Annotated in this window: 127 protein-coding genes, 3 tRNA genes, 1 other RNA gene, 1 pseudogene and 1 other annotated feature (2 of these 133 cut by a window edge); of the genes and pseudogenes, 19 read left to right on the top strand and 113 right to left on the bottom strand. The window is 40.3% G+C overall.

Annotated features, from left to right (window positions below):
* Positions 1-827, bottom strand: partial view of a glycosyltransferase family 4 protein gene (locus FD17_RS01440; RefSeq protein ID WP_057823001.1) — the 5' portion only. 265 nt of this gene lie to the left of the window's left edge; 827 of the gene's 1,092 nt are visible here — the first part of the coding sequence; the start codon lies at positions 825-827; its stop codon lies off the left edge, out of view.
* A 259-nt stretch (positions 828-1,086) separates the two neighbouring features.
* On the opposite strand from FD17_RS01440, the gene FD17_RS01445 reads away from it, so the two are divergent.
* Together FD17_RS01445 and lrgB are read left to right on the top strand one after the other, a co-directional pair.
* Positions 1,087-1,524 (top strand): CidA/LrgA family protein, encoded by a 438-nt coding sequence (locus FD17_RS01445; protein ID WP_057823003.1) that lies wholly within the window; start codon positions 1,087-1,089, stop codon positions 1,522-1,524.
* Positions 1,525-1,550: 26 nt separating this feature from the next.
* On the top strand, positions 1,551-2,303 hold the full coding sequence (gene lrgB, locus FD17_RS01450) for an antiholin-like protein LrgB (protein WP_057823005.1): 753 nt from the start codon (positions 1,551-1,553) through the stop codon (positions 2,301-2,303).
* 222 nt (positions 2,304-2,525) lie between these two features.
* On the opposite strand, the gene FD17_RS01455 is transcribed toward lrgB, so the two are convergent.
* From FD17_RS01455 to FD17_RS01470, 4 genes are all read right to left on the bottom strand, one after another.
* Entirely contained in the window at positions 2,526-4,367 is a 1,842-nt protein-coding gene (locus FD17_RS01455) for an APC family permease (protein WP_057823007.1), read from the bottom strand.
* Positions 4,368-4,627: 260 nt separating this feature from the next.
* Entirely contained in the window at positions 4,628-6,250 is a 1,623-nt protein-coding gene (gene groL, locus FD17_RS01460) for a chaperonin GroEL (protein ID WP_057823010.1), read from the bottom strand.
* A 96-nt stretch (positions 6,251-6,346) separates the two neighbouring features.
* Complete coding sequence (gene groES, locus FD17_RS01465) at positions 6,347-6,631, bottom strand: co-chaperone GroES (protein WP_176744928.1); 285 nt, start codon at positions 6,629-6,631, stop codon at positions 6,347-6,349.
* 225 nt (positions 6,632-6,856) lie between these two features.
* Positions 6,857-7,489: a redox-sensing transcriptional repressor Rex gene (locus FD17_RS01470; protein WP_057823013.1), complete on the bottom strand. Its 633-nt coding sequence runs from the start codon at positions 7,487-7,489 to the stop codon at positions 6,857-6,859.
* Between the two features lie 189 nt (positions 7,490-7,678).
* On the opposite strand from FD17_RS01470, the gene FD17_RS01475 reads away from it, so the two are divergent.
* Positions 7,679-9,628 carry an ABC-F family ATP-binding cassette domain-containing protein gene (locus FD17_RS01475; protein ID WP_235803152.1) on the top strand — a complete coding sequence of 650 codons (1,950 nt, stop codon included), beginning with the start codon at positions 7,679-7,681 and terminating at the stop codon, positions 9,626-9,628.
* A 53-nt stretch (positions 9,629-9,681) separates the two neighbouring features.
* On the opposite strand, the gene tsaD is transcribed toward FD17_RS01475, so the two are convergent.
* The 16 genes from tsaD to FD17_RS01550 form a co-directional block, all read right to left on the bottom strand.
* Positions 9,682-10,713, bottom strand: a complete 1,032-nt coding sequence (gene tsaD / locus FD17_RS01480) for a tRNA (adenosine(37)-N6)-threonylcarbamoyltransferase complex transferase subunit TsaD (protein WP_057823017.1) — start codon at positions 10,711-10,713, stop codon at positions 9,682-9,684.
* A 28-nt stretch (positions 10,714-10,741) separates the two neighbouring features.
* A complete protein-coding gene (gene rimI, locus FD17_RS01485; protein ID WP_057823168.1) occupies positions 10,742-11,317 on the bottom strand; it encodes a ribosomal protein S18-alanine N-acetyltransferase in 576 nt (191 codons plus the stop codon).
* A complete protein-coding gene (gene tsaB / locus FD17_RS01490; RefSeq protein WP_057823019.1) occupies positions 11,301-12,023 on the bottom strand; it encodes a tRNA (adenosine(37)-N6)-threonylcarbamoyltransferase complex dimerization subunit type 1 TsaB in 723 nt (240 codons plus the stop codon). The genes rimI and tsaB overlap by 17 nt, the downstream gene beginning before the upstream one ends.
* A 2-nt stretch (positions 12,024-12,025) precedes the next feature.
* Positions 12,026-12,799 (bottom strand): acyl-[acyl-carrier-protein] thioesterase, encoded by a 774-nt coding sequence (locus FD17_RS01495; RefSeq protein WP_057823021.1) that lies wholly within the window; start codon positions 12,797-12,799, stop codon positions 12,026-12,028.
* A 15-nt stretch (positions 12,800-12,814) separates the two neighbouring features.
* Entirely contained in the window at positions 12,815-13,690 is an 876-nt protein-coding gene (gene rsmI / locus FD17_RS01500; protein ID WP_057823023.1) for a 16S rRNA (cytidine(1402)-2'-O)-methyltransferase, read from the bottom strand.
* 10 nt (positions 13,691-13,700) lie between these two features.
* Positions 13,701-14,033: a DNA replication initiation control protein YabA gene (locus FD17_RS01505; protein ID WP_057823025.1), complete on the bottom strand. Its 333-nt coding sequence runs from the start codon at positions 14,031-14,033 to the stop codon at positions 13,701-13,703.
* A 22-nt stretch (positions 14,034-14,055) separates the two neighbouring features.
* On the bottom strand, positions 14,056-15,066 hold the full coding sequence (holB, locus tag FD17_RS01510; RefSeq protein ID WP_057823028.1) for a DNA polymerase III subunit delta': 1,011 nt from the start codon (positions 15,064-15,066) through the stop codon (positions 14,056-14,058).
* Positions 15,067-15,077: 11 nt separating this feature from the next.
* The gene (locus FD17_RS01515) at positions 15,078-15,404 is read right to left on the bottom strand and encodes a cyclic-di-AMP receptor (RefSeq protein WP_014940153.1); all 327 of its coding nucleotides are present in this window, start codon (positions 15,402-15,404) and stop codon (positions 15,078-15,080) included.
* Positions 15,401-16,057 (bottom strand): dTMP kinase, encoded by a 657-nt coding sequence (gene tmk / locus FD17_RS01520; RefSeq protein WP_057823030.1) that lies wholly within the window; start codon positions 16,055-16,057, stop codon positions 15,401-15,403. Before tmk ends, FD17_RS01515 begins: the two co-directional genes overlap by 4 nt.
* A gap of 89 nt (positions 16,058-16,146) precedes the next feature.
* Entirely contained in the window at positions 16,147-16,413 is a 267-nt protein-coding gene (locus FD17_RS01525) for a YaaL family protein (protein WP_057823032.1), read from the bottom strand.
* 23 nt (positions 16,414-16,436) lie between these two features.
* The gene (gene recR, locus FD17_RS01530) at positions 16,437-17,036 is read right to left on the bottom strand and encodes a recombination mediator RecR (protein WP_057823034.1); all 600 of its coding nucleotides are present in this window, start codon (positions 17,034-17,036) and stop codon (positions 16,437-16,439) included.
* 22 nt (positions 17,037-17,058) lie between these two features.
* Positions 17,059-17,370 carry a YbaB/EbfC family nucleoid-associated protein gene (locus FD17_RS01535; RefSeq protein ID WP_057823036.1) on the bottom strand — a complete coding sequence of 104 codons (312 nt, stop codon included), beginning with the start codon at positions 17,368-17,370 and terminating at the stop codon, positions 17,059-17,061.
* A 16-nt stretch (positions 17,371-17,386) separates the two neighbouring features.
* Entirely contained in the window at positions 17,387-19,186 is a 1,800-nt protein-coding gene (gene dnaX, locus FD17_RS01540; protein WP_057823037.1) for a DNA polymerase III subunit gamma/tau, read from the bottom strand.
* 163 nt (positions 19,187-19,349) lie between these two features.
* Positions 19,350-19,436, bottom strand: an RNA gene (gene ffs / locus FD17_RS12990) — signal recognition particle sRNA small type.
* 31 nt (positions 19,437-19,467) lie between these two features.
* Entirely contained in the window at positions 19,468-19,950 is a 483-nt protein-coding gene (tadA, locus tag FD17_RS01545; protein WP_057823039.1) for a tRNA adenosine(34) deaminase TadA, read from the bottom strand.
* An 11-nt stretch (positions 19,951-19,961) separates the two neighbouring features.
* A complete protein-coding gene (locus FD17_RS01550) occupies positions 19,962-20,570 on the bottom strand; it encodes a class I SAM-dependent methyltransferase (protein ID WP_057823041.1) in 609 nt (202 codons plus the stop codon).
* A gap of 158 nt (positions 20,571-20,728) precedes the next feature.
* Between FD17_RS01550 and nrdH the strand changes: the two genes are divergently transcribed.
* The 3 genes from nrdH to nrdF all read left to right on the top strand — a co-directional run bounded on the left by nrdH (position 20,729) and on the right by nrdF (position 24,196).
* On the top strand, positions 20,729-20,959 hold the full coding sequence (gene nrdH / locus FD17_RS01555; protein WP_013728176.1) for a glutaredoxin-like protein NrdH: 231 nt from the start codon (positions 20,729-20,731) through the stop codon (positions 20,957-20,959).
* A gap of 103 nt (positions 20,960-21,062) precedes the next feature.
* Complete coding sequence (gene nrdE, locus FD17_RS01560; protein ID WP_057823043.1) at positions 21,063-23,228, top strand: class 1b ribonucleoside-diphosphate reductase subunit alpha; 2,166 nt, start codon at positions 21,063-21,065, stop codon at positions 23,226-23,228.
* Between the two features lie 11 nt (positions 23,229-23,239).
* Positions 23,240-24,196, top strand: coding sequence for a class 1b ribonucleoside-diphosphate reductase subunit beta (nrdF, locus tag FD17_RS01565; RefSeq protein ID WP_057823045.1), 957 nt, complete (start codon positions 23,240-23,242; stop codon positions 24,194-24,196).
* An 82-nt stretch (positions 24,197-24,278) separates the two neighbouring features.
* Here nrdF and FD17_RS01570 read toward each other — a convergent pair whose 3' ends face one another.
* The 22 genes from FD17_RS01570 to FD17_RS01680 form a co-directional block, all read right to left on the bottom strand.
* Positions 24,279-25,274, bottom strand: coding sequence for a D-2-hydroxyacid dehydrogenase (locus FD17_RS01570; protein WP_057823047.1), 996 nt, complete (start codon positions 25,272-25,274; stop codon positions 24,279-24,281).
* 101 nt (positions 25,275-25,375) lie between these two features.
* Positions 25,376-26,842 (bottom strand): UDP-glucose--hexose-1-phosphate uridylyltransferase, encoded by a 1,467-nt coding sequence (locus tag FD17_RS01575; RefSeq protein WP_057823049.1) that lies wholly within the window; start codon positions 26,840-26,842, stop codon positions 25,376-25,378.
* A gap of 2 nt (positions 26,843-26,844) precedes the next feature.
* Positions 26,845-27,849, bottom strand: a complete 1,005-nt coding sequence (gene galE / locus FD17_RS01580) for a UDP-glucose 4-epimerase GalE (protein WP_057823051.1) — start codon at positions 27,847-27,849, stop codon at positions 26,845-26,847.
* 26 nt (positions 27,850-27,875) lie between these two features.
* Positions 27,876-29,042: a galactokinase gene (locus FD17_RS01585; RefSeq protein WP_191983116.1), complete on the bottom strand. Its 1,167-nt coding sequence runs from the start codon at positions 29,040-29,042 to the stop codon at positions 27,876-27,878.
* 333 nt (positions 29,043-29,375) lie between these two features.
* Entirely contained in the window at positions 29,376-31,967 is a 2,592-nt protein-coding gene (gene mprF / locus FD17_RS01595) for a bifunctional lysylphosphatidylglycerol flippase/synthetase MprF (protein ID WP_235803153.1), read from the bottom strand.
* A gap of 148 nt (positions 31,968-32,115) precedes the next feature.
* A complete protein-coding gene (rplL, locus tag FD17_RS01600) occupies positions 32,116-32,481 on the bottom strand; it encodes a 50S ribosomal protein L7/L12 (RefSeq protein ID WP_057823056.1) in 366 nt (121 codons plus the stop codon).
* Positions 32,482-32,520: 39 nt separating this feature from the next.
* Positions 32,521-33,033: a 50S ribosomal protein L10 gene (rplJ, locus tag FD17_RS01605; RefSeq protein ID WP_057823058.1), complete on the bottom strand. Its 513-nt coding sequence runs from the start codon at positions 33,031-33,033 to the stop codon at positions 32,521-32,523.
* A gap of 28 nt (positions 33,034-33,061) precedes the next feature.
* Positions 33,062-33,180: a sequence feature (ribosomal protein L10 leader region), on the bottom strand.
* 62 nt (positions 33,181-33,242) lie between these two features.
* On the bottom strand, positions 33,243-33,950 hold the full coding sequence (rplA, locus tag FD17_RS01610; protein ID WP_057823059.1) for a 50S ribosomal protein L1: 708 nt from the start codon (positions 33,948-33,950) through the stop codon (positions 33,243-33,245).
* Between the two features lie 99 nt (positions 33,951-34,049).
* Positions 34,050-34,475, bottom strand: a complete 426-nt coding sequence (gene rplK / locus FD17_RS01615) for a 50S ribosomal protein L11 (RefSeq protein WP_013728260.1) — start codon at positions 34,473-34,475, stop codon at positions 34,050-34,052.
* Between the two features lie 120 nt (positions 34,476-34,595).
* Positions 34,596-35,444, bottom strand: coding sequence for an alpha/beta hydrolase (locus FD17_RS01620; protein WP_057823061.1), 849 nt, complete (start codon positions 35,442-35,444; stop codon positions 34,596-34,598).
* 19 nt (positions 35,445-35,463) lie between these two features.
* Positions 35,464-36,012: a transcription termination/antitermination protein NusG gene (nusG, locus tag FD17_RS01625; RefSeq protein ID WP_057823063.1), complete on the bottom strand. Its 549-nt coding sequence runs from the start codon at positions 36,010-36,012 to the stop codon at positions 35,464-35,466.
* A 106-nt stretch (positions 36,013-36,118) separates the two neighbouring features.
* Positions 36,119-36,295, bottom strand: coding sequence for a preprotein translocase subunit SecE (secE, locus tag FD17_RS01630; protein ID WP_057823066.1), 177 nt, complete (start codon positions 36,293-36,295; stop codon positions 36,119-36,121).
* 24 nt (positions 36,296-36,319) lie between these two features.
* Positions 36,320-36,469 (bottom strand): 50S ribosomal protein L33, encoded by a 150-nt coding sequence (gene rpmG / locus FD17_RS01635; protein WP_057823068.1) that lies wholly within the window; start codon positions 36,467-36,469, stop codon positions 36,320-36,322.
* A 51-nt stretch (positions 36,470-36,520) separates the two neighbouring features.
* Entirely contained in the window at positions 36,521-37,078 is a 558-nt protein-coding gene (locus tag FD17_RS01640; RefSeq protein WP_057823070.1) for a sigma-70 family RNA polymerase sigma factor, read from the bottom strand.
* Between the two features lie 143 nt (positions 37,079-37,221).
* Entirely contained in the window at positions 37,222-37,755 is a 534-nt protein-coding gene (locus FD17_RS01645) for an NYN domain-containing protein (RefSeq protein ID WP_057823072.1), read from the bottom strand.
* 22 nt (positions 37,756-37,777) lie between these two features.
* Positions 37,778-38,569, bottom strand: a complete 792-nt coding sequence (gene rlmB / locus FD17_RS01650; protein WP_057823074.1) for a 23S rRNA (guanosine(2251)-2'-O)-methyltransferase RlmB — start codon at positions 38,567-38,569, stop codon at positions 37,778-37,780.
* Positions 38,559-38,969, bottom strand: coding sequence for a Mini-ribonuclease 3 (locus FD17_RS01655; RefSeq protein ID WP_057823076.1), 411 nt, complete (start codon positions 38,967-38,969; stop codon positions 38,559-38,561). The genes rlmB and FD17_RS01655 overlap by 11 nt, the downstream gene beginning before the upstream one ends.
* Positions 38,970-38,977: 8 nt before the next feature.
* The gene (cysS, locus tag FD17_RS01660) at positions 38,978-40,384 is read right to left on the bottom strand and encodes a cysteine--tRNA ligase (RefSeq protein WP_057823078.1); all 1,407 of its coding nucleotides are present in this window, start codon (positions 40,382-40,384) and stop codon (positions 38,978-38,980) included.
* 138 nt (positions 40,385-40,522) lie between these two features.
* Positions 40,523-42,016 (bottom strand): glutamate--tRNA ligase, encoded by a 1,494-nt coding sequence (gene gltX / locus FD17_RS01665; RefSeq protein WP_057823079.1) that lies wholly within the window; start codon positions 42,014-42,016, stop codon positions 40,523-40,525.
* Positions 42,017-42,104: 88 nt separating this feature from the next.
* Complete coding sequence (locus FD17_RS01670; protein ID WP_176744930.1) at positions 42,105-43,280, bottom strand: PIN/TRAM domain-containing protein; 1,176 nt, start codon at positions 43,278-43,280, stop codon at positions 42,105-42,107.
* A gap of 26 nt (positions 43,281-43,306) precedes the next feature.
* The gene (radA, locus tag FD17_RS01675) at positions 43,307-44,680 is read right to left on the bottom strand and encodes a DNA repair protein RadA (protein WP_057823083.1); all 1,374 of its coding nucleotides are present in this window, start codon (positions 44,678-44,680) and stop codon (positions 43,307-43,309) included.
* Between the two features lie 91 nt (positions 44,681-44,771).
* Complete coding sequence (locus FD17_RS01680) at positions 44,772-45,311, bottom strand: dCTP deaminase/dUTPase family protein (RefSeq protein ID WP_057823085.1); 540 nt, start codon at positions 45,309-45,311, stop codon at positions 44,772-44,774.
* A gap of 145 nt (positions 45,312-45,456) precedes the next feature.
* Here FD17_RS01680 and rpiA point away from each other — a divergent pair, with 145 nt between their 5' ends.
* Positions 45,457-46,140 (top strand): ribose-5-phosphate isomerase RpiA, encoded by a 684-nt coding sequence (gene rpiA, locus FD17_RS01685; protein ID WP_057823087.1) that lies wholly within the window; start codon positions 45,457-45,459, stop codon positions 46,138-46,140.
* Positions 46,141-46,270: 130 nt separating this feature from the next.
* Positions 46,271-47,605 carry a C1 family peptidase gene (locus FD17_RS01690; RefSeq protein WP_057823090.1) on the top strand — a complete coding sequence of 445 codons (1,335 nt, stop codon included), beginning with the start codon at positions 46,271-46,273 and terminating at the stop codon, positions 47,603-47,605.
* A 58-nt stretch (positions 47,606-47,663) separates the two neighbouring features.
* On the opposite strand, the gene FD17_RS01695 is transcribed toward FD17_RS01690, so the two are convergent.
* Complete coding sequence (locus FD17_RS01695; RefSeq protein ID WP_057823172.1) at positions 47,664-48,335, bottom strand: 2,3-bisphosphoglycerate-dependent phosphoglycerate mutase; 672 nt, start codon at positions 48,333-48,335, stop codon at positions 47,664-47,666.
* A gap of 129 nt (positions 48,336-48,464) precedes the next feature.
* Positions 48,465-49,409, bottom strand: a complete 945-nt coding sequence (locus FD17_RS01700; protein WP_057823091.1) for an AEC family transporter — start codon at positions 49,407-49,409, stop codon at positions 48,465-48,467.
* 211 nt (positions 49,410-49,620) lie between these two features.
* On the opposite strand from FD17_RS01700, the gene FD17_RS01705 reads away from it, so the two are divergent.
* Positions 49,621-50,712: an LCP family glycopolymer transferase gene (locus FD17_RS01705; protein ID WP_057823093.1), complete on the top strand. Its 1,092-nt coding sequence runs from the start codon at positions 49,621-49,623 to the stop codon at positions 50,710-50,712.
* 105 nt (positions 50,713-50,817) lie between these two features.
* Here FD17_RS01705 and FD17_RS01710 read toward each other — a convergent pair whose 3' ends face one another.
* The 14 genes from FD17_RS01710 to FD17_RS01775 form a co-directional block, all read right to left on the bottom strand.
* Positions 50,818-51,669, bottom strand: a complete 852-nt coding sequence (locus tag FD17_RS01710) for a PTS system mannose/fructose/sorbose family transporter subunit IID (protein WP_057823095.1) — start codon at positions 51,667-51,669, stop codon at positions 50,818-50,820.
* Between the two features lie 16 nt (positions 51,670-51,685).
* Positions 51,686-52,489 (bottom strand): PTS sugar transporter subunit IIC, encoded by an 804-nt coding sequence (locus tag FD17_RS01715; RefSeq protein WP_057823098.1) that lies wholly within the window; start codon positions 52,487-52,489, stop codon positions 51,686-51,688.
* Between the two features lie 19 nt (positions 52,490-52,508).
* Complete coding sequence (locus FD17_RS01720) at positions 52,509-53,012, bottom strand: PTS sugar transporter subunit IIB (RefSeq protein WP_057823100.1); 504 nt, start codon at positions 53,010-53,012, stop codon at positions 52,509-52,511.
* Positions 53,009-53,434, bottom strand: a complete 426-nt coding sequence (locus FD17_RS01725) for a PTS sugar transporter subunit IIA (RefSeq protein ID WP_057823102.1) — start codon at positions 53,432-53,434, stop codon at positions 53,009-53,011. Before FD17_RS01725 ends, FD17_RS01720 begins: the two co-directional genes overlap by 4 nt.
* Before the next feature lie 83 nt (positions 53,435-53,517).
* On the bottom strand, positions 53,518-54,144 hold the full coding sequence (locus FD17_RS01730; RefSeq protein ID WP_057823104.1) for an HAD family hydrolase: 627 nt from the start codon (positions 54,142-54,144) through the stop codon (positions 53,518-53,520).
* Between the two features lie 101 nt (positions 54,145-54,245).
* Positions 54,246-54,331, bottom strand: a tRNA-Leu gene (locus FD17_RS01735).
* Positions 54,332-54,387: 56 nt separating this feature from the next.
* Positions 54,388-55,266, bottom strand: coding sequence for a homoserine kinase (gene thrB, locus FD17_RS01740; protein WP_057823105.1), 879 nt, complete (start codon positions 55,264-55,266; stop codon positions 54,388-54,390).
* A 14-nt stretch (positions 55,267-55,280) separates the two neighbouring features.
* Positions 55,281-55,748: a SprT family protein gene (locus FD17_RS01745; RefSeq protein WP_057823107.1), complete on the bottom strand. Its 468-nt coding sequence runs from the start codon at positions 55,746-55,748 to the stop codon at positions 55,281-55,283.
* 15 nt (positions 55,749-55,763) lie between these two features.
* Positions 55,764-57,932 (bottom strand): Tex family protein, encoded by a 2,169-nt coding sequence (locus tag FD17_RS01750; RefSeq protein WP_057823109.1) that lies wholly within the window; start codon positions 57,930-57,932, stop codon positions 55,764-55,766.
* 170 nt (positions 57,933-58,102) lie between these two features.
* Positions 58,103-58,717: a YdeI/OmpD-associated family protein gene (locus FD17_RS01755; protein WP_057823111.1), complete on the bottom strand. Its 615-nt coding sequence runs from the start codon at positions 58,715-58,717 to the stop codon at positions 58,103-58,105.
* A gap of 271 nt (positions 58,718-58,988) precedes the next feature.
* Complete coding sequence (locus FD17_RS01760; protein ID WP_057823112.1) at positions 58,989-59,420, bottom strand: hypothetical protein; 432 nt, start codon at positions 59,418-59,420, stop codon at positions 58,989-58,991.
* Between the two features lie 21 nt (positions 59,421-59,441).
* Entirely contained in the window at positions 59,442-62,105 is a 2,664-nt protein-coding gene (locus FD17_RS01765) for a calcium-translocating P-type ATPase, PMCA-type (protein WP_057823114.1), read from the bottom strand.
* Between the two features lie 192 nt (positions 62,106-62,297).
* Positions 62,298-63,125, bottom strand: a complete 828-nt coding sequence (gene nadE, locus FD17_RS01770) for an ammonia-dependent NAD(+) synthetase (protein ID WP_057823116.1) — start codon at positions 63,123-63,125, stop codon at positions 62,298-62,300.
* Between the two features lie 20 nt (positions 63,126-63,145).
* On the bottom strand, positions 63,146-64,603 hold the full coding sequence (locus FD17_RS01775; protein WP_057823118.1) for a nicotinate phosphoribosyltransferase: 1,458 nt from the start codon (positions 64,601-64,603) through the stop codon (positions 63,146-63,148).
* Between the two features lie 121 nt (positions 64,604-64,724).
* Here FD17_RS01775 and FD17_RS01780 point away from each other — a divergent pair, with 121 nt between their 5' ends.
* The gene (locus FD17_RS01780) at positions 64,725-65,477 is read left to right on the top strand and encodes a WecB/TagA/CpsF family glycosyltransferase (protein ID WP_057823120.1); all 753 of its coding nucleotides are present in this window, start codon (positions 64,725-64,727) and stop codon (positions 65,475-65,477) included.
* A 1-nt stretch (position 65,478) separates the two neighbouring features.
* Entirely contained in the window at positions 65,479-65,847 is a 369-nt protein-coding gene (locus FD17_RS01785; RefSeq protein ID WP_057823122.1) for a hypothetical protein, read from the top strand.
* Positions 65,848-65,862: 15 nt separating this feature from the next.
* Here FD17_RS01785 and FD17_RS01790 read toward each other — a convergent pair whose 3' ends face one another.
* From FD17_RS01790 to FD17_RS13305, 48 genes and pseudogenes are all read right to left on the bottom strand, one after another.
* Entirely contained in the window at positions 65,863-66,345 is a 483-nt protein-coding gene (locus FD17_RS01790) for a GNAT family N-acetyltransferase (RefSeq protein WP_156653598.1), read from the bottom strand.
* Positions 66,346-66,627: 282 nt separating this feature from the next.
* Positions 66,628-67,332, bottom strand: coding sequence for a GntR family transcriptional regulator (locus FD17_RS01795; protein WP_057823124.1), 705 nt, complete (start codon positions 67,330-67,332; stop codon positions 66,628-66,630).
* Positions 67,333-67,346: 14 nt separating this feature from the next.
* A pseudogene (gene nagA / locus FD17_RS01800) lies at positions 67,347-68,484 on the bottom strand (N-acetylglucosamine-6-phosphate deacetylase).
* Between the two features lie 27 nt (positions 68,485-68,511).
* A complete protein-coding gene (gene proC / locus FD17_RS01805) occupies positions 68,512-69,309 on the bottom strand; it encodes a pyrroline-5-carboxylate reductase (RefSeq protein WP_057823126.1) in 798 nt (265 codons plus the stop codon).
* A 153-nt stretch (positions 69,310-69,462) separates the two neighbouring features.
* Positions 69,463-69,534: transfer RNA gene (locus tag FD17_RS01810), tRNA-Gln, on the bottom strand.
* Between the two features lie 10 nt (positions 69,535-69,544).
* A tRNA-Tyr gene (locus tag FD17_RS01815) sits at positions 69,545-69,627 on the bottom strand.
* 71 nt (positions 69,628-69,698) lie between these two features.
* Positions 69,699-70,520, bottom strand: coding sequence for a metallophosphoesterase (locus FD17_RS01820; protein WP_057823128.1), 822 nt, complete (start codon positions 70,518-70,520; stop codon positions 69,699-69,701).
* A 67-nt stretch (positions 70,521-70,587) separates the two neighbouring features.
* Complete coding sequence (locus FD17_RS01825) at positions 70,588-72,081, bottom strand: peptide MFS transporter (protein WP_057823130.1); 1,494 nt, start codon at positions 72,079-72,081, stop codon at positions 70,588-70,590.
* Positions 72,082-72,321: 240 nt separating this feature from the next.
* Complete coding sequence (locus FD17_RS01830; RefSeq protein WP_057823132.1) at positions 72,322-72,633, bottom strand: PTS lactose/cellobiose transporter subunit IIA; 312 nt, start codon at positions 72,631-72,633, stop codon at positions 72,322-72,324.
* Positions 72,633-72,950, bottom strand: a complete 318-nt coding sequence (locus FD17_RS01835; protein WP_057823134.1) for a PTS sugar transporter subunit IIB — start codon at positions 72,948-72,950, stop codon at positions 72,633-72,635. The genes FD17_RS01830 and FD17_RS01835 overlap by 1 nt, the downstream gene beginning before the upstream one ends.
* Before the next feature lie 535 nt (positions 72,951-73,485).
* On the bottom strand, positions 73,486-73,737 hold the full coding sequence (locus FD17_RS01840) for a hemolysin XhlA family protein (RefSeq protein ID WP_056939026.1): 252 nt from the start codon (positions 73,735-73,737) through the stop codon (positions 73,486-73,488).
* On the bottom strand, positions 73,737-74,561 hold the full coding sequence (locus FD17_RS01845; RefSeq protein WP_057823136.1) for a GH25 family lysozyme: 825 nt from the start codon (positions 74,559-74,561) through the stop codon (positions 73,737-73,739). The genes FD17_RS01840 and FD17_RS01845 overlap by 1 nt, the downstream gene beginning before the upstream one ends.
* A 12-nt stretch (positions 74,562-74,573) precedes the next feature.
* On the bottom strand, positions 74,574-75,041 hold the full coding sequence (locus FD17_RS01850) for a hypothetical protein (protein WP_057823138.1): 468 nt from the start codon (positions 75,039-75,041) through the stop codon (positions 74,574-74,576).
* Between the two features lie 394 nt (positions 75,042-75,435).
* Positions 75,436-75,597: an XkdX family protein gene (locus FD17_RS13170; RefSeq protein WP_225355078.1), complete on the bottom strand. Its 162-nt coding sequence runs from the start codon at positions 75,595-75,597 to the stop codon at positions 75,436-75,438.
* A gap of 67 nt (positions 75,598-75,664) precedes the next feature.
* Positions 75,665-77,458 carry a hypothetical protein gene (locus FD17_RS01855; protein WP_057823140.1) on the bottom strand — a complete coding sequence of 598 codons (1,794 nt, stop codon included), beginning with the start codon at positions 77,456-77,458 and terminating at the stop codon, positions 75,665-75,667.
* Complete coding sequence (locus FD17_RS13295; RefSeq protein ID WP_008214398.1) at positions 77,451-77,591, bottom strand: hypothetical protein; 141 nt, start codon at positions 77,589-77,591, stop codon at positions 77,451-77,453. Before FD17_RS13295 ends, FD17_RS01855 begins: the two co-directional genes overlap by 8 nt.
* A gap of 9 nt (positions 77,592-77,600) precedes the next feature.
* Entirely contained in the window at positions 77,601-78,431 is an 831-nt protein-coding gene (locus FD17_RS01860) for a hypothetical protein (RefSeq protein WP_057823142.1), read from the bottom strand.
* The gene (locus tag FD17_RS01865) at positions 78,428-81,010 is read right to left on the bottom strand and encodes a phage tail spike protein (protein ID WP_057823144.1); all 2,583 of its coding nucleotides are present in this window, start codon (positions 81,008-81,010) and stop codon (positions 78,428-78,430) included. The genes FD17_RS01860 and FD17_RS01865 overlap by 4 nt, the downstream gene beginning before the upstream one ends.
* 48 nt (positions 81,011-81,058) lie before the next feature.
* Positions 81,059-81,808 carry a phage distal tail protein gene (locus tag FD17_RS01870; RefSeq protein ID WP_057823146.1) on the bottom strand — a complete coding sequence of 250 codons (750 nt, stop codon included), beginning with the start codon at positions 81,806-81,808 and terminating at the stop codon, positions 81,059-81,061.
* Between the two features lie 5 nt (positions 81,809-81,813).
* The gene (locus FD17_RS01875) at positions 81,814-83,046 is read right to left on the bottom strand and encodes a distal tail protein Dit (protein WP_057823148.1); all 1,233 of its coding nucleotides are present in this window, start codon (positions 83,044-83,046) and stop codon (positions 81,814-81,816) included.
* A complete protein-coding gene (locus FD17_RS01880; protein WP_057823150.1) occupies positions 83,039-88,615 on the bottom strand; it encodes a phage tail tape measure protein in 5,577 nt (1,858 codons plus the stop codon). Before FD17_RS01880 ends, FD17_RS01875 begins: the two co-directional genes overlap by 8 nt.
* Positions 88,616-88,823: 208 nt before the next feature.
* Positions 88,824-89,201 carry a phage tail assembly chaperone gene (locus FD17_RS01885; RefSeq protein ID WP_020282074.1) on the bottom strand — a complete coding sequence of 126 codons (378 nt, stop codon included), beginning with the start codon at positions 89,199-89,201 and terminating at the stop codon, positions 88,824-88,826.
* A gap of 58 nt (positions 89,202-89,259) precedes the next feature.
* A complete protein-coding gene (locus FD17_RS01890; RefSeq protein ID WP_020282075.1) occupies positions 89,260-89,883 on the bottom strand; it encodes a phage tail protein in 624 nt (207 codons plus the stop codon).
* Positions 89,884-90,273 carry a DUF806 family protein gene (locus FD17_RS01895; protein ID WP_020282076.1) on the bottom strand — a complete coding sequence of 130 codons (390 nt, stop codon included), beginning with the start codon at positions 90,271-90,273 and terminating at the stop codon, positions 89,884-89,886.
* On the bottom strand, positions 90,273-90,671 hold the full coding sequence (locus FD17_RS01900; RefSeq protein WP_039933379.1) for an HK97-gp10 family putative phage morphogenesis protein: 399 nt from the start codon (positions 90,669-90,671) through the stop codon (positions 90,273-90,275). The genes FD17_RS01895 and FD17_RS01900 overlap by 1 nt, the downstream gene beginning before the upstream one ends.
* Positions 90,664-91,026, bottom strand: coding sequence for a phage head closure protein (locus FD17_RS01905; protein WP_003636420.1), 363 nt, complete (start codon positions 91,024-91,026; stop codon positions 90,664-90,666). The genes FD17_RS01900 and FD17_RS01905 overlap by 8 nt, the downstream gene beginning before the upstream one ends.
* The gene (locus FD17_RS01910; RefSeq protein WP_020282079.1) at positions 91,016-91,306 is read right to left on the bottom strand and encodes a head-tail connector protein; all 291 of its coding nucleotides are present in this window, start codon (positions 91,304-91,306) and stop codon (positions 91,016-91,018) included. The genes FD17_RS01905 and FD17_RS01910 overlap by 11 nt, the downstream gene beginning before the upstream one ends.
* Before the next feature lie 63 nt (positions 91,307-91,369).
* Positions 91,370-92,599, bottom strand: coding sequence for a phage major capsid protein (locus FD17_RS01915; RefSeq protein ID WP_020282080.1), 1,230 nt, complete (start codon positions 92,597-92,599; stop codon positions 91,370-91,372).
* A 3-nt stretch (positions 92,600-92,602) separates the two neighbouring features.
* Positions 92,603-93,304: a head maturation protease, ClpP-related gene (locus FD17_RS01920; RefSeq protein WP_020282081.1), complete on the bottom strand. Its 702-nt coding sequence runs from the start codon at positions 93,302-93,304 to the stop codon at positions 92,603-92,605.
* The gene (locus FD17_RS01925; RefSeq protein WP_039933380.1) at positions 93,285-94,433 is read right to left on the bottom strand and encodes a phage portal protein; all 1,149 of its coding nucleotides are present in this window, start codon (positions 94,431-94,433) and stop codon (positions 93,285-93,287) included. The genes FD17_RS01920 and FD17_RS01925 overlap by 20 nt, the downstream gene beginning before the upstream one ends.
* Before the next feature lie 13 nt (positions 94,434-94,446).
* Entirely contained in the window at positions 94,447-94,611 is a 165-nt protein-coding gene (locus FD17_RS13300) for a hypothetical protein (protein ID WP_008214368.1), read from the bottom strand.
* 60 nt (positions 94,612-94,671) lie between these two features.
* Positions 94,672-96,378, bottom strand: a complete 1,707-nt coding sequence (locus tag FD17_RS01930; protein ID WP_235803155.1) for a terminase TerL endonuclease subunit — start codon at positions 96,376-96,378, stop codon at positions 94,672-94,674.
* A 188-nt stretch (positions 96,379-96,566) separates the two neighbouring features.
* Positions 96,567-97,085 carry a phage terminase small subunit P27 family gene (locus FD17_RS01935; RefSeq protein ID WP_003636406.1) on the bottom strand — a complete coding sequence of 173 codons (519 nt, stop codon included), beginning with the start codon at positions 97,083-97,085 and terminating at the stop codon, positions 96,567-96,569.
* A 624-nt stretch (positions 97,086-97,709) separates the two neighbouring features.
* Entirely contained in the window at positions 97,710-98,165 is a 456-nt protein-coding gene (locus FD17_RS01940; protein WP_039933384.1) for an HNH endonuclease, read from the bottom strand.
* The gene (locus FD17_RS01945; protein ID WP_020282085.1) at positions 98,143-99,039 is read right to left on the bottom strand and encodes a hypothetical protein; all 897 of its coding nucleotides are present in this window, start codon (positions 99,037-99,039) and stop codon (positions 98,143-98,145) included. The genes FD17_RS01940 and FD17_RS01945 overlap by 23 nt, the downstream gene beginning before the upstream one ends.
* Before the next feature lie 58 nt (positions 99,040-99,097).
* Positions 99,098-99,289 carry a hypothetical protein gene (locus FD17_RS01950; RefSeq protein WP_013728318.1) on the bottom strand — a complete coding sequence of 64 codons (192 nt, stop codon included), beginning with the start codon at positions 99,287-99,289 and terminating at the stop codon, positions 99,098-99,100.
* Positions 99,290-99,543: 254 nt separating this feature from the next.
* Positions 99,544-99,741, bottom strand: coding sequence for a hypothetical protein (locus FD17_RS01955; RefSeq protein ID WP_020282086.1), 198 nt, complete (start codon positions 99,739-99,741; stop codon positions 99,544-99,546).
* Positions 99,734-99,949, bottom strand: a complete 216-nt coding sequence (locus FD17_RS01960; protein ID WP_020282087.1) for a hypothetical protein — start codon at positions 99,947-99,949, stop codon at positions 99,734-99,736. Before FD17_RS01960 ends, FD17_RS01955 begins: the two co-directional genes overlap by 8 nt.
* Positions 99,946-100,344 (bottom strand): YopX family protein, encoded by a 399-nt coding sequence (locus FD17_RS01965; protein WP_039933386.1) that lies wholly within the window; start codon positions 100,342-100,344, stop codon positions 99,946-99,948. The genes FD17_RS01960 and FD17_RS01965 overlap by 4 nt, the downstream gene beginning before the upstream one ends.
* Positions 100,345-100,349: 5 nt before the next feature.
* Complete coding sequence (locus tag FD17_RS01970) at positions 100,350-100,763, bottom strand: hypothetical protein (protein WP_039933388.1); 414 nt, start codon at positions 100,761-100,763, stop codon at positions 100,350-100,352.
* A gap of 1 nt (position 100,764) precedes the next feature.
* Positions 100,765-101,079, bottom strand: a complete 315-nt coding sequence (locus FD17_RS01975; protein ID WP_039933389.1) for a VRR-NUC domain-containing protein — start codon at positions 101,077-101,079, stop codon at positions 100,765-100,767.
* 286 nt (positions 101,080-101,365) lie between these two features.
* On the bottom strand, positions 101,366-103,666 hold the full coding sequence (locus tag FD17_RS01980) for a phage/plasmid primase, P4 family (RefSeq protein WP_020282091.1): 2,301 nt from the start codon (positions 103,664-103,666) through the stop codon (positions 101,366-101,368).
* Positions 103,667-103,677: 11 nt separating this feature from the next.
* Positions 103,678-104,271: a DUF669 domain-containing protein gene (locus FD17_RS01985; RefSeq protein ID WP_020282092.1), complete on the bottom strand. Its 594-nt coding sequence runs from the start codon at positions 104,269-104,271 to the stop codon at positions 103,678-103,680.
* Between the two features lie 16 nt (positions 104,272-104,287).
* On the bottom strand, positions 104,288-105,643 hold the full coding sequence (locus FD17_RS01990; protein ID WP_020282093.1) for a DEAD/DEAH box helicase: 1,356 nt from the start codon (positions 105,641-105,643) through the stop codon (positions 104,288-104,290).
* Between the two features lie 2 nt (positions 105,644-105,645).
* Positions 105,646-106,323, bottom strand: a complete 678-nt coding sequence (locus tag FD17_RS01995; RefSeq protein ID WP_020282094.1) for an AAA family ATPase — start codon at positions 106,321-106,323, stop codon at positions 105,646-105,648.
* 2 nt (positions 106,324-106,325) lie between these two features.
* Positions 106,326-107,183, bottom strand: a complete 858-nt coding sequence (locus FD17_RS02000; RefSeq protein WP_020282095.1) for a DUF1351 domain-containing protein — start codon at positions 107,181-107,183, stop codon at positions 106,326-106,328.
* A gap of 19 nt (positions 107,184-107,202) precedes the next feature.
* Complete coding sequence (locus tag FD17_RS02005) at positions 107,203-107,472, bottom strand: hypothetical protein (protein ID WP_039933391.1); 270 nt, start codon at positions 107,470-107,472, stop codon at positions 107,203-107,205.
* Positions 107,472-107,630 (bottom strand): hypothetical protein, encoded by a 159-nt coding sequence (locus FD17_RS13305; RefSeq protein ID WP_008213905.1) that lies wholly within the window; start codon positions 107,628-107,630, stop codon positions 107,472-107,474. Before FD17_RS13305 ends, FD17_RS02005 begins: the two co-directional genes overlap by 1 nt.
* A gap of 129 nt (positions 107,631-107,759) precedes the next feature.
* On the opposite strand from FD17_RS13305, the gene FD17_RS02010 reads away from it, so the two are divergent.
* Positions 107,760-107,951, top strand: coding sequence for a YozE family protein (locus FD17_RS02010; protein WP_225352724.1), 192 nt, complete (start codon positions 107,760-107,762; stop codon positions 107,949-107,951).
* On the opposite strand, the gene FD17_RS12995 is transcribed toward FD17_RS02010, so the two are convergent.
* Positions 107,920-108,114, bottom strand: a complete 195-nt coding sequence (locus FD17_RS12995) for a hypothetical protein (RefSeq protein ID WP_013728331.1) — start codon at positions 108,112-108,114, stop codon at positions 107,920-107,922. The two genes, FD17_RS02010 and FD17_RS12995, sit on opposite strands and share 32 nt — an antisense overlap.
* A gap of 170 nt (positions 108,115-108,284) precedes the next feature.
* Here FD17_RS12995 and FD17_RS02015 point away from each other — a divergent pair, with 170 nt between their 5' ends.
* Positions 108,285-108,560: a hypothetical protein gene (locus tag FD17_RS02015; RefSeq protein ID WP_014940218.1), complete on the top strand. Its 276-nt coding sequence runs from the start codon at positions 108,285-108,287 to the stop codon at positions 108,558-108,560.
* Positions 108,561-108,565: 5 nt separating this feature from the next.
* On the opposite strand, the gene FD17_RS02020 is transcribed toward FD17_RS02015, so the two are convergent.
* Entirely contained in the window at positions 108,566-108,892 is a 327-nt protein-coding gene (locus tag FD17_RS02020) for a DUF771 domain-containing protein (protein ID WP_008213898.1), read from the bottom strand.
* 105 nt (positions 108,893-108,997) lie between these two features.
* On the opposite strand from FD17_RS02020, the gene FD17_RS02025 reads away from it, so the two are divergent.
* On the top strand, positions 108,998-109,327 hold the full coding sequence (locus tag FD17_RS02025) for a hypothetical protein (RefSeq protein WP_136846364.1): 330 nt from the start codon (positions 108,998-109,000) through the stop codon (positions 109,325-109,327).
* 138 nt (positions 109,328-109,465) lie between these two features.
* Here FD17_RS02025 and FD17_RS13310 read toward each other — a convergent pair whose 3' ends face one another.
* The gene (locus FD17_RS13310; RefSeq protein WP_020282097.1) at positions 109,466-109,630 is read right to left on the bottom strand and encodes a hypothetical protein; all 165 of its coding nucleotides are present in this window, start codon (positions 109,628-109,630) and stop codon (positions 109,466-109,468) included.
* Between the two features lie 39 nt (positions 109,631-109,669).
* Positions 109,670-109,870, bottom strand: coding sequence for a hypothetical protein (locus tag FD17_RS02030; protein WP_020282098.1), 201 nt, complete (start codon positions 109,868-109,870; stop codon positions 109,670-109,672).
* Here FD17_RS02030 and FD17_RS02035 point away from each other — a divergent pair.
* Together FD17_RS02035 and FD17_RS02040 are read left to right on the top strand one after the other, a co-directional pair.
* Positions 109,864-110,151 (top strand): hypothetical protein, encoded by a 288-nt coding sequence (locus FD17_RS02035; protein ID WP_235714319.1) that lies wholly within the window; start codon positions 109,864-109,866, stop codon positions 110,149-110,151. The genes FD17_RS02030 and FD17_RS02035 overlap by 7 nt on opposite strands.
* A 944-nt stretch (positions 110,152-111,095) precedes the next feature.
* Positions 111,096-111,290, top strand: a complete 195-nt coding sequence (locus FD17_RS02040; protein WP_008857071.1) for a hypothetical protein — start codon at positions 111,096-111,098, stop codon at positions 111,288-111,290.
* 145 nt (positions 111,291-111,435) lie between these two features.
* Here FD17_RS02040 and FD17_RS02045 read toward each other — a convergent pair whose 3' ends face one another.
* Positions 111,436-111,669, bottom strand: coding sequence for a helix-turn-helix domain-containing protein (locus FD17_RS02045; RefSeq protein ID WP_039933399.1), 234 nt, complete (start codon positions 111,667-111,669; stop codon positions 111,436-111,438).
* Between the two features lie 169 nt (positions 111,670-111,838).
* On the opposite strand from FD17_RS02045, the gene FD17_RS02050 reads away from it, so the two are divergent.
* Together FD17_RS02050 and FD17_RS02055 are read left to right on the top strand one after the other, a co-directional pair.
* Complete coding sequence (locus tag FD17_RS02050) at positions 111,839-112,576, top strand: LexA family transcriptional regulator (protein ID WP_039933401.1); 738 nt, start codon at positions 111,839-111,841, stop codon at positions 112,574-112,576.
* 121 nt (positions 112,577-112,697) lie between these two features.
* Complete coding sequence (locus FD17_RS02055) at positions 112,698-113,009, top strand: hypothetical protein (protein ID WP_020282103.1); 312 nt, start codon at positions 112,698-112,700, stop codon at positions 113,007-113,009.
* A 235-nt stretch (positions 113,010-113,244) separates the two neighbouring features.
* Here FD17_RS02055 and FD17_RS02060 read toward each other — a convergent pair whose 3' ends face one another.
* Complete coding sequence (locus FD17_RS02060; protein WP_020282104.1) at positions 113,245-114,984, bottom strand: hypothetical protein; 1,740 nt, start codon at positions 114,982-114,984, stop codon at positions 113,245-113,247.
* 237 nt (positions 114,985-115,221) lie between these two features.
* Between FD17_RS02060 and FD17_RS02065 the strand changes: the two genes are divergently transcribed.
* Positions 115,222-115,343, top strand: partial view of a site-specific integrase gene (locus FD17_RS02065; protein WP_020282105.1) — the start only. Its footprint extends 1,012 nt past the window's final position; 122 of the gene's 1,134 nt are visible here — the first part of the coding sequence; its start codon is at positions 115,222-115,224; the stop codon falls past the right edge of the window.

A 115,343-nucleotide genomic window follows, 5' to 3' on the forward strand; every position in this document is an offset into this window, starting at 1 on the left:
CGCTTATCCGCATGGGTAATCGGTTCCTTGTTCAACAATCGTCTGAAAATTGCAAAAACCGTATCTGTAATTGGGACTCCCAAAATCATAACAGGAATCAACAATGTGATAAACGTTGCATTTTTCAGACCGAATAAAGAGAACACGGACATCATAAAACCAATGAACAACGCGCCGGTATCCCCCAAATAAATCCGGGCTGGAAAAAAGTTGTACGGCAAAAAACCGATACAAGCAGCAACCAATGTAAAGATCATGATTGCAACAAAGATATTTCCTACATTAAGGAAGAACATCGCCGTAATCCCCATTGTTGTTAAAGCAATGATGGCAACTCCTGTAGCCAATCCATCCAAACCATCAATCAAATTAACCGCATTGGTAATCGCCAAAATCCAAATCCACGTTACCGGCAAACTCATCCAACCCAAATGAATGGTAATAAATGGCAAGGTAATCGTGGTCATTTTGACGCCGGCAGTGAAATAAACCCACAGTGCCGCAATTGAAATGCCCAAAACCTTTTGTCGTGGCTTCAACACAAAGATATCGTCAATAATCCCAGTTAGAATAATGATAACTTCCCCGCCATAGACACCCCAAAGAATTTTAGTCGGAAATTGATCCCGCAGCAAAATCATGGTTGTAAAGGTGTAGGCAATAAAAATTGCCAACCCACCAATCGTTGGCATTGGAATTTTATTAACTCGCCGTTTATTCGGGCGATCTTCTGCCCCTACGGCAAATGCGAGTTTCCGGATAAATGGGGTTAAGACTGCAGAAATAATCATGGTAGCAAATAATGACACAATGATTTCAAATTTCAAAATTGTAACCTCACTTAATTCCTTCATTTTATTAATAAATCAATTATACAAACGCCCTTTGATAAAAACAAGGTATCTCTTTTTCACAAGTATAAAGAGACTACTTTCAAAATTAGTACGGACCAATTGTGTTGATTTTCACATTTCAGAAAATTGGTAACGTTTTCAATTGTCATATTTCACAAAAACATTTATACTAGAGTTTGTAAGATAACAGTTTTAATTATTCTATATTTCACAAACGGAAGGAGTTTTTATTATGGCTGACAAGTCTAATGATACACAAGCTGAGAAAAAAGACGCCCCTATTTTAATTCAAATGGGTATTTTCGCAGCAATCTTGTTTGTTTCAAGCTTAATTTCACCATGGTTGGCTGCGGTACTGCCAAAGTTCCCTGTTCCAACCCCGGTTATTGGTCTTATTATTTTGTACCTTTTGCTCACACTTCATATAGTTAAACTCGAGTGGGTTGATAAATTCGCAACATTTATGATTGGTTTCATTGCCTTTCTATTTGTTCCGTCAGGTGTTCAATTAACCGCCTCACTTGATATTATGAAGGCACAAGGTCTTCAATTAGTTACTGTTATTATTATTTCGACTGTCATCTTACTTGTTGTTATTGCTTACACTACTTCATTGTTCATCTGGATCAAGAAGAACGTATTCCACGGCGATGTTACAGTGCACGAATAATTATTTGAGAAAGGGTGAATTTTATAATGAGTGCTACACAAACTACCATAATTACGTACTTAGGTACGCCAATCTTCGGTATCTGTTTATCAATAGCCGTGTTCTTACTCGGCCAATGGCTGTTTAAGATTAGTCACGGTTTCTTCTTATTCCAACCTTTATTCGTTGGTATGGTTTTAGGTATTTTTATTCTTTGGTTAATGGCTAAAGCATTTGGTGTTGACGTTACTTGGTTCTACACCAACGCATACAAGCCAGGTGGAGATTTGCTATTCTGGTTCTTGAACCCAGCAACTATCGCCTTCGCTGTTCCTCTGTACAAGCGTAACGATATTGTTAAACGATTCTGGTTGGAAATTATCCTATCATTAGTCGTTGGATTGTTTATTTCACTTTACCTCATCTACCTTATCGCCAAATTATTCGGAATTGACAACACAGGAATTGCTTCCTTGCTTCCACAAGCAGCAACTACTGCTATCGCAATGCCTATTTCCGGAGCTATTGGCGGTAACCCTGCTGTCACTGCTATGGCATGTATCCTTAACGCCGTTATCATTTACGCATTGGCAACATTCCTTATCAAGATCTTCCGTCTCAAGGAACCTATTGGTCAAGGACTTGGATTAGGTACTGCCGGACATGCCGTTGGTTCAGCAAAAGCTATTCAGTTAGGTTCTGTTCCAGGTGCCATGGCATCAATCGCATTTGTTCTGATTTCAATCGTTGTTGATTTAGTTGTTCCAACATTTGCAAACTTACTTGGAATTATGCACTAATTCATAGCAACATCACAAAGAGCCGTCCAATCTGGACGGCTCTTTTGTTTACATATGATTTCATAAATGAAATGAATGGCCTTGCAAACCCCACAAAACAGTCTGCTGACGTTCCCGAAAGAATTTGCAGGTATTTACCTTCCACTTCTTCCGATCGTCTCACAAGACATAAAAACCGGCTATCCGTCGTTAATTGGCGGATAGCCGGTTTAGTATCATGAACTACTCACGAAGATGGTAGTTATAGTTAGAAATAATAATATTTTGACGTGAATTTAAGATCGTTCTTAATCTTAAGCTGGTCTGGTTATGCAGGACATTTTCCCATCTGTGACGGGGAACAAATTGCGGAACCAGGACAGTTGTCGAATAATTCCGATCAGCTGCCCGCTTGGCAATGACATCACAGAACCGTAATGTTGGTTGAGCAATCGATCGATACGACGAATGAATGTCAACGAATCGAACATCAGGAAAGTCCTTCTTAAACTGCTCGGAAGTCTTGTGTTCCTTCTCCGGGTTGGAGTCAAATGAGACATGCATCGCAATCACATAGTCACCAATCGATTGGGCATAGCTGATTGCGTTGGCAGTCACTCTGGTCACCCCACTCACAAGAACAATGACCGTTGATCCGTCAAAATGATGCGTCGTCGCAATTTCAGTATTATCTTCAATAACTCGAAGCTGCTCAGCCACCCGCTTATAATGATGGTTAATCTTATAGAAGATTCTCAGCAGGATCGGCATCACAATTAAATAAGGCCAAACGTTCGGGAACCTCAATAAGAACAAGCAGGTAACAAGTGAAAGTGAAATAAAAGCACCAATAAAGTTAATGATCGACTTTAACTGCCAGTTTTTTCCTCGGTGACGACGCCAATGAATAATCATCCCAGATTGAGACAATGTAAACGGAATGAAAACACCAACTGCATAAAGAGGAATCAGTGAGTTGGTTCGGCCGCCAAAGATTTGAATAAGAACAATGGCACCGATCGCCAGAGAAATAATCCCGTTTGAATAACCCAAACGATCCCCTTTATCAAGGTAGGCATGGGGTAAGAATTTATCTTTTGCAAGATTGTAAGCTAAAATTGGGAACGCAGAAAAACCGGTATTAGCGGCAACTGCCAGAATCATTGCAGTCGATAATTGAAGGGCATAATAAACAATTCCGTGACCAAAAACAGATTCCCCAATTTGTGAAAGAACCGTTTCATGACTATTTGGCATAATTCCCATATAGTAACTCAGAAATGTAATCCCACCGAAGAAGCAGGCAAGAATTGTCGCCATAATAGCCAGTGTTGCTGAAGCATTCTTGCTTTTTGGCTTATTAAAGTTTGGAACGGCGTTACTAATGGCTTCAACACCAGTCAGTGATGAAGAACCAGATGAGAAGGCCCTGAAGAATAGGATCAGTGTCATCCCTTCAACTGGTGCGCCAATATGAGCAGCCGCATGGTACTGAATGTTTCCACTCACAATGTTGTAGCCGCCATATATAATCATGACAATAATCATGACAATGAACAAATAAACCGGCAATGTCAAAAATGATGCCGATTCCCTGATCCCACGTAGATTCAACAACATAATGGCTATGACGATCAAACAGGAAATCAGAACGCCGTGGGAATATAATGATGGAATGGCAGACGTAATCGCTTCAGTTGCTGATGTTGTTGATACGGCAACGGTCAACATGTAATCAACCAGCAATGAACCACCGGCAATTAGTCCGGCCTGCTCCCCCCAATTGGTGCTGGCAACAACGTACGCACCACCACCGGATGGATAAGCATGAATGATCTGTTGATACGATAAAGTAATAGCAGCCAACAGAATCAAAACAAGTGCAGCAACCCAAATTTGATACATTAATGCTGCAGCGGACAACGTAATCAAGATGGTGGTAATCTGTTCAGTACCATATGCAACTGACGAGAGCGCATCGGATGACAGTAACGCCAGTGCTTTGAATTTGGTTAACGATTGGCCACCCTCATCAGTGGTTTTTAATGGCTTTCCAATAAGGAGCCGTTTGAGATATCGCCACATAAATAGTTACTCCTTTTTTAGTAATGAACCGTTCTTGTGAACCATAAAATGATAGTCCTTCTGAATGGTAAAAACAAGTCTTAATATGTACCTCAAAAAGGATTATAAAAGATTCCCATTTGAGTTGTCGAATAATGACACTTTAACTACTTTAATATTGAACAGAAGAATAAGCAAGTACGAAAATGAGCATTAATTCCAAAACTGGAATCAATGCTCATTTTAAAATACATTAGGCAAAATTGTTTTAAAACACTAAATTACATGCCCATTCCTGGTTGTGGCATTGGTGCTGCAGGAGTATCATCCTTAGGCTCTTCAGCAACAACTGCTTCAGTCGTTAACAACAATGCTGATACAGAAGCGGCATTTTGAAGAGCTGAACGGGTAACTTTGGTAGGATCAACGATACCATCTTTGATCATATCTTCGAACTTACCATTAGCGGCATTATATCCAATTCCAGGCTTTTCATCTTTAAGCTTTTCAACGATGACAGAACCTTCAACACCGGCATTTTCAGCGATTTGACGAACTGGCTCTTCAAGTGCACGAAGGACAATGCGGATACCGGTTTCTTCGTCGCCATCAGCTTTGTCGTCCAATTTAGCAATGGCTGGAATGACGTTAATCAAAGCAGTTCCACCACCGGGAACAAAGCCTTCTTCAACAGCGGCACGGGTTGCATTCAAAGCATCTTCAATTCGATACTTCTTTTCCTTTAATTCAGTTTCGGTTGCGGCACCGACACGAACAACGGCAACCCCACCTGACAACTTGGCAAGACGTTCCTTTAACTTGTCACGGTCAAAGTCTGAAGTGGTCTTTTCAATTTGGGCCTTAATTTCAGCAACCCGCTTTGAAATTTCATCGCTCTTGCCTGATCCATCAACAATAGTGGTTGAATCTTTTGTAACGTTAATCTTGTTAGCTTGACCTAATTGTTCAAGGGTTGCATCTTTCAAGTTCAATCCAAGATCATCGGTAATAACAGTTGCACCGGTCAAAATGGCGATATCTTGAAGTTGATCCTTACGACGGTCACCGAAGCCTGGAGCCTTAACGGCAACAACGTTGAATGTTCCTCTCATCTTGTTCAATACAAGAGTTGGAAGAGCTTCACCACCGATATCATCAGCAATGATCAAAAGTGAACGACCTTGTTCAACAATCTTTTGAAGTAATGGCAAGATATCTTGGATGTTGGTAATCTTCTTATCAGTTACCAAGATGTATGGGTTATCCAAGTTAGCTTCCATCTTGTCGTTATCAGTAACCATGTACTGTGACATATAGCCACGATCAAATTGCATTCCTTCAACGACGTCCAAACTGGTATCAACACCACGTGATTCTTCAATAGTGATAACACCATCGTGGCCGACCTTTTCCATTGCATCGGCAATTAATTTACCAACTTCAGTGTTAGCTGAAGAAATCGAAGCAATCTGAGCAATATCATCTTTGGTCTTCACATCATGCGACATCTTGTGAAGTTCATCAACGGCAGCTTTGGTAGCTGTTTCGATACCACGACGAATACCAACTGGGTTGGCACCGGCAGTGACGTTCTTCATACCTTCATTAACAATTGCCTGAGTTAAAACAGTGGCTGTTGTCGTACCATCACCGGCAACATCGTTGGTTTTTGAAGCAACTTCGGAAACCAACTTGGCACCCATATTTTCAAAATGATCAGGTAATTCAATTGACTTTGCGATGGTGACACCATCATTAGTAATTGTTGGCGTCCCTGCACTTTGTTCCAAAACAACGTTTCGGCCTTTTGGTCCAATGGTTGCTTTAACTGTATCTGCTAATTTATCCACACCCTTAAGCATTGCGCTGCGGGCATCTTCAGAAAACTTTACTTGTTTAGCCATTTCAAATTTCACCTCAAAAAAATATTTTTGATTAATTTATAATGATTGAATGATTCAAATGATTCCCTAAAACACAATTATCTTGTTAAACTAATATTATTCGACAATTGCGACAATGTCTTTTTCATGAAGAACAAGATAGGATTTATCGTCATCCTCGATCTCAGTTCCGGCGTACTTATCAAACATAACTCTGTCGCCCTTTTTAACAACTGGTGATACCTTAGTGCCGTTATCCAACACACGGCCGTCACCAACGGCAACAACAGTACCAGCTTGCGGCTTCTTCTTTGCGTTGTCAGCAAGAACAATACCGCCCACCGATTTTTCTTCTTCTTTTTCAGTTTCGATAATTACGCGATCTCCTAATGGTTTTAACACGTTAGTCCCTCCAATTACAACAATTTTTAGCATCATTAGCACTCCTATGTTAAAAGTGCTAATCACTGTTTATAATATATTATTTTTTTGGTTGAATTGCAAGGATTTCTATACATTTCCTTGAGTTATTGTGATTTAAGGCCGACCTGTCAGTAAATGAATTCAAAAGAAAAGACCGGGATTTTCAAAATCACCGGCCTTGATAACGCATGTTTGTTAGATAATTTACTTGCCAAAATTTTCAATAAAGTAAATCAATGTTTGAAGTTCGTTGGTTAAGTCAACATTTTGAACCAGAACGTCTTCTGGTACCTGCAGGCGGATTGGTGTGAAGTTCAAAATCCCTTTCACTCCACCGGCAACAGCCTCGTCGGCAATTGACTGGGCCACTTTTGATGGTACCGTTAAAATAATCACTTTAATCTGTTGATCATGGAGTTGATGAGATAATTCTTCAATTGGGTATACAGGAACCCCATCTTCAATCTTATTCACAATCTTGTCGTCAGTATCAAAGGCTGCAGAAATTCTAACGTTCCCGTCCTTGTGAAAGTTAAAGTTCAACAAGGCGTGGCCTAAATTACCGACTCCGATCAATGCGACGTTGGTGAGATGCTCCTGATTGAGAATTTGCTTGAAAAACGAAAGCAGGTTATCAACGTCGTAACCATATCCTCGCTTACCAAGAGCCCCAAAATAGGAAAAGTCACGACGAATGGTTGCTGAATCTACCTGAACCGCCTCGGCCAATTCCGTTGATGAAATTCGTTGCTTTCCTGTGTCATGTAATATATTTAAGTATCGATAATATATGGGCAATCGTTTAGCGGTTGCGCGTGGAATATTTTCAGCTGTCAAGAAAATTTCCTCCTAATTTGTTATTTTGGTTAAAAGAAACTTTGTGAATTCCTATTTACACTTTATTCTACCATAACATGACTTCTTGTGAAATATATTTCAAATAATACTTACAATAAATTACTGAATACTTGAAAATTATGCTAAAATTAATTGTTGATAGTTACAAAATGAAAGGTGGCCAAACACTTGATAATCTTACAAGCACAAGATCTAACGAAACGGTTCAACGGCGAAAATATCTTTTCAAAAGTAAATTTGGCCATTCAAGAAAAAAGTCGTGTTGCCCTAGTCGGCCGGAATGGTGCCGGCAAATCGACCCTGGTCAAAATGATAATCGGTGAGCAGTCTATCGATGGCGGCCAAATCAGCACCAAGAAAAATTTGACAATCGGTTATCTCGCCCAGGACACCGGCCTTGATTCCGAAAAATCAATTTATGCAGAAATGGCATCGGTTTTTGCAGGGCTCAAGCAGCAGGAAGCCAAGCTTCATGAACTTGAAGAACAAATGGGCTCACAAGATCTGGATCCAAATTCTGAGCAATATGAAACAATTTCATCACAATACGATAATATTCGCGCCGACTTCGAGCAGCACAACGGTTATGGGTATGACGCTGAAATTCGTGGTGTCCTCCATGGGTTTGGCTTTGAAGAAACCGACTATAATCGGCCCATCAATGAGTTGTCAGGTGGACAAAAGACTCAATTGGCTCTCGCAAAACTTCTGCTTGAAAAACCTGAGTTGTTGATTTTGGACGAACCGACCAATCACTTGGATGTTGAGACCATTACCTGGCTTGAAGGCTATATTCAAAACTATAGCGGTGCCCTGTTAATCATTTCTCATGATCGATATTTCCTTGACCGGATTGTCAATGAAGTTTACGAAATGTCTCAGGGAACACTTCACCATTTCACCGGAAATTATACTGATTACACCAAGAAAAAAGATCAGATGGTTGAACAGGAATGGAAAGAATACGAAAAACAACAGGCAAAAATCGAAAAGCTGCAGACCTTTGTTGATAAAAACATTGTCCGGGCGTCGACAACTAAGCAGGCCCAAGCCAGACGAAAGCAACTGGAGAAAATGGACAAGCTTGGAAAGCCAACCGGAGATGCGAAATCGGCCAGATTCTCCTTTTCACCCAAATCCAAAAGCGGCAATAACGTTTTGAACGTCACAGACGCTGCCGTAGGCTACACATCAGTTCTTTCAGAACCCGTCAATTTGGATGTCAAACGACATCAGGCAATTGCAATCGTTGGCCCAAACGGTGTGGGGAAATCAACTCTTCTTAAAAGCATTCTGGGAATTATTCCCTTCTTAAAAGGAAAAGCCCAGTTCGGCACAGGTGTAGATACCGGATACTATGACCAGGAACAAGCGTCACTTCATGAATCAAAAACCGTCTTAGGTGAACTGTGGGATGACCACCCTACAACACCCGAGGGCGACATTAGAAGCATCCTGGGCAGTTTCTTATTTTCCGGAGACGACGTCGCAAAGATGGTTCATGATTTATCCGGTGGCGAAAAAGCCCGACTGCTGTTAACAAAACTAGCGATGCAACACAATAATTTCTTAATTTTGGATGAGCCGACCAATCATTTGGATATCGACAGCAGAGAAGTGCTGGAAAAAGCATTAAACCAGTTCGACGGTACAATCCTCTTCGTTTCTCATGACCGGTATTTCATCAATAAAATTGCGACTGCGGTAGTTGAATTGTCTCGCCAAGGGACAACCCTTTATCTCGGCAATTATGATTACTATGTCGATAAAAAAGACGAACAGATCGCTATCAAGGAACATGAGGCTGAAAAAAAGGCTGCCGGCCAGCCTAAACCTGAAGCGACTGTGACAACAGACAAAAAGAACTACGAACTAAATAAACAAACCCAAAAAGAGCATCGGAAGTTAGCCCGCGAAGTCTCAGCGTTGGAGACTCAGTTAGATAAGTTGACCAAGTCAAAAGATAGCATTGAAACTGAAATGACGAATCCGGATGTGTTTAATGATCTGGGCAAGCTCCAAGACTTACAGAAACAGCTTGATGAAACAAACACACAAATCAAAGCGACGGAATCCGACTGGGAAGAAAAAAGTCTGAAGCTCGAGGATATGGACTAAAAAACAAAGGATGAAAGCAAATGCTTTCATCCTTTGTTTTTGTTATATACAAGCTATTTTATTTCGTCAGCCAACCAATCGAATTCCAGGCCGGGATCTGCATTTAATGTGGCATCTGCACGAGCTCCATGTCGATAAAGCATTTCACCGGCAGCACCGATCATTGCGGCATTATCGCCACATAGTGAAAGTGGCACCAATTCCAACTTGGTATCCTTAAACGCTGCCAAGTTCTTTGTCAGTCGCTCACGGAGCCCTTTGTTGGCGGCCACTCCACCAGCTAAAATTAATTGCTTCACTGGAAATTCTTTGAGCGCTCGGTCCGTCTTATCCGCTAGAACATCGACAACTGCCTGCTGAAAACTCGCAGCCAGATCTTCACGGCTTAGCGTTTCATTGATCTGATCAGCGTGATGAACGGTATTGATAAAAGCGCTCTTCAAGCCACTAAAGCTAAAGTCAAAATTGTCATCGGAATCCATGGCACGCGGAAATTTGAATGTATCCTGTCCTTTATGCGCCAACTCATCGACGGGTTTGCCGGCAGGATAGTTGATTCCCAGTACCCTGCCAATTTTGTCGTAAGCTTCCCCGGCTGCATCATCCCGCGTTTCACCAATAATCTCAAATTTATTTTCTTCCGGCATGTACACCAATTCAGTATGGCCACCAGAAACGACCAATGCCATCGCTGGAAATTCGATCGGCTCCACCAACCTGGCAGCATAAATATGCCCCGCCAGATGATTGACTGGTACCAATGGCAGATGATGGGCCCAGGCAACCGCCTTTGCAGCAGTAACGCCAATTAACAGTGCCCCAACCAATCCCGGACCATACGTTACCGCAACAGAAGTCAGGTCATCATATGTAACGTCAGCCTCTTTGAGAGCATCATTAATACATCCTGTGATCTGCTCGATATGGTGACGACTTGCAACCTCGGGTACAACGCCACCAAATCGTTGATGGCTCTTGATTTGGGTTGCGACAATATTTGAAAGAATCTGATTTCCATTTTCAATCACAGCGACAGAAGTTTCATCACAACTGGTTTCAAATGAAAGAACTAAATCTCTGGCCACTAACTTCACCCTATCTTTCTTATTAAATCTAACCGATTTTTGTAATGTCCAAAACCATGTTCAACGCATCTTCGCGATCATTAAAATAATAATCTTTTTTTATGCCGTTATCGACAAAGCCAATGTCACGATAGAGTTTTTGGGCCCGCGTGTTGCTCAAGCGAACCTCCAACGTTACTTTATCATATTCCAACTGGCGGGCTTTCTTGATGATTGTTGTAACCAGAAAGTAGCCCAACCCGTGGTTTTGAAAGTTGGGAGCAACGGCAACGTTTGTAATATGACAGTCTTTTGTATGATTATTGAGAGAACAGCCAATAAAAGCGACCAGCCAATCATTTCGGCGCAATACTAAATAAAGCCGGTCGGATTTGCGCATCAGCTCGGTTCGAAACGCCCGGTCGTCCCATGGTGTCTGACCACCATAAACCGCTCTTTCAATCCCTAATATTTCCGGAATATCAGGAATCATCGCTTTAGCTAAAAAATACTCGGTATCATTAATTTGAACGTCGTGGTTTTTGATATCCAGATATCTTTCCCGAAGCTGAACTTCTTTGTTATAAAATTGCTGGTTAAACCATTTTTTAAACTTTTTCAACATAATCATGCGTATCCTCATTAGGATGTAATTTTTTCCAATCCGCCTCTGCTTTTGTTAAGCGCAGATAGCGTGGCACGACAGCATCAACGTCTTTGATTGGTGCCTGAGTTAAGCCATACTGGCCCAACTTGGCAGCACTTGGAATGCCATCGAGTGAATCCCCAACAACCAATTGACTGTGCAAAGCTGTTCTCATATCTTTTTCAAAAGAATCCGTATCCCCAATTATCACAATCTGCTCGCCATAATTGTGAATCAGTTCCAACCAATTTGAAAGATTGATATGCTGATCTGCAATCACCGTTTCGATTGAGCCGTGGTTCCAACGATATAAACCTGTGAACATATTTTGATTTCGACCGTCAAAAATTGGGTTGATTAAAGCATCCTCTTTTTGAATATTCAATGCCAGATTTAATAAGCTGGAAACGGTCACAAGTTCAATTCCAAGAGTGCTCGCAATAGTTTTGGCTGCCGTGACCGCCATTCGGATTCCGGTATAGGAACCGGGGCCATCCGCAACCACAACTCTGTCCAGATCAGTTGGCAGCAAATCGGATTTCTGCACCAAATCTTCAATGACCGGCATCAAAAATTCGGCATGCTTACGATGCGTTGTGAGTGTTGTTTGAGCTAGTAAGTTGTCATTATCCATCACCGCAACAGAAAGTGGCTTGTTCGACGTATCAATTGCTAGTATTTTCATTATTAATCTTGACCCTCTGCTTTATTTTCTTTCCAAACAATGGTTGCGCTCGCTGAAAGAACGTCACTTGACTTAATTTCATGCACAGTTTTAATTTTATCATTATCTGAAGAATCGACAACTACTGAACTTGTAACTCTGTTACCATACTTAACTTCGTTTTCAAAACGAATATCGATATTCGTTGGTTCATGGGTGTCAAGAAAGTCCATTGGCAGCGAATCCAGCATCCATTCAGGATATCTGGAATTGTTGACATGACCGTTGAAATCAATATCACTCCATCGTACCTGATACTCTTTAGAAGTCATTTGATCTTCGGGTTCAATCCGACCAGGCCTTGGGAGTCTTGGTACCCGACGAACTTTTTCCGATTGATAAGGCGTAATCACATCATCATCAATGGCGGTGATTTTACGAGTCTTTTCATTCATCAAAACCCAGATACTCTCAACTTTTACCAGTTCATTTCCATCCTGATCATGAAGCCAAAATTCGCGGAATGCGAAGTAACGATTATAGGAAGTCCCCCTCGTCGTCATTTTTACCACAGAGTCTTTTCGTGGCAACTCCGTAATATGAATTGAATAAGACGTCACAACCCAGCCAATCCCATATTTATCAATTAAATACAGTTGATCAACTCCGAGTTTCTCGTTTTGATGCTCAGAGGCAAGAATCAATATATTGATCAACATGGGAATTGAAATCCGATTATTAACATTACATTCATAAAACGGGATTGTATGAAGTTCACTATAACGATGAGCTGGCATGGACATTACTTCCTTCTATTTGATGTCGTGGTACTGATTATAAATGACCTGTTTCTTTAACTTGTGGTCTTTGGCCACCTTCTTAATAGCTTCGTTAACACTGAGTCCATTTTCAATATAAAAGTCAACCTGCTGGTCAATTGTTAAACCCTCCAGCGGATCCTCTGCATCAACATCTGGCTTATCATTGCCTGACACTATAATAACAAACTCTCCCCGGATTTCAGTCGAATTGGCCCATTCATCCAATTGAGCAAGTGATCCGCGGATGAACTCCTCATGCTTTTTAGTCAGTTCACGGCACAATGCCCCCTGGCGTTCATCACCAAGTTGGGTCTTCAAATTCTTTAAAGTCTTTTTGAGCCGATGCGGTGCTTCATAAAAAATCATTGTTTCAGGCTTATTTCTCAATTCATCAATTTCTTCCCGTTGTTCTTTTGGCTTGCGGGACAAAAATCCATAAAAGTAAAACGGCTGTGGGGAAAGCCCAGATGCAATTAAAGCAGTTATCCCAGCATTGGCTCCCGGCAATGGAATGACGTTTATGTGTTGTTTGATGCAGGCCACAACCAGTTCATGCCCCGGATCACTAATAGACGGCATCCCCGCATCACTGACCTGCGCAATGGTGAGTCCCTGCTTTAATTTACTGATTAGTTCTGGAATCCTCTCTGCAGTATTGTGCTCGTGAAAACTAATCTGCTTGGTTTCAATCTCAAAATGATTTAGCAGCTTTTGTGTGTTACGGGTATCTTCAGCCGCAATCAAATCCGACGACTGAAGAATCTTGACTGCCCGATATGTCATGTCATCCAAATTACCAATTGGTGTCGGCACTAGATACAGACTGCCATATTGAGTTAATGTATCAAAACTTTTTTGAGTTTCCAATGTTTACCCCTTAGTCCCGTTTACCATAGATGATGTCTGTACAGAAAATACAATCTTCTCCATTTTCCCGTCGTTTGCCATAATATGAACTGCAAACATGGAAGCCTTCGTTATACAGCTTTTCCAAATTCTTTCTTGATTTGGAAAGCCGTGGGGAATTATTATCCATCTTTTCAGTAATCTCGTTAATGCGATCACGTAAATGTTGATTTTCAATTTCCAACTCAGCATTCTTTTCCATCAAACCAATTAAGGATTCGTGAAGGTGAGAAAAGTTGGCGGCATTGGCACTTAGCTGAGTATCCATTTCTTTAAGTTCATCGTACAAGTTTTGACTGTCCACGATTTTATCACCCTTTAATAAACTACGATTTTCCGATTTCAAGTATCTTTAATGTTAGGGATTCAATGATGTTTTGAAAGTTAACATTAACTGCCATTCGGCTGTTCATATTCAGCAGTTCATCCAGCATTTTAAGTATCTGAGCATTGCTCCATTCTGAAGCAGCCTGGTTGGTCTGTTCAAGAACTGCAGGATATTTAACCTGATCCTCAGCCAGGGTGCCATACTTGGTTTGCAAAACATCATCAAATAAACTGAGCATCATCGAAATCACAATCCGCTGACGCTCTTTGGTGTTAATAAGTGGCATTAGCGACATCTGAATAAATGGCATCGCCATGGGATTCCCCTTCACTAAGTAAGAAAACCACTTTTCGAGCATTTGTTGAGTTGAAGCAAACCAATCGTCTTTCAGCCAATCTCTGATTTGATCCAAACTATTGGTAATCGAAATCATCAAATTGACTTCACTGGGCTTCACACCACTGGACTGCAATTCTTTAACCATTAACTTTTTGCTGATGCTTGGAAATTCCACAACTTGAGTCCTTGAAATAATCGTTGGTAATACCAAATTGCGATTCTTACTGATTAAAAAACTGACCACATTGCCAGTTGGTTCCTCAATAAACTTTAATAAGCCGTTGGCAGCCCCAGTCGTCATCTTTTCAGCTTCGGAAATGATGAAGACCTTTTTTGATCCTTCAACCGCACTCTTTGTGAATTCACTCTTAACGTGTCGGATCTGGTCAACTTTGATACTTTGCCCATCCGGTTTGGTAATCACAACATCTGGATGGTCGTAATTCATGATTCTAACGCATTCGTGACATTTGCCGCACGGCACGCCATTTTGCACATTAGTACAAAAAAGCCGCATGGCAACTCCCATTGCGACTGAAAATTGACCAGCCCCATCTTCCCCAGTAAACAAGTATGCATGTGATAACTCGTTATTTTTAACCAAATTCATAAACTGGGCAAAAATCGTTGGTTGTTTAGTTTGAGCAACGTTAACAATATCGTGTTCCATAACGTTCCCTTCTAGAACTGCTTAAAATCTTCAATTGGCAAAATCATGACCGTTGCACCGCCGACCTGAACTTCAATTGGAAAGGTATGCTCAGCAGTGTCCCCATTTAGGCTGACTGGGGGCGTCATAAATTGCTGACGGGCTGAACAGGTTTCCTTGATCAGCTTTAGTGTCAAATCAACTTTGGAATCATCGACCGCGACCAAATAGGTTGTATTCCCTGCCCGCAAGAAACTACCGGTCGTTGAAAACCGAGTGGCAATAATATCATGGGCAACGAAAACCGATCGCAGCTTATTAGCATCTTTATCTTGGACAATTGCAATGACTAATTTCATAATGAACGCTCCTTAAAATACTCAGGTGCAATCTCGTGGATAATCTTAATTGTATCATTAACAACGCCATCAATTGGCTGAGTCGCATCAATACTTATAAATCGGTCAGGATTATCGTCCCGAATTTTCATATATCCTTGATGCACGCGTTTGTGAAACGCCGTGGTTTCAACATCTAAACGATCAATCTTACTTTTATCACGATGCTCGGCAATCCGGTCCAAGCCAACTTCGACCGGAATATCAAAGTAGATTGTTTTAAATGGTAACAGCTTTTCAGTCGCAAACTCATTCATTCTTGCAACCTGATCCATCCCGATTTCTCGGCCGGATCCTTGATATGCCACGGAACTGTCAACATATCGATCACAAAGAACCAACTTATTTTGTTGAAGGGCGGGCAAAATTGTTTCAACCAAGTGCTGTCGTCGAGCTGCGGCATACAGTAATGCCTCCGTCCGATAATCCATTTCGGTATTCTTACGATCAAGAATGACTTTCCGAATCTCTTCAGAAATCTTATTACCGCCGGGTTCTCTGGTTATCAATAGTCTGTCACCAATTTCTTCATTAAACACGGTGATTACCCGATTCATAACAGATGTTTTACCAGCGCCGTCAGGACCTTCAAAGCTTATAAACTTACCGTTCAAAACAATTCCCTCGCTTTTGAATTTAAATTAATTGTACTTTATGTTCATTGGACTGTCTAACCATTAGAGCCAGTCTCGTTACTTGGAGATCATTCAAAATTATCGTGATCATAGCTGATAACTGAAGGCTGAATTTGATAATTCTTAATTTTCCGAATTCTGGCTTCTTTATATATGAAGAAATATTTTCGACGGGCTAACGCAGTCTCCTGCTCCATTTCCATATCACTGTCAGCAACAGCTTCCTGAGTTTGAGCGGCATGATCCCATTCTTCTTTTAAATGATTGATTAATTCCAACAAACGATCATCATATTCCTGTTTAACATCTGGGTGTCTCAATCGGTTAAAAAACATGTGAGCTCTCCCCCTTTTAAAAATTAAATTTCGGTTCTTCCTTGAACAGCCTTGAATAAAGTAACTTCATCGGCATATTCGATATCGGAACCAACCGATAAGCCATGTGCCAGCCGAGTCACTTTGATGCCGGCAGGTTTGATCAATTTGCTTAAATACATAGCTGTTGCCTCGCCTTCAGGAGTGGCGTTTGTGGCAACAATGACTTCTTTAACTGTTTTATTTTTCTGAAGTCGTTTGATTAAGGAACTAATATTAAGATCTTCAGGGCCTTTTCCTTCAATTGGCGAAAGTACACCATGAAGAACATGGTATAAGCCATGATATTCCTGGACTTTTTCCATCACCATAACATCTTTAGGTTCTTCAACAACCAAAATTGTGGATTGGTCACGACTCTTATCACGACAGATCTCACATGGGTCTTCATCCGTTAAATTCCCGCAGATTGAACAATAATGAAGATCATTTTTCGTCGCAATCAGTGCCTTCGAGAATTCCTTCACATCATCTTCGTTCATATCAACGGTATAAAAAGCCAGCCGGGTTGCGGTTTTACTACCAACGCCCGGTAATTTCATGTAACTGTCAATTAATTTTGCGATTGCTTCAGGATATTGCATATTTTCCCCTTTTTAACGCTGATTACATGTCCGGGATGCCTTTAGTGTATTTACCCATAGTGCTTTCAGTTGCCTTATCAACTTTGGAAATACCGTCGTTTACGGCCGTCAAAATCAAGTCACCCAACATTTCAGGATCGTCAGGATCGATTGCTTCCGGTTTGATTTGAATATCAGTCATTTTTTTGTCGCCGCTAAAAGTCACTTCAACCATATCGTCAGGCGCAGTTCCTTTGAATTCCTGCTGTTTCAAATTTTCTTGTTCTTCACCAAGCTGTTTTTGCATCTTTTTCATTTGCTTCATCATTTTGTTCATATTCATACCATTCATCATTGTAAAATTCCTCCAATTAATCGTCTTTTATATCTAAAATATCGGTACCAAAAAGTTCAGCTGCTTTTTTGACGACCGGTTGACTCTCCGAATCCTGTTCGACAGGATCATTGGATGAGTCATCAGCCGGATCAGCTTTTGGGTCATCGGCCTTGGCTTCCTTGGGAGTGGCATTTTTCAACTTGTCCCGATGGTTCGTCAAATATTCATGACGAATATCAGGCCACTGATTTTCCGGAACAAATACAATCTGCGGCGCTTTACCGACGATCCGGTCAAGGTTATTTTCAAGGGCATCCTTCAAGTCGGTATCCCCTTGTGCTTTTTGATACAGGAACGGGTATTCAAAGGCAACAATCACCCCTCCGCTGCTTGCGGCCACCGGTGAAGAAACGTGCATGACAGCGCGCTGGGTCACTGATAGGGCCTTCATCAGGTCCGGCCAGACCTCTTTAAACTGGTTCAGTTGTTTTCTAGTTGCTTTGCCGAGAATTGGGTAAATCTTTGCCAATTCAATATGGTTATCCATTGTATGTGCCTGACTCGGTTTTGCGGGTTCAGGAGTACTAACAGCACTGGATTGGGCATCCGGTGCCTGCTTAATGGCATCCAATTCAGATTTTAACTTGGCAACTTCTTGGGTCAGCTGTTGAATTTCCGCGTTAACTTCCGGATTTACAGCAGTCGTTGCGGCCGGCTGGGAGTTGGTTGAAGTATTTGATTGGGAATTTGAATCCAAATGAGTAATCTTGACTGTCAGAACTTCCAGATAAACATCGGGATGAGCAGTAAATCTAAGTGAATTAGAAATATCATTCAACTCATTAATAATCTGGTAAATTTCCTGATCAGTGATTTGGCCGCTGAGCTTTTTGAACTGATCATCGATAATTCCCAGTTCCATTTCTTCGACAATTCCCGGATCCTGCTGATACAACAAAATATCCTGACAATAACTGGTCAAGTCTTCAATGAATCGACTGGCATCTTTTCCCTCATCAAGAATCTTTTGAATCGTAATCAAGGCACTCTTGGTATCGTTTGCAACAACCTGCTTCATATAGGTGGTCAGCAGCTCATTTGTAACACTGCCGGTGACCAGCAGTGCATTATCATAGGTAATCTTATTATCGCCATATGACATTGCCTGATCAAGGATACTCAAGGCATCACGCATTCCACCCTCGGCTGCCTTGGCAATTAGTTTGAGTGCCTTATCGTCATATTCCACCTTTTTTTGATCAAGAATATATTCCATTCTTTCCAAAATATCTTTTGGCTTGATCCGCTTAAAATCAAATTTCTGGGTTCTGGATATAATCGTGGCTGGAATCTTATGCGGTTCAGTCGTTGCCAAAATAAAGATGACATTGGCTGGTGGTTCCTCCAAAGTTTTCAACAGTGCGTTGAACGCCCCGGTTGAGAGCATATGAACTTCATCAATAATGTAAACTTTGTAATCAGCCTGAGTTGGTGCGTACTTCGCTTTGTCTCGAATATCCCGGATTTCTTCAACCCCGTTGTTGGAAGCAGCATCGATTTCGATGACATCATTTAAGCTGCCCTCATTGATTGCCTTACAGGTTTCGCACTTGTTGCAGGGTTCACCATCTTTTAAATAATGACAGTTGACCGCCTTGGCAAAGATCTTCGCCGCAGACGTTTTACCCGTCCCCCGTGGACCGGTAAACAAATAGGCATGGCTTGTTTGTTTAGTAATTAAAGCATTCTTTAATGTCCGTGTGATAACTGATTGGCCGACGATTTCATCAAATCTCTGTGGTCGCCAGACCCGATATAATGCTTGATAACTCATGACCAAACCCTCCAAAAATAATTGCCAAACCGCTAATTTCTCGAATGGAACATCTAAATAATTATATGATGAATCAAGCCAGAGTGCAATCAACGACAGTCGCTTATCCAGTAATTTTCTCCAAAAAAATGCTCCCAGCAAAATTGCTGAGAGCTAAATTTCTATGTACAAGAGGCACAAGGTTGATGATACTTAGTGCTGCTTCCTTCCGGACCTGACACAGTTCGTAACCCGACCCTTGCCTCAGGGCCTTGCGGCAATATCTATCATAACTTAAATGGTTAAGAATTGCCAGTCCTATTCTTTCTTTTCTTGCGGGCAGCTTTGAAAAAGTCCTTCATGATTTGTGAAGCTTCATCAGCCAAAACACCCTCGACGACATTCACTTGGTGATTCAATCGCGAATCTTCCAGAACCGAATACAAGCTTCGGGTTGCCCCCGCCTTTGGATCACGGGAACCAAAACAGACATTCTCAATTCGGGTATTGATAATTGCCCCCGAGCACATCAAACATGGTTCAATCGTCACGTAAAGATCACAATCAATCAGCCGCCAGCTGTTCAAATACCGACAGGCCTCTTCAATCGCTAAAATTTCTGCATGGGCAACACCATCATTTAAATGCTCTCTCAGGTTGTGTCCCCGACCGATAATGATACCATCATGAACAACGACGGCACCAATTGGGACTTCACCTATCATGAATGCTTTTTGTGCTTCGACCATCGCTGCCCGCATAAAACGGCTATCAGCTTGAAACATGATTTACCTCACTATTTCTTTACGCTTTGAAGAATATAATATCCTTTATCACGTTTTAAAATCTTACAGTTACCAAATAATTCGGTCATCAATTTTTTTGCGGACGGAGCACCCTGCTTCTTTTGTAGTACAACCGTCAACGTTCCATCGTCAATCAGATGATCAACTGCTCCGGAAATCATCTCGTCCACGACTTTCTTTCCTGCCCGTACCGGTGGATTTGTAAATATGGCCGCATACTTTTCACTAATCGCTTCATATATGTTGCTCTCAAAAATATGAACATTTTTAACCTGGTTGTCGGCCGCATTCTTTTTAGCCAACTCTAAAGCGAGTTCATTGACATCAACCATATCAATCTGTCGTTCTGGAAAGGCTTTTGCAATTGAAATTCCAATCGGACCATAGCCAGTGCCCATATCCAACAATTTGCCATCTGGAATGATGCCGTAATTAATATTTTTAACCAGAACCCGGCTGCCGTAATCGACAGTATGTTTGGAAAACACTCCGTTATCGGAAGTGAACGTTAAGTTGTTTCCCAGCAGCGAAAAGTCCCACGTTATTGGTTTGGATTCAACATCCGGATTCTTTGAATAGTAAAATGAATTGTCTGTCATAAAAATCTCCTAGTTTGTCTTTCACATTTATTGCCTATATTTGGTGCTTACAATTAGTTTTATCACAATATATTGTGTTTTAATCGTTGCATTTCACACTATTTAGTGTAGAATTGAACCATAAATTAAATTTTAACGAAACAGGGGAAGTGTTTACAATGGCTAAAATTACATTATATTCAAAGAACAACTGTATGCAGTGCAAAATGACAAAACGTTACCTTTCAGAACACAATGTGCAGTTCGAAGAACACAATATCAACGAACAACCACAATATATTGATTACTTGAAGCAACGAGGCTTTATGGCGGTACCCGTTGTCGATGTAGATGGTAAGCAAGCATTCAGCGGTTTCCGACCTGATCAACTTCAGTCGATTGCCGGCTAATTGCCTTCATCCATTCTACCATATTGATTTTAGATTAGCGGGCGAAACCACAAACGGTCTCGCCCCCTTTTATTCGCAATTATAAGAAAGCGTGGTACAAGATATGTCACTTCACAACTTAAAGGATGTTACTTATTTTGATCTGAATAATGAAATCAACATCCCGGTCAATGGTCAAATCCCGTTGCAAAAAGACCAGGAAGCCCTCCAAGCCTTCCTGAAGGAAAATGTTCAGCCGAACTTGATGAAGTTTGAGAGCTTGAAAGATCGTTTTGACTACCTCATCAAAAATAACTATTACGAAGAAGATTTTGTCCGCAAATATGATGAATCCTTCATCGAGAAGTTATACCAATACTTAAATGAGCAAAACTTCCATTTTAAGTCATTCATGGCTGCATACAAATTCTATGCACAGTATGCCTTGAAGACTAATGATAACGACCTGTATTTGGAAAGCTTTCTGGATAGAGTTGCTGCCAATGCCCTGTTTTTTGCTGATGGTGACGAACAATTAGCAATGGATCTGGCTGATGAAATTATCCACCAGCGTTACCAACCAGCTACGCCAAGTTTCTTGAATGCCGGCCGTGAAAACCGTGGCGAATTTGTGTCCTGTTTTCTGATCCAAACGACTGATAATATGAATACGATCGGTCGGACAATCAATTCAGCACTGCAATTATCAAGAATCGGCGGCGGTGTAGGAATTAACCTTTCCAACCTCCGGGAAGCCGGTGCCCCAATTAAACATATTGAAGGCGCTGCTTCAGGTGTTGTGCCGGTTATGAAATTATTGGAGGACAGCTTCTCATACTCAAACCAGTTGGGCCAACGTCAAGGCGCCGGGGTTGTGTATCTGTCAGTCTTCCACCCGGATATTATTGAATTTTTGGGTGCAAAAAAGGAAAACGCCGACGAAAAGATTCGTCTAAAGACACTTTCGTTGGGTGTGACCGTGCCCGACAAGTTCTATCAATTGATTAAAGCCGACGCTGATATGTATCTTTTCAGCCCTTATGATGTAGAACGTGAGTACGGTGTTCCATTTTCATACGTGGACATTACCAAGGAATACGACAATTTGGTTGCCAATGACAAGATCTCAAAAACCAAGATCAAGGCTCGTGATTTGGAAACTGAAATCAGTAAACTCCAGCAGGAATCCGGTTATCCATACATTATCAACATTGACACCGCCAATCGTGACAACCCGATTGCCGGCCGAATCGTTATGAGTAACTTGTGTTCCGAAATTCTCCAGGTTCAAACGCCATCAACGGTTGATAACCAACAGCATTACATCAAAATGGGAAAAGACATTTCATGTAACTTGGGTTCGACCAACATCAACAATATGATGGACGGGAAAGATTTTGGCCATTCTGTTGAAAGTATGGTCCGTGCCTTAACCTTTGTCACTGACCATTCCAACATCGACGTGGTACCTTCTATTCAAAAAGGTAACAAGGAATCCCACTCAATCGGCCTTGGTGCTATGGGATTACACAGTTTTCTCGCCAAGCATCATATGTATTATGGTTCCCCAGAGTCAGTTGAATTTACCAGCGTTTATTTCATGCTGCTTAACTACTGGAGCTTAGTTGCATCTAACAAGATCGCTAAAGAACGCAACGAAACCTTCGTCAACTTTGAAAACAGCAAATATGCCGACGGTAGTTATTTTGATAAGTATCTCGACGAATCCTTCGCACCAAAATCTGACGAAGTAAAATCCCTCTTCAAAGACGACTGGATTCCATCAAAGGAAGACTGGGAGAATCTTAAAGAAGCAGTTATGAAAGATGGCCTTTACCATCAAAATCGAATGGCCGTTGCTCCTAATGGTTCGATTTCATACATTAACGATACAACTGCCAGCCTTCATCCAATTATCAACCGGATTGAAGAACGTCAGGAATCAAAGATTGGAAAGATTTATTATCCCGCTCCATACCTTTCAAACGACACAATGCCATATTATACGTCTGCGTATGATATGGATATGCGTAAGGTAATTGACATCTACGCGGCTGCCCAGCAGCATATTGATCAGGGAATGGCGCTTACCCTCTTCATGCGTTCAACCATCCCAGAAGGCTTATATGAGTGGAAAAATGGTCGGACTGATAAGATGACGACACGTGATCTCAATATCTTAAGAAATTACGCATACAAAAAAGGTGTAAAATCAATTTATTACATTCGAACTTTCACAGATGATCAACAAGAAGTTGGCTCAAATGAATGTGAAAGCTGCGTCATTTAAAGGAGAAATTCATGACTGAGAATTATAAAGCAATCAATTGGAATGCAATTGATGATCAAATTGATAAAGCAACATGGGAAAAGCTGACTGAACAGTTTTGGCTGGATACGCGAATTCCGCTATCAAACGACTTATCCGATTGGCGAACACTGGACCAGGATCACCAGTGGGTAGTCGGCCACGTATTTGGTGGTTTAACCTTACTGGATACTCTCCAATCACAAGAAGGAATGGCATCTTTGCGTAAAGATGTTCAAACCCAACACGAAACTGCCGTGTTAAATAACATTCAATTTATGGAGTCCGTTCATGCAAAAAGTTATTCCTCAATCTTCTCAACTTTGAACACACCAGATCAAATCGATGAAATCTTTGACTGGAGTGACAGTGAAGAATTCCTCCAGAACAAAGCAATTAAAATCCGTGATATCTATGCCAACGAACCTGATCCATTGAAAAAGAAGGTCGCCAGTGTATTTCTCGAAACCTTCCTGTTCTATTCTGGATTTTATACACCACTTTGGTATCTTGGTCACAACAAGATTCCAAACGTTGCTGAAATCATTAAGCTCATCCTTCGTGATGAATCCGTCCATGGTACTTATATCGGGTATAAATTCCAAATTGGCTACAACCAGTTGCCTAAGGAAAAGCAAGATGATATGAAAAATTGGATCTACGATTTCTTGTACAAGTTGTATGGAAATGAAGAAAAATACACGCATATTTTATACGACCAAACAGGTTGGACAGAAGATGTGCTGACATTTATCCGCTACAACGCCAATAAAGCGCTCATGAATCTTGGTCAAGATCCGCTCTTCCCAGATACAGCGGAAGATGTTAACCCCGTTGTTATGAACGGAATTTCCACTTCTACCGCAAACCATGATTTCTTCTCACAGGTGGGAAATGGTTATTTGTTAGGGAACGTTGAGTCAATGAAAGACTCAGATTACGATATTTAACTACTAACATTTAAATAATTAAAAAATGACTGATGCACCCTTCCGGGAAACTGCATCAGTCATTTTTGTATATAACAAAATCTTAATCCACCAGGTCCTCGGGTGTTTGACCCTCAACCATTTGTTTCAGATTTCCAAGGGAAATATCAATCATATTTTTCACTGCTTCACTGGTATGGAATGCAGAATGAGGTGTAATTAAAACGTTTGGCATCATTGAGAATTTCAAGATATCAGGGTCAGTCACTTGCTTTGTCGACCTTGAATCCTGTAAATCTGCCGATTCGTTTTCAATGGTATCGATCCCGGCTCCCGCAATTTCGCCGCTTTGAAGGGCATACATTAAATCGTTTGTGTCCACAATCGATCCTCTTGCCGTATTAATCAATAACGCCGTATCCTTCATTTGTTCAAAAACTTCATGATTAAACTGATGATAATTATCGTCAGTCGCCGGCATGTGAATGCTGATAATATCACTCTGAGCATATATTTCGTCAAGACTCTTGACATATACATATTGTCCATTGGTTGATTTCTGTGGATACTTGTCATAGGCAATAACGTTGGCTCCCAAACCTTTAAATAACTTAATGGCTGCCCTGCCGATTCGGCCGGTTCCAATAACGCCGACCGTTTGCTCACTGATCAACCGCCCCATAAAGCTCGGTGAAAAGTGGTACTGATGGTTTTGATTCAATTGCTGACGCATATAACCAACTTTTCTGGATAGATACAATGCCATCATCACAGCAAATTCAGCAATACTGTCTGGACTGTATGCCGGAACGTTGGTAATTTTAACATCATTTGATTTAGCCGCTGGTAGGTCAATGTTATCAGTTCCAACATTTCGCAGTGAAAGATATTTAATGCCAAGGTTATTGAGTGAGTCAAACAACTCCTTGGAATATGGAATCGTCTGGAGGCAGGAAATCCCATCAAATCCGGCAGCCTCTTCAACTGTCTCTTGGTTTAAGGTCGTCGTGGTATATTTAACTTCAACTCCATGATCTTTACCCCACTTCTCAACAAATGGGATTTCATCATCCCTGACGTTATACACGATAAATTTCATAATTGCCTCCTAAAAGTATGATCCAAATTTGTTTCCGCTTCCATTTTACCAAAAATAAAGGATTCCACACAAACATTCTTGTTTGCTGGAACCCTTTATTTTTATTTGAGTTGATTAATGAAGCGATCAAAGGCTGCTTGGCCCTCGTCATTCCACTTATAAACACCGGCATCTTCCAAAACTCTGCCGAAGACCTTGCCGACTTCCTCGTCAACTAACTCTTCCACATTATCTTTCGTAAAATTGTCGCGTTTCATCAATTCGTCTGCCCATGGTTTATGATAGTCAGCAATCTGATTATCTTCGCCAAGAACATACTTTTGAACTTCTTTCATTTCAGTCTTTAAACGGGCTGGCAAAATTGCCCTTCCCATTACTTCAATCAGTCCAATATTTTCCTTCTTAATATGCTGAACGTCCTTGTGAGGATGGAAAATTCCGTCAGGATACTTGTCTGAAGTCTGGTTATCACGTAAAACGATATCCATTTCAAACTTGTCTCCGTTCATTCGAGCGATTGGTGTAACCGTGTGATGACGGGTGCCATCTGTGTATGCACGAATATCAACGGATTCATCAGAATAGTTTTTCCAGCTTTCGGCAATCTTAGTAGCTGCATTTACCACCTTATTAGCATCTTTACTGAGAAGACGAATCGTTGCCATTGGCCATTTAACAATCCCTGCTTCCAAGCCATCGACACCAAGATCAACTGATCGGTCGATCACAGCCTTCATCATTGGGAATGTATGACGACCGCCTTGATAATGGTCTTGTGCAAGCAGCGAACCACCAACAATCGGTAAATCAGCATTACTGCCGACAAAGTAGTGTGGGAACTGCTTAATAATATCAGTCAGGTTTACAAATGTTCGCTGATCGATGGACATTGGCACATGGGCCTGATTCAGGAAAATTGCGTGTTCACCAAAATATGCATATGGTGAGTACTGGAATCCCCATGGCTCGCCATTGATCATCATTCTGATAACCCGATGATTGCTTCTGGCAGGGTAACCCAAACGACCAAGGTAGCCTTCATTTTCAATGGCCAAAGGTCCAACAGGATAACTGGTCGATTTAGCGCGACCGGCAGCTGCAATTGCCTTAGGGTCCTTCTCAGGCTTCGAGAGGTTGATAGTGATTTCCAAATTGCCGTAATCAGTCTTCGTTTCATACGAAATATTTTTGGCAATTGCACGAGTCTTAATGTAATCATTATCCTGACTCATGTGATAGAAATAGTTGGTTGCTTCATCAGGTGACTGCTGATACTTATTCCAGAAAATGTGATTCAGAGTTGATGGAATTGGTGTCAGAAGATCCATGAGTTGATCCTCAAGAATCTCGCGGTTGGTAATTGAATCCTCAATTTTACCATGTTCGATTGCTAACTCAACGAGGTCATTGGCCAGATCGACTGCAGAGGCATCTTGGGTTGGATCGCCAAAACCATCCCCAATCAGCCTGAAAATAAGGTTTGTCACATAAATTCGGTCAACATCTGAATATGGCGAATCGGATTTAATCGCTAAGTCAACGAATTTTTCAACTGCTGATTGATTCATGATTACTTATTTCCTTTCTGATCGTCATAACCCTTTGGATGGGTTTGTTTCCAGTTCCAGGCTGTCTTGATGATTTCGTGAACATCATCGAATTGTGGCTTCCAGCCGAGGACTTTACGAGCTTTATCACTTGCAGCGATCAACGTACTTGGGTCACCGGCACGACGTGGACCCATTTTTGCTGGAATCGGTTTGCCGGTAACATCTCTGGCAGCATCCAACATCTGTTTGTTGGAGAATCCAGTTGATGAGCCCAAGTTAAACGCATCACTGTCATGGCCTGCCTGCAGGTACTTTAATGCAAGAATATGAGCATCTGCCAAATCAAGGACATGAACATAGTCACGGACGTTGGTACCATCTGGTGTATCATAATCGTCACCGAAAATAGTCAATTCGTCACGCTCACCTGAGGCAACTTGTAAAATAATCGGAACTAAATGGGTTTCAGGATGATGATCTTCACCAATTGAGCCATCAGGCTTAGCGCCGGCAACGTTGAAGTAACGTAATGCCACAAATTTGATGCCATATGCGACATCGCTCCAATGCATAATTTTCTCCATAGCCAGCTTACTCTCACCATAAGGGTTGGTTGGTACTTGAGGATCTGTTTCTTTAATTGGAATTTGTTTTGGTTCGCCGTAAGTTGCGGCTGTTGATGAGAAGACAATCTTCTTAACGTTATGAGCATTCATAACTTCAAGCAGGCTGATCATGCCGCCAGTATTATTGTCAAAATACTTTAATGGTTTTGCCATGGATTCTGGCACAACTGAGAATGCTGCAAAATGGATAACACCTTCAATGTCTTCTTTGTCGAAAACGTCGTTCATGAATTTCTTATCACGGACATCGCCTTCATAGAAACGGGCTTTGGGATTGATTGCTGCTTTGTGTCCGGTAACCAAATTGTCGACAACCGCAACGTCATAACCATTTTCAACTAACCGATCAACTGTATGTGAGCCAATGTAACCTGCTCCACCAAGTACTAAAATTGACATTTAAATATCCTCCTTCTAATCAATAACTACTTAATCTCTTTAGGACCGTCTGAAATTTCGGCGATATAGAATTCTGCTGGATGGCCGATCTCTTTCTCATAAACCTTGCCGACGTTTTCCTTGAAGGCATCCACCTTGTCACGGTCAACAATCGCAATTGCACATCCACCAAATCCGGCACCGGTCATTCGGGCACCAATAACACCAGGCTGTTTCCAAGCAGTTTCTGCCAAAGTATCCAGTTCTTTACCGGTTACTTCAAAATCATAATGTAAGGAAACGTGAGAAGCATTGATTAATTTACCAAAGGTTTCAAGGTCGTTATTAACAAGCGCATCTTTTGCCTGAAGTGTCCGTTGGTTTTCAAATACCGCGTGACGGGCACGACGAATGAGGATGTCATCATTAATCAAGTAACTGTTCTCGTCAAATTCGCTTTCGGTCAAATCGCCTAATGACTTAATTGGTAACCCAACTTGAAGTCGTTTCAACGCTTCTTCACATTGGGCGCGACGTTCATTATATTTAGAATCAGCCAATTCACGATGTTTCTTGGTGTTCATGATAACGATTACCCGATCGCCCATTTCAACTGGAACGTAATCATAATCAAGGGTGTTGGTATCAAGCAATACTGCCTTATCCTTTTTACCCATTCCAATTGCGAACTGATCCATGATTCCAGAGTTAACACCAATGTATTTGTTTTCAACTAACTGGCCGTATTTTACAAGGTCGAGTTCACTAATTCCAAGTGAGAAGACGTCGTTGATAATTTCACCGGTTAATAATTCAATCGCAGCTGATGATGATAAACCAGCAGCGTCAGGAAGATTACCATAAACCGCCAAATCAAAACCATGACCAATCTTATAGCCGTGTTCAATGATTTGAACCATCATACCCTTGGGATAGTTGGTCCAGCTGTCAGCTTTGTTATAAGCTAAATTGTCCAGCGAAATCTCAACAATTCCAGCATCCGGAACATTTCCTGAAAACATTCGGATGGTATTGTCTTTTCGTTCGCCGTAAGCAGCATAAATTCCCATACTGATTGCACATGGGAAAACATGGCCACCGTTAAAGTCGGTATATTCACCGATCAGGTTAATACGACCGGGTGAAAAGAACATCCTACTTGAATCATAACCAAACTTGTCATTAAATTCTTTTTTTACGTCATCAGAAATCATAAGTTTCATCCCTCTACATATATTTTTAGTAAACTTTACTAACCAAAATTTAACTCATTTTGGCAGCGTTGTCAACCTTAAGTTCAGAATTTTCTCACTAATCAAATATAAATTGGAATCGTTGGTATGCTTGAATAGTAAGATTAAAATTACTGTTTTTGTGAATGGAAATGGATTTTTATGAAAACGCTTAATACTTTTCCAAATAAATCCTTTTATCTCGGGGTAAACTTCAGTAAACATTTTGAGTAATGAAAGTTCCAACGGTCGGCTTGAATTTTGATGGCCAAAAAGCCCAGCGATAATCCATATCACTGGGCTTCATCGATAAAACTATTTTGTTTGATTCGCATTCATAACAAACCAGAGAGCTTTTGAAAACCCGGCCGGCTTCTTGTTTCGCGGCTGGTTAACAACCAAGATGATTTGAAGAACCGCATACAACAACCCGCTGCGTCGGTAGTATGCAATATACTTTGATTCCCACTTATCGACATATTTATCTTTATAGGAACGCAAGCCTTCAAAACTGTACAACTTGTAGCCATATTGATAAATCAAATGAACAATCCGTTCCTGAGTAAAACTGAACCGGGAAGTCCCAACATTGGAGAACGGTGACATGCCGAGATCAAAGTATTGATAGCCTTTGTCATGAGCCACCCGATACAAATTAATCAAAATACCATCCATGATCCCTGATGGTGCGTCAGATGAGGAACGCATCAAATCAATCGAAGTCGTTATCTTATTCCCATCAGGCATCAAGTTGGCGAATGCCACAATCTTCCCACTGTCGTCTTTCATAATGGCAATTGGGGCCTGCTGGAGATAATACTCGTCAAAAAATCCTAGCGAGAACCCCTTCTCGGCCTTGTTGTTCAGCCATTCATCCGATATCCTTTTTAACTTAGCTATTAAGTCACCGGAGAATGGCGGCTGAAGGATTTCAAACTGATACCCTTCACGATCAAATTTATGCATCAAGGCTCGTTCACCGCGATGCCGCTTCCCGCTTAGTGTAAACTCGTTCAAATCAACCAAGCCATCCTCACCGGTTTTAATAAAATCAAATCCGGTTTCATGCAGGCTCATCGTTAATGCTTCATTGATTTCATAGAAAACCAATTTCAGATCTGACTTATCGGCTTCCTTTACAAAATCTTCGATAGCATCAGAGAATTTATCTTTGTTGCCAATGGGTTCTCCCATAATCACGAGTTTATCGGCAATCTGTTGATACATAAAAAAGACTTGATCAACATGATCCTCAATGTAAAAGTAAATTTGTTTATCACGAAGAAACGCCAAATGGCTGTCTTCATTACCGCCAAAACGATCGATGACTGACCGCACCCTATCGGCGTCAAATCGCTGTGTAAGCCATTCTGGTCTACCAGCGGTGAGATAGGCATTAATGCCAACAAGGACTATTAAGGCGATAATCAGGCCCACAAATCCGACCAACCAGGCACCAGCCGACGGAAATAGGTACGCTTTATCAAAATGAAGTGGCGTTTTTTTGTTGGCAGCAATCCCAATTAATGTGTAAATTGTAAAAGTCACGATAAAAATCGAACTGTTGAATAACAAAACTCCCCAAGAATTGGCCATTCGTTCTCGATAAAGCACAGTTCTTGAAAGCCATAACGTGATCAGAATGATCACGAAGAGCAACACCATTCGCCAAGTAAATGCTTCATTAAACCAAGTGTTGAAAATTGAAACAATCAGCACAAAAACTGTCGGTCCGTAAGCTCGTTTGTTTCGTGTCCAAATCCCGCTGGCCAAGCCAATCAGTAAGAATGCCACGACAATATTCATAATATGGCTAACAAAGAATATCGAATATGGGATCAATTTGACGTAGAGCTTGTTCACAACCACAACGTTAGGAACCGTTGCAAAGAGTAACATCATGATTCCAGAGAAATACATAAATGCGGTGAGAAAAGTTTGAGCAATTCGTTGAATTAATAATCTCGGTAAATCATCCAGAAAAGCATTCAGTTTGCTCCCGGTGTCATGTACGAATAATCCGGTCCCAACAATAAATGGCAATAAATAATAAAACAGCCGGTATAACAGAATCCAAACTAAAGCGTCACTCCGAGCCACACCGATAAATCCCAAACCGATAATGACGAAAATATCAAAGGATCCTAGCCCGCCGGGAATCATCGAAACGACCCCGGCTACGTTGGCAACAACAAAAATTGGGACAACCATTCTTAAATCAATCGGAAGATTCATCAAATGACCGATTAGGATAAAGAACCCCAGTGCGCTCCCCCACTCAAGAAATGACCCTGCAGTCATCACCAACTCCTGCTTAGTCGTCAAATCACTAAAAAATTGGGAGTTGGTTACCTTGGTAAAAATCATCACGCCAGGAAAATAGAGGGCGCCACCCAAAAGCCAAATCCAGTAATGGGCAAAGGGTGTCCCAATTCCGAACCCGAAAATCATAATCAATGCCACTAAACACAATAAGGAAAGTCCGGAAATTAAAAATAAAGCAACTTTTGAAATTGCATAAAGAATTTGTTTCCTTGTGGCATCTTTGCCATAAAAATGAGCCCTAAGACTGGCACCAAGCAGGCCACCAAAACCCAATAAATTGGTGAAGGTATTGACTACCCAGCCACTACGTACTATGTACATTGGCGAAAATTTAGTCGGCAAAAACTGAACAATGGAATAATCGTAAACAAGCATCGGTAGGATTGAAATGAATCCTACTACCAGCATAATTAACAAAGCACTTTTACTTTGACTGGCTAATACAGATTTGAATTGATCTCCATTCACTTCACGAATGATCTTGGCCAGCTGTCGAACAACAAAGATTAAGACTGAAAAAACAAAGATGAGCTTAATCATGGTCATGCGTTTATCTATAAAATCTCGGATTCTTTTAATCATCGTTCCACCATCGTTTCGTATCAAATATGTCACTCTCGTACTATTATGCCAATTAATTGAGAAGTGTACAACCAACCTGCACAAAAAAAGCCGTGCATCGACATATGCCGATACACAGCTTTTTGGAATGTTATCTGTAATTTTAAAATTACTTCAAAGTAACAGTTCCACCAACTGCTTCAAGTTGTTCCTTGATCTTGTTGGCTTCGTCTTCTGAAGCGCCTTCCTTGATGATTGATGGAACCTTATCAACAAGTCCTTTAGCGTCCTTCAAACCAAGACCGGTGATGTCACGGATAGCCTTGATGGCTTTAACCTTTTGGTCACCAGATTCAGTTAATTCAACATCGTATGAATCCTTGGCAGCACCGTCGCCACCAGCAGCACCTGCAGCAGCAACTGGTGCAGCTGCTGAAACGCCGAATTCGTCTTCAATTGACTTAACCAGGTCGTTAAGGTCAGAAATTGAAGCATCTTTTAATTGGTCAATAATATTATCTTTATCAAAAGCCATTATATTTTCCTCCATTAATTGGAATTTATTTAGTTCTGATTAGGCAGCGTCGCCATCATCAGATTGTTTCTTATCAGCAATAGCTTTAACACCATATGCAAAGTTACGTACAGGTGCTTGAAGAATGTTAGCAAGAGTAGATAACAATTCTTCACGGCTAGGCAATGCAGCATAGGCAGTAATTTCATCAAGACTGGCAACTTCACCATCGATAACGCCACCCTTAAGCTTAAGTTTGTCGTTGGTCTTTGCAAAGTTGTGGACAATCTTAGGTCCTGCAACAGGATCTTCTGAAGAGAAGATAACAGCAGTTGGGCCGCTGAAAGTTGGTTTCAAATCTTCAAAGCCAGCATCAGTAGCAGCACGATCCATTACCTTGTTCTTGATAACTTCCATCTTAACGCCTTCATCACGTAATTGCTTACGTAAGTCAGTAACTTCGGCAACAGTTAAGCCACGATAGTTAATAATCACGATAGATGAAGCATTTTTCAATTCTTCAGTAACAGATGCAACCTTTTTTGCTTTTACAGCAACAGCTTGTTCACTCACGAATTTCACCTCCCAAAAATATTTGTTGGGACTTAATAAAAAATCCCTATGCCCACCCAGACATAGGAAAAAAGTAAGATTACTTTCCTCGGCAGGATATTAAGGCATGGAAGCCACCTGAGTCTTAGGCGAATATATCAGCAACTAACAGTCTATCACACGAAGTGATTAACCGTCAATCAGGGATTTTTTATTTAAATCAAAACGATTTATGCATCAAGGCTTGCAAATGAATCAAGATCAACTTTGACGCCAGGGCCAAATGTAGTTGAAATTGAAACATTGTTAACGTAAACGCCACGAACAGATGCTGGACGAGCCTTTACAATAACATCCTCAATTGTCTTTAAGTTACCGACAAGTTTGTCGGTATCGAATGAAACTTTACCAACGGGAACAGCAACGTTACCATCACGGTCAGTCCGGTAAGTAACCTTACCAGCTTTTGATTCTTGGACTGCTTTGGCAACATCCATCGTAACAGTTCCAGTCTTAGGGTTTGGCATCAAACCTTTAGGTCCAAGAACACGACCTAAACGTCCAACTTGAGCCATCATATCAGGTGTTGCAATGGCAACATCGAAGTCAAGCCAGCCACCCTGAATCTTTTGAACCAAGTCAGCTTCACCGACAAAGTCTGCACCAGCGTCTTGCGCTGCTTTAGCATTGTCACCTTTTGCAAATACGACAACGGTTTGTTCCTTACCAGTTCCATTAGGTAAGACAACGGCACCACGTAATTGCTGATCAGCCTGCTTAGTATCAACATTTAATTTAAACACAATTTCAACAGTTGAGTCGAATTTTGCAAAATCAATATCTTTAATCAATTCAACAGCGTCTTTGATTGGGTATGCTTTTTCAGCGTCTACCTTTTCAACAGCTGCCTTGTAGTTTTTACCTCTTTTACGAGCCATGTGTGTTTTCCTCCTTGCTTTGTGGTTATAACGGATTAACCTCCCACGCGATGTGAAACAGTGCATCATCGTTGAAAGTACTGGTATAGCTGGATTGAACTATCCTTCGACAGTAAAGCCCATGCTGCGTGCAGTACCTTCAACCATGCGCATTGCTGCTTCAACATCAGCTGCGTTTAGGTCTTTCATTTTAGTTTCGGCAATTTCTTTAACTTGGTCTTTGGTAACAGTTGCAACCTTGTTAGTATTTGGTTCGCCGGAACCCTTTTGAACACCAGCAGCTTTCTTGAGTAACACAGCAGCAGGTGGAGTCTTGGTGATGAAGTCGAATGAACGATCTTCATACACAGTGATAACTACAGGAATAATCATCCCTGCCTGATCGGCAGTACGTGCATTAAATTCCTTAGTGAATCCCATGATGTTGATACCTGCTTGACCTAATGCAGGACCAACTGGAGGGGCAGGTGTTGCTTTGCCCGCTGGAATTTGCAATTTAACAATATTCGCTACTTTTTTAGCCACGAGACATAACCTCCTTAAGTCCGTGTGTGGTAAATGGAGATCAAAATTTCTCCTCCCACGTTGGTATGCTTAAACATACCATACTAATATAACATAAACCCTTTCGTTCAACAACCTAAATTATATATTCCAAATAAACTTTGCAATATTTTCATCCACAATCGCGTTTTCATGCAAAAGCCGATGGGTCGCCCGCTTACCGCGAATGAGAATTTCGTGATATTGGGTTGCTGGGTCGTGAAGCAGATATCTAAGGGAAAACGCGCTGTTTACCGATACTTCTCCATCATCCTGTTGACTATTACTGATTCTACCGGCGATATTCAGGACTTTGATGTCTTTTGGAATTTCGAATATCTGTTTGGAAAGCTCTCGATAAATCGGCATTCGTTTCGTGGGACCTTTGGGACTCAATGGGTAAGCATCAACCTTATCAGTACTCTTGGCAATTTCAGAATCATTAAACGGACCCGCAATCGTCACAACACGTTTGACTGCAACTGCGCTCTGCCTGATCTGATGAGTTAGGAACCAAAAGATCGTGATACAGCCCATCGAATGGCCGACCAAATTAACCTGTTCAACTCCATAACGGGTATGAAGCAGGGCACAGATTGCCATTACCCACTCTGCCTGTTCCTGAGGCCTGGATGACTTTTTTGCAAACAACACCTGAATCAGCGGTTTGGATTTACTCAGCGTTCCCAAGACTTGAATTCTACCATGGCGATCGACTTTGACCACCATCGACTTGTGAGCACCGTATCGATGAGCAAGCCGGTTCAACAACCGACCGAATGATAATCGATTACCAAAGTATCCTGGAATGAATAGCGTTGGTATCCCTTCCAGCTGATTAAGTGGATCTTCTCTGGTACCTCTTGTTTTGGGTTTTCCAAATCTGATAATCTTGATGACTGCAAATATCAAAGCAGCCAACACCATTAAAGAACCAGCCATCCGTACCATCGCAGCCACCTACTTTAAATTAAAGGGCAGTATCAATCTGGTTAAAGTCAAGGTCGGTACTGGTTTCACGGCCAAACATCTCAATATTAACTTTCAGTCGTTGCTTCTCGTTATCGACCTCAGTCACTTTGCCATCAAGACCGGTAAAGGCGCCATCAACAATTTTGACAGTGTCGCCGATGCTGACATCCAAGTCTTCATGACGTGAGCTCATGCCGATCCGTTTCAATACCAAGTCAACTTCATCTGGCAAAAGCGGCGTTGGCTTGCTGCCTTGGCCATGGGAACCAACGAATCCGGTTACCCCGGGAGTATTTCGAACGATGTACCAAGCTTGGTCGGTCATAATCATTTCAACTAGAACATAGCCGGGAAATGTCTTGTCCATTTTGACTTTGTCCTTACCGTTCTTAACTTCATGTTCCTCTTGTTCCGGAACAACCGTTCTGAAGATGTAATCCTGCATCCCCATTGATTCCTTCCGGCTGTCAAGGTTCATCTTAACCTTATTCTCATATCCGGAATAAGTATGCAATACGTACCATTGTTTTTCTGCTGACTCGACCATGTTTTCTGCTCCTTCGTAAAATCATCTAAAATGAGTTCAAATAAAAAAACCTGACACTTTTCGCAGGTTTCAACAACTTAACTATATCAAAGTTTTGCCAAAATGGCTATGCAAGAAATTGCAATGCCCATTGAACGATCCAATCTACCAAGCCTAAAAAGATGGCCATGATAATTGAAGTACCAATAACGGTACTGGTATCAGTACGAGTCTGATTAACATCAGGCCACGTAACCATTTTCATTTCTTGAACAACCTTTTTGAAAAAATTAATTAATCGCAAAATTTTATCCCCTTACATTTATGATTAGCGAGTCTCTTTGTGCAAAGTATATTTACCGCAATACTTGCAAAACTTATTAAGCTCCAGGCGTTTTGTTCGGTTGGGGTTGGCAGGAATCGTATAATTCCTTGAACCACAAACGGTACATGCCAGAGCAACTTTTCTTTGTGCCATCGTGGCACCTCCTTACAAGCATAGTAATAATAGCATTCAAAAACAATTCAGTCAATTTATCCCGCCGTTAAACTTTCGACGACAGCGTTCAAACGCATTGATGATTCCCCGTTGTTCGCTGGGATCCAAATGTGTATACCCACTTTTCTTCAACATTAACCGAAATGCTTCTTTTTCAAGTGGCGAACAGCTGCTCATCAGTTCATGAAAAGCCTCAGCGACGATTGCCGAATCAATTGGACTACTCGCAGAATTGTCGGCAATCGTTGTCGAATAAAGATTTTCATTGGCTTCAATTGACGTCAAAGGTTCGCAGGGAACTCTTTTCTTGGCGTTATTTACCCGGATCAAGTCAAATACTTGGTTTCTAAGATTAAAGCGGTAAAACGTCCCAAAATTCACTTTCCTGGCGCGCTCAAATCGACAGGCAGATCGGTATAAAACTATCCTGGCCTCTTGATCCAAGTCCTCTTTGTCATAACCGTTGATATAATACTGTCTTTTGAACTTTCGAACAATTGGATAGTACTTTTTGAACAGTTCGGTAAAAGCATCCTCGTCCCTGTCAGCAGTCCGCTGAACCAAATTGAATGTTTCGTCTGATATCATTGTGTTTCCCCCTCATGTTTTTTAATCAAAATAATTGATAAAAAAACATTAACGAAGAAACCCGGCTCCGACAAGACGAACCATTGTTCACCAGGTCATTATCACACCTATACCAATTTTAAAATATCAAAATAATGATATTTTTATTGATCGTCGTGCATCATTTTGTCCCGCAGCTTTTCCAACTCAAGCAATTGTTTGGCATCAAATGGTGTGTGCCTAAACACTTGCCCTTTATCGGTCATCTTACGAGCTTCTGTATCAACTTCCTGCTTGGCCCGCTGAACATCACGCAAAAGTTCTCTGGCTGGAATTCTGAGCGCGCCAGCCGCAAAGATCGTCCATTGCTCGGCCTGATCACTTGTCGCAACGATCACCTGGGTGAAACGATTCTGTTTCTTGTGGGCCAAGGCTTCAATATAACTGTCAGCCGTCTGATCTTTACTTGTCCAAACAATTTCCATATCAAACTTGCGAAAACTCTTGGAATTGCCAGGTACATACATTGCATCAAAAACAACAATCATATTGATGTCACGATACTTTTTATATTCAGATAATTCTGCCAAAAGCTGATCTCTAGCGTCTTCCAGTCGATTGGCCTGTTTGAGTTTATTCAGATGTGGCCAATTTCCAATCATGTTGTAAGCGTCGACTATTAGCAAGTCTTCTTTCATTCTTTATCACCGACTTTTATTTTTATAGTGGATGTCGGGAATTGAAGCCTTGATAAATGAGGATGCTTGCAGCAACACTGGCATTCAAGCTCTGAATGTCCCCAACCATTGGAATAGTCAGCATTTCATCGACTTGTTTCTTGAGTAATGGCGAAATTCCCTTTCCCTCATTACCAATAATAACTGCAACTGAACCCTTGGCATCCCAGCGACGATAGTCCGTTCCGGAAATATCCGTTCCAAATACCCACATGCCGCGGTCTTTCAATTCCTTAATGGTTGCCGACAAATTGGTTACTCTGGCAACCGGCACTCTTTCAATTGCCCCGGCCGATGTTTTGGAAACTGTTGCTGTCAGTCCCACTGCTCGATGCTTGGGAATAATAATTCCAGTAACGCCGGCAGCATCCGCAGTCCGAATAATCGAGCCCAGATTATGGGGATCTTCAATATTATCGAGAATCACGAAAAATGGTTCAGCTTCCTGCTTCTTGGCATTAGCAAATAACTCATCAATCGTTGCATACTTAAATGCAGCGATAGACAAAACCACCCCTTGATGATTTTGATTATCAGAAAGTTTATCCAACTTTTGCTTGGGAACTTTTGAAATGACCAGCCGCTTTTTATGCGCCAGCTTCATAATTTCGGAGATGATATTATCATCGTCCTTAATTCCTGACTGAATGAACAGCTTGTTAACCGGGTTTTCGCTCTTTAATGCTGCAACCACCGGATGGCGGCCGATCACAAATTCTTCGCTGTGATCATTATCATCATTCTGATGTGTTTGATTATGATTCTCATTCTTCATGTTTAAGCTTCCCACTTTCTACCTGCTCAATGCACCAATTGGCAATTTCTTTCATTCGATCATTTTGGTCGCTCAAGGATAAGTATCCAAAAACGGCTTCAAATCCGGTTGAAATCCGATAAGTAATCACATCGGTATTTTTTGCATGAGTGTGACTGTTGGCATTTCGGCCGCGTTTAAAATAATCCCATTCATCTGAATTGAGCAGTCCTTCTGTTTTCATTAAATCAATCAAAGCTGCCTGGGCCTTGGCGGACACATAGTTGGTTGCGACGTGCTGCAGACGCTTGGGCTTTGTCAATCCTTGGGCAATCAGGTGACGGCGAATAAATACTTCATACGCCGCATCACCCATATACGCTAAAGCGATTCCGTTTAACTGGGAAAAATTATCAATCATTAAACTTATTATTCCTTTCTAAACCGGGTTCCTTGTGGCGTATCTTCCAATACGATTCCACGAGCTTTCAATTCTTCCCGGATCTCATCGCTTCGAATGAAGTCTTTGTCATGACGAGCCTGCTCACGTTCATGAATCAATGCCCAAATCTCGTCATCCTTGAGCTCAGTCTGCTCCAACTTGATTCCAAACACCCCTGAGAGCTCGCGTAAGGTGTTGATAATAAACTGTAGGCTAAGTTTGAAGACCGTTTCTCTCTCGGAGTACGTGTTGGCAAATTTAGCCAATTCATAAACCGCTGCAATCCCGTTTTGGACGTTAAAGTCATCATCCATGGCATCGGTAAAGTCGGCAACAATCTGTCTGACTTCCTGATCTGTCTTGGGATCGTCCCCCTCTTCGGCGTTGTGTAAACGATATGTGAGGTTGTTAAACGCGGTCTGAATCTTTTTAAGGTTGCTGCTGGCTTCTTGGACACTGGCATCACTATATTGGATTGGCCGACGATAATGGGTCGTTGACATCAGCAGACGAATGACTTGACCATCCAATTTCTTCAACAGATCATGAACGGTAATAAAGTTACCAAGTGACTTACTCATCTTTTCGTTATCGTCACCGATTGTAACGAAGCCATTGTGCATCCAGTAGTTAACAAAGGTTTGACCAGTGTTGGCTTCACTTTGGGCCCGCTCATTTTCATGATGTGGGAAGATTAAATCTTCACCGCCACCATGAATATCAATAGTGTTGCCCAAATACTTTGTCGACATCACTGAGCACTCAATGTGCCAACCGGGACGACCTTTACCCCATGGAGAATCCCAAGAGATTTCGTCACCCTTGGATTTCTTCCAGAGCGCAAAATCAATTGGGTCTTCTTTTTTTGCCATCTCTTCAGAACTGACATGCTGACTGGCACCAATTTCAAGCTGATCAACATTAATGTGCGGTAATGCGCCATAACTCGGGAATTTGCGGGCCCGATAATAGACATCCCCGTCAACGTTATAGGCATAACCCTTATCAACCAGGGTTTTAACAAAATCAATAATTTCTGGAATATTCTGGGTTGCGCGGGGGTGAATCACATCACTGGAAATGTTGAGGGCGGCGGTATCCTGCATAAATGCATTGATATACTTATCAGCAATTGCCTCAACAGTTGTGTGATTTTCACGGGCAGCATTAATCATCTTGTCGTCCACATCTGTGAAATTCGAAACGTACTTGACCTTATACCCTCGATACTCTAAATATCTCCGGACAGTATCAAAGGCAATCGCACTTCTTGCATTCCCAATATGAATGTAATTGTACACGGTTGGGCCACAGACATACATTTTTACAACACCTGGGGTAATTGGTTCAAATTTTTCCTTTTTTCGTGTGAGGGTATTAAATATCTGTAACATTTCGAATTCCTCTCTTTATCTTTTATACTCAAATAATATCATAATTCATACTTTTTTATTGTGATTACTATAATCCATAATAAAAGGTCTCGCTGTAAATGCAACGAGACCAATCGAATCAATAATATTTTTTATAAATTAATCTTTATCGATTTGAGCCAAAGTTTCTTTAATATGCTCAACCGCTTTTTCCTTACCAACGAGTTCAACCGACTCCGGCAATTCCGGACCGTGCATTTCGTGGGTAACCGCAATTCTAATTGGCATCCATAATTGACGGCCTTTGATCTTGGTATCCTTTTGAATCGCCTTAATTGTCTTAAAGATTTCAACAGAATCAAAAATATCAAGTTTTTGAATTCGGTCCAGGAATTCTTTTAGAACAACCGGTGCAGTGTCATTGGAAATTTCTGCCAATGCATCCCCATCGATTTGATCAGGTTCTTCAAAGAAGACAGATGCCATATCGTTGATTTGAGCCATATAACTCATTTCGCGTTTGTACAGCATGATCAATTGACGCGCCCATTCAATGGTCTTGTTATCAGGGTTGGCAGGAATGTTGCCACCCGCAATCAACTGACGTAAGGCAAGATCCATGATGGTGCTGTTATCAGCTTCTTTAACGTACTGGTTGTTGATCCATTCCAATTTCTTGGAATCAAATTTGGCAGGTGACTTGCTCAAACGAGTTTCATCATACATCTTAATGAATTCTCGTTTGTTAAAGATCTCATCTTCACCAACTGGTGACCAGCCCAACAAAAGAATAAAGTTGAACATCGCATCAGGAAGATAACCCAATTTACGATACTGTTCAATAAATTGAAGAACTGATTCGTCACGTTTGCTGAGTTTCTTGCCGGTATCGGCACTAATAATTAAGCTCATATGGCCAAACTTAGGTGCCTGCCAACCGAATGCTTCATAAATCATTAACTGTTTTGGCGTATTGGCAACGTGATCATCCCCACGGAAAACGTGGCTGATCTTCATCAAATGATCATCACAGACAACCGCAAAATTGTAAGTCGGCATGCCGTCACGTTTCCGAATGACAAAGTCACCGCCGATGGTATCAGAGTTAAAGGAAACATTGCCCTTAACGATATCATCCCATGCGTATTCATGATTCTTAGGAACGCGGAAACGAATAACCGGCTTTAAGCCTTTCGCTTTTGCATCAGCAATTGCTTGTGCCTTTTCATCGTCATTCATTCCGGCATATTCATATTCGTAATGAGGCATTTCGCCACGAGCTTTTTGGGCGTCACGATCAGCTGTTAACTGCTCTTCAGTCCGATATGATTCATAGGCTTTACCTTCATCGATCAGCTGTTGAATAAGGGGAGTATAAATATCCTTTCGTTCAGACTGACGATAAGGACCATAGTCACCGCCAACATCGGGACCTTCGTCCCAATCAAGACCGAGCCACTTTAAATTGTCGAGTTGACTCTTTTCACCGTCGGCAACATTCCGCTTGGTGTCGGTGTCCTCGATTCGGATAATAAACTTTCCTTTGTTATGACGGGCAAATAAATAGTTGAAAATGGCTGTCCGTGCATTCCCGATATGCAAATGACCTGTTGGACTTGGAGCATAACGAACTCGAATTGCATTGTTTGCCAATGTATAACGCCTCTTTCTTAAAATTAATCAAAATTTTGTCAGTGTTTTAAGTTTACAATGAACGCCGTTAAAAATAAAGGGAGCCCGACTACTTCTTGTTATTCGACGAATTTTTCCCATTATTATTATCGGATTTTCCCGAATCCTGTTTATCAGTAATATTCTTAGTTGAATGTTCAGGACGGGCAAATACCATCTTACCGGCATCTGTTTGAATCGCGCTGGTCACAACTACATCGATATGGTCATTCAAGAAGTAACGGCCATCTTCAACTACGACCATGGTTCCGTCATCCAGATAAGCGACTCCCTGTTGACGTTCAGTTCCGTTTTTAACAACCATGACATTCAGATTCTGACCAGGTAAAATCTTCTGGCGAAGTGAATTTGCCAAAGCGTTGATATTAAATACTTTAACGTTTTGAAATTGAATGACTTTGTTCAAATTAAAATCATTGGTGATGATCACGCCATCAACATCTTTGGCAAGCTGAATCAACTTACTGTCAACTTCAGGAATGTCTTCATAATCCTTTTCGTAAATTTCAATTGGAATTAAGTCTTCATTCTGAAGCTTATTCAAGATGTCCAATCCACGGCGCCCACGAACTCGCTTGACACTATCACTGGAATCCGCAATGTATTGGAGTTCATACAGCACAAACTTTGGTACCAACAGTGTCCCTTCAATAAATCCGGTTTTAACAACGTCATAAATTCGACCATCGATCAAAATATTGGTATCAAGAATTTTGTAATGATGGTAATTCTTGTCAACCGGCTTATCGATAATCTTTTCGTCAGCTTCTTTGGCATTTTCCAGCTTTCGTCGGGATTGAAACATTTTTCGCCAACGATCACTTTGAGTGTTCCCAATTCTGAAGCCAAAATATCCCAACACCAGCATCAAAATGGTTGGAATCATAGTGTTCAGGAAGAATGTATGCGTTCTAAAGAACACAATTGAAATCAAAATAGCAACAACTAATCCAACAATTAATCCCACCGTTCCGAAAAACAAAGATAGCGGACTTTGCTTGGTTAATCGAACTTCCATTCGATCAACGGCTTTCAGAATATAGTTTCCTGCCAACAACGAAATAAAATAAAAAATAATTGCACCCACAACTGCATTAGTAGCAGTGTTGTTGAACAGAGTTCCGTAACGGACCTGGAATAACAGCCAAATCATTGGAAAATAGCTGGCACCGATTGCAGCGCCGGCTAATGTAAATACAATTCTAACAATTCTCTTTCTCTTCAATAATATCGCCTTCTCTCAATTTTTAATCAACCCAGTGCAAGCTTCAAAGCCTGTGACAGTGTGGAGACACCGACTACATCAATTCCCTTGGGGGGATTCCAACCCTGGAGATTGTTAGTCGGTACCAGCACCCGCTTGAATCCCAGCTTCTGAGCCTCGGCAACCCGCTGCTCGATTCGGGTGACCCGCCGGACTTCACCGGTTAGGCCAAGTTCCCCAACATAACATTCGGTTGGGCTGGTTCCCCGATTTTTATATGACGAAGCGATGCTGACCGCCATGGCCAGGTCAATGGCCGGTTCATCAAGCTTGACACCACCGGCTGCCTTCAAATAAGCATCCTGATTTTGAAGCATCAAGCCGGCTCTTTTCTCCAAAACTGCCATGATCAATGACACCCGATTACGATCCAAGCCGGTTGCGGTCCGTTGAGCGTTTCCAAACACGGAAGCGGTAACCAGTGCTTGAATTTCAACCAGAATCGGCCGGGTTCCTTCCATGGAAACCACGATGGCCGACCCGGTCGCATCTTTGAGCCGTTCTTCCAAGAAAATTTCCGAGGGATTTTTGACTTCCCGCAGGCCATCGGTCCGCATTTCAAATACGCCCAATTCGTTAGTCGAACCAAACCGGTTTTTAACTGTTCGCAAGATTCGATATGAGTGATGCAAGTCGCCTTCAAAATACAGAACCGTGTCAACCATGTGTTCCAAAATCTTTGGGCCGGCAATGGCACCGCCTTTAGTCACGTGACCAACAACAAACACTGTGATCCCTTGTCCTTTGGCGATGTTCATCAAATCAGCGGTCACCTCGCGGATCTGAGCAACAGACCCGGTTGCCGACTGGAGTTCAGGAATCTGCATGGTCTGAACCGAATCAATAACCACTGCATCAGGCTTCATATCATTAATAGTATCTTTAATCACATCCATGTCGGTTTCGGGGTAAACGTACAAGTTGTCACCGTTGACCCCCAGCCGATCCGCTCGCATTTTAATCTGGGAGGCACTCTCTTCACCTGAAACATAGAGAATCTTCCCAGATTTACTGAGCTGACCTGAAACCTGGAGCATTAGTGTTGACTTACCGATACCCGGATCGCCACCAATCAAAATAAGTGACCCTGGAACTACCCCGCCGCCCAAAACACGGTTGAGTTCTTCCATATCGGTCTTAAATCGGATATCTTTATGAAATTCCACTTTGTTGATTGGTTCGGGCTTGTTGTCATGAATACCGTTTCGACGCAAGCTTTGAGTCGCCATTGTGCTGTTTTTAGGCGCAATTGTTTCTTCTACCAACGTGTTCCATTCGTTACAATTTGGGCAGCGTCCCAGATACCTCGGGGAAATGTAGCCGCAGTTTTGACATACAAATTGAGTTTTAACTTTTGCCAACTAAATTCTCCTCTACTTACACTATAAATATTCTAGCACTTTATGAATCCACTTTGACCGAATCTCAATGGACTTTAAATCATCTTATAAATTATTTACCGGATGAACCAAATCCGCCGCTTCGGGTTTGCTTTTTTTGCTGATCGTCCTGATCGGCCAACAAGTATGGCATGAAAATGCCCTGGGCAATCCGTTCTCCTTTTTGAATCTTAATATCCGAGATGCCAAAATTCAAAATCTGAACGAAGATCTCGCCCTCATTGCCGTCATTATTGTAATAATCCGAATCGATGACACCAATCCCATTGGGAATAACCAGCCCCCGCTTGAGCGGATTGCTGGAACGATTTGCGATAATCAACACCTCATCAGGCTGCATATATGCTTTAATACCTGTTGGAATCAAAAATGGTTTGAGAACTTGACGCGCTTTTTCAATCGAAGCCGCCTGCACATTCTTTTCGTGCTTAATTGCCCAAAGGACCTTCAAAAAGTTCAGTTTCCAAATTGATGGAATGATAATCTCCTCGGCACTTTCGAAATCATATCCGGCTGCATTATTGGTTGTTCGATAAGGTAAGGTTAGGTTCTTGGATGAATATTTTGAAACAATTTCAAATCCACGTTTCATATGTCTGGCTCCTTTTATCGATATATTCTATTATTGTAGTATAAACTATGTGAGACGGTTTGGACAGATTGACAAAAATGTTAAAGTATCGCAGTATTGTAGTGTAGTAAAACCTTTAAACATCTTTTAAATGAGGAGACAAACAATGACACATCAAGACGAATTGAAACAGTTGGTTGGCAAAGCAGCAGTTCAATTTATTGAAGACGGCATGACCGTTGGGCTTGGGACTGGATCGACAGTTAAGTTCATGATAGATGCGCTGGGTGAACGGGTGAGTAAGGAGCACCTGTCCATCGTGGGCGTTCCCACATCGGATCGTACCAGAGAACACGCAAACAGTCTGGGTATCCCCACGAAAAGTCTGGATCAGGTTGACCACATCGATTTGACAATCGACGGTGCCGACCAAATTGACCGAAACTACCAAGGAATCAAGGGCGGTGGTGGCGCTCATCTTCTGGAGAAAGTCGTTGCCATCAACTCCGAACAAAACATGTGGATTGTTGATGAAAGCAAAATGGTTGATAAGCTGGGGTCATTTCCACTACCGGTTGAGGTGGTTCCTTACGGCAGCCGGCAACTATTTGAACGATTAGCTGCAAAGGGATATAACCCCGTTTTTAGAACCAATGGTGACCAACGTTTTACCACGGATTCCAAAAATTACGTGATTGATCTTCACTTAGAGCAGATTGATCATCCCCGTGATCTGGCCCTTGAACTGGACCAAATGACCGGAATTATCGAACATGGACTGTTTCTTGATTTAGTCAACACCGTCATTGTTGGTCACGAAAATGGACCAGAAGTTATTCATGCACGTTAATCATTCCTAAATAGCTGACTGTTAATTAATCTCCACTAATGGTCAACTATTTTATTTTGCCATTTTGCCTCACTAGCCCTTTTTTATAAATGAGCGTAAAATAAGATTCTATTAAGGAGAGTGATCATTTTTGACAGCAGAAATTAATTTAGATCAGATCAGCAAGTACCAAAAGAATCTTGACAATCGAAAAGATTCAAAAGTGATTGAACGAGCCGTTACCCACCAGGGGATCTTGGAAAGCAGCGAGGATTTTGCCGCAGAAGGTAAAATGAATCCAGTCTTTTCAATCGACCTTTCGACCGGTAAAGTTGCCGATCAGAAACAAAGTGGCCGTTGTTGGATGTTTGCTGCATTGAATACAATGCGGATTCACCTCATGAACACTTACAATGTGCCTGACGACTTCGAACTATCTCAAAATTACACAAACTTTTGGGATAAATTTGAAAAGTCCAACTACTTCTTGGAAAATGTATTGAAGACTGCCGATAAACCTCTTGATTCACGAAAAGTAGCCTGGTTGATGGCAACTCCACAACAAGACGGTGGTCAATGGGACATGCTTTGTGCCTTAATTGAAAAGTACGGAATCGTGCCAAAGTCAGCTATGCCTGAAACTTTCAGCAGCAGTCGTTCCCGTGAATTAAATAAATTTTTGAACTTGAAACTCCGTCACGATGCAGTCGCTTTACGTGAATTGGTTGCTGACCACGCGTCAGACGCCAAGATTGCCGAAACAAAAGATACTATGATGAATGAAGTTTACCGAATGCTGACTTACGCACTCGGCGAGCCGGCTACCAAATTTGACTTTGAATATCGTGACAAAGATAAAAATTATCATTTTGACGCTGGCATTACACCCCAGGAATTCTTTAAAAAGTATGTTAATTTAAATCTTCAAGACTATGTTTCCCTCATCAATTCACCTACTGATGACAAACCTTTTAACAAGACCTACACAATTGAGATGTTGGGCAACGTTGTCAACGGCAGACCGGTTAAGCATTTAAACTTGGAAATGTCAGAACTCAAAAAATTAGCCATTAAGCAACTACAAAATGGTGAGTCAATTTGGTTTGGTAGTGACGTTGGTCAAAGCTCCAATACTAAAAAAGGCATCATGGACACTGACTTATATGCACCGGATGAACTGTTCGACTCAGATTTGTCGATGTCAAAAGCAGAACGCCTCGATTATGGGGAAAGTCTTATGACCCATGCCATGGTCATTACTGGTGTTGATCTGGTAGATGGCAAACCAACCAAATGGAAAGTTGAAAACAGTTGGGGCGAAAAAGTCGGTACCAAAGGCTATTTCGTCATGAGTGACGATTGGATGAATGAATTCGTCTATCAATTCGTTATCAACAAGAAATACCTCACCGATGCACAACTTGAAGCACAAAAACAAGAACCAGTGGTCTTGAAGCCATGGGATCCAATGGGCGCCTTAGCTTAATCATTTAGCTCTTTAAAGTTAAATACGACAAATCAGTTATTCTGATTTGTCGTATTTTTTATTCCATAAATTTTTTATTAATGATGTTGAGATGTTCGTCAAAGTCATATTGAATTGGCTTGCCGTTTGGAACTTCAACGTTGGGGATATCTTCATCGGAAATGTTTTCCAGAAACTTGATGAGTGCCCGCAGCGTGCTGCCATGAGCCACAATCAACTGGTTGTGCCCATCTAACAACCTTGGGGCAATATTATCCACCCAGTAGGGAATCAGACGCTGTTGAGCCATTTGTAAGCTCTCACCCAACGGAATCTGGACACCATACCGATCGTATCGGCTGTCCTCGTCTCGTTTATCTAATAACGGTGGGACGACTGTGAAGCTTCGCCGCCAAATTTTGAGCTGTTGGGCACCTACTTGCTCTTTGACTTTTAATTTGTTTTTACCACGAAGGCCACCGTAATGGCGTTCATTAAGCCGCCAAGACTTATGTTCGGGTATGAAGTTTTGACCAATCTCATCCAAAACGATATGGGTCGTGATAATCGCCCGCTTCAAGAATGACGTATGGACATCGGCAAATTGAATACCCGATTTGGCGATTAACTTTCCTGCACTATGGGCCTGCTCAACCCCCTTATCAGTCAATGGCACATCACTCCAACCGGTAAATATGTTGTCACGATTTGCTTCACTTTCCCCGTGGCGCATGATCACTAATGTCGGCACGTTTACATCCTCTTTACTCAAATGAATTTGTTCACAAATAATATCATAAAAAAGATGACCGAAGTCACCTTCCAATTCCTTCAAGATTCTCTCTTGGATCTTGCAAACAAATTCAGTTTAGCATTTCTTCTACAGCTTCTCAACCAACACCATCAGAATAGGAATCACAACCAAACTTAACAAGGTCGTTTCGGCAACCATAATTGAAGCATATTCGGAATCGGCGTGATACAGCCTGGAAACAACTGGTGCATTGGTCATAATTGGCATGGCCGCCTGCATGATGAAGACCTGCTTCATTAAGACCGGCAGTGGTGTCGGAATAACGAGCAATGACATAATCACTGGTGCAAGTAAAAACCGGCCGAATAAGATCAAAAAGTTGCTGCGGTCAAAATGAATATTGGTTAGGTCAACACTGTTAATTGAGATGCCTATAAAAATCATTGAAAGCGGAATTGTTAAATTCCCTATGTAATTAAAATCCTTCATTAAAAAATCAGGCAACGAAACATGCAGCAAAACCAGCACCACCCCAACCATGAACCCGAGCAATGGTGGAGAAAAAACCTTTTTCAGGGTTTGCTTCCAGTTGAAAGTCCCCTCACCCTTCCCATCCTTTTGAATTAAATAAACACCCAACGTCCAAAAGAAGGTTGTGTTGGCCATGTAATAAACCAGCACAAAAGGTAAACTTGATTTGCCGAACAGGGCCATATTCACTGGCAATCCAACAAAAACGGTATTGGAATTGGAGAACATCGACATGAACAGCCCTGAATGCATCTTTGGAATCTTGGCAAATTTGACGATCAAGATCGACACAATGTATAACAAAAGCATCGAAATGATTGGAAAAAATAAGTCAGGCAGTGTTGTCAGCAGCTTCCTGGCGGTAAATTTTTCCATGATGGTTGAAATCATGTATGCCGGCAAGGCAACCTGGGTAACCAACCGGGCAATCATGCTGGTCATCTTACTATCAAACCAATCATTTCTGGCTAATATGAATCCCAAAGCGATCATGATAAGAATGATCAAAACTCCGGAAACTGCATTATAAAATACTCCCATAAACATTCCTCAATTCTAAAAATCAATAACAATGAATTATTATAGCACAATTAGAATCCACAGCCGGTTATAATTTTTGGTATAATTGAGGATGTTCGCTGCAACAGATGTTACAATTATTAAATAATGTTTAAATAACCTAACATTTCCGCAAACCAGTGCAAATCTGCAATATACTTTTGTAAGAATTTTTTGTAAACGAGGAGTCATTATGCCATCAGATAAAGATAACAATAACGAATTTGAACCAGTATATTCACGTCGGGCTGATAAGAAGCCCCACTACAAGCAAAAAAATCACCGTCGAAGAAGAATCATTGGCTGGAGCATCTTCTTTGTCCTCTTAATCGCACTTGGCGGTGGATTGGTTTGGGGATATGGGGCCTACAACAGTGCCAAAAATACATTCAAGAAGACCTATGATTCCACAAATGTTACCAAGGCAAGAAATGTCTCATCGGTTATTCAAAAAGGCAAGCCGCTTTCAATTCTGCTTCTTGGAACTGATACCGGTGCTCTGGGACGTCACGACACTGGACGAACGGATACCATGATCGTCGCTTCTGTCAATCCAAAGAAAAAGACCATCCATTTGACCAGTATTGCTCGTGATACCAAAGTCGTAGTTCCCGGTGATACCCAGCCATATGAGAAAATCAACGCTGCCTATACAATTGGCGGTGCTGGAACTGCCGTTAAGACCGTTCAGAATCTTTTAGATGTCCCAGTTGATTTCTATGCCATCATTAACATGGGTGGCTTGGAACGAATGGTTAACGCCGTTGGTGGTGTCGATGTTAAGCCACCACTGACCTTCCAATATGGCGCAGCAAACGTTGTAAAGGGTAAGAAGATCCATCTCAACGGTAAACAGGCATTGGATTATTCCAGAATGCGTGACGATGATCCCCTTGGTGATTACGGTCGACAGGCGCGTCAACGCCAAATTATCAAAAAGTTGGTCATGAAGGGACTTAACATTACCTCCCTACCACGTTATAAATCAATTCTTTCATCATTATCTGGGAATATGAAAACTGATATGACTTTTGACGATATGATCGCCATTCGGGCTAAATATGGCGATGCAACTCACCATATCAAATCACAAACCCTGCAAGGTGAGAATGCCATGATTGATGGACTTTCTTATCAAGTCGTTCCTCAAAAAGAACTCTTACGAGTATCAAATGATATTCGAGCATCACTTGGTCTAAGCAAGTCAACTAAGCTTCAAACCAGTCAGACCAGTACCGATAGTGACCAGGGTACAACCCAATCATCCACTTATAACGGTTATTAATTAGTACAACCTATGACAGATCATCATCTGTATCAAGGTCAACAAAAAGCAGTGGGAATCAAAACATCATGTTTTGATTCCCACTGCTTTTTGATTTTGTTTAAGTTATGCAAGAATTCTGACAGAGTATCCCAAGATTCCCAAGACAAACAGCCCAAGAATAATCCAGACCGGTGAAATCTGCTTTCTAATCAGCCAAACGCAGATAAATGTCAATCCTATTGGCGCAATCACGTCGACACTTTCATTGCTTAGCACAGTGAGCCAATGTCCATTTGGCATGCTGGCAAATACATTTGCAAATGATGCAAAATCAACTTTAACCCATCTGGCAACAATCACACCCATCATGAAAACGCCAAACACTGAAGTGACATTCCCGACATTCTTGATAATACCTGTGTTAAAAAGGGTAATGATGTCGGCACCACGATGGTAGCCCGCCATCTGACTCATGTAGCGGAAAATCAACCGTAAGATGTTCCATCCGAGGAAAAAGAGAATTGGTCCAAAAATACCATAACCGCTTAAGACCAAGCTGACCGCAAAGGCTGACAAGACCGGTCTGATCGTTCCCAGCCACAAGGGATCACCGAAGCCTCCCATCGGTCCCATCATCGCAGTCTTCACGGCATTGATATTGGCGTCCGAAATGTCAGCCCCATTTGCGCGCTGTTCTTCCATTGAAAGAACAACACCAGTAATCAAAGACTGCATAATTGGTGATGTATTAAAGAACCCCAAGTGACGTTTCATCGCTGACTTGCGTTGTTCAATATCCGGATACAATCGTTTGATTGCGGGTGCCATTATGTATGCAAAGCCTAAATTCTGCATCCGTTCAAAATTCCAAGACCCCTGTTCAATTCCAGATCGCCAAAAAATTTTGAAAAAGTCCATTTTATGCAAGCGAAGTGGCTGATGGGACGTTAAGTTATTTTGTTGATTATGATCCATTTAATCCCACCAGCTCCTATAAGTCATCAAGTTCTTTGTCAAAATCGTCCAAATCATCGTTACCGTTACTGCTACTATCGGATGAACCATGGTGTTTGTTTTGAATCCAAACAAAACTGAATGCAATAACAATCCCGAAAACCGCCAGGATGAAGATATCAATTTTCGTAAAGATGGCAATGAGGAACCCCACAATAAACCAAATCCACAATGTTTTACTGACCATCATGTTGATCAGATTTGCAAAGCCGACTGCCGCAACCATCCCAATGGAGACTGCAATCCCATTTGTAATAATTGTTGGGACCTGTTGCATCCATTGATGAATGAGCTGTGGCGGAACCATCATGACCAAAATTGTCGGTATCAAAACTCTTAATCCTTGAATACCCAAGCTCAATAAATGAATCCGGCCCATGCGGGAAATTTCCCCTGCTTGAGCTGCCTTATCGGCATCATGTACCAGTCTAACGATTGATTTACGAATCCAAACATTTAGCAATTGGCCAATCACTGCAATGGGAATCGCCAACGCAATTCCATGTTTAATGCTCAAGGCCGCCGGACCACAGACCAGTAGCGCAGAAATGACAGAAGGCAGAGCAATATCGGGAGCGACTGATGCCCCAATATTGATCCACCCGATTGTAATCATCTGCAAAGTTGCCCCAAGGATAATTCCCGCCGATAAGTTACCAACGGCAGCGCCCACCAGGGTACAAGAAATGATTGGTTGATATACCTGCCATTCATCAAGGATTCCATCCATGCCGACGACAAATGCCACCAATATAATTAAGATAATTGAAACCACATTCATCCGTATTTTCCTCTATCTGTTAAAAACCTTTTTTATCTAATAGTGCTGATAAATCTTCTCGTTTTTCAGCGGGAATTTTCTGGGCATAAACATCCAAATTAAAGTCCTTCACCAAAGTTCGAATTTGCTTAGCGATCTGGTCGTTCATCGAAATCGCATCTGTCAGCATGGTCATTCCGTCAGTGTATGCAATACTGCCGATATTGATCCCAATGTTTGAAAAGTCAATGCCACCTTCAGCCAACTTCAGCATATCCTCAACCGTTTCAGTAAGCAGAAGTGTATTGAACGAATCAAATCTCGAATCAAAATATGCCCGGATCATCTTGTTGATTGTAACCACGTTTGCTTTAACACCAGGTGGTGCAACCTGTGTGATCAACGTTTTTCGTAAGGGATCCTTGGCCACTGAATCTGAGACCACCATAATCCGGTTGGGCTTGACTGCCCGAGTCCAAAATGTGGCAACCTGTCCATGCAATAACCGGCTGTCCACTCTTGCAAGGCGAATATCCATCGTCATAACAAATCATCTCCCAAATCGTCATCATCTGTCGGAATCGTAAATTGACGAATTGAATCGTCTGAAATTTCATTTACTTTCTTGACCAGCTCAGTCAAAGTTGAATTTCTGGCCATGTACGCTTCAAGTAAGATTGGCAGATTGACACCGGCAATCAGAGCGGTCTCTTTAGGATTCTCGGCTGCAATCTGGGCAGCCGCATTAAATGGCGACCCACCCCATAAATCGGCAAGAATCAGCATTGGAACGTCTTTGGGGAATTTGGCAATCTGTGTATCCAGCTTTGCTTTAAGTGAATCTACGCCGTCGTTAGGGGCCAATGATACCCAAGAGACATTTTCCTGCTTCCCGGCAATCATTTCTGCTGTCTGAATTAAGCTTTTTGCAAAGTCACCGTGACTCACAACCAGAATTGAAATCATACTTTCACCTATTTTCTTAAATATTGTGTCGTCTGTTTACTCCAAATATATCACAAAAGATGATTTGAGTTAGCCTCAATTACTTACTTGTCAGTCAGTAATTTCAATAAATCTGCCGGTGTTTCAAGAAAATAATCCGTATCTTTAAAATCGGCTGATTTCTCAGTTCGCCACCCAGCCAACGCAAATTTGACTTTTGCGGCATGCGCAGCTTGAAGATCGTATTTGGTATCACCAATGTACACCGTCTTCTTAGGATCGGCGCTTAATTTCTCAATTCCCTTCAAAATCATATCAGGAGCAGGCTTGCCGTGTTTGACTTCCGTTGAAAACACAAATTCGTCAAAATACTTATCCAACCCAAACTTAATGACATCACGTTGAAATTCCGCTTCAACCTTGGATGTCGCGATTGCTGTTTTAACACTTTTATCTTCATGAAGTTTTCTGACAACATCTTCGATGCCATCGTAAACGTGGGCATACTGGGTATAATCCTTAATTTTCGCAAACCATTTGTGTTGAATATCAACCGGATCTTTGACACCCAAGATTCTAACCGTATCCATTGAAGTGATCCCAAACAGTTTTTCAACGTCTGCATATGAGAAATCATAACCATTTTCGAGTAACGTTTGATGTAACGGCAACATATACATTTTTTCCGTATCAATCAGCGTTCCGTCGACATCAAAAATAAAATCATTCATTCCTGCACCCCAATTATTTTTTATTTGCAAAAAACATCACATGTTACACAATAAAAAAGTCCGAATCACTATTTAGATGATAGTGATTCGAACTTTAACCATGCGGCCAAGAAGATTCGAACTTCCACCGGGATAATTCCCGACAAGATCCTTAATCTTGCGCGTCTGCCAATTCCGCCATGGCCGCATCAACAATTAAAAATTATAGCAGAAATTTAGGCAATTGACAAATGATTTTTGAAATTATTCTCCGCGAACTGTGGCGCCTTCAGTATCAATCTGAAGTAACCGCAGACTACCATTCAAATTTTGTTGTTCCAATTCAATCCGAAGCTGTGTTAAGACCGGTTTTTCACCCAAAGTGGCAACTGTTGGACCGGCACCGCTCAAATATGTGCCAAAAATACCGAGCTTATGAGCGGTCGATCTGATTTGATCAATTTCTGGGACCAATTCTTTGCGGTAGGGTTCATGCAATTGATCATTTTCAATAAGTGATACAGCCTGGTCCCATTTGCCTTGAGCAACGAGCCCAACAAATACGTTCTCTTTGCTGCTTGCATGAACGGCCAAATCATAATCGATTTGTTTCGGCAACTTCTTTCGGCTTTCCACTTCGCTGACACCATCTGGTCTAATGTACATCAATGCCGAAATCTCCGGAACCGGAAGAGCAGCTGAAGTAACCTTTTCACCATCAAAAGTGGAAATAACCATATTTCCCAATAATGCCGCTGCAACGCTTTCGGGATGGCCTTCAATTTGCGCACCAATATCTACTTGTTGATCGATGGTAAGCCCAAGGTCACCCAATTTGTTTGCAATCTTAATTCCCGCCACAACCGCTGTTGTACTGGAACCCAATCCATGAGCAATTGGAACGTCGGAAATGACAGTCAGCTGATGAGGGTGAATATCCGGATTGACTTTCAAGATCGTTTGGACAATCAAATTATGCTCATCAGTTGGAATGTCATTGCCCAATGCATGGTTAACCTTCCACTCATCAGTTTTTTCTTCAACGATAACCGTAAAATAAAGTTGCAGTGCCAATCCAACCGAGTCAACACCAGAACCTAAGTTGGTGGTTGTTGCCGGTACTCTGATAATAATTTTTGCCATGTGGAATCTCCTTTCTATGCACCCTGCTGCTGAACTTCTTTTATCAGATGAAGCTTACCATGACATCGGCCACAGACAAACTTCGCCAAATTAATCTTTCGTATTCTATGATACTCCAAGCCACAGTGTTCACAGCGATAAATATATTTAATTTGAGAGGTGCGATTTTGAGTCCTGGGAGCATATCGAGACCCACCCACTGCTCTTAAAAGCTGCTTGAACTGCCTAGTGTTGTGTTTTGCGGAATAACCTGCCAAATGCAGATGGTAATGACACAACTCATGCTTAATAATGCCAATCAAAACTTCATGGGTGTTTCCATCATCCATTCGAGGATTGATATCAATATTGTGATCATTGAGATGATACCGGCCACCCGTTGTTTTCAGACGACCATTAAAGTATGCCCGGTGATTAAACGGCTTGGCAAAATATTTAATTGAAATGTTTTCGACCAGCTGCTGTAATTCTTCGTTAGTCATTGATTAATTGTCCACCTAACCTTCAGGATCGACCATGCTCAACTGAATTCGATGCCGATCGAGGTCAACGGATTCAATCCAAACTGTCACAACATCGCCAACGGAAGCCACCTTGCTTGGATCTTTAACAAAGGTTCGGCTCATCTTAGAAATATGAACCAAACCATCCTGCTTAACGCCGATATCAACAAAGACACCAAAGTCGACGACGTTACGAACCGTTCCTTGAAGTTTCATCCCCGGCTTCAAATCTTCCATTGTCAAAACATCTTTTCGCAACAACGGTGCCGGCATTTCATCACGGAGGTCGCGACCAGGCGTTTCTACGCCTTTAACGATATCTTTCAAGGTTTCAACACCAACCCCAACTGCTTGAGCTTCCTGATCCAAATTTAAATTACTCAATGCATCAGAAACGGCAGGCTGCCCAAGCTGAGCAATATCAAGACCGTGATTCTTCATCAGCTTCTTAGCTGCCAGATAACTTTCGGGATGGATATCGGTATTATCAAGCGGGTTTTTTCCGCCGATGATCCGCAAAAATCCGACTGATTGTTCAAATGCTTTCGGCCCTAATCTGGGAACTTTTTTGAGACCGGAACGATCGCTGAATTCGCCGGATTCATTCCGAAACTTCACAATATTTTTCGCAGTTGTTTTGGTTAATCCCGAAATATGAACCAGCAAGTCCGGACTGGCGGTATTGAGGTTGACACCCACACGATTAACCGCCGTTTCAACAACTGTGTCTAACTGCTCACCCAACTGCTTTTGAGGGACATCGTGCTGATATTGGCCGACTCCGATCGCCTGGGGATCGATTTTAACCAATTCAGCCAACGGGTCCTGAATTCTTCGGGCAATGCTGACAGCTGACCGCTGCTCGACACTAAAGTCCGGGAACTCATCTCTGGCAACTTGACTGGCAGAATAAACTGAAGCGCCGGCCTCATTGACAATGACGTAATAAATCGGCGTTTTGATCTCTTTGATTGCATCGGCCACAAACTGTTCGGATTCACGACTGGCCGTTCCGTTTCCGATGGCAATCATCTCAACGTGATTTTTGTTGATAAAATCGATGAACAGACCTTTAGCCGCTTTTCGTTTAGCTTCACTGGCCGGCTTATGGGGATAAATCACCGTTTTATCCAGGTACTTCCCGTTTTGGTCCACGACGGCCAGTTTACAGCCGGTCCGGTATGCCGGGTCAAAACCCATGACAATCTTTCCTTTTAACGGTGCCTGCATTAACAAATTATATAAATTCTTACCAAAAATATCGATCGCATGATCAGCCGCAACTTCAGTCAGTTGCTTACGAATTTCACGTTCGATAGCGGGTCCAATGAAGCGATGATAAGCGTCTTCGATGGCATCAGTTACCACATTGGCGGCAAATCCCTGGTGATTGGCCACGGTGTTAGCTTTTAAATGCCACATAATTGGCGCTTCATTGACGTCAATTTTAACATTTAGAATCTTTTCTTTCTCGCCACGGTTAATGGCCAGTGTTCTGAATGATGGGATTGATTTGATGGGCTGATTAAAATCATAATATTGCTGGTAAGTTCCCTCTTCATCGAGGTCCTTGCCGCCACGCTTAACTTTGACAACCAGTTGACCATATTGCTGAGTGTTGTTTCGAACCCATTCACGGAAATCAGCTCGGTCACCGGCATCTTCTGCAATAATTTCATGAACTCCGGCCAAGACGGCTTCGGTATTAGGCAAATCTTTTTCAGGATCAACATATTCAGGGACCTGTTGTTCCAAATCACCCGCAAATGCCATTGCAGCCTTTGCTAATGGTTCAAGCCCGTTTTCCTTGGCAATGGTAGCTTTGGTGCGGCGCTTCTGTTTATATGGCAGATAAAGGTCTTCCACCTGCTGAAGAACAGGTGCCTGCTCGATTTTCTTTTTGAGTTCGGGAGTGAGTTCCTGCTGCTCATCAATGATCTTAATAACTTCCTGCTTCCGTTTATCCAAAGTTTGGATCCGGTGGGCAGCATCTTGAATATCTCTTATTTCAACTTCATCAAGATTGGAAGTGCGTTCTTTTCGATACCGGGCAATGAAGGGAACAGTGTCTCCTTCATCAAGCATCTTTAAGGTTTCGACAATTTGTTTCTCTCTTATGTGTGGTAAATCATGTTGTATTTTATGTGCAAGTGTTTCGTTCATTTCTTCCACCTCATCAATAGTGTCAGGTTTAATTATAGCAGAATGAGACGACCAAGGGGTGATGCGATTATGAAGGAATCTTTGAAAGTAAATTGAATAAAACTTTGTGACAGCAAAGAAATAGACTGCCAGAAACGGATGCTTCTTAAGCAGACTATTGGTGTATCTCCTCATTGTTGGTCGGGCCAAATGCTCACATAAATATTTTTCAAGCGGCCATTATCATCCCAGTGGCCAATCATTTTATGGTCACGGCAGGCATTTGCAAACTTTGTCATCCTTGATCTGAACAGCTTTGGCTGATTACTTTTGATTTGAATCGTGTCAATCCGGACGCGTTGATAAAGAGGTGGACAACTACAAAAATATTGCCAGGCACCGGGTCGACGTTTTAAAGCCCGTTTGATCCGTTGATCAATTTTAAAATTGTTTGGATCCATATCCGGTAATTTTGATTTACCAGCTGTCGTCATCCGGCCCAAATGCGCCATGCGAATACATCTTGCCTTATTCAACTCAGACCAGGCACTTCCCGCTTTTCTGGGAACAAACCTTTGGACAGCTGGTTTTCCCGGAACAATCACTTTATAAGTACTGTCGATCCATCCAAAACACATTGCTTCTTCCACTGCATCAACATACCAAAAATGATCATGATCTTTGGGAATCCCACGTTTCACGCTCACCCAGCATTCGCTTGCATGACGGTGATTCTTGGCAAGCCATTTTCGAAAGTCTGCTCGATTGGTCACTGTCAATAAATTTTGTGGATTTTCAATACTCATTTGTTAAATGTCCCCTTCACGGCTTCCCAGACTAGTGAAATGTAAACCTTGTTTTTACATAGATAAGATTACATCAAAAATAAGACTGTTGGCAAAATGGTTGTTTTGTCCGCAGTCTTATTTTTGATGGGTTTGTGCTTCTATTTTACCTAGCCAAAACGTGTTCCCCGGGGCAATAACCTGCACCTAAGCTGACTTTTGGCAAAATCAACCTCGATTTTACCAAAAGTCAGCTTAGGCTCCGGTTATTAACCGCCCCGGCTCACACTTTCTAAATTTCTCCCATTATCCTCGTCGTCGTGCTTGATACCTTGGCGATGCTGTTTTCCTGGTCCTTTTCTGACTGGTTGAACTTGTCTGCGTCAACATTTGCTGCCTCGGCATCAATGCTGTCAGTCATTGCCTGGCAGGCGTTGGCATAGTCTTCATAATGGCGCACCAACAATTTGTGCTTTCCCAATAATTTTACCGGTACAGCTACCTGTTGGAGCTTGTTGACATTATCCTTATATTTATCAGTTCCGGATTGAAAATGGTCCTTAATGCCCTTCAATTCATCGCTGGTTAAATCTGCAACTGAATTATTATCAATCGCCTTTCGTAAAGTTTCATAATCATCGTTCAAATCTTCACCATTTTTTGAAGTGGCGTCAATGACGTCAGAAACGGTTCTTGCATATCGCTGCATATCTTGTGGTTTCAAAATATCAGCCTCCATTCATTTTTATTTATGTGAAACGTGTCTCTGGACATATTTTACTACTTCTGTGATCACAACGATCATAAATCCACCAAAGACAACAACCAGCCACTGTGAAATAGTTAATTCTGTCACATGGAACATTGAGTTGAATCCTGGAATGACAATCGTCATGATCAACAGAATTGCCGAACCCAACAATGCCCAGTTGAAAAATTTGTTTTTAAACATGCCGACTCTAAAGATCGATTCGTGAATGGTCTTTGAGTTAAATGCATGGAACAACTGAATCAGCCCAAGAGTTGCATAGGCCATGGTCAAAGCATCGGCATGTGCCAAAGCATCTGATGCATGAACCGGATTGGTAATCGCAAATGCATAGACACTTAGGGTGATGACACCTTCGAAGAACCCTTGGTAAAGGATGTTACTCATAATTCCACCAGAGAGGAAGTTTGACGACCGCCCCCGTGGCTTACGTTTCATAATTCCGGGTTCAGCCGGTTCAACCCCCAGCGCAATCGCTGGGAAAGTATCAGTTACCAGGTTGATCCATAAAATTTGAACCGGTGCCAAAATCTGCCAACCCATCATCGTCATCACAAAGAGGGTCAAAACTTCACCCAAATTGGCAGAAAGCAGATATTGCAAAGATTTTTGAATATTGGCAAATACTTTTCGCCCGGCTTTAACCGCGGTAACGATCGTGGCAAAGTTATCGTCAGCCAAAACCATGTCTGAAGCTTCCTTGGAAACTTCGGTTCCGGTGATTCCCATTCCGACACCAATATCGGCAGTTTTCAATGCAGGCGCGTCATTAACACCATCACCGGTCATGGCAACAACCTTGCCTTGCTTCTGCCAAGCCTTCACGATTCGAACCTTGTGTTCGGGTGCTACTCGGGCATAAACGGAAATGTCGGCAACTTCTTTATTAAATTGATCATCGGACATCTCATCCAGTTGGGCCCCATTGATAACCTTGCCCCCTGGATTGTCGCCATGGCCAAGGATTCCCAACCGTTTAGCAATTGCCTGAGCGGTATCTTGATGATCACCGGTAATCATAATTGATTTAATTCCGGCAGACTTAGCCTCGGCAACCGCTTGGGCGACTTCAGGCCGCTCAGGATCAATCATCCCGATTAAACCGACAAAAATCATATGATGCTCTTGGGCCTCTGAAGTCAAGTCAGTTGGGACTTCGTCAACTGAACGATAGGCGAAAGCCAGCACTCGCAACGCTTTGGTTGCCAAATCATGGTTGGTAGATGCAATTAGTTGTCTGTCAGTGTCGGTAATGTCTCGAACCTGGTCACCATCTTGAATCTTGGTAACCCGCTGCATTAACTGGTCGGGAGCGCCTTTCATCGTCATCAAAATATTACCATCATCCATTTGATTAAAGGTCGACATCAATTTTCGTTCCGAGTCGAAAGGAATTTCCGCCAAACGTTGATGCTCGTTGACAAACTGTTGAACCGGCTGATCTTTATTTAAGTAAAAGGAAACCAGGGCCGTTTCTGTCGGATCCCCTGCCAGTTCATTTTCCTGGTACTTGGTATCATTATTCAAGACCATGATTTGAGCCAACCGATCTTTCAGTGATAAGTCAGCATCGGCAGAATCCTGAAGCTTTTCGTTTAAGAAGACTTTTTCAACGGTCATTTTATTTTGGGTCAGGGTTCCAGTTTTATCCGAAGCAATCACATCAGTACTTCCAAGGGTTTCAACCGCTGGCAGCTTTCTAATCAAAGCCCGGTGTCTGGCCATTTGTTGGGTTCCAAGCGCCAATGTAACTGTCACAATTGCGGGTAATCCTTCAGGAATCGCAGCCACAGCCAGTGAAATGGCAGTCAACAGCATGTTAATCAGAGACTCCTGGCCACGCCACATCCCAACAGCAAACACAATCACGGCAATCACAAGGATCAGCACCGTCAGCATTTTACCCAGTGACTTCAAGTTTTCTTGAAGCGGGGTTGTGGTTTCTTCAGTAGTGTTAAGCATGTGGGCAATTTTACCGACTTCTGTGTTCATTCCAGTTCCAATCACCACGCCGGTTGCTCGGCCGGAAGTGACATTACTGTTCATGAAACCAAGATTTTTACGATCTCCTAAAGGTAAATCATGCTCAACAATTGGATCGACCTGCTTGTCAACGGGCACAGATTCCCCTGTCAGAGCTGCCTCTTCAATCTTAAGGGAATTGGCCTCAGTCAATCGAATATCGGCTGGAACGACATCTCCTGCCTCCAAAAGGACAATGTCGCCAGGAACAATCTCTTCACTTTTAACTGATTTTGATTGATTGTTTCTGAGGACGGTTGCCATGGGAGCTGACATTTCTTTTAACGAATCAATTGCGTTTTCGGCTTTAGATTCTTGAAAGACCCCAAAAACGGCATTTAAAATAACAACCGCCAAGATGATAATTGCATCGACAGTTTCACCGGTAAACCCGGCGATCAGCGCTGCAACAATCAAAATAATGATCATCAAGTCTTTAAATTGGGCAATAAACTTCTCAATCAACGTTGTCCGCCGTTTTGAGGTTAGTTTGTTGGCACCAAATTGTTGGCGTCGATCGCTTACTTCCTGATCGGACAATCCTGTTGGATGAGACTTCATCTGGCTCATCACGTCATCGACCGTTCGTTGATAGAACATTTTTTTCTCCTGTGTCATTTACTTCCTCCTCTAAAAAAGAAAAGAGACCCACAAATTCCTCGCAAAAAGAATTCATAAGTCTCACCATTTAAGATTTATCCCGGAAATACGAGTATTTCACGTTGACGAGATAATCGCAATCGAAATTGCTGGTTACTCCCTTTATTTATGGTAATTATACCGAACGACTAATGAAAAGTCACTAAAAATCTACTTCCAGAATGTGTCATAGACGTTAATTGGTGTGTGACGTTTGTGCTGGGTCTTGTTATACCAGCCTTCAATCGTCTCGGCTGCTTTTTCAGAAACTTCACGGCCCTCAAGATAAGCGTCGATATCTTGGTAAGTAACTCCCAAGGCAACATCATCAGGCAAAGCAGGCCGATTATCTTCAAGGTCAGCCGTGGGTGTCTTGTCGTAAAGATGTTCTGGAGCGCCAAGCAGCTTTAATAATTGCTTACCCTGTTCCTTGTCTAGGCGCCAAAGGGGCGTAATGTCAGCGGCTCCATCGCCAAATTTGGTATAAAATCCAGTAACGGCTTCAGCAGCGTGATCGGTTCCAACAACCGCTCCGGATTCAGCCCCGGCGATTGCATATTGAGCTATCATTCGTTGGCGGGCTTTGATGTTTCCTTTGTTGAAATCATCAACCTTGATATCATTTTCTTCAACCGAGGCAGTTGCCGCATCAACGGCAGGTTTGATGTTGACCTTGGCAACTTTATCAGCATTCATCCAGCTGATGGCTTCCAAAGCATCTGATTCATCGGCTTGAACACCATATGGCAGACGAACAGCAATGAATTGATAATCAGGATTACCGGTTTCATCCCGTAGTTCGGAAATGGCCATCTGAGCCAGTTTCCCAGCCAAGGTAGAGTCCTGACCACCAGAAATGCCCAAAACCAATGTTTTTAGAAACGAAAACTTTTTTAAATAATCCTTCAGGAAATCAACACTCCGACGGATTTCAGCTTGTGGATCGATTGTTGGTTTGACCTTTAAGGCGTCAATTATTTCCTTTTGTTTAGCTCGCATATGCATCCCTCGATTAAAGTTTAGTATTTAATGCCTTGTACATAATGCCGTACCTTTTCAATAATATCGCGCTTGTTGTCCCAGCACTTTTGTGATAAATCAACCGGGTACTTTTGCGGATTTAGTTCCCGCTTATATTCCGGCCAAAGTGACGCAAGTTCCTTGTCGGCGTAATGAACAATTTGCTTTAAATTTGGCCGATCATAAATTAATTGACCATTTTCGAAAATTGGTTTGAGTAACGGCGTTGCATCAAAGTTCTCAACGGTCTTATTGATATAAGTGTAGTTGGGATGGAACATGAAGATCGATTTTTCTTTGCGCGGATCTTCATCAGCCAGTGTGACGTAATCGCCCTCTGACTTGCCGTCTTTACTATCCGTAATCCGCCAAACCTGCTTCTTACCAGGAGTTGAGACCTTTTCTGCATTACCGGAAATTTTGATTGTATCAGTCATTTTGCCATTATCATCCTCAACCGAGACCATCTTATAAACAGCTCCAAGAGCCGGCTGGTCAAATGCAGTGATGACCTTGGTACCAACACCCCAAACATCAATCTTGGCATGTTGCATCTTCAGGCTGGCAATGGTTGTTTCATCCAGATCATTGGAAGCGTAAATTTTTGTCTCAGGATAACCGGCATTATCCAAGACCTCACGGACTCGTTTGGAAAGATAGGCCATATCACCGGAATCCAAACGAACACCGGCAAATTTGATCTTGTCACCCATCTCGTTGGCAACCTTGATCGCACTTGGCACCCCGCTTTTGAGGGTGTCATAAGTGTCCACAAGGAAGACACAGTCGTGATGCGTTTGAGCGTAAGCCTTAAAGGCATCATAATCATTGCCAAATGATTCAACCAGTGAATGGGCATGGGTTCCGCTGATCGGAATGCCAAATTTCTTGCCGGCCAACACATTCGATGTCGCATTAAACCCACCAATGATTGTAGCACGAGTTCCCCAAAGCGCAGCGGAAACTTCCTGAGCACGACGGGTACCGAATTCCATTAATGGATCATCGCCGACAACCGTTCTGATTCTTGATGCTTTGGTGGCAATTAACGTCTGATAGTTGACCATGTTCAAAATGGCTGTTTCTACCAACTGACATTCACACAAAGTCCCTTCAACTTGTAATATGGGCTCGTTGGCAAAAACAATATCGCCCTCATATGCAGACTTGATGTTGCCCTTAAATTCAAAGTTTCTTAAATATTCTAAAAAACTGTCGGGATAATCTGTTACCTCTTTTAAATAATCGATATCATCATCAGTGAAGTGTAAATTTTCCACATATTGAATCACATGTTCCAGTCCGGCAAAAACTGCATAGCCGTTACCAAAAGGAAGCTTTCGGAAAAAGACTTCAAAAACTGCTTTTCGATTTTCCATGTGCTTCTCAAAGTAGGTTGCCATCATATTAATCTCATAAAAATCAGTATGAAGTGTTAAATTATCGTGTTCTGACATATTGTGTCAATATCCTCCCCGGAGATTTGTTATATAATTAATGTATATTCTATCATTTTTATGATTATTAACAAAAGCATTGATAACATTTGCACATTTATCATGCTTTAAAGGAGCTATTATGAATAACCAAAGTTCTACGCACACCGTTGATATTTTAGGAATTCCCTTTCTGAATACAACCGAAAAAGATTTTCAAAATATTTTACACACTAAAATTGACGAACACGCGAATACATTTGTGGTGACCGCTAATCCGGAGATCGTTATGTATGCAAAAGCAAATCCTGCTTATGAAAAATTAATTCAAACTGCCGATTACATTATTCCAGATGGTATTGGAATCGTGATGGGAGCTAAAATGTTAAAAACACCACTTCAAGAACGGGTTACCGGTTATGATTTGTTCATCCACCTCTTGGAATGGGGCAACGCACACCAAAAGTCTGCTTATTTTCTTGGTGCCCAGCCAGGCGTCATTCGAAAAGTTCGAAAAATCGTTGAAGATAATTATCCATTTCTGACCATTGCCGGGATTCACGATGGTTATTTTGGTGATGACCGCAATATTGTCCATGACATTGAACGGACCAACCCGGATATGGTCTTTGTAGCTACTGGTTATCCCAAGCAAGAAGAATTCATTGATAAGAATCGAAGCGCTGCAGATGCACTTTGGATTGGCATTGGCGGCTCATTTGACGTGTTAACCGGAACCGTCAAGCGGGCACCAAAATCGTGGCAGCAAATGCACCTGGAGTGGCTTTATCGAGTGGTTAAAGAGCCAAGTCGAATCAGTAGATTGACAGTTCTACCAAAATATTTATGGCAGATTGTGAAGCAAAGGTTTTCGAAAAAGAAACAGGTGGATTGAAATGAAACAAATCACCCCTAAAAATATGACGTACTTTTTTCTTATTTATCTTAGCGTCGCAATTATTTGGAACCTTTTCGACCATGAAGCACCTATTCAGGATTCTCAATACACAATGATTGGGCTGTGGGGACTGGGGTATGTTACAAGTTACTTAAAAATGCCCGACATCAGCTTTTATGGTATTTACTTTGTATTATGGATGGTCATTGAACGTCAAACAGGCGGTTACTATGACTGGACTTCTTGGATCATATTTGCTTTGGTTGCGGTCCTAATGACCTGGATCACGAATTTGGTTCGAGTAACGTATGCCAGTCGGTATGATAAACCAAAAAAGAAAGATCAGAAAAACGAATCCCTCAAATAATAAAGAACTCAGACATCATCGAATGTCTGAGTTCTTTTGCTTAATATCAGTTAATAATCTCATTTCCAACAATGGATATGGTCTACCCTGGTCATCCAGAGGAAAACGTTTAACTTCATAAAAACCCATGTGCTGATAAAATTCAAGTGCCTGGGTATTTTGTTCGTTGACGGTCGTTTGGGTAACACCATACCTGGATATACCCAGTTGGATCAGCTGTTTTCCAATCCCCTGTCCACGATGGCCGGGCTCGATAAACAACATTTCAAGTTGATTCTGATCAATCCCCATGAATCCAACCGGAAAATGCTCTGAATCAAACATCACCACTAAAGTTGGAACCAATTTGAGGGCAGCCATTGCGTCAGGTTTAATCTGCTGGATTTCTTCATCTGATAAAAAATGATGCGTTTTTTTGACCGAACTTTCCCACACCCATATTAATTGGGCAAGCATTTTTGTTGTCCGCTTTTCTTTTGTGAGCAATTGAGCCTGCATGTTGTCTCCTTATAAAACCAATCGTTAATGAATCGCTAAGATCTCTGACAACTTTTCACGCCCCTCTTGGCAACGACCGGTCCCCTCGGCTTTTGAGGACAGCTCCGACGGCCGGCTGAAAGCCTGCCTAGCCTACTTGGCGACGACCCAGGTCTCGTCAGCTTTTGAGGACAGCTCCGACGACCCTGCCCCCTGCTACATAAGGTAAAAAATATCGATGAACCAAAATCGTTCATCAATATTTTTTACCTTATGCTCCGGGAGCAACCCGGGTCTCGTCGCTCACTCTTTTTCCAAATAAAACTCAAACCGATCCCCTACATACTGGGTTCGGACATATTCGAATGGTCGGCCATCTTGCAGTGATGTGATTTGGCGCAGCCTTAAAATGGCATCCCCACGCTTGATATTTAAGTATTCTGCGATTCTTTCCGAAGCGAGCATGGCCGAAACCGTCTGTTGCGCTTTTCCAATTCGCAAATCTTTTTTCTGTTCCAAAGTACGGTACAGGGAGCTGGTGACTTCAGCTTTTTCCAATCCCTCGATAATATTTTCTGGAACCGTGGCCACTTCAAAACAAATCGGTACCTCATCGCCATATCGGATTCTTTCCATTCTCAGAACAGACTGGTCCTGAGTAATATTCAGTTTTTCCATTTCACTCAGAGACGGCTCCATTGTGTGATAAGAAATTGTTTTACTGGATGGCTTTTTACCCTGAGCCAGCATTAAATCCGTAAATCCGGTTACCCCGGACATTTTTTCTTGAACTTTTTGGTTGGCAACAAACGTCCCCGATCCAACTCGACGCTCCAAAATTCCTTCATCAACCAAGGTCTGAATCGCTTGTCGGAGTGTCATTCGACTGACACCAAAATCGGTCGACAATTCGCGTTCAGAGGGAATCCGATCACCAATTTTCCACTTATTTGCCTCAATATTTCGTTTAATCTCATTATGAATTTGAATATAAATTGGTAAACCCACTGATACCAACTCCCTTAGTCTTTATTCAATAATTTTCCATAACTATACGTTGCCATAAGGTCTAGGTGCTTGTCAAACAAATTCAAATCGGCATCATACCCATTCTCAAGGAATCCTTTACCGTTTAAGTGAAACTCGGCTGCCTGATTGGTCGAGGTCATTTTGACTGCTTCAGCTATCGAACAGTTGGTGAAGGCCATAATATTTTTAAATGCATCAACAAACTTGAGAACCGAACCAGCCAAGTGGCCATCCGCTGTCATTGCTCGGCCGGCATGAACGTCAACGGGCTGACCGCCGAGATAATACATGCCATCAGGCCGACCCTTTGCTTCCATGGAATCAGTAATCAATTCCAATCGATCCGGGCCAATTGCTTGGTAGGCAATCTGGATGGCTTCAGGTGATACATGAATGCCATCACAAATCAGTTCAACCTTGGCTATTTTAGAGAGCATCGCATATCCGACAACCCCGACCTCGCGATGATGGAATCCTTTTTGTGCGTTAAACAGGTGGGTGACATGCTGGATATCAATATTCTTCAGTAATTGATATGTCGCATCGCTATGGCCGACCGCAGTTTTAATTTGATGAACCTGACAATAATCATCGAAATGTGGACTCCACCCCACTTCCGGGGCATAAGTCAAAATCTTGATCATTCCACCTGAAAGCTTGTACCACGTTGCAAGTTTTTTAATATCCATCTCTTGGATATAATCAATCGGTTGAGCCCCAGGATATTTGGAAGAGATGAACGGGCCTTCCAGATGAATACCAAGAATTCTAGGATTGTTCTCAGCGGCCATTTTGATAGTGTCCATGCTCTTTGAAATAAGGTTGGGGCGTTGAGTCATGGTTGTCAGAAAAACGCTTGTAATGCCCTCCTGTGCCATTTGATCAACCGATTCACTGATTGCATGCTCATCCGGGCTCATGGAATCGACGCCATAATCCCCCATGCGTATGAATATCAATAAATCCGGGAACAATTGTGAGGCCTTCTGCATCGTGGATATCATCCTCATCCTGCAGCTTAAAGGCACTAAACGACCCCACTGAAATAATGTGTCTATCAAATCTTAAATAACCATCTGCAATCGTCCGTTTGCCAGTATAAATGATTGGATGAATTAATACGGTTGCCATTCCGAATCCCGAGCTTTCGTTTATTGATTATGATTTACCGGTTGACTTTGCGATTGTTGCATCAATTCCCTTGATAACTGATGGTAGAAAGCCAGCCTCTTCCATGGCAAGAATTCCGGCAATTGTGTCGCCACCAGGTGAACATACTTTATCAATCATTTCAGCTGGTGTTTGTCCCGAAGCCATCAAAGAATGAGCAGAACCCAAAGTGGTTTGAGCAGCAATCTTTGTTGCCATTTCCTTACTGAATCCGTATTTAACACCGGCACGACTTAAACTGTCAATGAAGAAGTCAACGTAAGCAACGGCGCTGCCAGAGATTGCACTAAATGCTGCAAATTGACTTTCATCTAGTTCGCTCACACTCCCGGTTGCCTCGTACATCGAAATTGCTTGAGCTTTTCGTTCTCCAGACAAGTTTTCATTTGCGGCAACCGCAGTCATCCCTTGCCCGAATTCGGAGTTGATGTTTGGCAGACTGCGAAGAATCGGTAGATTATAATCCGTCAATTCTTCCAGGCGATTAAGTGATACACCGGAAACGATTGAGATCAGCGTTTTCTTCGGTGACAACTCACCACGAATTTCAGCCAGGACATCGGCAGCGATTGCAGGAACAACGGCCAAGACAACCAAGTCACTGTTTTTTGCTACTGCCTGATTGGTTGCTTCGGCAGTTAAACCAAATTTCTTTGCATAGTTCTCGTAATGATTCTTATGAGCACTATGTACCAAAATATCTTTGTTTGGTACAAACTTCGCATTTAACAGCCCCTGGATAATTGCCTGAGCCATTGCGCCGACACCAATAAAACCTATTTTCATAATGTACCTCCTGAATTTTCAATCGGACTATTCCAATTCTTCTAACTTTGACAATAGCGGAAATGAATTCATTTTGCAATATCAAATTGGTCGATAGTTGAAAATACAAAAAAACGCCCGCGACGAGTTCCTGTCGTCACAGACGTTTAGTAATTGGGCTAGCTGGGTTCGAACCAGCGCATCACGGGATCAAAACCCGTTGCCTTACCTCTTGGCTATAGCCCAAAAATAAAAATGGAGGGGAGTGGATTCGAACCACCGAACCCGAAGGAGCGGATTTACAGTCCGCCGCGTTTAGCCAGACTTCGCTACCCCTCCAAAAGAGTGTTTGCTATCAAACCAACGAATATAATAATACAAAATTTTAGTGATTCCGTCAAGCGCAATATTCAAAAAACCTCGAACATTTTTAACTGATTTTCCCATTCAGAAATAAAATCATCGGTCTGCCATTCATTGTGCCGGCGATTATGATAGCCGACTGCAGCATTATAGTAAGTGGTTTCACCAATCTTAATAGGGTCCAGTCGCTGATGAATGTGGCCAAAGATTACCTTCTCGACCTGAAACTCATTAATGACGTTTTGAAATTGAATGCTTCCCATCATTGCGTTGGCCATGTTCCAAAAGCGAAAATCATCTGTGTAATGAATAAAGTGCTGGTTGGGCACAAAGTGGGTCATTAAAATGACCTTTTTATGGGCAGATTCGGCATTCTGAAGCTGCTTTCGCAATTGATTAATAACAATGCGCTCACGATCCAGATCGCTCATAGGCTGTGAAATGAGACCATCTATCCAGTAAGCCATTTTCCAACGGTGAAATTCCTCCTCGGTTTTATCCTCATTCACTGCAAACGTGTAGTCGTACCATCCATTTAGTCCAATAATTCGGTAATCAGTATTCGGAATATCCACAAATTGATTATTTAGGTAGCCCGGCCACCTGCCATTCTCCAGTTCTTCATAGCTAATGCCCCTGATCATATCGTGATTGCCGGCAATGAAGAAAACATGTGTCGAATTCACTTGAGACGAGAGTCGCTGGACATAGTCGGCCGACTTTTGAAAATCATTAAACAAGTCCCCTGCAATCAAGTAATAATCGATCTGCTGGTCCGTAAGATATTCTGCCTGCTGACTAATTGTTTCAGTGAGCGGAACCTTATTCAAATCAAAATGATTGTCACTGGAGACTGCGATCTTTACCATCATCATTTCTCCTCAAAGTAAAAATGTGCTATCCAAGTTAGGATAACACATTCGTTCGATCATTGACTTAATTGACACCTTCCATTAACCGTTTAATCGGTTTAACAAGGAATGCCAGCAAAATTCCGGCAACAATGGCAACCAATCCAACAATCATGAAGTAATTAATTTCATTTTCAGGTGTATAGAATTTAACAATTTGTGAGTTAACCGCTTGGCCAGCTGAATCAGCCAGGAACCACATACTCATCATCTGTGACTCAAAAGCCTTTGGAGCCAGCTTGGTGGTAACAGAAAGTCCAATTGGTGAAATCAGCAGTTCGGCAATTTCCACGATTGCCCAACTTCCAAGCAACCAGAATGGACTGACACGTGCTTGAGAGCCAAAGAGCATGACTGGAAGTACCATAAACAAATAGGACAATCCTGCAATCCCCAAACCAAGAGAGAATTTAGACGGTGAACTTGGCTGCTTTTTGCCAAGCTTGATCCACATCCAAGCAAAGAATGGCGTGTAGAGCATGATAAACAGCGGATTCAACGACTGATACCAACCGGCAGGAATATTAAAGATTCCAAAGAAGTTATTGTTTGTTTGGTTTTCAGCGAACAGCGCCAACACAACCGACCCTTGTTCTTCAATTGCCCAGAAAATTGCGGCAGCTATAAACAGTGGGATATAAGCGATCACTCGTGATCGTTCGGTATCGGATAACTTTTTGCTGGAAATAATAATGATGAAATAAACGATTGGCGTTGCAATCGCAATAATACTCAACAATGAGATGAATGAACTAAGAGATAAGCTGCCCATTGCCTGCATCAATAATAAGATAAGGACGAAAACGACAACACCTAAGCCAATTCTGATAGAAAGTTTTTTTGCATCACTCGGCTCGAGCGGATCACTTGGATAAAGGCTTGAACTAGGCAAGTGTTTTTTACCGCCACGAATATATTGTAGAAGTCCAAAGAACATTCCAATAGCTGCGAGTGAGAAACCAAGATGGAAGTTGACATTGAAGCCAAGCCAACTAACCAATAGTGGTGCGATGAAGGATCCAAGATTAATACCAAAAACAAAAATGGTAAATCCGGAATCTCGACGGTTATCGTACTCAGTATATAAACCACCAACCATTTCAGAAATGTTTGGCTTTAGCAATCCTGTACCAACGGTGATCAACACAATTGACGCAAACAAAGCTGGTGCGCCCATAGGCAATGACAGTGCAATATGCCCGAGCATAATCAGGACACCACCATAAAACACGGTCCGCCGACTACCTAGAATCCGGTCACTCACAAAACCACCAATTACCGATGTTAAGTAAACCAATGAACCGTAGATCGCCATAATTGATGCAGCTAATGACTGATCGAATCCCAGTCCACCTTTTGTAACACTGAAATACATGTAGTAAAGAAGAATAGCACGCATTCCGTAGTAACTGAATCGTTCCCACATTTCGGTGAAGAACAGAGTTGACAGTCCCCGAGGTTGGCCAAAGAAAGATGTGTCAGCACGCCGTTCCTGGTCTGTTTGATCTTGTTGTTGCATGTGATACCCTCCAAAAAATAAATCTAATCAGATTAACGAAACAAGTTAATCAGATTAGATTATCGATTTTTAAATTACTCCTGAATGTACTTAACAAGAATAAATCATACAAACCATTATAAGGCACAATGAATTTTAATTCAACAGGATCAAAGCTGAGAAAACTGATTACAACAAGAATAAGGCGATGTATCAAGGCTGAAAATGATATTAATTATTTAGCAAAAATTAACAACCAAATTAATTATCATTTAGCAAGATTGGTATGAACTTTTTAATAATAAATTCAATTGTCTCAGTATTCATCAATGTATCTTGGGCATGTGTGAACAGAACTGAATAATGAGTCTGTTCACTTTCTGCAATCACAAGGTTCTGTTGCTTATGAGCTTTGACTAACCACTGATGGACCAATGTCAGCTGGTCATTCACACCTGACGATTCTAATGTGTGCGAATTCATATCATCCAAAATATCAGTCAAAATGTGTTTTGCCTTACCGGCATCATTTAACATCTGCATCGATATTTCATTTAACTGATCATCAGTCATCAAACTGCCTCGACAGGGGTTGATTTTTCCATTACAAACTTAACCAACTTTTCACCATTACGCCAACCATAAATATCATCAGGAATCGTTTCCACAGGAACCGTTTCCCCAACCTGTTGCAATTCTTCATCATGATAACTAGCTTGAGGGGCAACCAAAACAAATTCAATGTCGGTATTTAAGTAGTTTGAAACATTGTCAATATTGGTTGGAATTAATTCCAGCTGTGCGTCATATAATTCAATAAATGGTTGAGCTGCTTTGACCAAGAAGTGGCTTGAAATGCCACTTTCACAAACAACTAATACTTTTTTCATTATTCTCCACTCCCTTTTTTAAGTTGATTACCCATACAGCATACATCTAATTTAGGTATACCACAAGTGGACATTTTTTGATATACACTGGTAGGATCTTTGTTGTCAGGATGTATTATCAGAAATTTCTATATACCAATTAATCATTATTCGTATATACCAATTTTAGTTATTGAATTGAATGTCCTAAGGTTTATGGAACAACTCTAAATTCCACCAGCTATATACTCGGTCAAAATCTTACAAAAAAGAGGATATCGACAAAATATTATTTGTCAATATCCTCTATTCTTCTCGGTGATACGTCATGCCGACTGCAGGCACAAGTGCCCCTTACAAACGTTGATATAAAGGCGTCTTAAAATTTGTTTGGCCGTTATTTGCCCGTTATTTGCTATTTTTCCCGAAAAAGTGATAGTTCAATAACCAAACACTAATATATGCATAATGTTATCAAAATCACAAAATAATATTAATTAATATATACCAATATATGTACTCCCCCCAAAAATAATCATCCAAGGGGGAATTCATCTCACATAAATTTCTCAATTAAATAAATAATCAACGGTACAATAATTCCCGTTGCCACTAAAGAAATTAATGCATAGTTAATATGTGTAAGATTATCAATTCGATGTTCATTTTCAATAGACTTAGCCAAAGCTTTATCTGTTTTGGCATTCAAATCAGCCTGATCATTCAGCTGTTGTTTAATGGAAGAAATATCTTCTTTAATGCCAATGAGCATTTTAGTCATATTGATTTCATCAGGAACTTCCACCATTACTTATCACCAGCCTTTACTGCAAAAATAAATTTAACTTTATCTTTGTTTGCTGTATAGTAACCAGTCGGTGTAGAAAGTCGATAAATTTTACCATATTTTATTGGGGTAGCATAGAATCGACTTCCTTTAATCAGACGGGTATGCCGTTTTGACTTGAATTCAGCATCGTTAAATTGGTGAATTACGCTTTGTGTTACTTCGTATAGGCCTGGCATTTGATAATATTCCGGTTTTGCAGGCTTAATAACTATCCCACTTCCGGACAGTGAACCATCAAAATCTAAACTGGCGTCAACACCTAATCCATTATAGTTATCGGTATATTGCCAGGCATTCGCATTATCAATTCCCGGTTGACTAACACCATACGCCGCTACCCAAATATGCTTATCAATAAGTTTCGCTCGATCAATTCGCTTTTCAGCAAACCATGAACCGGATCCATAAGTAATAACGTTGGTAAATCCGTTGGCTTTTAACTCCTTTAAAAAGGCATTTACTTCAGCTGTGGTCTTCCAAGGAAGGTCTTGTGCTTCCACATCTAGGGCCAAGACTGTGGATTTATCCAACCCAAAGCTTTTTACCCAAGCTAAGAAATACTTAGCTTCTGATGAACCATGACCATGAAAGAAATGATAAACACTCACAGTACCAAATACTTTGAATCCGTTAGCCACTTGTTCTCTAGCTTTAGGGTTAATGTATCCAGTGCCTTCAGTTAATTTAGCAACTATGGAGTCAATTCCATGGCTTTTTAAAGATCTCATATAGGCCTCAGAACTGCCTTGATACGCAGACAAATCAGCAACCTTTTTAGTCATTTTCATCATCTCCTACTTTTGTTCAGATGATTGGGGTTCTTTAAATACTTCCGGATCGTCATCGACTGGAACGTCGGGTGTAACGTCATTTGTATGCGCCGGAGTAACAGGTGCTTTGTGATTATCTCCCTTTAGAGTGTGTTTATAATACTGGTAAGCTTGTTCTGCTAATCCTTCAATTGTTTCTGCTTTAAAATTAAAGCCGGACTCTTTTAAGCCAGAATCAATAAATTGGTTAACCGCCTTTTTGCGATCTGAGTTACTTAAAGCAGGCATACTTGCCACCACAGGAACGAAAGCATTCGCTAATTTCAAGCCTAATTCCATCCCTTGCTTGATATGAGTATTCTTTTCAGTTTTAATTTTAGCTTCAATCAACGGTTTAACCAATTTGTAAGTTGCTGGAATTACAGCAATTAAAAAAGCAACCAATCCGGTTGCTTTAAAGGAATTTAAAATATTTAATATTTGTGTATACATAAGACAACCTCCATAAAATTTGTGTAAAAGAAAACGCCCCGCTTTAAAGGGCGTCCTCAATTCTTATCATATTGAAGAACATGAAATTCCTTCTTGGAGGAATGGAATTCCACAAACGCATTGTATCACGATTATATAGTCGTAACAACTAATTATTAAAAACAAACACGCCCATCTTATGACGGGCGTGTATACATCAGATACATTGAGGGGAATGTATGAGTATGGGACATTCATAAATGCTCAGATGAATGTTGGAATGCGTAGGCACTAAAGGGGTTAATGCCTACGAAAATGATTATACCACTGTTCCAAAAAAGTGACGGACTTTAATTTAATTAAACTTGCATTCCAAAAAAACGTCTACATGTGAGTGTACTCAACTGACCGTCAATTAAGAAGCAGTTGATGAATTTTCCACCCCTGTGTCATAATTCTTACCAGTAATATCAGTAAACTGATCTTTTGTTAATTCATTCCAACCAATAACAAGTGACAATTTTATTTTTCCACAGTGTCTTAACAAGCTTAAGCAGTACCATAAAAACAACTGCACCGGTTACTTGTAATGAATTGAATGATTTTAATAATTCGTTTAACATAAGTTTTTATCTTCCTTTATTTTATAAGCGATCCAATGGATAAACAATATTTACAGAAAGTGGTGTCGCGTTATTTTCAACACTTATTAATAGGCTGCCCTCATTTCTCACCATCTGATTCCCCCAATCATTAAAAGCCCAAAAACCAGATGACGTTTGATGCATTAATTCCGGACTGCTACCAAGAGTTTTAAAAGTCTTTTTAAAATCTGGATAAGCGGTGTAAAGATTAAAAATAACAGCTTCTGATACCGTAGCCCCATAAAAATAACCGTAGTAATACAGTATGTCATTATAAATACGCCATCCGGTTGCTTCGTTACAGCCATGTGGGCCCATCGTGTTCGTTGATTGATAATTAGTCACAACCCAAGGTGTTGTTAGTTTGTCACCACCACCTGTGCTAACATCTTTACCATTAACTTGTAAGCCAGCTGTAAAGTTTGCTAACTTTGTAGTATTTGCCATGTTTGCTGTTGCAGTGTTCACTGCACTGCTTACATCTGACGTAGTTGCCACATCAATTCCAGACTTTTGAAGTTTTCCTGTAAAATTGGCATCCTTAGTTGTATCCGCAAGTGTTGATGGGACTGCTGGTACACCATCTTTAGTGATATATGGATTACCCGTTGTTTTATCAATTGGCGCAGTATCAAAAGTATTTTTACCCGTAAACTCCTGATCTGAACCCGTTCGTGCTAGGTCACTTGGCAAACTGCTTGCTAGTAATAACGGATTATTATTAACAGTTGGAACGGTATCAAAGTTGTTAGCACCAGATAGGTGGGCAACTTTGGAATCATCAGCAGGTGTGTAACCAATTTTATCTTGTTTGGCGTTAACTTCTTCAATCCCGGCTACATCACTTGCTGGTTTACGCATATCAGTAACATTAACTTTAGTGTTTAAAGCATTGTTCATATCAGCCACTTTTACATAATCAGCTAAATTAGGCGTAATGCTTCCCATGTTTTGCCATGAACCATCTATCCAGATATATAAGTCTGTTCCAACTAAGTAACCATCACCCTGGTTGTTACCCGTTGTGGGTAAATTTTCCTCTTTATCAGCTTTCCCCCTAACAACCAAACCATTTCCTTGTTTTCCTTGTGGTCCCACTGGTCCAATTGGTCCCTGACTACCAGTATCACCTCGGCTGGAAACAAAATTAATTTCTTTAGTAGTCCCGTCATCGTAGGTAAAAATAATTTTAGTCCACAGATAAGGAAGTTGATCAGTTGTTGCCAAAATAGTATCTGACCAGCCCCCTGTGGGAACTGTAACTGGTGAATCACTTAACTGATACTGATTGTTGGCAGACTTAATACCATTACCAGGGTTACCTTGGTCACCCTTATGCACATTTTGAACTGCATTCTCCATTTGGCTACTTAGATCATCAAATTGTTGCTGAAAATCATTCAAAGTGATTGTCGGAATTACTTCACCAGTATCACTCATTAGGTTCTCTTCAATTGAAAAGCCTAATGTACCATCACTTGGAAAGATGGCCTGCGTACCATCATTCATAGTAACCCAAACTTCAATATCATAATCATCTGGAACCAATGTGTTCATGATATCCTGATTAATTGGAAAGCTTAGTGTTCCACCAAGCGGACTAGTTACAGTGGTTAAATCAATAGCTTCTTGCATGATATATCCATCGTCATTAGCTATTTTAACCAGAATTGACTTAGCATTAGTTAAATCAAAGGCCACCCCGTCGGCCGTGAGTGCCAGATTAAAAGCAGTGGTTGTATCTAAATATTTAACCACATCATTATCATCCGTGAATGCGAGCTCCTTACTCATTAGTTTTCACCTTCTTTCTAAGCTGATTATTTTCAATTTTTAATAACGCAATTTGTTGATTTTTTGCTGCCATATCTTGACTGTACTCATTAACCAATTGGTTAATTAAATCTTGTGCGTTAATATCATTCATCAGATCACCTTACATCTTCAATTTCTTTTCAATCTTATTAATTTCACTAAGTAAATTGGTTCCATGTGAGTAAACCCCGCCGGCATGAATGTCAATACCATCTTCACCACCATCAGAACCTCCTTCAAAATACAAAGCTCCATAATCATTGCTGTGAATTATGTGTTTAGAATCTATTTGAATGTTATCTGAAATTGTAATAGCAGGCCAATTAATATTCGTAGGCCAAATAGTTCCTGTTCCACCACCACCAGACATTTTAATTTGTTCTGGTTGAATATCAGCCTTATAATTTCCATCAGAAATTGAAATTCCTGATTCATTAATCCAAACATCTTTTTTTACATATCCATTAAATATATCGTTTCCATAATAACTGTCATGAAACCCGTTCTGATCTAACCAATAATTAGTATTTCCATTTGTTAACGACAAAGATGAACCAGAAATACTGCCAGCTTTAATGATTGATGAATCAATTTCTACCGAATTTAAATATCCGGCTTCAATGGTTCCTAAATCAGCAGATAACGCTGAAAGCTGGCCAACTGACAAGGCTGTTTGGGACATCTTAGTCTTAACCCAATCAGATCCATCATAGGTGTACATTTCACTAGTTATATGGTTACTGTCTTGGACGTACCAAATATCACCTTCATCATGACTTTTCCCATCATCAAATGGTTCTTGAGATGAAACAGTGATTTTCCCATCCAACGATGTTTTAACCTTACCCGCTTCATCAGCTGCAGAATTAGCGGCACTTTTGGCATCGTCAGAAGCTTGCTGGGCAAGCTTAGCATTTTCATCAATATTTAAAGTTCCCGTTGCAATAATCAATCGTTATCACCATCCTCAATTTTGGTTCCTTCACCAGTTAATTCATCTCCATCTTCATCACTATCAGAACTATCATCTGAATCATCAGCATTATCATTTCCGGTAATTACTGGTTGTTCAGCTTCATCATTCTCGCCTTCATCTTGTTCAGGATATTCAACAACTAAGTCTTTAGAATCATCACGGATTCCAAGTGGAGCTGTATATAGGGCACTATGAGCAATAGAGACAGTATGTGCAGCATCCCTATATTCAGAAACGTTAAAGCCAACAATTAACCTAGAATTATTAACATCTTCATATATGCCCTCCGGCTCCAAATGACCGCCATTTTCCAACGGCACTGTTAACTTAATATCCTGCATTGGTTCCACCACATAATCAAATACCATTGACTGTGTAATTAAGTTAATACACATAACATGTTTGTCATCAGCATTGTTAGCATCACCCGCCGTAAAAAAAGCAAATGGGTAACTAATCCCATTTGCCTGAAGAGTGTTATAAGCGCCATTATTAGTGGTTCCAGCTGGTAATGGCTTCCATTTAAAATCTTGCAATTTAAATTCAATGATTGGTTTGAAGTTTCCTGTCTGTAAATCGCTTATCTGACAAACATACACTTTCCCACTCGTCGTGCTTCCCAGCCATAGATTATTTTTCAAATCAACTGCAACTCGAAAATATTGTTTTACTTGGCACCACTTGGTTATATTACTAGCACTTGTATTGGCTTGGTATGCCATTGTTACCAAATAATATTTCCCATCAATTGGATCTTTTATTTCTGTATAAATCGTATTGGAACTTTCATCATAGCCGAACGATCCACAATGGCCACCACCAGTTACAAACATCATGCTCTGTAATGTTCCATCAGCGTTCCATTTAATAAATTCACAATCTGAATGGTTTTTGTCTTTAGAATAGTGATAACTAGACAATACTGAACCATCGCTCAATAAATATGAAAATTGTAAGGCCCCAATATGCTGATCGCCATTAAAATCTTTGTTGGCGGCATCTTTAGTTTCCCAAAGCTTATTCCAGGAACCATCAGCTGAATTGCTGGTATCAATCCACATCTCTGCCTCATCTTTCACATAAGTATCATCAATGGTGACTAATAGTGTCCCGACAAATGGTGGTTCGATAGTAACCTGATAACCATCTTTTGCATGGTCAGCTTCCCACCCAATATCACGGGTGCCATCCATATTAACTTTTTGCCAATTAAAAGCTTGCGGTGCTAAATGAGAAGTTACATTCTCACCTTCAATAAACAATCTCGCAATCACCCGTTTGGAAGTATCCGTGTTATACCAAGTTGAACCTAACGGCGTAATCAAACTGACTGTGGCTGCATTGGCATTTTCTCGGGCATCTTCAAATAGTTTCTTAACATGGTCATTCCAACGCTGTTCCATATTACGGATAAACGCCGGCGTAATTACTTTAACTGTGCTAAACTCTCCCAAGACAACTTTATTTTGACTTGGATCACTCTCCGAAGTGGTTTGCTGAATGACTCGCGCTTCCGTTGTTAAAATTGGGTTCATGGATAAATCAATCACCTTAATAGTATCGCCCAAGTTAGCTTGAAAATCTTGAGTAACCTCCACGGCATAGTTAATTCGTGGATGATTGTACAATCTTAATTCACGTAATCCCCAATCAAGTAATGCTTTAGGTTCAGTAATGGTATCACTCGTGATGGTCCCTTCTAGCCAGGTATTGCTATCATTGTTATAAAGAGAATTTGCCGATAGATCGGTAATATAGTTCTTACCATTATTAACCTCTGCAATTGAAGCATTATTTGCGCCCACAATGTAAAGCTTGGTTACTAAATTAGTATCAACTGTTTCTCGTTGGACAGATAACATGTTTTGCCCATAGGTAATTGACTTGCCTTCATCTTCTCCCAATTGATCAGCTAATTCTAAAATTAGATCAGTCACAATACCGTTGGAGTCAATATGACAATAGGCATCGGCTTCTGCATCGTAAGTTGATAAGACTGTCTGCAAGGCTGCTTGACTAGAAGCCGTTCCATCAAAGTTAATATCGGCAAATAATCCTGAAGAGCAATTATTTTGTAAATCCCAACCGGTATCAGCCATGATCCACTGCATGGCTTGATCTAATTTACAATCTTTAATTTCTTTTTGTGGTGGAATGGTCTTATTAAGTTTATAGATTGCTAGGTTAATAGCATCCACCGTTACTAAGTGAGCCCCACTAGTGGCATCAATAGTTTCATCAACCTGATAAATTCGATAAATACGCCAATGATTATGCACATCATCATACACAGCAACACTATTACCAACCGTTAAGTATTGAGCCGCAGGGGCACTTTGCAACATGGTTAGTCCTGTTAATGTATCATTCCAACTTTTGGAGTTAGCATTCGGATCCGTACTATTAAAAGTGCTAACGCCAGTAATGCCATCATCCGAGTTACTGTTATCATCGGCAATTTGGCGTTCAACTACTTCACCCCAAAACGGGTTGGCGTCTGAATTAGTCGATAACGTGGCAACTCGCTTTAAATTTTTATCCAGGATAATATACAAATCTCTAACCTCCTTATTTATGTATAAAAAAAGTAGTCGCTTTCGTGACTACTTAATTGCTGGTCGATATTCAATTGTTACATCAGCATTTTTGGGATCCGGGAAAAAGTGTAGAGTTTGTGGAACTCCACCAGTTAATTTAGGAAAAGTCGATAACCATGAAACGTATTTATCTGCCGGCTTTCCATCAATGGTAACTTTATTATTGGCTGTATCAATAATAATTTCTTGACCAGCCTTGGCAATAATATGTGGTGTATCATCCGGATCAGTAGAGCCATCACTGCGCCATTCTTCATAATTGGTTAAAGCTTCATAATCTGACTTATACGCCACCACTGGATTAACTAAGTCCTCTTTAATATCATGCTTACCAAAGAAAACGCCTAAGTTGGCTAAAGCAAAACCAAACTTACCGGATTTATCCAACTTTTCCTTATGCATGTGAGTTTTACTTGTATTGTTAACACTATATGGCTCACCGGTTTTAGGATCCCACTGGTTAATTTCTGCTACCCAGTTGTCGTAAACATTCCCCGAACTATCCGATTTTTTCTGTCGTTCAAGAATAAATTCACCATAAAAATTCGAGTAGGCATCCTTATTCATATACGAGGTTTCAGTTACATATTCTTTTTCCTTTTTCTTCTTTGTTGTAGCTTTGGGAGCTGATGTTTTTTTACCCCCTTTACTACTACTCTTCTTGCCACCCTTTTTAGATTTCACAACTCGTTTCTTTTTAGTCTTAGTCTTTTTACGAGTTTTTCGAGTTTTTCGCGCAAAGAATTGTAGATTCATTTATATCACTTCTTCTTTTTAGTCGTCTTCTTCTTAACGGTGACCGTTTTTGTGTAGGCAACTTTAACATGCTTGGTAGCCTCATTTTGTTTCTGCTGACCATTACCTTCATCAAAAAGCAACGTTAAGTAGCTATCAGAGTTACTACTATCAAAATTATTACCTAATTGAATAAACGCCCGTGGATACCGTCCCATTGAGTAATCTTCAATCCCCATCCGGCCACAAACATTACCATTATTATCCAATAAATAAGCTTCAATCTTTCCCATCGCCCGCTCATTTTTCATTCGTTTAACATGATGTAAGCGTACCGAAACTTTCCAATAGGGAGTAATTTTCGGTAGACCATTATGCATAACCGCTGGTCCGTAAAAATTCTTGTGTTTCCCACGAGATCCCCATTCGTAATGATCATCTTTATCTTTAGCCACCATAATTGAAGTACCAGTGGCTGCCGATTTTCCATCTAACTCACCCTTATAAATTGGAAAAGCTTGTGTATCCTCACCACATTGAATCCACGTGGCTAATGAGTTGCACGGGTCGTCTACCTGTTGAGTTTGGGATTGTCCCATGACTGTGACGTTGCCATCACTATCCGTAGTCGTATCACCGTCATCAACATTATATCCAACCGCTACATAATCATCATTTGTTTCATAACCCACATAATAAAGATCGGTCTTCGGAATAATATGAATAATTGGATCAACTTCCGTATTTCCTTCAGGAATAATTTGCTGATCATTGTCCGTAATTTTTATTTCTTTTTGCGGCAGGAAACCGCGAGGATCCGCCAGCATGAAGACTAACGTGGTTTGAAAGTCCTGAACACCTTCATTAATAAATGTCGGTGTTGGAATACTCGTAAAGTGTCCATAATAAGTTACATCTGGATCGTCATTAAACCTCAACGGATATTCAGTATCAGCATCACTGCTGGTATTAACTAAAACGTTAGTTAATGTTTTAATTCGTTCGTTATATTCATCGCGGGTGGTACAGAAACAGGTAATTGGAATGTCAAATTCTTTTTCACCGTAATCTGTTCCCAAGTACACACCACCATAACGTTTAGGGACGTCTTGAAATGACTCAGTAATATTGGGGGCTAACGGTTTCGATACATGATTTAGAAATATGCCTAAATCGTCTTCCGAATTAAAACCACCATTTCCATCTTCATCAAACGCAAAATCAAATGTGTTTACATCATAATTATCGTTATTAGCCAAAGGTTACACCTCTTCCCCAATTATTCTTAGCCGTTGTTCGTTTGTTATGCTTATTGACTGCCTGAAAAACTTGCTTGTCAGTCACTACTGCCGGAATCGGATTGTTTTGGCCATCGACCAATTGACTCATAAGTTTAATCATTGTATCAAACTTAGCTTCAAGTCTTTTGACAGCCTGACCATCCGAATTGCTTGATTGGTTGGTGTGCTGATCTGTTTGCTTAAAATGAGCCATAGTATCAGCTAGCAATTCATAGGCTCGTCCTCGTTTATTAATATCCCATGGAATGATGGTTTCCGGTTTATTACGTTCGGCTACTTTAATTAACTGTTCTTGATCAACTAAGCCACCATTCGCATATCCCAAATAATTAGCAACTTTCTTCGCACCGTTAACGTGTTGCCCCGTATAGCCACCGCGTTCCCAATCTTCAGAAAACTGACTAGCTAACGAAGTGATCGAACCGTGACCCTCGAGGATTCGTTTAAATACAGAAGAATCAGAACTGTCATCGCTTAACGCAAACTTTAATTGGGTAGCTGCATTGCGCCAGTTTTCACCATGACGATGAGCATATGATTTCAAATGATTCAGTCTACCACCTAACCACTGCCCAAGCCCAGAAGCTCCACCAGATGAATTTCTTGCGTTAGGATTTAATCCTGACTCAAATTCCCAATTACCAAGAATTGCAGCAATTCCTGCTTTAGTTGCGCGTGGATCCAGCTTTTTCAATGCTTTAGCTAAGGTTTTAGCTCTAGCTGCCACATCACCACTTAATCCAAAGCTGCTTAAACTACCAAACAATTTTTGCCATAATGGTTTTAAATTTTTCGATACCCAACTCCAAACCCCGGAATGCTTTAATTGAGATTTTACTAGTGTTTGTAACCCAGAACTTTGTTTATGAGATTTAGTTGACTTTTTAACTTTGTCAATCAACCCAGGCACTCTTCGAATCCCAACAAAATCACCGAAGCCCTTGATGGTAGAATATTTAATCCCGTCCTTTGGATTTTCGGCACTGAACATATGTCCAGAACCACTGTTATCGACCACGATACCAACGTGTTGACTTCCTCCACGACCGAAGAACGCTAAATCACCAGTCTTCGCATTCTTCCAAGATACAGGCTTAGAAAAGTTGTATTCAGGGACAGTAGTCGAGCCACCAGGAACTGTAATTCCCATGTGTTTCAAAGTCTCATAAACTAAGCCAGAACAATCATAATAATTCGGTCCTAAGCGGACATTAGAGCCTTCAGAATATCGGTGATGGGCACTATTTGCCAATTTCTTAGCTTCATTCAAAAATGCTGAATCAGTTTGACCGCCGCCTTCGGAAACCATGCCATGTAGCATATTCCAGGCAGTATCCCACCAAACCGAACCCTGTTGCTTGTCGCGTTTGCCAAACATATTGGCAAAGTTCTTCCCAACTGTTCCCTTTATATCGCCAAAATTAGGTTGAAAAACTTGTTTGAAAGTTGCATCAGAATGATTAGCAATGTGTGATAGTGCCGACAACTTCTGTTTTAAAGAACCCCAAATGCCTTTAAAGAGTTTCCCGATACCACCAAATAAACCAGTACCTGACGCAAAGTGCTGCATGCCATTTAAAGCCATTAACATCTTAGACTCTGTAGCATTTAAAACGCCGGAACCAGCTTCTAGGAACCGGTGAGTATCTTTACCTTCAACTGGTTCTAATTGCCCATCTGCGTGGACAATGATTTCTTTATTATGTGTTTCTGGTGAATCGTGACCATCATTAAGCTTAGCCAAAACCGGTTGGGTTAATAAACCATTTTTCAATAATCCGGTACCTGTTGCCCAGGCTACCGTTGGAATCTGATCCAAAGTTTGTGAACCACCGTATTGTTTAAAGACTTTGTTCTGGGCTGAAATGGCATTCTTATTCATCCCATTTACCAGTTTGCCAATCCAATTACCAACTGACTTCCAGATGCCATGCCAGGAGAGACTGTAATTGTCTTTGGTTTTGGAATTATTTTTCTTAATACTCTCATATTGAGAAACAGCCTGAGCTGTTACCTTCTGATTTTGATTATGCGCATAATCGTAAACCTTATCAGACTGCTGTTTTGCTTTAGTGATTGAATCGTTTTTTTGTTTATTGGCATGATTAATCACACCAATTCTTTGTTTACGAGCCTCCTCAATAATTTTTTGGCGTTGTGCCTTGGCAGCCGAACTATTTCCCTTGTACTCTTCATCTGCTGCTTTAACTGTATTTTTATATTTCTTCCAAGCAGCGTTATAGACACTATGATATTCATCGTTGGCTTTTTTACTGACAGATTTTTGCTCTTCATCGGCATTAGCCACCAATTTAATCATTTTTTCTTTGGAATACTTTTTACTCTTTTCAGTGAGCGTTTTATAATCTTTAGCAATCTTATTAGTAGACAATTTAATCTGGCCAGCTAAGGTAGTATGCAGTTCGGCTTCCTTAGCAGTTACTTTCGTAGCAAATTTAAGATGTTGTTTCTCAAGTGCTTCTTTCTTTTCCTTCTGCAACTTTTCAACTTGAACGGATCCCTTACCATATTTATTCTCAGCTTTTAGAATCTTTTTATTCCATGATTCCGTTAGTCGTTGCCGTGATTGTGCATAATATTTGGCAATTGCTTGCTGATCTTTCTGACTCATCAGAGTTAATCGATTGGCTTTAGAACCTTCACCCTTAATGACTTGCAGACGTTTTTCATACTCTTTTTTAGTAATGTCCCCGTTTTTATAAAGTAATTGTAAGTTCTTCTTGTCCTGAGCTTCACGGTTTTTATAATAGCTTGTCGCTTCATCAGAAAGTTTCTTGAAAGAAGACTTGGTAGATAATTTAGGTGTATGGATTTTTTGTGCTGAAAGTCCTTTTTGAATAGCTTTACCAAACTTACGACCAACACCTTCACCAACCAAGCCACCCAATCCAGCGCCAACAGCTGTGCCAATTCCAGGTAAAATAGCTGTCCCGATTGCTGCACCAGCTGCTGTACCACCTAGTGAACCAGTAGCAGCGCCGATGTGTGAACCGGCACTCTTCTTTTTCATGCCAATTAAATCAGTTGCTGAATTTAAAACGTCTAAGACACCTACAGAGCCTGCAACAACCTTTCCTAATTTGCTAACACCTTTAAACTTTTCAGCTAATTTAGCGAATCGGCCTATCTTTCCGGTATCTTCGGTGACTTTACTTGTATCATCTATGTCGTGAACCGCTATTTTACCGTCTTTTTCAGCATCTTCGGCAACCTTACCTTCACCACCAGCGTTATCAGCAATATCATCAATTGTACTGGTACCATTTCCGGCATCCACATTAGCTTCTTTAGCCTTAGTGTTACGTTCAATAGCTAAAGTTTGATCATCATATGCTGATGTCAATCGGTTCACCTTTAGCTTTTGACCACTAAAAACAGAAGTAAGGTCGCTAAATATTTTAAAGTATTTATAAACTTTGCCAACTGCCCAAATTGCAGTTAATGCTTCACCAAAGCGCTTGACACCTTCATAATGTTTAATAGCAAAAATGCCAATATTGGCGATTCCTCCTGCCACATGTGCAGTTAAAGTAGCCGTTTTACCAATATCTTTCTGAAAGCCTTTTTCACCAAAGAGCTTGGTCATTTGATTAGCTGCTTTTGTCATATATGGCAACAACTTAGACCCAAACATAATTGATAATTGATCCCAGGCTTGCTTAAATCGTTTCTGAGACATTTGGGCAGTTTGAGCATTTTTGTTAGCTAATCTTTGAACGTAAGTCCCAGCTTTGCTTGCTTTAGAAACATTGTTGGTTAAATCAGCCAATTGGCCATTATATTTAGCTAAGATTTGAGCTGCTTGCATGCCAGTTTGACCAAAAACATTTTTAAAGATGCGCGCTGTATCAGCTCCACCAAGTTTTTTAGTATGTTCCTCAATAATTTTAAAAATTGCAGGCAACGTTTTGAAATTACCATTGGCAGTTTGGAATATTTTAGTTGATTTAATTCCAATTTCATTTAAAGCGCCCATAGCTGAATTTGTTGGAGCTGCTAAACTAGTAATAATTTTTCGCAGACCTGTCCCAGCTTTATCAGCTTCCAAGCCATGGTTACTCAATTCACCTAAAGCAGCGGAAGTTTGCTCAATACTAAAGTCCGCATTATGAGCTGAATCGCCTACATATTCCATGCCTTTGCCTAAACTGTGGAAGTCAGTAGCAGTCATGTCAGCAGAATAAGCTAATGCATTAACTACACGTTTAGTGTTGTGCATCATTTTTGCCGTATTATTGGTTTTCATGCCAAATGCTTCAATCGCCTGGCTTGATACTTTAACCACATCTTTAAAGTCATCACTAGAAGCCACACTGGCTTGTAGTTCAGTTTTCATAACCGCTAATGATTCAGCACCTGTATGACCACGCTTGATTAAATCCTGGTATTGATCAGCAATTTCTTTTTGACTAACTCCATATTTAAGAGCGTACTTAGCCCCGTCTTTTTGCATTTCTGTCACGGTTTTAATAGCAGTTTTAGCCTTGTCGCCACCCGTAACCAGTAAGTTTTGGTTTACTTTATAAACATTTTGAAGTTCAGTTGCTTTTTTAGCGCCAGAAAAAGCTGCTGCTCCCAATGTCCCCATCGCTACGCTGGCACCTAGTAAACTACCTTTAATTGATCCAAATGAATTTTTAAATTTATTCTTAGCAATGTTAGCTTTATCGCCCAATCGCACCATTGCATCACTCATGTGACCGACTTGTAAATCGTACTTGACCACATCAGAACGCACATTGGCCAGTGAAGTGGCTGTTTTGTTGACTCGTACTTGTTGGGTGTTAAAAGCTTCGTTAGCAATGTCCAAGCTACCTTTTAATTGATTAAGTTTTTCCTTTTCTTGAACATATTCATCCGCATTCTTGTGGGTATCATTGGCGAGGCGGTTAACAACATTTTGTTGTTTTTCATAGGCCAACTGGGCTTGTTTATAAGCCTGTGAGTTTTTACTGAGTTCACTATTTTGTAATCTGTACTGATCAGATAAGCTATTCAATCCTTCCTTAAGGCCTTTAAGCTTTACTTGACCAGCCTGGTTAATCTTTCCTTGAGCCTTTAGCGCATCCACATAAGAATTAGTTACCTGATTAAGGTTATGATAGTTGCGCTGTAATCCAGATAGTCCTGAATTAAGGTATTCAAATTGCTTTTCCGCCTTAGACTGTTGATCATTTAAACCAGCAATCTTCTCTTGTGCTTTAGCAATCTGATTAGCATATTTGGCATACTTTTCTGAACCTTGGTTGGTTGTTTGATCAAGGCCTGACTGTCGACGTTTTAGCTCATCAATTTTTAAGTTATAACCTTTGATTTCTTCTGATATTCCTTGATACCTAGTTTTTAAAGCATCTAGCTTATCTCCAGAAGATTTTAAGGCCACCTCCTGAGAACGCCATGCATTGGTATTAGCTTTAATGTAATTAGTTAAAGTTTTTAATGACCGTGCGGGTTGCACTGCATCCAAGCGAATTGAAGTACTCATTACATCATTAATTGTGGCCATTAGTCAGTCCCCTTTCGTTTATTTAATAACTCGACAACCGGATCTGTTACTTGTTTCTTCTTATCTTTAGCATTTAAGACTGCCATAAATTCAAAGTAATCTTGTCGGTTTAACTCATCTGGTAAGATTCCTTGCTTCATCATTTGTTGTTTAAAAAAAAGCATATCTTGTTGGGATATGCTTAGGTCATTAATTAATTTGGCTAATCTTAATTGCTTTCTTTTGGGTCTGCTGATTCCTCAGTTTGTTGTTTAGTAACAGTCTCCCAATCTTCATCGCTCATACCTTGAAACCGGAATAATACATAGGCCATGAAATTTTGAAAATCCGTAAAATCCAAAGTGGATTTAATCTTTTCAACTTCTTTGTCGGATAGCTTAAAAATATCAATCATAAATTGCACTAATCCTTGAACCATTTTCTTTTGCGTTTCTAAAACTACTAGTGGATCATCATTAGTAAAGTCAATTGAATCTGATTTCAACAATTGAATTTGTAAATTTTGTGCTTTCTCAACGACTCCTACAGTAGTCTTAACCTCAGCTGACTTTTTACGTAAACCTAATCGAGTAATATTAATTTTCATGATCAAAACTCCTTTATTTTATTTAGTTATGTATACGGGGAACAATCCCCGCCTTAATTTATTTTCCTGGCATTTTAACGCCGGTAGTAGCTGAATAACCACCAAAGACTTCGGCCAACATTTTAGCTTTATCAAATCCAGTATCTTGAGACATCCAAATCTTGTACGGTTCTCCGTTGAAGATTGTATTGTCAGCTGGTGTTAATGCTTGGTAAGTTAACGCCGTATTGGCATCAGTTTCAGCATTATTATCCGTTGCATGAGAACTACCAGTTTCAATTAGTTGACCATTAGCAAAGCCTTCGTACATATCAATATTCGTGTATGAACGAAAATGTAACAACATTGCTACATGGGGCTTTGGCAATCGACGTGTCCAACCACCATTAGCCGCATCATGAATATATCCTTTGAGTTTTTGCAACTCGTCAAAATCAATATCCAAGAATTCCAATGCGACCTCTGGTTGTGCCTGACCATTTGAAACTCGTTTTGCTTCATCATTAGCATAGGCGACAGTACCCGCGGCTTCCAAGCCAGAAACTGTGGCCGTCGTAGCGCCTTTAGCATCGCCATCCACTAAATAGATACCATTAGTTCCTACTCCTGCATCGCTAGTCAGTAATTTACCATTAGCATCAACCAAACCAAAGGTGACATCTTTAATACCATGTGTTGACATTTAAAGTCCTTCTTTCTTTACTATAATTGTTTTAGTAACTGAAAAAGTTGCCGTAACTTGATCGGTGTCTGGATCCACAGTGTTAGGCTCATGTGAGCTAACCAGCCAATCCTGATTATCCAAATTATTCATTAGGGCAACTTCTTCATTAAAAATATTTTCTTGTGTATCTTTTTTCCAAAATATTTGAACTTGAATATTAGCTTGCATATTACTAAATTGATCGTTCCGATATCCGCCCAACGGTTCAGTAATGGAAGTAATCAAGACAATGGTCTGCTTTCCAGAAGTATCAGCTCCGGGAGGAATGTTCATGGAATAAAGCTGGTCAATCCAACCATAGTGTAAAGATTGAATTAACTGATAAACAGTCATAACTGGTAATTCCATTAGTGACCCAGCTCCTTCCACTTAATATATTCAGATTTTAATATATCAGAACGAGTTTCCTCACGGGTCTTTTCCACAAAGTGATCACCGACAATGTAAACAGTGCCATCATTTAGCCAGCGAGCAATCACTGCTTTTTTCTTGACCCAGCCAACTGTCGCTGTCCCATCCACATCACCATCAACGTTTGTCATACTAACTAGCACACTATCAGCTAAATGTGGATCCTTTTCTGAGGCAATTCGATTAGTGTAATGTAGCTGCTTAGTTTTATTAGCCAATTTCTTTTGTAAAACATCGGCACCGGCTTTAGTGATTATAGTTCTTTCCGCCCGGTTGGGTACCAATCGTTTTATTTTCGCTAAATAATCGTCTAATTGTTCGGCCATACTAACCATGTTTTTTACCAACCCTCTCATTAATCTGTAGAGTCAAAATGTCATAAGTCACAATTTTATTGCTATCATCTAAACTCAAATTAACGATTTGATATAGTTGGTCTTGATATTGAACTAGCAGACCTTTGTCAATTAACGGATTGTGTCGAATAACAATTTGAATAGTATCTTCAAAATCTGTTCCCAAAAGCGAAACGTTCTGTGTGTTAGTTCGCGTATAAGGCATGCACCATAACACGAACTGTGGTTTAAATTGCGTTCCTGATGCACCAGTATTAGGATTAATTGTTGGTAAAGCCGTTCCAAACTGGGCTTGCCGATTAAACTGCTCCGGACTAAATTTATTAAGTGCCATCCGGATCACTTCCTGAAACCATTCCTTGGAGTTGATCTAGCATCATCAACAAACCAGCTGACATCCCTTTAGATAATTCCCGATCATAATATAATTGAGTTGCCAGTGTTTTTATTGCTAAGTCGTAAATTGATGAGGCCTGATATTGGGTTTCAGTTGAACTGACTGAATGATTGACAATCTCGGTTGCTTCATTAATCAAATTGGTAACAGTCGTTAATTCAGTCGGACTTTGGTCAATATGCAACTCATCCATTAATTCTTTCGGATTAACCGTCACATGACACCCCTCCTAACAGCCGCCCATCACTGTATTGTTTATTTCATTGGCGACTTATTTCAATTACTTGCCAGTTGAACTAGTCTTTGCAGCAGGAGTTAAATCTGCCAACCCAGTAAATGGTGCATAAATGACCGATTGGGTATCCCACAATTCGACATCGAAGCGGTCAATTGCCCGAATCTTAGTCAAGTCATTTTCGAAAGAACCGGCGCCAATGTTGGTGGCCAACAAAGACATCTGCTGAAGGTCGAATAGACGAACAGCTTCCGTCAAAGCACCAATGTAAAGTGGGAAACTGCTTTCATCATTGGGCAGAAAGGCATCGGCAATAACTGTAATTGTCTTACCAGCCAACATTTTTTGTGATGGATTAAGCGGGTTAGGCTGAATGACGTATTGTCCGTTATTATCCTTGACTTTATCCAGAACAGCAAAGCCTGATTGGTTAGTAACAAATGCAGATTCATTCCAAATCAGTGGATCCAATTCCTTGTTGTAAATATCCTTAATGGCGTCAAAACTATTAACTGTGGTTTTTTGTGCGCTTGGTAACTTAGCCAACGCTTTTAAAATTTCACTGTTTCGAGTAATAACATCTTTCTTAGCAATCCAGTTTTCCAAATATGCTAAGAGGTTGGCATCACTATCATTCATCAAAGTATTTGTAATGCTAGAAATACCAGCATAGCGATGAATTTTATAAGTTAATGGCTTAAAGGCTGCCGGATCATCGTTATTACCAATTTGCGCTGTTTCATCATCCAAATTAGCAAATGGAGTTACCGACTGACGTGGTTCAATAACTCGTGAACCAGATGGTGCGCTAACTCCTTCCACAGTTACTAATGGCTCCAACGACGTAAAAGTTTGCTTTAAAGTATTGATGGTTGTTTGGACATCGTCTGGAATCGTCAAACCAACACCGTTTCCATTGACATCAAGTCCACTAGACATCAAATTCAAAAACTTTGGATCACCCTTTAAGGCTCCCTTGACAATATTAATAAACTTAGGCTTGTCTTTTGGCGTAACATCTTTTTGACCACCTGCAGCTGGTTTATCAGGCTTTACTAATTTAGCAGTTGCCAGGGCATCATCATATGCACCTTTAGCAAAATCTCGGGTCTTCTTTGCTTTATCAATTGAATCAGCAATTTTAGTTAGATTCTCATCTGAATATTTTTCAGGAGAATCGTTCAGTTCAACTGCCATTTGATTACGCTTTTCTTGAAGGTCCGTTACTTTTTGACCAGCTTCAAGCCAAGCATCGTGCAGCTTATTTAAATCCATAATTTAATTTCCTTCTTTCTTAAATAAAATAGCCAACTTATGTGATCGCAATTGGTCACTAGTTTGGCTATTAGTTTCTTTAGGCTTTTCTTTTACTTTGGTTAGCAATGATTTAATTTTACTAATTGCCTGATTACTCAACATAACCGGCGAGAGCATATTAGTAACTTTGGCTGGTTGATCATCAAACATCATTTCGTCTGCAAATCCCTGTTCAACGGCATCTTTGGCGTTGATATATGTTTCTTGTTTCATCATTTGCATAACTGCTTGTGGTTCCAGTCCTGTTCGTTGCACATAAACATTTGCAATTGATTGATCAGTCGAGTTCAAGCCTTGTAAATCGCTGGATAAATCATCTGCATTCCCTTGAGATACAGTGGAAGCCCGATGAATCATTAATTGAGCCGTTGGCGAAATTTTAATCGTATCACCAGCCATTGCAATGACACTGGCCGCACTCGCTGCTAGTCCGACAATATCAACTTCCACATTACCGGTATAATTCTTAAGTGCGGTATATATCTCAGAACCCGCAAACACATCGCCACCAGGTGAATTAATTTCGGCAACAATATTTTGACCATTTGCAGTGCTTAACGCATCTTTAACTGCGGAAGGAGTAACTGTTGAATAGCCAAAGAATTCATATACTTCAGCATCATCATCACTAGATACAACACCTTTAATTGGTACTGTTGTCATTATCATCACCTCCTTCCACTGCTGAAACTTTTAGATTAGGAAAAACGCCCGTTTGTTTCAGAATTGTTTGTGCTTGTTGTGGCGTTAATGCTGGTGACTGACCAGTACTTAATTTAGTAATATTACTAATTAATTGCTGATGATCAACATCAATAGCCGAATTAATATCCATTTTTATATCAATTCCCAATTTCAACGACAACTCCGATTCAATTGGCCGAATATATAGGCTCAAACTATTTTGATACAAAGAACGAATCATCTCAATTGATGATTGTTCGTCACCTTGACCATTTAAATAACTATCTGGAACACAAAAAGCCTTGGCAATCTGGGTCTGACTAAACGTGGCATTATTTAATAATTTAGCTATATCCGGATTAATCTGTAAGGAATCAAGCTGAGCAGATTGATCCAAAACAATTGGTCGACCAGCATTCGAACCAGAATTCTGATTCTCAAACGATTTTCTAATATTTTCTTTAGCTTCCGGTTCCAATTTGGCCGCCGGAACCGTAATCGTATAACTAGGCGCAATTGCATTCTTTAAACTGCTCAGTGACAATTGATTACTATAGTTCTGGATGTTAATTTCTTTAGCTAAACTGTTTAGCGGACTGCTACCCACTAGTTCAGTGGCAACTTGCCCAGAAACAAACAAGCGAAAATGTAAAATATCGGCAGCTAAATATGTCACCTGCCCTCGGTCATCACCGTAATTAACTGTGTAATAAAGAACATTTTGTTGATTATCTAAAGTAATGCTGACCTGGTAAAACGGGATTAAGGTCAACCCTGCTGGACTTCCATTGCCATTTCGCTGAATTAGAACAAAGGCGTTGCCAGTTAACATCATTTGAGCACTAACTGCTTGCCAAAAATTATAAGCACTCAATAATGTGCTGGGCTGATTTAGCATGTTGCTATATTGGTCTGTTTTAAATTCACAGCTGGCCACATCACCTGCAATTCGATTAATCACCGCATAAATATCACTATTTTGCAGTGCTCCGTCTGCATCCACAGTGTTAGTGGATAACAATGTACCATTTAACATAAATGGTGAATACCCGGTGGTACTAATTGTTTGTGTTTGTTTTGACATAAAATTTTTAAAGGGGTTCAGCATTCAACGCCTCCTTTCACGAAATGACATAGGCTAAAACGATTAAAGCAATCCCGGCCACTACCCAACCTACAATAAAATTAATAAGGCTTGCGGCAACCACAAATGCAATTAACCCAAATAAAAATAATATAAAAGACAGGTTAGTGATTAAACCTGTCCATAGTTGTTTCAGATTCAACTAATCTGCCTCCCTAATAATTTATTCACTACATATATCACCCAACAAGTGTTGAAAATATTAAAAGCTAAAATGATCACTGGTAAAGAATTCGTTGACCTCCTCATTACTCATTCCATTAAATGGATTCTTTTTATCTTCTTTAAGGCCATGATTAGGATTTTCAAAATAAAAAAGGGCTTGAGACATGGCATCGATAGTGGCATCGGCACAATCAATTTTCGAAGTCAACGCCGTTCGATCAATTTTAATACCATATGGATTAGCCACTGTTACAGCGTTAGCCAAGCAGGTCTGCAAAATCGGATCAGCCAGCATCTCAATATTTCCCGCAATAAACTGATTTCTCAAAAATACTGTGGGCGAGCTCAAACTAACCGTCCCTTGCTTTAAAGTAATAAAAGGCACTTCTGGCATATTATTATCCAACCAATCAGTAATCGCACTAGCCTGATAAGGATCATAAATGAAGGCCTTGACTTTCAAATGATGATCGTTAACAAAATCCAGGAACCAGCGCCCAACAAAATCTTCATCAATTAAGCCATAAGAATTTTGCGAAATATCACAAAAGCCTAACTTTTCTGCGTTTGAGTAATTAATTCCATCTTGTTTTTCTTTCACAATAATGGAATTATCTGCTCGGGCTAACGGAACAAATGAATGCTGCAAGATGAAATATTTCTTTTGTTCGCCATTCAAATGTGGGAAAACAAAACTATAAGCCGTATCATCTGAAGCATGTGATAAATCAAAACCCACATAGCAATCTTGATTATCAATTTCGAAATCAGAAACAACTGACTTTTGTATATCCTCTAATTTCAAATATTTATCTTTAGCAGTCTGCAACCACATATTGAGGTTACGGTTAATGAAATCATTTAATGTGCCGTCTTCTAGCTTAGAATCACGTTCACTAATTAACCCTTTCAGTAGGGTATCATGCTTAGCCGGTAAATCTAGTAATGGATTACTTTTCACCCATGTTTCGGGGTTCTCAACTTCATCTTGATCATCCTGCTGCCAAATTAATGCCAACGTTGAATCTTCCGTTCGGTTAGAATCTTTTTCCATCACCTTAGTGAGTCGTCTAACATCACTATACATCGGGACTTTAGGGTTACTGTATGCCGTACTGATAAAAAATGTTTGCCGGTTACTAGTTTGAACTTGTCCAGAAGTTACTTTAGAAATCACATCTGAATTAAAGTTTTCATCCCCGTATTCATCCACAGTGGCAAAAAGGAAATGAAAGGCATCTAATTGTGCACTACCAGCTGTCATTCGTAATATCTGGTTTTGAGTTTTCGTGGATTTCAAAACATCATCATTAATCGCAATATTCTGATCCTTGATTAATTTACGAAATCCAGGCATTTCTTGTAAGCTGTTAAAAGTCTGTTTAATGTAACGCCAAGACTTCTTAGACTGCTTATCAACTGGTGCCAAGTAACACAAATCAGCGTTAAACTGGTCACTAGCCTCGACCAAGTAAGCGTAAAGTATCAAGATATTCAATAAATATGACTTACCATTAGTCCGAGCCACTGAAACCATACATCGCTCAAATCGCTTTTGCTTGTCTTCCTTTGTTCGCCATCCCTGAGAAAGGCACAAGATTGCTTGTTGCCAAATCATCAGTGGTATTGGCTTGTTTTGAGAAACATCAGGGCACATGCGTGCGAAGTTACAGATATTTCGGCATTTATCCAAATCATAGTAATACGGAAAATTACCTTCCGTGGATCGCTTTAAATCATTCAAATGTCTAAACGCTGCTAGTTTAATTGTTTTGCAGGCTAACTGTTGACCAGTTAATACCCGGTAGCAATAAACAGTGGCCGGATCACGGTATTTGCTTTTGATTTCATCAAAGTAGCCTTTCCCATCAAGCTGCTGAAATATTTTATCCAAGTTAGTATTTCTTTGAGTAAAATCAAATTCCTGTACCACTAAAACTCACTTCCCCCATTTAACATCTCTTTAATATTGGGTTCCTCATCGTTGTCATCTGAGAGTTGCAGTAATGAGGCTCGTGCAGATGGTGTTAAGCCTAATTCGTGTGCTAAGCTGTTTAATTTTGCCGTAGCAGAATCAATAATTTGTGATGCCGGATTACGTTTCCAGCCTGCGTTGTCTTCATATGTTTCTCCAGTTCGTTGATTGACCACAGTCTTAGAAACCTTGGTGACAACACCATCTGTTTTAATTGAGTCATAGCCTTTCCGCAATAATTGATAGTTAATACAAAACGCTTCAATTGTTCCCTTGTCGGCCTGTTTAACATATCCTGATGCTTGCAAAATTGGTACAAGTTTCGTCCACATTGCTCGCGCATAACTTGACAGATATTTTGGACAACTCTTTTGAATCAAATCCATTCCAGAAGTTTCCGTTATTAGTTTTTGAGTTCTAACTCGCTGATCCTTGCGAGCATGCTTGTCTGTAGTTAGTTTCATTTGTTTTGGCATTTTTTAGTTCACCTCCAAGCAATAAAAAAGAGCCCCCAATAGGGACTCTTTCAATCTGATTCATTTAGACTAATGAATCACAAAAAAATCATTAAACACACTGTTCGAACGTATACACCCTACAATCGTGAAAAAACGTCTAATTATATTAACTTTTAGGAGGAAAATATATATAGTCATTATAGTAGGGTTATTCATATAAGCAATTTGTGAAATTGCGTGCACCCAGTTATAGTAAGCCCATAAAAAAGTTTTGAATTTACAACTTTTAACGTGCGCTACTCCTGGGCGTGCGCTCCCCTAGGCTTTCACCACCCCGGGGGTGTTTAAACATTCACCTAAATTGAATATTTTTTGTAAGGTTCAAACAGTAAGCTTTAAACAATTTTTTCTTTATATCTATATCACCTAAAGGAGGTTGAAAAAATTGTTTTTAATAAGTAAAACTCATCAGAAATATTTATTCCGATTACCTACATGATACCACCTGAAAAACACTTTGTCGTTTCACAAAGACATCTTTTTTTAATTTTGTTGATGAAGATCCCCACCATCCAAGAAACGGTACCCACCCCTGAAATTATTACCATCCAAGCTGGCAGGAGTTTCCTACATCAGGGATGTTTATTTCGTGCGTTCAGATAATACTTTAATCCACCAACGTTTGCTGCAGTGTTTGAGTTGGTTTTGATTGAGTGATTGTTCAATCTTGGTTTTCGTATTATGCGTAGTCGGTGACAAGCACCATAAGTTATCCACGTCTAACCATTTATCAACTGGTAAGACACGTCTAGGCACAATGTGGTCAACAATAATCTTATCGTTTGAGACTGGCAAGCCAGTGACTGCATCTAAATAATAATCTCGTGCAGCAACAAATTGCCGAATCTTTTTCCATTCCTTTGAGTGATAAAACTGATTCGCTGTTTGATCACGATAGTACATATTGTACTCTCGGTTTCGTGCAGAACTGACTGCATGGTTGGGCTTCTGGTGCTGTGTAACGTGCTCACTGCAATACCTTTGCCCCATTGGTATCAATGCTTGACAGCCAACCTCATGACAGATATGTAGCTTCATATAAGCTCACCTGTCCTTCTTTCGGTACGAACTGTTTACTTAATTCCTGCTGTAAATCAATGATTGAATCAATTAATTTGTATTCATCCAGTTTCAATTGATGATCATTAATTAAACCAAACGATTTCCAAACAATGCCTTGGTATTTCATTCCATATACTTTAGTTGCGTAATCGAATATATCATTGAACAAGTCGCTATTGCTGATAAATAAGGTGTGAACTTCGCTGTTTAATGTCATTGGATCAGCGTATTTATTAAGGCAATATTCAAAATCACCTAATACCTTTAGCTTATCTAACGTATCCTGATGATCGAAACCACTTAACTGCTCCGTAAACATTTGTGCATTTGATTTAACGTAAGCTATACGATCATACAATGCATGTTCAAACTTTTTATCAGTCATTGAAAAAATATCCATTGTAGCTATTTTTCCATATTTAAGCAGGCTTTTTACAAACAGTTTGGTTTTATCCGTCGGGAATAATGAAATAACCTTATTCACCAATGAATTCTCAACCGACACTGAACTTTTACAATTTATAGGCGCCAATTGTCCAAGTTCATCAGATTTATCAAAATTCTCTACCAATAACGTCTTGTGACCATAATAATCTTCAACCACATCTTTAGCAGCGTAGGTAATTGCCCATTGCTTATTCTTAAAATCTGGATTGCTATGATCGCTGAATGCCTTAATCAAGGTATTAGCATTGTTAGAATTCCAAAAATGAATTCGTCTTAATACTTGCTCAATTAATAGACTAAAAGCATCGTCTTTTGAACAATGAATTGAATAATGAATCCGGTTAATGCCATTTTCAAAGTTTCGGCTCTTAGCAATCGCTTTTACTAAGTTTTCATTTCCCATTTTTTCACCGCCTTTAAACTTGGTTTACTTACAGCTAGACATTGACGATAAGGAGAAACTAATTATTAACGGATTTCTTTGCGTTTATTTCAGAAATTGTCCATCCACAGATGGTTTGATGATGCTGAACAGATTTTTCAACCATCCAGGTTTTGATTGGCAAACCGGTTTCTGCTTTCAAAACTGCTTGAATACTGCGAAATTCTTTCAGTTTATGAACTTTCCCTTGCTTTGTTATCACATACGTCATATAAAATTCCTCTAATCAAATAATATTACATATACTTATTGTGCACATTTAACAGCTAATTGGCAAGCTTTCATAAAATTTCATTCCTCCAACAAAAACTAATCGACAATTGGACGGTCACTCATTTGTATGCTTCCAATTTAATTGTGACCAACTCATCTCTGTAAAGTGTTAAATTGGCCGTCACTGGCACCGCGTAAATAATCTTTCCATGCCTTGCAGCACGTAATTGTGATGCTCAATCTGTTCGTGTGTCATGCTGTGCCTCCGCTCAATAGTTCTGGAATTTTTTCAAATGGGACAATAGTTTGGATAACCGTATTCGCAAATTCAAATATCGAACCATCACTAGTACGGTAGATTCTTTCCACTTTTTCTAAATTGATCAAAACTAAGCCACCATCAATATCCGTAACTCTAATCCACTTAATTTCGCTGCTATAATTAAACATTGTCTGCCTCCATTTTGACTTTAACTGCGTCCTTCCAATTTTTAACGGTCTCGTCGAGGCCTTTTTTGGTTAGGTTAAACTCGCCATTTTCAGCAACCAACGTAAAATAATCTTCTTGGATGTAAACTGGGTATTCCTCGCCTACCTTAAAAACACGACGCTCAGCTACAAAAGTATACTTCGGAACGAAATAACAATAGATCTTCATTTGTCTACCTCCACCAATTCCGGATTTTCGTGTATATTTCCGATGACTTCGATGGTCTCAAATTCACCATTAAAGATTGACGATAGTGCATTTGCATCATACTCCCTGGCATGATTTTTAAGGTCAAATGCTGGATAGTCATCCTTATCACCCCAAATGACAGCGTCTACGTAATCTACGTCTTCATAAGCATCAGACACACAAACGATGTCGCCCTCGTAAATATCTACATCATTTTCATCTTTCAGTCCAGTGGACTGCTCAACAATATACTCATCTGGTGACATCTCAGCAAGTGCTAAAATATGGCTTGCTCTTCCATGTACCATTTCTTGCATTGGCCCTTTAGGCCCAAACGGCATATGCCAAGCTCTGAACTTAATTTCTCTGCTCATTACCGTCACTCCTCCACACTTTGAATGCTTGAATTATTTAATAAATCCTTCAGAAATTCAGCTTCATCCCGTGTAAATTGTTGTGTGATTTTGCCTCGACAAACGCGCGGGTTACGAACTCCACAGATGAAATACCCACCACGATCATCTACTCGTCGAGATACGTATTGTTGCCCATCACTACCAACCATGCCATTCATTTTCAAGCGATACATAGGTACAGACAATTTCACCGTTTCATGATTTAAAATCGCATCTATAACACTGGCTAAATCATCACGGTTAGAAATAGTTTCATCATCGGCATATTTATCAATGAATTTGGCGAATTTAGCTATTCGCTTCCAATCAGAAATACTTTCTGCCATTGCATTTTGGTACATTTTAAACAGTTCCTTATCAAGTATCTTTACTGTCATTTTATTTACCTCCAATAATCTTTAATGCGTCATCTACAGAACGGCAAACACCATATAACACTGGATATTGCTTAATAAATTTTGCAAACCGCTTCTGATCGTCACGTAACTTGCCTCGTTCGTTTTTAACTTCAATCAAAATCATTTTTCCACTATGATGTTCAAAACCGGTAATGTCCGGCCAACCTCTCGGAAATAACATAATTCGTCTGCCATCATCAGTTTTAATCTTTCCAGCATTACTGCGACAAACAGTACAATCATGTCGCGATAATGCTAAAAGAATTTCTGTTTGAATTTCATGTTCTGATTTAATCTTTATACGCCTCCAAATAATTATGACGGATGGGAGGATAAATGGGAGGATGATTCAGTCGCTGTATCCATTGCGGCTGTATGAACAAAGCCTGTTTTTGGGTGTATGGGAGGATCTTTTCACCAAACCTTTATATATATCTTTTTTTACTCTTTTATCTTATATACTTTTATTAATTTATCCTCCCATAGTATAAAAAGAGTATATAAATGTAGTTGTATCAAGGGTTTGAGCTTGAAAATGATCCTCCCATTATCCTCCCAAAAGAGCTTTTATCCTCCCATTTTTATTTAATCCAGCCCAGTCTTGGATCGCCTTTAATTTTCAATCCAATATAAAATATGGATCCACTTTTCTTGGTTTCAAATTTCTGTTTCATTTCACGACTAAACTTCTGTTTACTCATAGAATATTCAGAATTGTCTTTTGCCCAGGATTGATATTTTTTAAAAAGTTCTCCTGCAGGTGATCGGTAATTATCACCCACTTCACAGCAATCATCCACGAATAGACTAATAACATCCATTTCATCACGATATTGCCGACTGGCACGAGTAACGCTTATTGGTGGATTCAAGCCTTCACGTTGCCATAATAAAGAACCTTCAACGATCCAATTAAGGATTCCCACGGATTCACGTTTCAATTTATCTTTTAAGTTTTTATCAACCTGTTCATCAGGAATTTTTACTGAAAATGGAATTAACATCAATCGTCGCCAAATTCCGTCATCAGTACCACGAATGATTGGTTTATGGTTAGTGGCTAACCACAGCTTAAACTGTGGTTTAAACTCAAATTCCTTACCATATAAGTACCGTGCGGTTACTTTATCGCCACCGGTTAATTGTTTAACTAATCCCTCGTCCAATCTCACACCCTCATTAGGTTCGCTTGAGGTAACTAATCGGGCACTTTCCAACCGGGCAATATCTGAGTTGGCTCCCGATTTGTTTTGTCGTACCATAATTGAATCGGCCTGCATTGATTTGGCATAAGTTCCCAGAATATCAGAAATCGTATCGATGAAAATTGATTTACCATTACGACCATTGCCATACAGAATGAACATCACTTGTTCCTTAATACTTCCTGTGGCAGAGTATCCAACCGCTTTTTGAATGTAATGGATTAATTCCTGATCACCCGCAAAAATTTGATTTAGAAACTCATCCCATTCTGGACAATCAATTTTGTCGGTGTATTCCACACTTGTCTGATGACTGAACATTTTCTTAATATCGTGGTCTTTTAAGATACCCGAAGTTAAATCAATATAACCATTAACCGTGTTCAATAAAGTTTTGTCTTGATCAAACTGCCCATGCAATACTGGAACCCGATGTTGCACTTCACTTATCATGGCTTGCTTGGCAGCATGACTACGCGACTTCTTCAAAAACTTTTCCCAAGCTACTTTGGCCTTTTCAGGATCTACGCCGGCAGCAACATGCAACTTCTCATTCTTCATATTATCCACAGTCATATCAACAAGTTGAGCTGCTTTTCCCTGATCGTCCATTTCCCAATAACTGTCATTATAGAAATACCAGGACTTATCAACATAGGAATATTTAACTAAATTTCCAAAAACATCAATAAATCGATCAGCATTCCCAGTGTCATCCCAACTTCTAGGTGGTAATTTCTTTTTAGGCTTAGATTGTAGGAATTTAAGATTATATTTGTGCAAGGGATGTTGCTGTGGATTAAAGGTTTCCCGAGTTTCATTAATGGATTTGTTAAGAAGTGAAACTCCATAAGTGGTTTTACCATGTTTTTCATCATATTTCGGTCGCATAAGGCTAGACTTTCGAAATATTTCATCCATTTTATTGAAATCACGGCCCGTCCAAAAAGCTAAATCATTCGAAAAGGCTAGATCAGCTTCTGAATGGGAAGTATAGAAGCCCTCCCAACCACCGTGCATAAACATCTTGAAACGTTTACCAGTCCGCGAAAGTTCCGCGCGTTTAATAATTTCATCAACACTTAAATCATTAGGTCGAATCGGTGCTTGATTGGGAAGCTTTATCACATTGCTTTCACCAAAGTAGTGTTTATAAATAAGTTTCATCACTTCGGAATTAGGTGTATTTATCCGATCACTGTATGGACCGACTGTTCGACCTGTCAAGGCAAAGAAACGACCAGATTCATACATCTCAACGTTGCCTTTGCGCCGACGATCACCAGGAATTTTGCCTTTAAAAATAGCATGAATCCCGGTACCGGATAAACTAATCTCCACATAGGATTTAGTCATCGTCAACACATCTTGAACTTCATTTTGTTGATAATCCTGTGCGGCGTATCTTTCCAGCTCGTCTCCAATATGATCAATATCCAACCCAACATAACCATTAGCAAAGTAAAACGCGAGACCGTCCATTTTATACGTTTGGAGTGCTTCTAATGCTGTTTGATAATCAGTCCAGGTACTTGGGTCATTCGTGCGTCCAGCTCCACCATCGAGCGCATTGTGGGGTATTTTGGTGTACTTATTTCGCTCAGGTTGCCAGATTTTTTGAAACAGGCCCCATTGTTTTAAGGCCCGTAATTCATTTGGAATGTTTTCATATGCCACTGTTTACCCTCCTAGAATGGTAAATCATCGACTGAGATATCAATTGAATCTCCAGAATTGGCAAATGGATCATCGGCCGGTGCTGATGCTGGTTGATTACCAGCAAATGGGTTTTTACCGTCCTTTTGGTCTTTCCATACATGCTGCACTTGTGGATAATCACTCTTGCTAAAATTCCAAGGGGCAATTTGATTGATTTCTTTCTTTTCACCGTTGTAATTATCAACAGTTTTTTTGACGTACACTTTTGCTGGTTTATTAGCGAGTTCTTGAGTTAAGTCCTGAATAGACTTAATATCGTGGCCTTCAGGAATTTGAACAGCCTCAAAAATGTTCTGAAAATTATCCCAATCGTACTGATGAGTATCTCTTCTTTTCCAATTGTCCATAAAAACATGGCGATTATGATACTTGGCATTGGTATTTTTTAGTTCATCAACCCCGTCAAGATCATTTCGAACGACTAAATCCAATTGTAGTGATTCTGCCCCGTTTTCAGTTGCTCTTTCCTGAGCTGACTTAATGATCATTTCGTAATTACCCTTTGGTAATGCTGAGAAGTCTAGATGTTTGTTGTTTGAATAGTCTGTTTTAATAAATGCCATTTTTAAAATTCCTCCATTAGTTAACCATTTTTAGTCGTTTAGCTTGTACATAGGCCCAACCAGCTTTATATCCACGGGCTTTAGCGATTTCTAGTAACTCTTTGTAACTTTGTGCATCTTCCGGCTTTTTTCTTGCCGTCTGGATTTTTGAATAATCAGTAGTCAGTTTAAATTCCCCAACTTTTTCAATACTGGCCGTTTCGTCAATTTCCATTCCGTCAGCGTCATATTTAATCTCATTACCACACTGTGGGCAAACACGGCATTGTGTCGGTACCACGGCAAAACAATTTGGACAAGTTTTGACCGGAATTGATTTTGTGCTATTTTGCCGTTTTTTCTTAGGTCGTCCTTCAAGACTCCATTGTCGTGGAGTGTCAGGCAAACCAAAGCGGGTGTAATTAGCCACATGATCAATAATTGTTGCCACTTTATTGGGCTTATATCGCATACAACGCATGGATTGCTGAATGTCCAATACTAATGATTCGGTTGGCCGTAGCATAATGACTACGGAGCAATCCGGAACATCAAAGCCCTCAGAGATTAAATCTACATTACATAGAACCTTAATGCTGCCACTTTTAAAGTCACGCATAATCTGATCACGTTTGGTTTTCGGTGTCTTAGCATCCGCATGAACGGCTTTAATTCCAGCGGCACAAAACGCAGCTGCAGTTGCTTGACTGTGTTCAATGTCATGGGCGTATACAATTGCCTGTTGACCAGGAACCTTTTCACGATATGTTTTGACCACATCCCCAAAAATTGTTTTCCCAATGGCATCATCGATCGAGTTATTGGTGTAATCACCAGTGCTTGATTTCTTTAGTTTACTGTCATCCACTAACTTAATAGAATAGTATTTGTATGGGGCAAGGTGATGATGTTGTATTAGCCAAGTAACATTTTGTCCTTCAACCATGGCCGAATAAATATCATCAAACCCCTTACCATTCATTCGCCATGGACTACCAGTGAATCCCAGTCTTGGTATATCCTTGTAATAGTCAAATATTTTCAAATAAGACTTTGCCCGACTATGCTGTGATTCATCACAAATGATTAAGTTCGGCTTAGGTAGTTTCCCCAGTCGGTTAACAATCTTGCCCACAGTCATAATTGTGCAGTGCATCAAATCAACGTCTTGTTTCTGAAAAGATTGGGTTATTTGGTTCACGAGTTCCTGTCTGTGGACGAAAAACATTACCTGCCCACCCTTAGCAACCGTTAACCTGGCAATTTCAGCAATAATAACCGACTTACCACTTCCTGGTGGTGAAACGATCAAAACACCTTGATTACCTTCAGCAAGTTTTTGACGAGCTTCATCTACCAATCGTTGTTGATAATCAAATAATTTAAATGGCAATACTATTCACCGCCAAACCTAAATAAGTCCTTAGCAGCACACATGGTTCGATTGTCCAAACGATTTTTGGCATAAATCGAGTCATTTCCTTGCAGCATAACGCCACGACCGTTAGTCTTCGGATTAATAATCAACCGACCAACCACATCACATAATCCCAGCATTCCATCCATCACACTTTGACGAATTTCGGGTGCATATTGATTAAATTGCTGACCATTTTCAGTGGTAATCTGGCGTTGCGTCTCCCAAGCTGTAGTTAATACATTAACTGGCAACGCGTAGATAGCAGTCATTACTCTCGAAAAATAATTAGTCCATTGTGAATAATCCTGCAATTCATTTGAGATGCCGTTATGACTACCCTTCCCCTTTTCCACAAACCAATCTTTTTCAAAGCTTGACACATTATCAATAACTAAATTGTCGTAACCAACAATCAATTCTGATGCCTGTTCAAGATACTGCTTCATGTCTTCTTCGGGGTGAGTTCGATCCATTTCATCGACTGTAACGTTGCTAATGCCAGCTAATACTTTAGCGGAGTTATCCAAATCAAAAATTCTAGTTTTACCAGGTAAATATTTAACACAAGTTGTTTTCCCAGTTCCGGGTTTAGCATATAGAATGACTCGCCAGTTCCGGGTTCGCTGTAAATCTTTAGCTTCAATCGTCTTCATGATTAAGCACCCACTCTTTGATAACGAATTTGGTTACTATCCATGAAAGCCCTCAACAGTTTCATTTGTGGAATTGTTGCCGTTATTTTTAAAGACACTGAATGGGAAACAACTTCGCCAGTATTGGTATCAATCGTTTTACCTTTCTGCTGAACTTGATGTGTTTGTGCTTCTGCTGCTTGTGCTTCCAGAGTCTGCTGTTTTTGTTTATTTAGTTTGACCTGATTATCAATTGCTTGAAGCAAATAATTAACATCTTGGCCTTGCTTCAACTGGTCGATCCAACCAGCTGGATCAATGTGATAAGCTTGAGCATATTTGGTAATAGTACTGATACCGGTTTTTAAATCATCGTGTTGCTTTTTAATGTAACCCATCACATCAGCAATTCCTTCGGTTACTTTCTTCTTGGTGGTGGTTTTATTTAACCAAGTAGGATCAATTTCAACCTCGCCTGGTTCCACATGGTAATTAGGTGCCATTTCAGCAATCAAAGCATTAACATGCTTCAAACGAAGCTGACGCTGCTGCTCTTCCAATTCTTTTAGCCCAGCGTCAATTGGGTTAATCGAACTATCCAGGGTCATTTCCAAGTCTTTAATTTGAGCTGCAAACCGTTGATATGGTTCAGCATATTTTTTTCTAATTTCCTTACGTTTATCATCAAGAGCTTGCTTCAATTTCCGAAGCTCTGCCCGGCTAGACTTTGATTCTTTTTCTGTGGAAGCTGTTACTGCCATTCCTTGATATTTATTGGCATATGCTTCTACAGCTGTTTTTAATTGATCAAAATTATTAATTGTAATCACAGGTAGCTGATAGTCAATCGTGTATTCTGGTAGGGATAATTCATTTGCCATTTATATTTACCTCCATCTTTTAATGTAAATAGTGTCGTTGATCAATTGAATTCTTCATTGACGCTATTTCTTTTCTTTTAGATTTTGTGATTCTACCGCAGATCAATCTAATTGGTTCGGGATAAATTGGGATTCGTTCTTTCCGCTTCTTCATAAAATCCTTGTCGGTCCCAGTTACGACGTAAGTCGGATACTTTATGCTGAGCTTTCGCATAACGTCGGCACGAGAGACACCAGTTTCTAATATTTGGGAATCCATTACACCAACTGCTTTCCAAAATTTAGTCATTATTCCACCTCGTGATGTAAAATATATTCAGATAGTCGTTGCTTTTCTTTATCTAGGACAAAGAAATATGCCAACAAGCTATGATCGTTTTCCACGGGTGTGCGTCCAATAATCATATTCAAACGTTTGATACGGTTCTGTATTGTTAATGTTTTCATTCTGATGATCCTCCAGGTGTTATAATATTAGTAGTTATAGTTGTTAGATGGTCCACCCATTTGCGGTAGTGGGCTATTTAGTGCATATAATTAAGGTGGTGAATTCTTATGGATTTTTACAATTGGTTAATGCGCTTTAAAGACGTTAGCTTACCAGTTGGTGATGTAGCAAGAGAAATAAGATCTGATAGATCGTTTCCTAAGGGAAATTTAGATTGGAAACATTTAAAAGAATATCTTAAGTCAATTGGTTTTTCAGATTCCAAATTAGAAATTGTTAAAAACGTCTTCAACTATTATTTAGCGGAGAAAAGTCGCTAATTAATAAAATCCAGTAATCATTTGGAAGCTTCATATTTTCTTGACCATATTTGCCTCGTATTTCAGTATTGGCATAAAGGCCACCATGGAACAGTTGGGCTTCCTTTCTTTTTCTTAATTCACCTATTAATTCAGATGTCGAATACTTTTGCAATTTATTCATCGATATGATTCCTTTCTATTTTTCAGTGACGCCCAGTTGGTATAAAGTATTCAATGACCAGGGCTGCTAAGAACACTAAAACTAGTACTTCCAATGATTCCATTAATCAAATCACTCCTTTTTAATATTTGTAGAATTTTGAATTCAACCCATTAAGGAGGCTAAGTCGTATGATTCATCAAATTGTTGCTATTCGATTACGAACTTATTCCAAGGGAAAGCAAGCATCACCAGAAAATATTGATTTAATAAAACAGGCCAGTGGGAAAATTGAACTTATTCAAGCCACAGCAGCCAATATTATTCGTGGTGATCACTACTTTTACATTCTCGGTAATGGTACCTATGAAATCACTTATGATTACGATCATGACAATGCTTTATATATTAAAACTAAGAATTCCTTAAGCCGTCACGATCGATTATTAGATTTGCCAAGAATTTAATGTTTTTACCAATTGAATTCACTCCAATGATCCTCCAGGAACTGCTGCATTTTGGTAGCTTTAAACAACCAGGGACTACCTTTACTGCCACGATGGACTAAATATCTATCATCCATTAAGGCTTGCATTTCCCGTGAATATTTTGGATTTTCCAAGAAATTTTCTTTTAACCATTGTGGTGATTTGTTCCCACACCATTTACGAAGATCGTTTAAATTCCAAGTCCGTCCAAATGTTGATTCCCGTTTTAACTTTTGGTAATCTTCCTTATTTATCAATTCAAAATTATCAGGAATTTGAATTGATACTTTAGCACTAATGACTTGAGACATTTTGTCACTTCCTTTAGTTGTATACTTGAGTTATTCCAATTAATCGAGGTGATAACTATTACTCCTGAATTAACAAAAGCCGAACGTAAACTATTAAAGGATCTTTTGAAAGAGTCAAAGAAGTTCCCTGATGGCTGTATTCCTATCAATCGTCAAGAAGAATCGGAACAAAAATATTACTTACACCATTTCTGGAAGGAGAAGCTAATCTGGGATGCTACCATGCCAGACACCCCTGAAAAGCAAAACGGAATGCCTACCTACAATGCCATTAAGCTCTCACCTGATGGCTTGCACTACTTTGAAAAATATCATGAATATAAACGTGAGCAGTTCTTAAGTGGAATCGTTTGGCCTATCATTGTTGCTACAATAACTTCTTTAATAGCAAACATGCCAAACTGGTTACCATGGCTGATAAAACTGCTGAAATGATTCTTGTGAACCGTGGATGCTTTTCAATGAAAAAAGCTAATCCATAGATTCGTATGATTTTTAAATCGCTGAATATTTTTTTCATAATCAACACCTCATTCAAGTAACAATTCGCCGTTTCCTCTTATTTGATTAGTCTCAATTTACTGCGTTACTATCATGAATGGCTGAACGCATAGTACTTATAATATCTTTAGAATTAATTTCAGCTTTACTGTTGACCCCTGTGTTACTTGCGATAACACGGAGGTCTTTTTCGATTGCCCACAAAACGTGGATTAATTGCTTTAATGTTTTAATCATTTTTCTCACTTCCTTTTGATAAGATCTGACGTGGATTAATTAATCGTCGTTTTTGTTGTCTTCAATTTCTACATTCTTCACTCCATAAGCGATAAACTTATTAACTACCGCTGTGATAGTTAATCCAGTTTCGTGCCTAATGTCCATTAGCTGGTTATACAAATCAGTGTTAATGCTAATCAATCGTGATACTCGTGGTTCTGGTGCTTTCTTTTCTAAAACTAAACGTGGCTTTGCCATTTTTTATTACTTCCTTCTATTATTTACTGACGTATAATTTAATTAATTCGAAAATTGTGACAAGCGATGAATTTGATGAAAAATACGCTGAATTTTTAAACAAGTTTGACGACATGTTTGATGATGAAGAGAACATTGAGCGGATACGTGAAGATGCCAAAAATGGCAATCCCAACGATGACTGGACGAACAAAATGTTTAAATTTATTCAGCAGTATGAGAATGAACGAACTAACAATTTGGTTCGTATAGCTCTGAAAGAATTTTTGATAAAAGATTAAATGCTCTTTTACGCGATTATTTTGTCATTGGCACGATTTTTTCCTTATTGCACTCCTTGCTACCACAAATGGCTCGGGGTGTTTTTTCTGCGTCTTGGTTCACTTTATTCACCTCCTTTCATCATTCCCGCATTAGTTTCAATAGCTGTTAATATTCTAATAAAAAGACGATTGCTGTGATCGTCACAATACCGACCACGATCAATTGCCAAAAATTAATACAACACCATATAGTGAACAAGATTGCCGTTTCTATGGAATCTTCAATTTTTTCAAGACAATCTTTAAAATTTGACATTTTTATTAACTCCTTCTTCGGTGTTCGTGACGATTCCAAAAATCCGAGCTGAACCAGTATTAATTAATTTTTTGAGCTATGAAAAGATATTATAGTTTGTAAGCTAAATACGTTAATATCAGTGATCCGATTAGTGAAATAATTGAAATAACTAAAGCAATTATTTGTAACATTGGTTTCCTCCTTTCAACTATTCATTGACGATCACTTGGCTTCTTTCTAGGACATATGACCAAGTAAGTAACCAATTGTCATAAATAGAACTCCTATCGCCATATTTAAAATAGGCTGAATATTACTATCAAAGTACTGATGCAGTTTGCCTTTTTCCATTTAACTCATCTCTTCTCTACATGAGATTTACCTATTTTCAAATAATTGATATATAATTCAAGTAACATTGTTTTTGCCCATTTTTGCAGTAATGTAAATTTTGTATTGGGTGAATTCAAGGAAAGCCTAAACTGTCCTATCAGCAAGGTAACCCTGAGCCTAGCACAGCGCGCCTTAAAGAACTGTGAAGGTGCAACGCATAGATGGTGACTGACATCAATAATCCATCCACGAGCGCCCAACATCCTACTTAGGATGAAAAGATATGCTGAGCTAGTTAAAAATAACTAGAAATCAAAGATAAAAAACTTTGATGATAACATCTCTGGATTCATTCGGAATTCCTGAATCACTTAAGAAGGCAATGGATGGTACACAAGGACTTCGTAATTTAGCACCTAAGTCTAAGTTGGCTGATCTCTACAAGAACCAAGGTGATGCTATGAAAGATATTCAAAGTTATGAAAAGAATCTTCGTGGCGCATGGAAGAACCGAAAGGGTAAATAAACAATGCTAGTCATTCTTCGGAATGGCTTTTTCATTCCAATCCACATCTGTTATTTCGTCCATTTAACTCACCTCCTTTCTATGCTGGCTGTGTGGACGTATCTGGACTAAATAAAAGGTTGATCGTTACTTGGAAAGTCTCTTTCTAAACTCGTTCTCTTTTGGGAACGGTTATTGTAAAAAAAATTCCTAATTCATCATTAGAGAATCCGAGCACGCTCGCAATCTTTGCAAGTTCATCAGCTCCCAGACTAACTTTACCGGTTTCCCGCTTGGAATATGTTGCTCTGCTTTTCCAACCTAGCATTTTGGCCATGTCCTCTTGCGAATATCCTTTCGCAATTCTTTCAGCTTTGACTCTTCTTAAATCTACTGACATAATTTTTCATCTCCTTACGTTCTCATTTGGGAACACTTAAAGAATATCGTATTCGTTCCCAATTGTCAACATGATAATTAAAAAAATAGTCAAAAAGTTTTTTTAATATCTTGATTGTTTCCGATTGGGAACGGTGCTATAATGTGATGGTAAGCAAGGAGGGGCTCTATTGAAAACAAATGACGAAATAGTCGACACACTTATTGAATTAAAAAATGAGCAGAATTTAACACTTAGTGAACTGGCCAGACGTGTAAACATGGCCAAGTCAGCATTATCAAGGTATTTTAATAAAACTAGAGAATTTCCACTAAATAATGTGGATGCTTTTGCTAAAGCGTTACACACTACCCCAGAATATATTCTTGGATTCAAAGAGAATGAGATTGGTTCATTAACTGATAGTGACAGAAGAATTCTAAGGATTAATAAAAGGTTAAACTCTGATCGCCAAGAGAAAGTTTACAATTATGCCAGTGATCAATTAGACGAACAGAATAATGAAAAAATATCTTCAATGTTTGATCACAAGCCGATGATTGAAATTCCTGCTGGGCGTTCAACTGCTGCCGGGTCTCCTATTAACGGTGAGGATCAAGATACCCAATTAATCCACAAGCTTATTGCTGGTGAGAAGGTCCCCGCTGGTGCTGATGAATTAGTTACTGTGGATGGTGATTCAATGGAACCGCTCTTAAAAAAAGGTAGTCAAGTTTTTATCCACTACCAGCCAGAAGTTGAGGATGGTGAAATTGCGATCGTCCACATTCGTGATGTTGGTGTTACTTGTAAAAAGTTTTATGTAAATGAGGATAATACCGTTACCTTAAAATCAATTAACAAGGCATACGATGACATGGTGTTTGATTGTGATGAAGTTAATGTAATCGGTAAAGTGATTTTATGAGCTCCCAAACGTGGGGGCTTCATTTAAAGTTTTAAAAGAACATATGTTTCGACTAACCAGGTGGTTTGCTTAGGTTCGAGTCCTAAATAGTCAATTAACTAATTTTAAGGAGGATTTTAACATGGATACTGAAGAATTAAGAGATTACTTAAAAGAGAATAGCAATATCGAGAATTTGTTTACTAGCAAATGCCTGCAATATTTGACCGAAAAAAATAACCAACGTTCTCTGGATAAACGTTGGCCACAGGAAAGAATCGATCGTGAAGCAGCTAATATGTATTACAAATTTTTGGTAAATATCCACGATAAGATCAGCAGTAATTTTAAGGGACTTGCCAAACATGATCCGAATAAATGGCGACACTTTATTTCAGTTAATGAGACACTAGATCAGTTGGAAGAATCTGTTGTTGAGCTAGATTTTGAATAGAAAGGCTAATACACAAGCTTTGCAGCAAACAATAATTATACACAGTAAACTTTTTCAGATTCCGGCTAAGAGTGCTGTTCGCTTTTCGGGTTCATACAAAAAGAGCCCTAATCACAAAGTGATTAGAACTCGAATTTAGTTTCACCAACAACAGTTGACGAAGAGCCTAATAAAAAGGACCGTTTGTAAACGGCCCTTTTTATTATATCCTCACAAATCAACAACATCTAACGCATTAAGCAAATGGAGTCGTAGTATTTGATGGATTTGAAGTTGGGAACGTAACATTCGTGTTAGGCTTTGTTGAGTTAAATGTATAGACAGCTCGAGCAGGTGTTTGACCAAATGTTCCGGCAGCACCATTGCTAAAGTTGAATACAAACTGATCAAATGTTACAGCACTACCATCAGCTGAAACTACTGGGAAGACGCCTGACTTCAAAGTTTGTAATGAAGCATGCTTGTTAACGTAGTTTGCAACATCAGTAGATGTAAATCCTGCATCTTGATTACCAGAGAACAAGTCACTAATATTCAAGTTAGCTGGTGTAATAAAGGTAGAATCCGCAGCTTTAGTAACGGCCGCATTATAAGCTTTAGCAAAATCGGCAGCACTTAATTTTGAAGCGGTTTGTTTTGCCTTGTAGTCAGTTAAGAATTGAGTGGTGTTAAATGATGAGTCAGAATTTACATAATCACTCAACTTGAATGGTTGACCACCAACCGTTATGTCACCAGCAAATGCCTGACGGTTATTTGCAGTTGAACTAGGTGTTGAACTAAGTGGGCTTAAAGGTGTAAGTGTTAAAATACCTGAAGCACTAGCATCTTGTGAATATGCTTTGAGTTGTTGATAAACCGTTGCACCTTTTGTCAAGGTTACGTTAGTAGTATCACCAAGTTTAGCCTGTGCTAATACAGAAGCATTAGCAGCAACTGAAGCATCAAATGAATATCCAGTTCCACTTAATGCATTATCAATAGCATTCTTAAGTGGTGTCTTATCAGCAGCGTTTAATTGCCATTGATATGATGTAATATTACCCTTGGTGTCTTTAACAGCTGACAATGATCCAAGAGTGTCACCTTTCTTGGTAGTACCTAGTTTAGTGTAGTCAACTGATTTGATAGTCTTACCAGAAGCATCAACGAAGTTGACACGAACAGCATTGTCAGCAACAGGTGTAGTAGTAGGTGTAGTAGCTTGAGCAGTTAAGGCGCTGTACTTAATCCAGCCATTGATCTTTTGACCGTTGGTAGCATTAGTGTCAGCAATCTTTACCCAAAGGTCGCCTTCACGGGTACGGGTCGTTTGGTCCGTAACTTTGAAGGTATCGTTAGCGTAAGGAGTAGCATCAGTAACGGTACGGCCCTTCTTGTATTCAGTCCATGCAGGATATGAATAAGTAGTCGCAGTACCATCGTTAGCAGTACCAGCCTTAGTAATCTTGTAAGTAGCATTCTTTTGAGCGTCAGTCAATGCAGTGGTTTGGCCCTGAGTATTGATTGAAGCTGAAGATGCTGAAGATGAAGTGTTTGCAGCTGCTGCAGGGGCAGTAGTAGTGCTGAATGAAGCAATACCACCAGCAAATGCAGTAACTGACTTGCCGCCGTAGATCCAGCCACGGTAAGTCTTATCAAATGAAACAACCTTGTAGTAAACTGAGCCACGGTTAGTAGTAGCTACACGATAAGCACGGAAGTTCTTTTGACCTTGCTTAGAGTTCTTAAGACTAGCTAATGTAGTCTTAGTTGCAACGGTCTTAGCACCCTTCAAAGTACCAGCCTTTGTATAAAGAGCGTTAGTACCGTTAACAGCAACGTTACGAGTAGTAGCATCAGTTGTCAAAGCTTTGTTTGATGTAACTTTGGCATATGATTTTGCACTAGCATTTGTGCTAGATACACCGGCAACAGCTACAAATGATAATGCAGCTACACCAGCAAAAAGAGTCTTTTTCAATGACTTTTTCATGTGTAATTTCCTCCCAAAAAAAATTGTTTTTTCAAGCTACCTAGGCATGCAAAAACATGCCTCAACTAACTTGCTGTAAATAGTATAACATAATCACGGTTGAATGCAAAAGAAAACAGGAGTTGTAAAGGCTTTAACATTTTTTTGTAATCTATATGCCATGATAATTAATAAATGATCGCTCTATTAAGTAGATTCCCCACTATGTGTTAGTATATTACCCAAAGGAGAATAATAATGCCATCAATACGTAAGCATGGTCATGGATACCAAGTAAGATACTACTATTATGATGCCAATGGTCAGGAACACGAGAAAACAAAGAGCGGCTTTAGAACTAAATCAGCTGCAAAACTATT

The organism is Lentilactobacillus sunkii DSM 19904 (assembly GCF_001435575.1).
GTDB classification, from domain to species: Bacteria; Bacillota; Bacilli; order Lactobacillales; family Lactobacillaceae; genus Lentilactobacillus; species Lentilactobacillus sunkii.

Excerpts from the sequence above, each read along its gene's own strand:
- FD17_RS01445 (WP_057823003.1), top strand. The coding sequence starts at position 1,087 with ATGGCTGACAAGTCTAATGATACACAAGCTGAGAAAAAAGACGCCCCT.
- lrgB (WP_057823005.1), top strand. The coding sequence starts at position 1,551 with ATGAGTGCTACACAAACTACCATAATTACGTACTTAGGTACGCCAATC.
- FD17_RS01455 (WP_057823007.1), bottom strand. The coding sequence starts at position 4,367 with ATGTGGCGATATCTCAAACGGCTCCTTATTGGAAAGCCATTAAAAACC.
- groL (WP_057823010.1), bottom strand. The coding sequence starts at position 6,250 with ATGGCTAAACAAGTAAAGTTTTCTGAAGATGCCCGCAGCGCAATGCTT.
- rimI (WP_057823168.1), bottom strand. The coding sequence starts at position 11,317 with ATGTTGAAAAAGTTTAAAAAATGGTTTAACCAGCAATTTTATAACAAA.
- tsaB (WP_057823019.1), bottom strand. The coding sequence starts at position 12,023 with ATGAAAATACTAGCAATTGATACGTCGAACAAGCCACTTTCTGTTGCG.
- FD17_RS01495 (WP_057823021.1), bottom strand. The coding sequence starts at position 12,799 with ATGCCAGCTCATCGTTATAGTGAACTTCATACAATCCCGTTTTATGAA.
- holB (WP_057823028.1), bottom strand. The coding sequence starts at position 15,066 with ATGGAACACGATATTGTTAACGTTGCTCAAACTAAACAACCAACGATT.
- FD17_RS01515 (WP_014940153.1), bottom strand. The coding sequence starts at position 15,404 with ATGAAATTAGTCATTGCAATTGTCCAAGATAAAGATGCTAATAAGCTG.
- FD17_RS01525 (WP_057823032.1), bottom strand. The coding sequence starts at position 16,413 with ATGTTTTTTAACCGATTGAGACACCCAGATGTTAAACAGGAATATGAT.
- recR (WP_057823034.1), bottom strand. The coding sequence starts at position 17,036 with ATGCAATATCCTGAAGCAATCGCAAAATTAATTGACAGTTACATGAAA.
- FD17_RS01535 (WP_057823036.1), bottom strand. The coding sequence starts at position 17,370 with ATGATGAATGGTATGAATATGAACAAAATGATGAAGCAAATGAAAAAG.
- dnaX (WP_057823037.1), bottom strand. The coding sequence starts at position 19,186 with ATGAGTTATCAAGCATTATATCGGGTCTGGCGACCACAGAGATTTGAT.
- tadA (WP_057823039.1), bottom strand. The coding sequence starts at position 19,950 with ATGTTTCAAGCTGATAGCCGTTTTATGCGGGCAGCGATGGTCGAAGCA.
- FD17_RS01550 (WP_057823041.1), bottom strand. The coding sequence starts at position 20,570 with ATGACAGACAATTCATTTTACTATTCAAAGAATCCGGATGTTGAATCC.
- nrdH (WP_013728176.1), top strand. The coding sequence starts at position 20,729 with ATGGCTAAAATTACATTATATTCAAAGAACAACTGTATGCAGTGCAAA.
- nrdE (WP_057823043.1), top strand. The coding sequence starts at position 21,063 with ATGTCACTTCACAACTTAAAGGATGTTACTTATTTTGATCTGAATAAT.
- nrdF (WP_057823045.1), top strand. The coding sequence starts at position 23,240 with ATGACTGAGAATTATAAAGCAATCAATTGGAATGCAATTGATGATCAA.
- FD17_RS01570 (WP_057823047.1), bottom strand. The coding sequence starts at position 25,274 with ATGAAATTTATCGTGTATAACGTCAGGGATGATGAAATCCCATTTGTT.
- FD17_RS01575 (WP_057823049.1), bottom strand. The coding sequence starts at position 26,842 with ATGAATCAATCAGCAGTTGAAAAATTCGTTGACTTAGCGATTAAATCC.
- galE (WP_057823051.1), bottom strand. The coding sequence starts at position 27,849 with ATGTCAATTTTAGTACTTGGTGGAGCAGGTTACATTGGCTCACATACA.
- FD17_RS01585 (WP_191983116.1), bottom strand. The coding sequence starts at position 29,042 with ATGATTTCTGATGACGTAAAAAAAGAATTTAATGACAAGTTTGGTTAT.
- mprF (WP_235803153.1), bottom strand. The coding sequence starts at position 31,967 with ATGATTAAAAGAATCCGAGATTTTATAGATAAACGCATGACCATGATT.
- rplL (WP_057823056.1), bottom strand. The coding sequence starts at position 32,481 with ATGGCTTTTGATAAAGATAATATTATTGACCAATTAAAAGATGCTTCA.
- rplA (WP_057823059.1), bottom strand. The coding sequence starts at position 33,950 with ATGGCTCGTAAAAGAGGTAAAAACTACAAGGCAGCTGTTGAAAAGGTA.
- FD17_RS01620 (WP_057823061.1), bottom strand. The coding sequence starts at position 35,444 with ATGGTACGGATGGCTGGTTCTTTAATGGTGTTGGCTGCTTTGATATTT.
- nusG (WP_057823063.1), bottom strand. The coding sequence starts at position 36,012 with ATGGTCGAGTCAGCAGAAAAACAATGGTACGTATTGCATACTTATTCC.
- rpmG (WP_057823068.1), bottom strand. The coding sequence starts at position 36,469 with ATGGCACAAAGAAAAGTTGCTCTGGCATGTACCGTTTGTGGTTCAAGG.
- FD17_RS01640 (WP_057823070.1), bottom strand. The coding sequence starts at position 37,078 with ATGATATCAGACGAAACATTCAATTTGGTTCAGCGGACTGCTGACAGG.
- FD17_RS01645 (WP_057823072.1), bottom strand. The coding sequence starts at position 37,755 with ATGAAAGAAGACTTGCTAATAGTCGACGCTTACAACATGATTGGAAAT.
- rlmB (WP_057823074.1), bottom strand. The coding sequence starts at position 38,569 with ATGAAGAATGAGAATCATAATCAAACACATCAGAATGATGATAATGAT.
- FD17_RS01655 (WP_057823076.1), bottom strand. The coding sequence starts at position 38,969 with ATGATTGATAATTTTTCCCAGTTAAACGGAATCGCTTTAGCGTATATG.
- cysS (WP_057823078.1), bottom strand. The coding sequence starts at position 40,384 with ATGTTACAGATATTTAATACCCTCACACGAAAAAAGGAAAAATTTGAA.
- FD17_RS01680 (WP_057823085.1), bottom strand. The coding sequence starts at position 45,311 with ATGAAACGTGGATTTGAAATTGTTTCAAAATATTCATCCAAGAACCTA.
- rpiA (WP_057823087.1), top strand. The coding sequence starts at position 45,457 with ATGACACATCAAGACGAATTGAAACAGTTGGTTGGCAAAGCAGCAGTT.
- FD17_RS01700 (WP_057823091.1), bottom strand. The coding sequence starts at position 49,409 with ATGGGAGTATTTTATAATGCAGTTTCCGGAGTTTTGATCATTCTTATC.
- FD17_RS01705 (WP_057823093.1), top strand. The coding sequence starts at position 49,621 with ATGCCATCAGATAAAGATAACAATAACGAATTTGAACCAGTATATTCA.
- FD17_RS01710 (WP_057823095.1), bottom strand. The coding sequence starts at position 51,669 with ATGGATCATAATCAACAAAATAACTTAACGTCCCATCAGCCACTTCGC.
- FD17_RS01715 (WP_057823098.1), bottom strand. The coding sequence starts at position 52,489 with ATGAATGTGGTTTCAATTATCTTAATTATATTGGTGGCATTTGTCGTC.
- FD17_RS01720 (WP_057823100.1), bottom strand. The coding sequence starts at position 53,012 with ATGACGATGGATATTCGCCTTGCAAGAGTGGACAGCCGGTTATTGCAT.
- FD17_RS01725 (WP_057823102.1), bottom strand. The coding sequence starts at position 53,434 with ATGATTTCAATTCTGGTTGTGAGTCACGGTGACTTTGCAAAAAGCTTA.
- FD17_RS01730 (WP_057823104.1), bottom strand. The coding sequence starts at position 54,144 with ATGAATGATTTTATTTTTGATGTCGACGGAACGCTGATTGATACGGAA.
- thrB (WP_057823105.1), bottom strand. The coding sequence starts at position 55,266 with ATGGCAAAAATTATTATCAGAGTACCGGCAACAACCACCAACTTAGGT.
- FD17_RS01745 (WP_057823107.1), bottom strand. The coding sequence starts at position 55,748 with ATGACTAACGAAGAATTACAGCAGCTGGTCGAAAACATTTCAATTAAA.
- FD17_RS01750 (WP_057823109.1), bottom strand. The coding sequence starts at position 57,932 with ATGAACGAAACACTTGCACATAAAATACAACATGATTTACCACACATA.
- FD17_RS01755 (WP_057823111.1), bottom strand. The coding sequence starts at position 58,717 with ATGAGTATTGAAAATCCACAAAATTTATTGACAGTGACCAATCGAGCA.
- FD17_RS01765 (WP_057823114.1), bottom strand. The coding sequence starts at position 62,105 with ATGACACAGGAGAAAAAAATGTTCTATCAACGAACGGTCGATGACGTG.
- nadE (WP_057823116.1), bottom strand. The coding sequence starts at position 63,125 with ATGCGAGCTAAACAAAAGGAAATAATTGACGCCTTAAAGGTCAAACCA.
- FD17_RS01775 (WP_057823118.1), bottom strand. The coding sequence starts at position 64,603 with ATGTCAGAACACGATAATTTAACACTTCATACTGATTTTTATGAGATT.
- FD17_RS01780 (WP_057823120.1), top strand. The coding sequence starts at position 64,725 with ATGAATAACCAAAGTTCTACGCACACCGTTGATATTTTAGGAATTCCC.
- FD17_RS01785 (WP_057823122.1), top strand. The coding sequence starts at position 65,479 with ATGAAACAAATCACCCCTAAAAATATGACGTACTTTTTTCTTATTTAT.
- FD17_RS01790 (WP_156653598.1), bottom strand. The coding sequence starts at position 66,345 with ATGCAGGCTCAATTGCTCACAAAAGAAAAGCGGACAACAAAAATGCTT.
- proC (WP_057823126.1), bottom strand. The coding sequence starts at position 69,309 with ATGAAAATAGGTTTTATTGGTGTCGGCGCAATGGCTCAGGCAATTATC.
- FD17_RS01820 (WP_057823128.1), bottom strand. The coding sequence starts at position 70,520 with ATGGTAAAGATCGCAGTCTCCAGTGACAATCATTTTGATTTGAATAAG.
- FD17_RS01825 (WP_057823130.1), bottom strand. The coding sequence starts at position 72,081 with ATGCAACAACAAGATCAAACAGACCAGGAACGGCGTGCTGACACATCT.
- FD17_RS01830 (WP_057823132.1), bottom strand. The coding sequence starts at position 72,633 with ATGACTGATGATCAGTTAAATGAAATATCGATGCAGATGTTAAATGAT.
- FD17_RS01835 (WP_057823134.1), bottom strand. The coding sequence starts at position 72,950 with ATGAAAAAAGTATTAGTTGTTTGTGAAAGTGGCATTTCAAGCCACTTC.
- FD17_RS01840 (WP_056939026.1), bottom strand. The coding sequence starts at position 73,737 with ATGGTGGAAGTTCCTGATGAAATCAATATGACTAAAATGCTCATTGGC.
- FD17_RS01845 (WP_057823136.1), bottom strand. The coding sequence starts at position 74,561 with ATGACTAAAAAGGTTGCTGATTTGTCTGCGTATCAAGGCAGTTCTGAG.
- FD17_RS01850 (WP_057823138.1), bottom strand. The coding sequence starts at position 75,041 with ATGTATACACAAATATTAAATATTTTAAATTCCTTTAAAGCAACCGGA.
- FD17_RS01855 (WP_057823140.1), bottom strand. The coding sequence starts at position 77,458 with ATGAGTAAGGAGCTCGCATTCACGGATGATAATGATGTGGTTAAATAT.
- FD17_RS13295 (WP_008214398.1), bottom strand. The coding sequence starts at position 77,591 with ATGAATGATATTAACGCACAAGATTTAATTAACCAATTGGTTAATGAG.
- FD17_RS01870 (WP_057823146.1), bottom strand. The coding sequence starts at position 81,808 with ATGAATCTACAATTCTTTGCGCGAAAAACTCGAAAAACTCGTAAAAAG.
- FD17_RS01880 (WP_057823150.1), bottom strand. The coding sequence starts at position 88,615 with ATGGCCACAATTAATGATGTAATGAGTACTTCAATTCGCTTGGATGCA.
- FD17_RS01885 (WP_020282074.1), bottom strand. The coding sequence starts at position 89,201 with ATGAAAATTAATATTACTCGATTAGGTTTACGTAAAAAGTCAGCTGAG.
- FD17_RS01890 (WP_020282075.1), bottom strand. The coding sequence starts at position 89,883 with ATGTCAACACATGGTATTAAAGATGTCACCTTTGGTTTGGTTGATGCT.
- FD17_RS01895 (WP_020282076.1), bottom strand. The coding sequence starts at position 90,273 with ATGGAATTACCAGTTATGACTGTTTATCAGTTAATTCAATCTTTACAC.
- FD17_RS01900 (WP_039933379.1), bottom strand. The coding sequence starts at position 90,671 with ATGGTTAGTATGGCCGAACAATTAGACGATTATTTAGCGAAAATAAAA.
- FD17_RS01905 (WP_003636420.1), bottom strand. The coding sequence starts at position 91,026 with ATGGCACTTAATAAATTTAGTCCGGAGCAGTTTAATCGGCAAGCCCAG.
- FD17_RS01915 (WP_020282080.1), bottom strand. The coding sequence starts at position 92,599 with ATGGATTTAAATAAGCTGCACGATGCTTGGCTTGAAGCTGGTCAAAAA.
- FD17_RS01920 (WP_020282081.1), bottom strand. The coding sequence starts at position 93,304 with ATGACAACAGTACCAATTAAAGGTGTTGTATCTAGTGATGATGATGCT.
- FD17_RS01925 (WP_039933380.1), bottom strand. The coding sequence starts at position 94,433 with ATGCTGAACCCCTTTAAAAATTTTATGTCAAAACAAACACAAACAATT.
- FD17_RS01935 (WP_003636406.1), bottom strand. The coding sequence starts at position 97,085 with ATGCCAAAACAAATGAAACTAACTACAGACAAGCATGCTCGCAAGGAT.
- FD17_RS01940 (WP_039933384.1), bottom strand. The coding sequence starts at position 98,165 with ATGAAGCTACATATCTGTCATGAGGTTGGCTGTCAAGCATTGATACCA.
- FD17_RS01945 (WP_020282085.1), bottom strand. The coding sequence starts at position 99,039 with ATGGGAAATGAAAACTTAGTAAAAGCGATTGCTAAGAGCCGAAACTTT.
- FD17_RS01950 (WP_013728318.1), bottom strand. The coding sequence starts at position 99,289 with ATGACGTATGTGATAACAAAGCAAGGGAAAGTTCATAAACTGAAAGAA.
- FD17_RS01955 (WP_020282086.1), bottom strand. The coding sequence starts at position 99,741 with ATGTTTAATTATAGCAGCGAAATTAAGTGGATTAGAGTTACGGATATT.
- FD17_RS01960 (WP_020282087.1), bottom strand. The coding sequence starts at position 99,949 with ATGAAGATCTATTGTTATTTCGTTCCGAAGTATACTTTTGTAGCTGAG.
- FD17_RS01965 (WP_039933386.1), bottom strand. The coding sequence starts at position 100,344 with ATGAGCAGAGAAATTAAGTTCAGAGCTTGGCATATGCCGTTTGGGCCT.
- FD17_RS01970 (WP_039933388.1), bottom strand. The coding sequence starts at position 100,763 with ATGACAGTAAAGATACTTGATAAGGAACTGTTTAAAATGTACCAAAAT.
- FD17_RS01985 (WP_020282092.1), bottom strand. The coding sequence starts at position 104,271 with ATGGCATTTATTAAAACAGACTATTCAAACAACAAACATCTAGACTTC.
- FD17_RS01995 (WP_020282094.1), bottom strand. The coding sequence starts at position 106,323 with ATGAAGACGATTGAAGCTAAAGATTTACAGCGAACCCGGAACTGGCGA.
- FD17_RS02000 (WP_020282095.1), bottom strand. The coding sequence starts at position 107,183 with ATGGCAAATGAATTATCCCTACCAGAATACACGATTGACTATCAGCTA.
- FD17_RS02005 (WP_039933391.1), bottom strand. The coding sequence starts at position 107,472 with ATGACTAAATTTTGGAAAGCAGTTGGTGTAATGGATTCCCAAATATTA.
- FD17_RS13305 (WP_008213905.1), bottom strand. The coding sequence starts at position 107,630 with ATGAAAACATTAACAATACAGAACCGTATCAAACGTTTGAATATGATT.
- FD17_RS02010 (WP_225352724.1), top strand. The coding sequence starts at position 107,760 with ATGCGCTTTAAAGACGTTAGCTTACCAGTTGGTGATGTAGCAAGAGAA.
- FD17_RS12995 (WP_013728331.1), bottom strand. The coding sequence starts at position 108,114 with ATGAATAAATTGCAAAAGTATTCGACATCTGAATTAATAGGTGAATTA.
- FD17_RS02015 (WP_014940218.1), top strand. The coding sequence starts at position 108,285 with ATGATTCATCAAATTGTTGCTATTCGATTACGAACTTATTCCAAGGGA.
- FD17_RS02020 (WP_008213898.1), bottom strand. The coding sequence starts at position 108,892 with ATGTCTCAAGTCATTAGTGCTAAAGTATCAATTCAAATTCCTGATAAT.
- FD17_RS13310 (WP_020282097.1), bottom strand. The coding sequence starts at position 109,630 with ATGATTAAAACATTAAAGCAATTAATCCACGTTTTGTGGGCAATCGAA.
- FD17_RS02030 (WP_020282098.1), bottom strand. The coding sequence starts at position 109,870 with ATGGCAAAGCCACGTTTAGTTTTAGAAAAGAAAGCACCAGAACCACGA.
- FD17_RS02040 (WP_008857071.1), top strand. The coding sequence starts at position 111,096 with ATGATAACATCTCTGGATTCATTCGGAATTCCTGAATCACTTAAGAAG.
- FD17_RS02045 (WP_039933399.1), bottom strand. The coding sequence starts at position 111,669 with ATGTCAGTAGATTTAAGAAGAGTCAAAGCTGAAAGAATTGCGAAAGGA.
- FD17_RS02055 (WP_020282103.1), top strand. The coding sequence starts at position 112,698 with ATGGATACTGAAGAATTAAGAGATTACTTAAAAGAGAATAGCAATATC.
- FD17_RS02060 (WP_020282104.1), bottom strand. The coding sequence starts at position 114,984 with ATGAAAAAGTCATTGAAAAAGACTCTTTTTGCTGGTGTAGCTGCATTA.